A 115,343-nucleotide genomic window follows, 5' to 3' on the forward strand; every position below is an offset into this window, starting at 1 on the left:
CCGTCGCCGAACTTCCGCTTTCCTCCATTCCCGATTCTCCATTCCCGGTTCCCGTCCATGGACAAAGCACTCTACGTCGCCATGACCGGCGCCCGCGCTTCGCTACAGGCGCAGGGCACGGTGTCGCACAATCTGGCCAACGTCGATACCGCCGGCTTCAAGGCGGCGTTGGCCAATACCGAGGCGTACCGCATCAAGGGCGCCGGCTATCCGTCGCGGATCGATGCGCTGCACATCGACCAGGGCTTCAATCGCGATGTCGGCGCGCAGCAGGTGACCGGCAATGCGCTGGACGTCTCGCTCAGCGCCGACAACTGGCTGGCGGTCCAGGCCAGCGACGGCAAGGAGGCGTACACGCGCGGCGGCGAACTGGCGTTGACCCCGAACGGCCAGCTGGTCACCTCCAGCGGCCGCGCGGTGCTCGACGACCAGGGCAATCCGATGGCGATCCCGCCGCACCAGTCGCTGGAGATCGGCGGCGACGGCTCGGTGTCGATCGTGCCGCTGGGCGAAGGCCCGCAGGCGATGACCGTGGTCGGCAAGATGAAGGTGGTGCAGGCGCCGGCCGAACGCCTGGAACGCCGCCCCGACGGGCTGATGCGCAACATCAGCGACGATCCGACCCAGGCCTTCGCCCTGGCCACCGGCACCGCCGTGCACACCGGTGCGCTGGAAGGCAGCAACGTCGATGCCGCCGGCGCGCTGGTGCAGATGATCCAGCTGCAGCGCCAGTTCGAGATGCAGGTGAAGGTGATCAAGCACGGCGACGAGAACGCGCAGTCGGCCAACACCATGCTGCGCCTGAACGGCTAAGCCCGCCGCGGGCGCCGCGCCGCCGCCGACGAAAAGCCGGCGCATTTGTGGCACGGCACATGCATCAGTCCCCCTGCCCCTCGCGGATCTCGGGGCCACCATCAGAGGAATCGGGTCATGAATCAGGCTTTGTGGGTCGCCAAGACCGGACTGGATGCGCAGCAGACGCGCATGTCGGTCGTGTCCAACAACCTGGCCAACACCAACACCACCGGCTTCAAGCGCGATCGCGCCAGCTTCGAGGACCTGCTGTACCAACAGGTGCGTCAACCTGGTGGCGCGACCTCGGCGCAGACGCAGTTGCCCTCGGGCCTGCAGCTGGGCACCGGCGTGCGCGTGGTGTCCACCTCGAAGGATTTCGAGCAGGGCAATCCGCAGCAGACCGGGCGCGCGCTGGACGTGATGGTCAACGGCCGCGGCTTCTTCGAAGTGCAGATGCCCGACGGCACCTCGGCCTACACCCGCGACGGCAGCTTCCAGATCAACTCGCAGGGCGAGCTGGTCACCAACAGCGGCTACGCGATCCAGCCCGGCATCCAGGTCCCGGAAGGCGCGCAGTCGCTGACCATCGGCACCGACGGCACGGTCAGCGTGCAGGTCGCCGGCACCGCCGCGGCGCTGGAGATCGGTTCGTTGACGCTGAGCGACTTCATCAACCCCTCGGGCCTGCAGGCCAAGGGCGAGAACCTGTACGCGGAAACCGCCGCCTCCGGTCCGGCGCAGAACGGCACGCCAGGCCTCAACGGCCTGGGCACCACCGTGCAGGCCTCGCTGGAAGGCAGCAACGTCAACGTGGTCGAGGAGCTGGTCAGCATGATCGAGACCCAGCGCGCCTACGAGATGAACGCCAAGGCGATCTCCACCACCGATTCGATGCTCGGCTATCTGAACAACAACGTCTGATCCCGACACTTCTTCTGGAAACCGCCATGTCGCGTCCGTCCTCCTTCTCTCTCATCGCTGCGCTGGTCCTGCCCGCGCTGCTCGGCGGCTGCGCCGGGCTGGGCATCGCCGCCGGCGACGTGCGCCCGTATGCGCCGATGGCGCCGATCGTGCCGGTGGTGGCGCAGCCCGCGCAGCCCAGCGCCGGCGCGATCTACGCCGCCGGCCCGAGCCTGTCGCTGTATTCGGACCGGCGCGCGCGCGACGTCGGCGACCTGCTGACCATCACCCTGGTCGAAAGCACCAACGCCAGCTCCACCGCCAACACCAGCATCACCAAGAAGGACGCGGTGACGATGGCCACGCCGACCCTGCTCGGCGCGCCGCTGACGGTCAACGGCATCAACGTGCTCGAAAACAGCACCAGCGGCGACCGCAGCTTCGCCGGCAAGGGCAACACCGCACAGAGCAACACCATGCAGGGCAGCATCACCGTGACCGTGGTGCAGCGCCTGCCCAACGGCAACCTGGTGATCCAGGGGCAGAAGAACCTGCGCCTGAACCAGGGCGACGAACTGGTGCAGGTGCAAGGCATCGTCCGCGCCGCCGACATCGGTGCGGACAACACCATTCCGTCCAGCAAGGTCGCCGACGCGCGCATCGCCTACGGCGGCCGCGGCGCCGTCGCCCAATCCAACGCGATGGGCTGGCTGAGCCGCTTCTTCAACTCGCGCATCTCGCCGTACTGAGGCCTGCCATGAACCTTCTGTCCCTGTCCTGCCGCCTGCTCGCCGCGTTCGCGCTGTGCGCCGGCCTGGCCGCCCCGGCCGCCGCCGAACGCATCAAGGACCTGGCCCAGGTCGGCGGCGTGCGCGGCAACGCGCTGGTCGGCTACGGCCTGGTGGTCGGCCTGGACGGCAGCGGCGACCGCACCAGCCAGGCGCCCTTTACCGTGCAGAGCCTGAAGAACATGCTCGGCGAGTTGGGCGTCAACGTTCCGTCGAACGTCAATCCGCAGCTGAAGAACGTGGCCGCGGTGGCGATCCACGCCGAACTGCCGCCGTTCGCCAAGCCCGGCCAGCCGATCGACATCACCGTGTCCTCGATCGGCAACGCGGTGTCGCTGCGCGGCGGCTCGCTGCTGATGGCGCCGCTGAAGGGCGCCGACGGCCAGGTCTACGCGATCGCCCAGGGCAGCCTGATCGTCGGCGGCTTCGGCGCGCAGGGCAAGGACGGCTCGCGGATCTCGGTGAACGTGCCCAGCGTCGGCCGCATTCCCAACGGCGCCACGGTGGAGCGCGCGTTGCCGGACGTGTTCGGCAGCAGCGGCGAGATCACCCTGAACCTGCACCAGAACGATTTCACCACGGTGTCGCGGATGGTCGCGGCGCTGGAGAACACCTTCGGCCCCGGCAGTGCCCACGCGGTCGACGGCGGCACCGTCGCGGTGCGCTCGCCCACCGACCCGAGCGCGCGCATCGGCCTGCTGGCGCGGATCGAGAACGTGGAACTGTCGCCGGGCGCGGCGCCGGCCAAGGTGGTGGTCAACGCCCGCACCGGCACCGTGGTCATCGGCGCGCAGGTGCGGGTCAGCCCGGCGGCGATCTCGCACGGCTCGCTGACCGTCACCATCAGCGAAGGCACCCAGGTCAGCCAGCCCAACGCGCTGAGCAACGGCCAGACCGTGGCCACGCCGAAATCGACCATCACCGCCACCAACGAAGGCAGCCGCATGTTCAAGTTCGAGGGCGGCACCTCGCTGGACCAGATCGTGCGCGCGGTCAACGAAGTCGGCGCCGCGCCGGGCGACCTGATCGCGATCCTGGAAGCACTGAAGCAGGCCGGCGCGCTGAGCGCGGAGCTGGAGGTGATCTGACATGCGCATCTCGGCCTCTCCCATCGAACTGAACGCGACCACCCAGAACGATCCTGCCCGGATCGACAAGGTGTCGCGCCAGTTGGAAGGACAGTTCGCGAACCTGCTCGTCAAGAGCATGCGCGACGCCAGCTTCGGCGATTCCCTGTTCCCGGGCGAGAACCAGACCTTCCGCGACATGTACGACCAGCAGATGGCCAAGGCGCTGACCGAGGGCAAGGGGCTGGGCCTGGCGGCGATGATCGCCAAGCAACTGGGCGGCGGCAAAAGCGCCGACGCGCCGGCCACCAACACGTCGATCGGTGCCGCGCAGGCGGCCAAGGCGTATTCGCTGGTGTCCGGCCAGGGCGGCGGCAGCGCCGGCAACAGCGCCGGCGCCGGTGCCTCCGCGCTTGCCGATACCGGCGCAGTCGCCGGTGCCGGTGCCGCTGCCTGGGGCGGCCTGGACGCCGCCGACGCGCCGCAGCAGCAGGTCGCGCGCGTGCTCGACCTGATCGCCGGCCGCGAGACCAGCGCCATGCACGAAGCGATCGGCAGCAATCCCGCCGACGGCAGCGCCAGCCTGGCCTGGACCGGGGCGGACGACCGCTGGTCGGATCTGGCGACGACGGCGGCCGACGACAGCATCGGCATCGATGCCAGCGCTACCGCCGCCGCCAAGGCCGCCGCGGCCAGCCTCGGCGAGCGCACCCCGGAAGGCTTCGTCGCGCAGATCTGGACCCATGCGCAGAAGGCGGCCAAGGAACTGGGTGTGGATGCGCGGGCGCTGGTCGCGCAGGCCGCGCTGGAGACCGGCTGGGGACGCCGCGGCATTTCCCGCGGCGACGGCGCCAGTTCCAACAACCTGTTCGGAATCAAGGCCACCGGCTGGAGCGGCGAGCGCGTCACCACCGGCACCCACGAATACGTCGGTGGGGTCAAGCAATCGCAGACCGCCGATTTCCGCGCATACGCCTCGCCGGCCGAGAGCTTCGCCGACTACGTGCGCCTGCTGAAGACCAATCCGCGCTACCAGCAGGCGCTCAATGCCGGCACCGACATCCGCGGCTTCGCCCAGGGCCTGCAGCGTGCCGGCTATGCCACCGATCCGTCCTACGCCGCCAAGATCGCCGCGATCGCCGGCGGCCCGACCATCGGCCGCGCCGTCGCCGCGATCGGCAACGCCGCCGCCAGCGGCATCGAACGCGCGTTCGCCAGCACCTCCGATCCGTCCAACAGCGTCCTGCGCTGAGGTAGCCGTCCATGTCCGTCCTGTCCACCGGCACCAGCGCCCTCATCGCCTTCCAGCGCGCCCTGGCGACCGTGAGCCACAACGTCGCCAACATCAACACCGACGGCTACAGCCGGCAGCGCGTGTCGTTCGCGACCACCACGCCGACCCAGTACGGCTCGGACTACATCGGCAACGGCACCAAGATCACCGACATCTCCCGCGTCGCCGACCAGCTGGCGACCTCGCGGCTGCTGGACAGCAGCGGCGAACTGGCGCGGCTGAAACAGCTGTCGAGCCTGTCCGACCGCGTCGACGGGCTGTTCTCCGACAAGGCCACCAACATTTCCGGGCAGTGGTCGAACTTCTTCGACGCCACCACCGGGCTGTCCTCCAACGCCTCGGCCACCGCCAGCCGGCAGAACGTGCTGGACAACGCCAACTCGCTGGTGACCCGCTTCAAGCAGCTCAACGGGCAGATGGATTCGCTCGGCAACGAGGTCAACAACGGCCTGCTCTCGGCCACCACGGAAGCCAACCGCCTGGCCACCGAGATCGCCAAGATCAACGGCCAGATCGGCGGCGACGCCAGCTCGGCCGCGCCGGACCTGCTCGACCGGCGCGATGCGCTGATCACCCAGCTGGTCGGCTACACCGGCGGCAGCGCGGTGCAGCAGGACGGCGGTGCGATCAACGTCTATACCTCCGGCGGCCAGGCGCTGGTGGTCGGCACCACCGCCTCCACCCTGACCACGGTCACCGATCCCTACCAGCCCGGGCGCCTGCAGGTCGCGCTGAAGGCGCAAGGCACCACCATCACCCTGAGCGACAGCTCGCTGGGCGGGCAGATCGGCGGCCTGCTCGAGTTCCGCAGCAGCGTGCTGGATCCGACCAAGGCCGAGCTGGGGCGCATCGCCACCGGCCTGGCGGTCACCTACAACCAGCAGCACAAGGCCGGCGTGGACCTGTACGGCAACCTGGGCAGCGACTTCTTCTCGCTGTCCGCGCCCAGCGTCAACGCCAACGCCGCCAACACCGGCACTGCCAGCTTCAGCGCCAGCGTCAGCGACCTGAGCAAGCTCGACGGGCAGAACCTGCTGCTGAAGTTCGACGGCAGCACCTGGACCGCCAGCCGCGCCGACACCGGCGCCAGCGTGGCCATGACCGGCACCGGCAGCAGCGCCGATCCGTTCGTGGTCAACGGGGTGACCCTGCAGGTGTCCGGCAGCGCCGCCGCCGGCGACAAGTTCCTGCTGCAACCCACCGCCAACGCGGTCACCGGCCTGGCGGTGGCGATCACCGATCCGTCGCGCATCGCCGCGGCCACGCCGGTCACCGGCAGCGCCGACCTGGACAACCTGGGCACCGGCAAGGTCAGCAACGTGCGCGCCACCGACGCCAGCAACGCCAATCTGCTGACGCCCTCCAGCATCGCCTTCATCGACGCCAACCAGTACACCATCGACGGCGCCGGTCCGTTCGCCTACACCGCCGGGCAGACCATCAGCGCCAACGGCTGGAGCATGACCCTGGACGGCGCGCCGGTCGCCGGCGACACCTTCGCGGTCAAACCCACCGGCGCCGGCTCCAGCAACAACGGCAACGCGCTGACCCTGTCCAACCTGGACGACAGCAAGGCGTTCAACGGCGGCACCATCACCCTCAATGGCGCGGTGTCCGGACTCACCACCACGATCGGCTCGGCGGCGCGGCAGGCGACCTACGCGGCCGACGCGCAGGAAGTGATCCACACCAGCGCGCAGGACGCGCGCGACTCGGTTTCCGGCGTCAACCTGGACGAGGAAGCCTCGGACATGTTGCGCCTGCAGCAGGCCTACCAGGCCGCCTCGCAGTTGATCTCCACCGCCGACACGATGTTCCAGTCCATTCTGGGTGCGATCCGATGAGCAACCGTATCTCCACCGGCATGATGTTCAGCCAGTCGGTCAACAACATGCTGGGCAAGCAGGCCAAGATCTCGCATCTGGAACAGCAGCTGGCGACCGGCCAGCGCCTGGTCACCGCCGCCGACGATCCGGTCGCCTCCGGCACCGCGGTCAACCTGGACCGCGCGGTGGCCGAACTGGAGCGTTTCGGCCAGAACGCCAACAACGTGCAGAACCGCCTGGGCCTGCAGGAGAACGCGCTGTCGCAGGCCGGCGACCTGATGGCCCGGGTCAACGAATTGACCGTGGAAGCGAACAGTTCGGCGTTGACCACCGACAACCGCAAGGCGATCGCCTCCGAACTCAAATCGCTGCACGATAGCCTGCTCAGCCTGTCCAACAGCACCGACGGCAGCGGCCGCTACCTGTTCGCCGGCGCCGCCGACGACAAGGCGCCGTTCGCGGTGGTCAACGGCAGCGTGGTCTACAGCGGCGACCAGACCCAGCGCAGCGTGGAGGTGGCGGCCGACACCCAGGTCGCCGACGCCCTGCCCGGCAGCGAGATCTTCATGCGCATCCGCACCGGCGACGGCACCGTCGATGCGCACGCGGCCAGCACCAACACCGGCACCGGCCTGCTGCTGGACTACAGCCGCGACTCCGGCGCCGGCGGCTGGAACGGCGGCAGCTACAGCGTCGCCTTCACCGCCACCGACACCTATGAAGTACGCGACAGTACCGGCACCGTGGTCACCACCGGCACCTACGCCGCCGGCGAGACGCTCAGCTTCGGTGGCCTGAAGATGCGCCTGGACGGCGCGCCGGCGGTCGGCGACAGCTTCCAGATCGGCGCCTCCACCACCAAGGACGTGTTCTCCACCATCACCAATCTGGTCAATGCGCTGAACACCGACCCGATCACCGCCACCGACAAGGCCGCATTGCAGAACACCCTGCAGTCGTCGATGCGCGACATCAGCCAGGCCTCGGCGAAGATGATCGATGCGCGCGCCGCCGGCGGCGCGCAGCTGGCCGCGCTCGACAGCGCCGCCGAGTTGCGCGAATCCAACGAAGTGACGCTGAAGACCACTCTGTCCTCGCTGCGCGACCTGGACTACGCCGATGCGATCGGCCAGTACCAGCTGGAACAGGCCGCGCTCAAATCGGCGCAGACCATCTTCACCCAGATGCAATCGATGTCGCTGTTCAACATGATCCGCTGAATCCCGATTCCACTCCATACGCGAAGGCCCGGAGCGCAGCGATGCCGCCGGGCCTTTGCCGTTATACCGAGTTCGTCATCGCTGCCGATCCCGCCAAATTTCGTGCCAAGGCCGCTAAAGTTTGCCAAACCGCGGCCGAAACAAGCTCTTCGCCGCGCGTGCCACAGGCTCCCGGTTCGCCACATCGCGATAATTTCCGCAGCGAATCGCTAAAGGTTGTTGACATCGCGCCGTTATTTATCTCAGCAGCGGCAACGGCCAATTGATGGCCCCCCTGCGGAGGCTCCAGGCACCGATGGGTTGCCGGATAAATCGCTTAGAGGAGATATCAAAATGGCACAGGTAATCAACACCAACGTAATGTCGCTGAACGCTCAGCGTAATCTCAACAGCACCAGCGCGAGCATGGCGACGACGATTCAGCGTCTGTCTTCGGGCCTGCGCATCAACAGCGCCAAGGACGACGCCGCCGGTCTGGCGATCTCCGAGCGCTTCACCACCCAGATCCGCGGCCTGGACGTCGCCTCGCGCAACGCCAACGACGGCATCTCGCTGGCGCAGACCGCAGAAGGTTCGATGGTTGAAATCGGCAACAACCTGCAGCGTATCCGCGAGCTGTCGGTGCAGTCGGCCAACGCCACCAACTCCGCCACCGACCGCGAGGCGCTGAACTCGGAAGTCAAGCAGCTGACCTCGGAAATCGACCGCGTCGCCAACCAGACCAGCTTCAACGGCACCAAGCTGCTGGACGGCTCGTTCTCCGGCGCGCTGTTCCAGGTCGGCGCCGATGCCGGCCAGACCATCGGCATCAACAGCATCGTCGACGCCAACGTCGATTCGCTGGGCAAGGCCGGCTTCGCCGCCACCCAGACCGGTTCGGCCGCCCTGGCCTCCGGCACCGCGACCGCCAGCGGCAGCTTCTCCGGCATGTCGGTCAACGGCACCACCATCGCCTCGGTCGCCGTCGCCGTCGGCGACACCGGCAGCGATATCTCCAAGAAGATCGCCGCTGCGATCAACGACAAGCTGGACCAGACCGGCGTGTATGCCTCGGTCGACAGCACCACCGGCGCGCTGAAGCTGGAATCGCTGAAGGCCGGCAAGGACTTCTCGTTCACCGCGGGCTCGGCCACCGGCGCCACCGGCGTCACCTTCAGCAACGCAGGCATCGCCGCGTCGGCCACCGCCGTCGCCGGTACCACCAACACCCTGAAGGACCTGGACATCTCCACCTTCTCCGGTGCGCAGAAGGCCCTGGAAATCGTCGACAAGGCGCTGACCGCGGTCAACTCCTCGCGCGCCGACATGGGTGCGGTGCAGAACCGCTTCACCTCCACCATCGCCAACCTGAGCTCCACCTCGGAGAACCTGTCGGCCTCGCGTAGCCGCATCCGCGACACCGACTACGCCAAGGAAACCGCCGAACTGACCCGCACGCAGATCCTGCAGCAGGCCGGTACCGCGATGCTGGCGCAGGCCAAGTCGGTCCCGCAGAACGTGCTGAGCCTGCTGCAGTAACAGCCCGCTCGACACCAGTGTCATCCGAAGCCCCTCCGCAAGGAGGGGCTTTTTTGCGTCTGGCCGGGCGCAGGCACAGGATTTGCATCGCCTCCGGGGCATTGCCGACGCGCGCGCGACCTCAAGAACCGCCGTGCGCCGCCGATACCCCTATCTACCGCTGGCCTCCGCGCCCGCTACCGTAAGGAAGCCCATCCATGGCTACTTCATCGCTCTCTGCCGTCGGCTCCGGTATGGACGTCGCCGCAGTCGTCAAAACCTTGGTCGCCGCCCAGCGCGCTCCGCAGGAAAACCGGATCAACGCCGACGGCACCGCGTCCAGCGCCCAACTTTCGGCGCTGAGCACGATCAAGGGTGCGCTGTCCAACCTGCAGACGGCGATGAACGCGATCGCCAAGAGCGCCGACAAGAGCGCGGTCAAGGCCACCGTCGCCGACGGCGCCGGCTATACCGCCAGCGTCACCGAGAGCGCCACCGCCGGCAACTACAGCGTGGAAGTGGTGAAGCTGGCCGAACGGCAGAAGCTGACCTCGGCCGCCTACGCCGACGACGCGGTGGTCGGCGACGGCACCTTGACCATCGGCTATGGCGACAAGACGCTGAACGTCACCGTGGCCGAAAACAGCAAGCTCAGCGACGTCGCCGCCGCGATCAACAAGGCGGCCGGTGGCAGCGGCGTGACCGCCAGCGTGGTCAGCGCCGACGACGGCGACCACCTGGTGCTCAACGCGGTCGATTCCGGCACCAAGGGCGCGCTGACCATCACCAGCGCCGGCGGCAACGGCGGACTCGCCGCGCTGACCTACGGCAGCGGCAGCAGCGGCGGCCTGACCCAGACCGTGGCCGCGGCCGATGCGGTGGTGCGCGTGGACGGCTTCGAACGCACCTCCAGCAGCAATGCGATCGCCGACCTCGTGCCCGGCGTCACCCTGAACCTGACCAAGGCCGCGGAAGGCACCAAGTACAGCCTGACCATCGCCAACGACAGCAGCAGCCTGAAGGCGAACCTCACCGCGTTCGTGACCGCCTACAACACCGCCAACACCTTGCTGAAGTCCTCCAGCGCCTACGACGCCACCAACAACAAGGCCTCGGCGCTGACTGGCGACTCGATGGTGCGCGGGTTGCAGCAATCGCTGCGCAAGCAGGTCAGCGACAACGTCGTCGATCTCAAGGCGATGGGCGTGACCATCGACAAGGCCGGGGTGATGAGCTTCGACAGCGCCAAGTTCGACAGCGCCATCGCCAGCGACCCGGCCTCGGCCAAGGCGATGTTCGGTACCGACGGCAGCTTCACCGCGGGCGTGACCACGCTGCTGAACAGCAACCTCGACGTCACCAACGGCACCATCACCCAGCGCACCGCCTCGCTCAACAAGCACATCAGCGACCTGACCGACCAGCTCAGCGACCTGGACAAGCGGATGGACACGCTGACCACCAACTACACCGCCAGGTTCACCGCGATGGACACCATCGTCGCGAAGATGCAGACGATCAGCCAAAGCCTCTCCCAGTTCACCTCGTAGCGGCAACGGCATCGGAATGAAAGACGCTGCCAGCGCTCAAGTCCGAGCGGGCAGCTGCCGATATCTTTAGCATCGACAGTCATTCCGGACTGGCAGCACGTACCGCCGCCGCGGCGCCTTCGCCGTCCGGCGCGGCAGCGCGGCACCAGGCCACCCGAGGGAGTTTTCCATGCACGGTTCCAGTCGCCAATACGCCGAGCAATATCGCAAGATGAGCGTGTCCACCAGCATCACCGATGCCGATCCGCACAAGCTGGTGGCGCTGCTGTTCGCCGGCGCGTGCCAGCGCATCCGCCAGGCCCAGGCCTGCCTGGCGCAGGGCGACCAGGCGCGCAAGGGCAAGGCGATCGGCGAAGCCTGCGCCATCGTCGGCCACCTCAACGGCTCGCTGGACCACGAGGCCGGCGGCGAGATCGCCAACAACCTCTCGGCGCTGTACGACTACGTGATGCACCGGCTCACCGAAGCCAACCTGCACAACGACGACAGCGCGCTGGTCGAGTCGCTGGAACTGCTCAGCGAGATCGATGCGGCGTGGAACGCCATTCCCGTCCAGCAACGCGAACTCGCCGCGGTCGCCACCCTATGATCACCGTCAGCATCGAATCGCTGCACGCCGAACTGCAGCAACTGCAGCAGGTGCTGCACGGCGACGACCACGCGCTGGCCGAGCGCATGGTCGCCGAGCACGACCAGCACCTGCGCGAATACCTGCAGCAGGCCGGCAGCGACGTCTCGCGCGAGGGCATCGGCTCGCTGCTGAAACTGCAGCAAGCGGTGATCGCGCAGATGCTGCAGGCGCGCGACGAGGCCGGCGACTGGCTGCGCGCCAACCGCTTGTCCAACAATGCCGCGCGCGCCTATTCGCAGGCCGGATCGCTGAGATGAACAGCGCGTCCGACGGCGTCGTGCACCACCCTGCCGAAACGGAGCTGTTCCACGACACTCTCAGCTGCGAACTGGCATTGCCGGCCGACTTCAAGCTCGGCAACGGCATCGGCCGCTTCGGCGCCGGCGAAGCCCTGCTGCGCGGCCTGGCCCAGGTCGAGGACCTGCGCAGCGAGGACGGCGGCGAGGAGCGCAGCGACCAGCCGCTGCAACTGCAGCGCATGGACGCCAAGCTCGACCTGATGCTGGTGCTGCTCGGCCGCCTGGCCCGGCAGCACGAGGAAGGCCTGCCGCTGCGTCCCGTGCGCTGGTCGCGCCGAGGCCTGAGACTGGAATTGGGATCGCGCTCGGGCGCGCTGCCGGGCGCGGCCGGCCTGTTGCGCCTGCAGCCCTCGGACTGGCTGCCCGACCACCTCGAACTGCCGGTCCAGGTGCTGGCCGAGGCCACCGCTGGCGGCGGTTTCTATCTCTGGCTACGATTCGAGACACAGCCACCCGGCCTGGAAGAAGCCCTGGAACGGCACCTGTTCCGCCTGCACCGGCGGCAGATCGCCGACAGCCGGCGCGCGCGCTGAATCGCCGCTGGCCGCCCCGCCGCGGCGCCGCGAGGTTGGCGGCGACGGCGCGCTCGGCTAAGGTGCGGTACTAGAGTAGAGAGATCTTCCCACTGTGCGAGTCATCATCGTCGACGATCACACCCTGGTCCGCGCCGGCCTGAGCCGGCTGTTGCAGACGTTCGCGGACATCGACGTGATCGCCGAGGCCAGCAACGCACAGGAAGCGGTGGACCTGGCCAGCCTGCACCGCCCCGACCTGGTGCTGATGGACCTGTCGCTGCCCGGGCGCAGCGGCCTCGACGCGCTGACCGACGTGCTGCAGACCTCGCCCAAGACCCGCGTGGTGATGATGTCGATGCACGACGATCCGGTGCATGTGCGCGACGCACTGGACCGCGGCGCCACCGGCTTCGTGGTCAAGGACGCGGCGCCGCTGGAACTGGAACTGGCGCTGCGCGCGGCCAGCCTCAACCAGGTGTTCCTGAGCCCGCAGATCTCCTCGAAGATGATCGCGCCGATGCTGGGCCGCGAGCGCCCGGTCGGCGTCGCCGCGCTGTCGCCGCGGCAGCGCGAGATCCTGCGCCAGATCGGCCGCGGCCAGAGCAACAAGGAAATCGCCTCGGACCTGGGGATCAGCGTCAAGACCGTGGAGACCCACCGCGCGCGGATGATGGAATCGCTGGGCTGCCGGCGCGCCAACGATCTGGTCCTGCTGGCCGCGCGCCACCAGAACGAATTGACCTGAGCGGCCGGGAACGGGTTCCCGACGCGACGCACTGGCATGCGGCTTGCCTTAACCGCTCAGCTGCCGCCGTGAAACCGTCGAAGCCCGCCAGCGTTGGCTCTGCAGCGCCGATCGACCGGCGCCCCCTACGGTCATGTAGGGATTTTCCCCACATGCTGTCGGGAATTTGACTACCTCACTCAGGAACGCCCTGATTCTGTTACCGTCAGGTGGCAAGCACTATGCATTCCACGGGCGCCAGAGGGTTGGCGCCAAACCGAGGAAGTTCGCATGAAGCCGACCGTCTCCGCCCAGCTAGGCCAGCAACTCCACCTGACCCCGCAATTGCTGCAGTCGATCCGGCTGCTGCAACTGGACGGGATGCAATTGGAAATGGAAATCCGGCGCGCGCTGGAAACCAATCCCTTGCTGGAACTGGAAGAGCCGGAAGGCGTGCTCGAGCCGGTGGTCGATCACGACACCACGCTGGAAACCGCCGCGTTCGACGAGCTGCCCGAATCCTCGATGTGGGACATTCCCGCCGCCGGCTGGAGCGAGGGCGAAGACGACCGCATGCAGCGCATCGCCGCCGGCGAGTCCACCGATCCGCAGCTGCGCGTGCTGCAGCGCCTGGCGCTGGAACTGGACGAGCGCGACCTGGAAGTGGCCGCGTTCTGGCTGGAGCACAGCGACGATGCCGGCTACCTCGACGGCGCGCTGGACACCCTGACCCTGCTCGCCTGTGCGCGCTTCGACCGCTCCGCCGCGCAGGTGGAAGCGATCCGCCAGCGGCTGCTGCACGGCGACCCCGCCGGCCTGGCCGCCTGCGACCTGCGCGAATGCCTGAGCGTGCAGCTGGCCGCCCTGCCCGGCCGCGTCGCCGGCCGCCACCTGGCCGCGCGCATCCTCGCCGGCGACCTGAATCTGCTCGCCAGCCACGATTACCCGCTGCTGGCGCGCCTGCTCGACGCCGAAGCCGACGACGTGCGCGAGGCGGTGCGGCTGATCCTGTCGCTGCAGCCACGCCCCGGCGACAGCCTGCTGCCGGAGAACCTGGGCCACGTGATTCCCGACGTGGTCGCCTGGCACAGCGACGGCACCTGGCGGGTGGCGCTGAACCCGGCCACCACCCACCGCGTCAGCGTCAATCCGATGCACGAGCGCGCCCTGGCCGAGGCCGGCGAGGCGGCGGCGCCGTTGCGCGAAATGCTGCAGGAGGCGCGCTGGCTGACCCGCGGCCTGTCGATGCGCTACGAGACCCTGCTGCGCACCACCCGCGCCATCGTCGAACGCCAGGCCGCGTTCCTGGTCAAGGGCGAGGAAGCGATGGCGCCGCTGACCCTGAAGGAAGTGGCCGACGCGATCGGCATGCACGAGTCCACCGTGTCGCGCATCACCACCGGCAAGTACCTGCAGACGCCGCGTGGTACCTTCGAACTGAAGCATTTCTTCGCCGTGCGCCTGGAAGGCGCCGCGGTCTCGGGACAGGCGGTGCGCGCGATGGTGCGGCGCCTGATCGAATCCGAGCCGTCGGGGCGGCCGCTGGCCGACGAGGCGATCGCCGGCCTGTTGTCGCGCCAGGGCGTGAACGTGGCCAGGCGCACCGTGGCCAAGTACCGTGAACAACTGGATATCGCCCCCGCCCGCGAACGCCGTCGCGCCAAACCGCTGCTGGCCCGCGCGGGCTAAGGAAACACTACACATGAACAAATTGTCCGTGCTTCTGGTCGACGACCACGAAGGCTTCATCAACGCCGCGATGCGCCACTTCCGCAAGCTCGACTGGATGGAAGTGATCGGCAGCGCCGCCAACGGCCTGGAGGCGATCGAACGCTCCGAGTCGCTGCGCCCGCAGGTGGTGCTGATGGATCTGGCCATGCCCGAAATGGGCGGCCTGCAGGCCACGCGCCTGATCAAGACCCAGGACCAGGCGCCCTACATCGTGATCGCCAGCCATTTCGACGATGCCGAGCACCGCGAGCACGCCATGCGCGCCGGTGCCGACAACTTCGTCAGCAAGCTGTCCTACATCCAGGAAGTGATGCCGATCCTGGAGGGCTTACGCACAGAGGGAGTACCGGCATGAGCGAATCGCGCATCCTGGTGATCGATGACGACGCGGTCCGCGCCGAACGCACGGTAAGCCTGCTCGAATTCATGGACCTCAACCCGCGTTGGGTGACCGACGTGGCCGACGTCAATCCCGGCCGCCACCGGCAGAGCGAGTGGATGGCGATCCTGGTCGGCGGACTCGACGACCAGGCCCAGGCCGACGCGTTCTTCGGCTGGGTCGCGCGCAGTCCGCTGCCGCCGCCGGTGCTGCTGCTCAACGGTGAGGCGCAGGCGTTCGCGCAGCGCCACGGCCTGCACGAAGCCAACGTGTGGCAGCTGGAAGCGCCGCTGCGCCACGCGCAGCTGGAAACCCTGCTGCGCCGCGCCAGCCTCAAGCGCCTGGACGCCGAGCACCAGGCCGGCGCGGTGCAGGACAGCGGCCCGACCGGCAACAGCGCCGCGGTGGTGCGGCTGCGGCGGCTGATCGACCAGGTCGCCGCGTTCGACACCACCGTGCTGGTGCTGGGCGAGTCCGGGACCGGCAAGGAAGTGGTCGCGCGCGCGATCCACCAGCAGTCGCCGCGCCGCGACGGCCCGTTCGTGGCGATCAACTGCGGCGCGATCCCGCCGGATCTGCTGGAAAGCGAACTGTTCGGCCACGAGAAAGGCTCCTTCACCGGCGCGCTGTCCGCGCGCAAGGGCCGCTTCGAGATGGCCGAGGGCGGCACCCTGCTGCTCGACGAGATCGGCGACATGAGCCTGCCGATGCAGGTCAAGCTGCTGCGCGTGCTGCAGGAACGCAGTTTCGAGCGGGTCGGCGGCAACGTCACCATCCGCTGCAACGTGCGGGTGATCGCCGCCACCCACCGCAACCTGGAAGAGCGCATCGCCGGCAACCAGTTCCGCGAGGACCTGTTCTACCGGCTCAACGTGTTCCCGATCGAGATGCCGGCGCTGCGCGAACGCAGCGACGACCTGCCGGCGCTGGTCAACACCATCGCCGCGCAGCTGGCGCGCACCGGGCGCGGCGAAGTGCGCTTCTCCGAAGAAGCCTTGCAAGCGCTGCGCGGCTACGACTGGCCGGGCAACGTGCGCGAGCTGACCAACCTGGTCGAGCGCCTGGCGGTGCTGCATCCCAGCGGCCTGGTGCGGGTGCAGGACCTGCCGGCGCGCTACCGCGGCGACTTCGCCTCCTCGATCGACGTGTCGGCGCCGCCGGCGCCGATCGCAGCAGCGGATCCGCGCCGCTTGCCCAACGTGGTCGACCTGCACGTCGGTCCCAAGGCGTTCTCCGATCCGTCCGAAGCGGCCGCGCAGACCGCATCGACGCTGCCGGAGAGCGGCCTGGACCTGCGCGGGCACATGGCCAACATCGAGTTGGCGCTGATCAACGAAGCGCTGGAGCGCACCCAGGGCGTGGTCGCGCATGCGGCCCAGCTGCTGGGCCTGCGTCGCACCACGCTGGTGGAGAAACTGCGCAAGTACGGCATCGATCGCGACCAGACCGAACTGGCTGGCTGAGCGCGCGTCGCGAGCAGATCCGCGTCGCCACGCGCGTGCTGCGCTACGGAACGACCGCGGTTCGAAACTGAAGTACCCTCCCCTCTACGCATCGCATGCTTTCCGGACGTGCGTCCGGCCGGCCCGCTGCGGCTGTGTCGCGAACGATGGGGATCGTCGCGCGCTCGCACGCTTCTCGCAGGCGAACGCGGAAGCAGTGGACACGTCTGTTGGCATATGGCTTGCTTTCAGAACAGGAACCCCGTCGCAACGATCCGCGCCGCGGATTCTCCACACGTACCCACGCAGGCCACCATGCCCATTCCCGTCACCAGTCCGCTGCTGCCTCCCCTGGACGAGTTCGTGCCGTACTTGGAGAAGATCTGGAGCAGCCGCATCCTGACCAATGGCGGCGACATGCATGCGGCCCTGGAGCGTGCTCTATGTGACTACCTGGGCATTAACCACATTGCCCTGCTCAGCAACGGGACCCTGGCGCTGATCACCGCCTTGCAAGCGCTGCGCATCGCCGGCGAAGTCATCACCACGCCCTACTCCTTCGTTGCCACCACCCATTCCCTGCATTGGAGCGGCATCCGCCCGGTGTTTGTCGATATCGATCCGGTAACCCTGAGCCTGGACCCGACCAAGATCGAAGCGGCCATTACTCCCCAAACCACGGCGATCATGCCGGTGCATTGCTATGGCAACGCCTGCAATACCGAGGCCATCCAGCGCATTGCCGATATCTACAACCTGCGCGTGATCTATGACGCAGCCCATGCCTTTGGGGTTCGCGATGAGGGCGGTTCGATCCTGCGCCATGGCGATTTGAGCGTTCTAAGCTTTCATGCGACCAAGGTGTTCAATACCTTCGAAGGCGGCGCTATCGTCTGCCCGGATTCGACCACCTATCGCCGCATCGGCTACCTGAAGAATTTCGGCATCGTCGATGAGACCACCGTGGTCGCCCCGGGGATCAATGGCAAGATGAATGAGGTCAGCGCCGCCTTCGGACTGCTGCAACTCAAGCATATCGACGCAGCGCTGGAACAGCGGCGCCTGATCGACCAGCAGTATCGGCAGCTGCTAGCCGATATCGCCGGCATCCGCTGCCTGCCCCAAGACCAGAAGACCGCAACCAACTATGCGTACTTCCCGATCCTGGTAGATGCGGGCTATCCACTGTTGCGTGACGCGCTCTACCAGCGTCTACGGGAACAGGATGTGCTGGTCCGCCGCTACTTCTACCCGTTGATCAGTGACCTGCCGATGTATCGCAGCCTGGCCTCGGCTGCACCGGATAATTTACCGGTCGCTCGCGACATCGCGCAGAAGATCCTCTGCCTGCCGATCTATCCTGGTCTGGCGCCCGCAGACGTCGAGGCAATCGCACAGTTGATCGCACATCCTTGCTGATAGGCTCCAATGCAATTTCTCCACGCTTCACAACCTGGAAATAGAACAACATGAGTCAACAGAAATTCATTGAGGACTTCCTCTCCGCTACCGACTTTCAGGATCCGGTGGAGGTCACCATGGACACCATCCTGGCTGACTTGCCTGAGTGGGATTCGCTCTCAGCGTTGGGCGTAATCGTCATGTTCGACGTGGAATACGGAAAGGTCATCACCGGCGACGATCTCAAGAACTGCGTCACACTCAACGATCTCTACAAACTGCTGGGGTAAAGCCATGGGATTGTCCACTCTCAGCAATGTCCGCTTTGCGGGCATGGCGAGTTGCGTGCCCAAGCGGATCATTTCCAACCTGACCGATTGCCCGCCGAAGATGCGCTCAGAACGCGAGCGTCTGGTGCGCAACATCGGCATCGAGTTTCGTCGCATTTGCCCGAGCTGGCAGACGTTTTCCGATCTGGCGCTCATCGCCACGGAAAAGCTGCTTGAAGAGCTGCAATGGGACAAGAAAGAAATCGATGCGCTGATTGTCGTGACGCAATCACCCGACTATCCCATCCCGGCCACGGCCATCATTATGCAGGACCGGCTGCAATTGCCGCAGACCGCTATCGCCTTTGATGTCAATCTTGGCTGCTCGGGCTATCCCTTTGGCCTGCACCTGGTGGGCAGCATGATTGCGGCGGGCACCATCAAAAAAGCGCTTCTGCTGGTCGGCGACCGCTCTGCCACGCTTATGGATCCATTGTTCTCCGATGCGGGCACCGCCACGGCGCTGGAGTTCGACAAAAATGCACCCCCAATGCATTTCGACTTAAACAGCGACGGCAGCGGCTACCAGGCCATCATGTTGCCCGTGGGCGGACACCGTGAGCCTTACGGACACCAGCATATTTCTCCTACACGTGACGAGAACGGTGTGCTGCACTGGCCAGGTGAACTGATTCTCGACGGTCCGGCCGTATTGAGTTTCTCGACCCAGCGTGTGCCGCCAGCTGTGGAAAGACTGCTTGACTATTCCTGTGCCTCTAAGGACAGCGTTGATTTCTTCGTTTTCCATCAGGCCAACAAAATGATCAACGAAACCATCCGCAAGAAGTTAGCGCTGCCGACAGAGAAAGTGCCGTCGACTCTGCGAGACCTTGGCAATACCAGTGGCGCTTCCCTGCCCGTCACCATGACCGTCCGTCTGAGCGATACGCTAGTCAAGGCCAAGCACCGCCTGTTGCTTGCCGGCTTCGGCATTGGCCTTTCCTGGGGCACGGCCATCGTGGACGTCGAGAACGCGGCCTTTCCGGCGCTGATCGAAGCATGAACGCCGAGCGCGATCCATTTTCCCTGGAAGGCAAGCGTATCCTGGTGACTGGCGCTTCATCGGGTATTGGTCGACAAATTGCGATAACCTGCTCACAAATGGGAGCGCTCGTCGTCATCACCGGGCGCAACGCCGAGCGGCTGCAAGCCACATTCGATCAACTGGAAGGTCAAGGCCACACGCGAGTCGTGGCGGACCTGGCAGAAAAGGAAGGCATTGACCGCGTAGTGGGTGCAAGCGGCGTCATCGACGGCCTGGCACACGCAGCCGGCATGTCCAAGCTGACCCCCTTCCGCATGATTGGGCGTGCGCATCTGGACGAGACATTTGCGAGCAACACCTACGCGCCCATGCTGCTGACTCGAGGCCTATTGGCGAAAAAACAGATCGCGCCGGGCGGCTCCCTGCTATTCATTGCCTCGATTGCCTCGCATATCGGCCCGCTGGCTAGCGGTGCCTACGCTGCCAGCAAAAGTGCCCTGCTTGGCATGATGCGCTCGCTGGGCATGGAAGTAGCCAAGCAAGGCATGCGTGCCAACTGCATCGCGCCAGGTTACGTACGCACTCCCTTGCTGGATGGCCTGCAGGGAAGCGGCGGCAACATGGACAGCCTGTTTGAATTGACGCCACTCGGCATGGGCGAGCCAGAAGACGTGGCTTATGCGGCAGTGTTCTATCTTTCCGATGCCAGCCGCTGGATCACGCGCAACCACTTCATTCTTGATGGTGGTTTTTCTGTACCGATGGACATCTACGCATGAGTAACGCGGCGCAACGCGCTTTTTCACTGACGGGCAAGACCATTTTGGTCACAGGTGCTTCGTCAGGCATCGGCAGGCAAATCGCCGTTTCCTGCGCGCGGCGCGGGGCGTGCCTGGTCATCACCGGGCGGGACGCAGATCGCCTTCAGGAAACCTACAATTTGCTAGAAGGCCAAGGACACCTCCAGGTGCTGGCCGACCTGACCGAAGCGGAAGGCCGTGAACGACTGGTGCAGGCCATTTCCGGCGTAGATGGCTTGGTACACTGCGCTGGCGGGCAGCGCTTGAGCCCCATCCGGCAATTGACCGAGAAGCTCATGGCCGATGTCTATGCGGTCAATTTCCTGGCACCGGTCATGCTCACCCAGCGGCTGTTGCAGGCCAACGCTCTCGCGCCTCAAAGTTCCATCGTCTTCATGCTTTCCACTGCGGCCCATATCGGCACGCCCGGAGTAGGCCCATATTCGGCCATGAAGTCAGCCCTGCTCGGCATCATCCGCTGCCTGTCCATGGAGCAGGCCAAACGCAAGATCCGGGTCAATGGCCTGTCTCCGTCTGCAGTTGTGACGCCCATCTGGGACGCAACCCACCTGGAAGCACAGCGCAAACGCCATCCGCTCGGATTAGGCACGCCAGAGGACGTGGCGAACGCTGCGATCTATCTATTGTCCGACGCCAGCCGCTGGGTAACCGGGACCAGTTTGGTGATGGACGGCGGGGCTGTCCTGTGACCTATTCCGTGCTCATCGTCGGCGCGGGCGGCTGGGGCCGCGAGGTTCTGGAGCAAATGCAAGGTGATGTCGCGCATCGCAAGGAATGGGAAGTCACCGGGTTCCTGGACAGCCGCGAGCACATTCTCGATGGCTTCGATACCGGAGTACCTATCGTCGGCGACCCCTTGACGTACGTGCCGCGTGGCAACGAGGCCTTTGTCTGCGCGCAAGGAAACCCACTGGAACGACACAAATACGTTCAACCGCTGCTTGCAAAGGGGGCCGCGTTCACCCCGATCTGCACCGAGTCGCACCTCAGTCGCCGCGTGCGTCTAGGCACAGGTTGCTTTCTCGGCAACAACGTCCACGTCGGCCCCGATGTGTGGATCGGGGATTTTGCCAACCTGCTCACCTGGTCGGTGATTGGACACGACGTCCGCATTGGTAATTACGCTCATGTGGGCGCACAGGTTTTCATGGGCGGCGGCGTGGAGATAGGTGACTTCGCAGTCGTGCACCCGCGTGCCACCCTGGTGCCCGGCGTCAAGGTGGGTGAGCATGCTGTCGTCGGCACCGGTGCGGTCGTACTGAAGGATGTGCCAGAGGGTGCCACGGTGTTCGGCAATCCGGCCAAGATCGTGTTCCACAAGAACATCAAGACGGACTGATCCATGCGCTCCAGGATGCATCCCAAGTACTACTTGTCGCAGGAAATCTTCGATCGCGAGCAGCGCAAGATCTTCCGCAGGGTCTGGTTGTTCGCAGGACTCAAAACGCTGCTGAAGGATCACAATTGCTTTATCACACGCAAGATCGCAGGCGTCCCCCTGGTCATACAGAACTTCCATGGTGAAATTCGCGCATTCGAGAACGTTTGCCTCCACCGCAGTGCGCTGATCCAGGCCGATGCCATCGGTTGCCGCCCATTGGTGTGCCCTTACCACGCATGGAGTTACGACGAACGAGGCGGGGTGAAGAACATCCCGGACCGCAGCACGATCTATCGCATGGACGATAGTGAAAAGAACAACCTCAAGCTGCGCGAATTCTCACTGCACGCCATTGGCAACGTGCTGTTCGTCAACCTGGATCCCAACCCGATGCCAGTCGAGGAGCAGTTTTCGCCAGACTTCATCGCCTTGCTGGAAAGTAGCTCCAACGCTTATGACACTGAGGTCATGGTGACGACATGGCATGGACGGTACAACTGGAAGCTCGCTTACGAAAACCTTCGGGACGCCAATCACCCCCGCTTCGTCCACCCCAAGACCCTGGCCAAGAGTGTCAGCTTCGTTCCCCAAGTAAACGCGGAACAAGCCAAGGAGTCCATGGAAGCCTTGCAAGACACATCGCCGGCGTCCCTGAGGCGCGAAATGCGTCGTTTTAGCTTCGGCGGCGCTGAAGCATCCATCCCCGACCTTCGACACTTCGGCTGGCACGACAAAGTGGAACGCTGGGGCAAGCAGGACGCCTACTTCAACTGGCTGGCTTTCCCGAACCTGCATATCGCAAGCGCAAATGGCGGCTATTCCTTCACACTGGAACACCACACCCCCATCGCGCCGGACAAGACCGACCTGGAAATCTATTGGTTCAGCGCACGCAAGAAGCGGCCTTACGGGTTTTCCGGCCAGGTGTTGCTGGCACAAATGCACGGCAGCAAGACGGTGGTGGGCGAAGACGTGGAAATCATGGAGCGGGTGCAGGCCGCATTGCACACAGATGCTCCGCTGCCCACTCAAGGTGACTACGAATCCATGAATCGCCTGGTCGAACGCTGGTACACGATACTGATGGAAACCGAACATGAAATCTAGGTGGATCATCGGCGGCAGCGAATACCTCGACCTGGCCTTTCATGCCTGGAAGCAGGCGCGTCAGGACGAGACAGTCATCAGGATCGACGTGCCGCAGGATGCTGATCACGCGTTCGATCTCGGTGTGCTGGATGGGCTGGATCCATCGGACGGGGCCATGTTCGCCGCCTTCGACGAACGCTTCGGCAACTTCAAGCGCATGGAACTGATGCAGGCAGCAATGGAGCGTGGCTTCAGGCTGGAGCCGTTCATACACCCCAGCGCCGCCATTGGCGCGGACACGGTCATCGGCCTGAACGCGTTCGTGGGCGCCAATGCTGTCATCGGGCACGGCTGCAGGATCGACTACAACACCGTCATCCATGCCGGAGCGCACCTTGGTCCGGAATGCCGCATCAAATCCTCATGCTGGATAGAGCATGGCGTTCAGATCGGCACTGGCGTCGAAATCGGCGGCAACAGCGTCCTGCGTACCGGCGCCATCGTGCGCGCAGGCGTCAAAGTGGGCCGAAGCTGCGAACTTGGCTGGCCACGTGTTTACGATGAGGACGTGCCCACCAAGACCTATTTCGATACCCGCTACGACGCCCCCATTCATACCTACGATAGATGATCTCCATGCACTCGAGAAATGAGCAGCTTCGCCAACGCATTCTACGTATCGCGGAGCAGGAACGTCCCGCATTCGACGATGTCATTGCGCGCCTGCCCGCGATCGCCGACCGCCCTGTTTTCCTGGTTGCTCCCGAGTCCTACGCAGGCATGGTGCATGGCCCCAGGGTCGTGGCCAACCTGCGTCATGTAGTTGCCGCGGTTGATGACCAAAGCACCCATCTGGATAACATCCACGGCGCGCCGCGCTGGAGCAGTCAGGAGTTTCTCGCGAACGCGGGGCAGTATCCCAATGCAATCGCTATCGATTTCTCTTGTAGCCCGCGCGGCCGTGCGTTTGCCACCAATCTCTGCGCAGCTGCGCACATTGAACAGCTGAGCGTTGCGCCTTCCGTGGATCCACTGATCCCGCATTTTGAGCAGCGCCCTCTATTTCTCATCCAACCGCGCTCTGGCATAGGCAACATCTATGCTCCCCAGATCGTCCAACACCCCACACATGTCATCGCCGCCGTGGATGACAAGCCAAACGAGGATGACACCGTTCATGGCGTGCCGCGTTGGAGTTTGCGCCATTTCGTCGAACAAGCGGCCCACCACCGCGGGGCATTGGCTATCGATTTCTCCTACAGCCCAGAAGAATCTGGTTTGGCCCGCAAGCTATGCGAGCAAGCAGGCATTGAAAGGGTGGATGCCTGCCTGGCCATTGCCCACTGTGGGCTGGCAGCAGTGTACGAACCTGCCCAGGTGTACCGCCAGCGCACGCTTCTGCGCCTGGACGAGTTTTTGCGCCTTGCGGATCGCCTGGACGACGAATTCAGCGTTTTTACGCTCTACAGCAACCTATTGTTCCGCCTGACCTACGATTCCAGCCTTCTAAGGGACTGCTGGGCTGCACCGATCAACGAATACTTTTCCACATTCGCCGACAGCAGCACCTTTCAACTGGGAAAGCGCGAACATTTTTGTGATGGTGGCGCCTTCGAGGGGCCCATCGTCCGCAAGTTTCTTGACGCATCCCGCCATCAATACGAAAGCATCACGGCCTTCGAGCCCGATCGCATCAACTTCCAGAAACTGCAGGATGTCGGGGGCGCTCTCCCTTTTTTGCCTCGCAATCTCAGGACCATCAACAAAGCCATCTCCAACGAGCATACGACGTTGCGCTTCAAGGAGACCGGCACCGTTTCCAGCCATGTGTCGCAGGATGGCGAAATTTCCGTATCTACCACCCGCCTAGACGACGAACTTGAAAAACTGACGTTGTTGAAGCTTGACATCGAAGGATTTGAAGCCAGAGCACTGGAAGGAGCGTCTCGCCTCATCCATACCCAGCGCCCCCGCATGGCTATTTGCGTATACCACTACGCCCAGGATTTGCTAGACATCGTGGAACAACTGGATAAGTTGGTGGATGGCTACCACTTCCGACTACGCCAGCACTCTCCCGCCCATTACTACGACCTTGTTCTGTATGCATCGCCCGTCGCTGGAGCCGAGCCGCCGCCTTGGGCGAATTAAGCCTAGGGGCATTCATAACCCGGAAAATATAGAGAGATGACCGACGCCAGCAAGATTTTCCTTTTCAACTCGGCCCTTCCTGAATCCCTGGAAATTTCGGATTTCCTGAAAGGAATGGGACCGTCCCAAGCCAATATCAGAGGCCAGAACATCGGTAACGGCTACATCGCCTATGGTTTTTTGAAAGCGCTGTTCGGGCGTCCGGTGAAGCTTGACCACATTTCCAACGCACTGGAAGCAACGCTCTCCGATCCACTTGTAGAAGAGATCAACGGAAAATACTCGCATCTCGTCTGGACGATGAAGGACGACATCCGGGAGGACTTCTCGGGCCTCCCCATCGAGCGAATCACGCACTTTCTCGAAAAAATCATGATCCCGGTCGTGCCGGTGAGCCTTTGCGCGAACTCATTCAATGGCTACGACTTAGGCTTGGCCGAGCGCCTGAGCCCCAATCAAAAGCGATTTTTCTCCATTCTCTCCGAAAAGTCCAAGCTGATTGGTGTTCGCGGAAATTATTCCGCCGAGGTCTTGAATAGCCTCGGCATAAAGAACGTCAAAGTGATTGGCTGTCCGAGCTACTTCGAGAACGGACCCACCCGGACTCTGCACAAAAAACCATGGAATGCGGAAAAGGTCGTCACTACGGCCACATTCTTCAATTCCCAGCTTCCGCGGACATCCCATCTACTGCAGGATGAGCTTTATTTCATAAACCTACTCTACCTTGACAAAGCACTACCGCCGACCCACAACATCACAGCGCAACCTTTCAACCTCGACGAAATACCCACGTCCTTCCAACTACTGGCCAAGGCCATGACTGGACGTTTGGAATTTTTCTCGGATTACAATCAGTGGTCCACTTTCTTCAAAAGCAACGACCACTGCCTCACGATTGGAACCCGGCTTCACTCCGCAATTCTCTCGATTAATAGCGGCGTCCCCGCCATTGTGACCAATCCGGATTCCAGGGCCAGGGAAACTTGCGAATTCCTTCGCATTCCTTATGACCCTACCATTCACAGCCGAAGCAACATCCGTGAAGTTTTCGAGAACCTCGACCTCTCGGAAATGAACAACGCTTACCCGGCTTTGCATAAGGGATTTCTTGATTTTCTCGACACAGTCGGCCTTCTGCCTTGCACTGCACCCCATGACAGACCCTGCTTTGAATTTCCGGATCTGAAGAAAAGCACTGCCCCCTCAGTTGCAACTGAGCTACATGAAGCCTACACCGAGCTCGTAGAGAATCTGGACCGCGAGGTCGTTGTCCGGAGAGAGCATGGCGGGGAAATGTCTCGGCGATTGGTAAATAAATTCCAACTTCTAAGACGGCGCTATCCAGGGCTGACGCGCAAGGAGTATTTGGATTATCTCAGCCGATTTTCGGGTGAAACTAAGTGAAACTGGATCTGGTCAGCATCGTCATGCCTGCCTACAAGGCGACATATTTCGAGCAGGCCATGGACAGCGTGCTGGCGCAGACCTACCCGGCGCTTGAGCTGGTGATCTGCGACGACAACGCAGACGGCGGTGTTTCCAGGATCGTGGAGAACAAGCGCGCCCTGGCCGGTTTTCCCATTCGCTACTTCAAGAATGAGGACCGCCTTCGAGCTGGCTAGCAAGGTCAAAGGATCGGTCTAGCCCAGGGCAAGTACACAAGTTCCTGCACGACGACGATGTGTTGATGCCGGAATGCATCCAGGAGCTGGTGGCGGCGATGGAAGCAAACCCCAGTGTTGCGATGGCGTCCTTCGCAACGGCTGCGCATTGATGAGCAAGGCGAGCCGTTGCCGGACATCCTGGCGACCTGCTTTCCGTTTTCCGAGGATGTGCTGATCGATGGGCGCGAACTGCGGTCCTTCCTCGCTGACCACACCATCAACTTCATCGGCGAGCACAGTTGCGTGCTATGCCGGCGCCAGGACCTGGGCGATGAACCGATGTCTTTGAACGGCAAGATCATCCATTGGATGGGCAACCTGGCGCTGTACGCCAAGGCCCTGCAGCGCGGCAACCTGTCGTTCCTGTCCAGTCCAGGCCCTGACCCACTTCCGCGTCTTCATCGTCCAGTTCAGTCAGGCTGGGCGCGACCATCCGGGCATCGGCGAGCTGGACCGGCAGCGTACCAGCTTGGCCAATCGCCGGTCTGAATGAGGAATCCCAGTCTTAACGAACGAACGGCCTTCATAAGGTCTAATATCAAGAATAACTCCCTCCGGCATAAATGGATCCGGCCACACTTCCTGGAAAGACATTTTGGCCTTTCCCACTAACCCAAATCACCCCATTTGCATAAGCCTTATACCGCAGACCTGTGGCCGCACCGGAGAACGTAAATGTTGTGTCACCGCCATTTATGCTACCCACGCGACCAGCGTCAACGAAGGCAATAGTATAAGTCGGCGTACCTGTCAAGGTGACGGTGATGCTACCAAGAACCAGTTGACCACCATCGTATATCCCATAATGGGTGGTGCCACCTCCAGTGATACTGTAGTTGCCTTGGACGTAGCAGACGCCATTGGTGGTTGTGGTGATTTGGGAACCGGTCATCGCTGCAAAAACGTGGCCGCCCAGGAAGCTACACGACCCTCTATTACTGATCACTATGCCGTTTGCTGTGCCCCCGCCACCTAAAGTGAAACCAGAAACCTGAACCCTGCTACCGGCATCCACCGCAAGGATCCATCCCGCGGTATTGCGCCAAATAGCAGACGTGCCACCTACAAACCGAACGACGCCACCGGTCACGTTGCCCGTCGAAACATTTTCTACATAAGTTCCGTCTGCGACATTGACAAATACCGTATGGCCGCATAGCGAATAACGTGTTCGCAGTACATTTACAGCATGTTGGATGGTCTGAAATGCCGTCGCAGCGCTTAGCCCATCATTGGAATCACTGCCCGTACTGGAGACATACAAAGATAAATCCTGAGTCAAGGCAACGGCGTAAGTAACGTAGCTATTCGCGCTAGTACCCATCGCGAACCGACCTTCATCGGTGATGAAATATGGCTCACTGGCAGCGAGTTCACCAGCCGTCGCAGCAGCATCAAACTGCGCGCGCGTACCGCTTTTTACATAAATATTTGCACCTGAGATTGCATCTGGCATGATATGAAACTCCTTAGGCATTCAATTTCGAAGTGCATTATCCAAAAATTTACCCACCCCCATTATGAGGATTGTAAAAATAAGAGATTTTTGGAAATTCATCACTTCTCCAATAGCAGAGAGCATCTCGACCTTTAATATTTAATAATACCGGAATGTTGTCATCCTCCAGCAGGAATTCACCACCCATTCAACTTACCATTGGCCTTGCTCGATTACTGAGAACCAGCCCGCATTTGATGATCGGCATCGGCGCAGCAAGCTGCGTCTCTGCGCATTCAGGCTTGGCTGAATTCAGCAACCTAGTGCCGCACAATCAAAATATTCATATTTCAAGTGGCGGATCACGCTCGCCCATGCCTGGTTGCACCCAAGAAATTCGGCGTGCAAATAAAATTCCCATGAACTACGCCATCGTCATTCCAGCGCGCCGCGACTCTTCGCGCCTGCCGGGTAAGCCGCTGCTCGCGCTGGACGGCGTTCCCATGATCGTGCGCACCTATCGGCAATGTGCAAAAGCCGCACCTGCCGAGCGTATCGTGGTGGTCACCGACTGCGACCTGATCTGCGCCACCTACGAACAGGCCGGTATCCGCACGCTGATGACCTCAAACGACTGCCTGATCCCACCGCGTCTGGCGCCAGGTCTGCGCCTACGCGTTTCCCAGGCAGGCGCTGCAGGCGTTCGCCGAGCCCTGCCCGCAAGACCGCGCTGGAGGAGATCGAGGACATCGAGACCCTGCGCTTCTGGAGGTGGGCTTCGAAGTCAGGATGGTGCAGATGAGCGACCAATCGATCGCCCTGGATACGCCGGGCGACGTGCTGCGCGTGGAGCAGACGCTGCGCGCCCGGTAGCTCACCGAAGTGCTGGACGCGTAGCCATGAGCGCAGGCAGCGATCTGTGCGATCCCCAGTCGTCGGACTGAGTGTCGCTGGTTAAGTCACGGCCGGCACTTCCTCAACGCAGCCTTGCTCTGCATAGTGGCGTCGTGTCGAGCCGTCGGGGACGGCAATGAGCCCAGGTCACCTTGTGGCACTCCACCACACCAGTAGCGAGAACCCGGCATGCTGCGTTCGAACATCACCGCACGTCGCATCGCGCTTCGGCTGCTGGCTGCGGCGATGGCCCTGGCCGCAACCGGCCCGGCGTTCGCGACATTCTCCATCGTGGCCTGCACGCCGTCCGGCACCTGCGGGGCGGCGGTGGCCACCAATAATCTCGCGGTGGGCGCGACGGTCATCTACGCCAAGGCGCAGGTCGGCGCGGTGGCGTCCCAATACGAGACCAACCCCTCCTATGGACCGAAGGGAATCGCCCTGCTGCAACAGCGCGCCTCGGCCCGCGCGGTGGTCGACGGACTGGTCCGAACCGATGATGGGTTCGAGGGGCAGGATGCCTCGTTCCGGCAAGTGGGCGTGGTCGGGATGCGCGGCGAAGGCGCGGCCTTTACCGGCGCGCAGGCCATGGCCTCGGCCTGGGCCGGGTCGATCACCGGGCCGGGCTATGCGATTCAGGGCAATGGCCTGACCAGCGAAGCGGTCGTCGCCGCGATGCGTGACAGTTTCCTCGGCGGCCACGGTACGCTCGCCGATCGCCTCGTCGCCGCCCTCGCCGCCGGCCAGCAGGCCGGCGGCCAGAGTACCGGCAAGATGTCCGCCGCCCTGCTGGTGCGCACGCCGCAGGGAGGATTCGAGGATATCGATCTGCGCGTCGATGCCGCCAGCGAGCCGGTGCCCGAGCTGCGCCACCTGCTCGATCTGAATCAAGCCAACAGCGCGATGGCCCGCGCCGAGCGCGCGCAGCGGCGGGGCAACGCCGGGCAGGCGCGGGACGCACTGGACGAAGCGGTCAGGCTCGGCGCCGACTGGGACAGGATCTGGCGCCGCGCGGCGCGCCTGCAGATGGCGCTGGGCGACAGCAATGGCGCGCGGCAAGCGCTTGCCGCCTTTGCGCACCTGAACCCGGCATGGGCGCAACTGGAACGGCAAGACCCGCTGTACTCCGCCCTGGCCTTGGATGCGCCGCCGCAAAGCCCGCCCTCCAGTTCCGACTAGACTGCGTCGGGTCTGGTGCTCGGGTCGCGCCACGCGGCAGCGGCGGCGATCCGCCTGCTGCGATCCAGGCAACCGGCCAACCGATCCACGGTCGCATCCTCACCTGGGCGCGGAGCGGCGGAGCCGCGCAGGGCCTGATCTAACGCCTGCGGCACGCATGTTGCATCCCCAGCGGATTGGCGGCGACAACGCCGGCATCCGTACGTGCGGGAGCCGACACCGCGACCGCCCCCTCTTTCCTCTCAGAGACCATCCGTCCCAATGAGTGTCAACGCCCTGGTCAGCATCGTCATGCCGGCCTACAAGTTCCGCTACTTCGAGCGGACGCTCGACAGCGTGCTGGGCCAGACCCATCCGGCGCTGGAACTGGTGATCTGCGACGACAACCCCGATGGCACGATCGCCGCGGCGGTGGAGCGCAGGCGTGCCGCGGCGCGCTTCCCGATCCGCTACCAGCGCAACCCCAGCCGCCTGGGCGAACTCGGCAGCACCATCAAGGGCATCGGCCTGGCGCAGGGCGAGTACGTCAAGTTCCTGCACGACGACGACGTGCTGGAACCGGATTGCATCGCCGCGCTGGTGCAGGCCATGCAGGCCGGCCCCGACGTGGTGCTGGCGTCCTCGCGCCGGCAGCGCATCGACGGCGACGACGCGCCGCTGCCGGACATCCACGCCACCAGCTTTCCGTTCGCCGGCGACGTGCTGCTCGATGGTCCCGAACTGCTGTCCTTCCTCGCCGACCACACCATCAACTTCATCGGCGAACCCAGCTGCGTGCTGTGCCGGCGCCAGGATCTGCTGGAGATCGGCGACCAGCTGATGATGCTGGACGGCAAGGTGATCCACTGGGTCGGCGACCTGGCGCTGTACGCCAAGCTCCTGCACCGCGGCAACCTGGCCCTGCTGGCCAGGCCGCTGACCCGCTTTCGAGTGACGCAGGACCAATTCAGCCAGGCCGGCCGCGACCAACCAGGCATCGGCGACCAGGGCCACGACGATTTCCGCCGCGGCGTGCGCGCCATGGGCTGGTACCGCGGCGACGGCGACGTACGCCTGGTCCATGTGACCCCGCTGGACGGAGGCCGCGCCGAACCGGTCGATCTGCTGCAGGCGATCCAGGCCGCGTATGCGCGCGGCCGTGCCCAGCTGGCGCTGCGCGACTGGCAGGCGCAGCGCCAGCTGCCGCCGGCCAAGCGCGCCCTGTTCGACGCGCGCCTGGCGGAACTGGGCGGCGGCGCGCGGCTGGCGGTAATGCTGGACGCGCGCAACGCCGACGCGGCCGCGCTGCAAGCCAGCCTGCACAGCCTGCTGCTCGACGGCGCCGCCTTCGCCACGCTGAGCGTGGCCGTGCTCGGCGCCGCGACGGCCACGCCGTGGCCGGATCCGCGGGTCCGGCATCTGCCGCTGGCGTCCGCCGACGAGGCCGCCGACCGCAACGCCGCGCTGGCCGAACTCGACCGCTCTGACTGGTTCCTGTGCGCCCGCGCAGGCACCGTTTTCTGCGCGGGCGGCCTGCTGCGCTTGGTGCTGGAGCTGGCGCAGCAGCCGCACTGCAGCGCGCTGTATGCCGACGAATGGCTGGCGCTGGACGGCCAGACGCTCGCCCCGGTGCTGCGCCCGGATCCGGATCTAGACCTGCTGCTGGGCAATCCGCTGGCGACCGCCGGGCACTGGGTGTTCCGCCGCGCCCTGGTGCAGGAGCTGGGCGGGTTCGATCCCGATCACGACGGCGCGCTGGAACTGGAGCTGATCCTGCGCCTGTTCCAGCGCGATGCCGGCGCCAGCCTGGGACATCTGCCCGAGCCGCTGCTGATCGCGGCGCCGGCCGACGCCGCCGCGGGCGCCGAGGCGCGCCAGCGCGCCGTCGCCAGCCACCTGCGGGCACGCGGCTATGCCGACGCCAGGATCGACGCGCTGCCTGGCGGGCTGCATCGCATCGACTATGGCCATGCACAGCAGGCGCCGGTCTCGATCGTGACCATCGCCCAGGACAATCTGCCGGCCCTGCAACGCCTGGTGGTCGGTCTGCTCGAGACCACCGCCTACCCGGCCTACGAACTGCTGCTGGTCGACAACGCCAGCGACGCGCCGGCGGTGGGCGCATGGCTGCAGGCGGTGGCCGAACTGGGCAACGGCCGCATCCGCGTGTTCGCACTGGAGCAGCGCGTGGCCCAGGCCGAGGCGCGCAACCTGGCCGCGACCCAGGCGCATGGCGACTACCTGCTGTTCCTGGACGCCGACAGCGCCGTGGTCCAGGGCCGCTGGCTGCACGAACTGATGAACCATGCGCAGCGCCCGGAGGTCGGCATCGTCGGCGCCAAGGGCGTGTCCGCGGACGCCACCATCACCCACGCGGGTCTGCTGCCCGGGCTGTTGCCCGGCGCCGGCCACGCCTTCGCCGGCGAGCCGATGGCGCAGGCCGGCTACATGGGCCGGCTGCAGGTGGCGCACCGCTACAGCGCCGTGTCCGAGCGCTGCATGCTGGTGCGGCGCGACCTGTTCGAACGCTTGTCCGGCTTCGATGCGGGCGGGTTCGGCGACGGCGGCGCCGACGTGGACCTGTGCCTGCGCGCCGCCGCGCTGGGCGAATGGACGCTCTGGACGCCGGAAGCGCTGCTGCTGCAGCCCCCCGCGCCGCCACGGCCGCAAAGCGCGGACGATGCGCTGCTGCAACGCTGGCTGCCGGTCATGGCGCACGATCCGGCCTACTCGCCGAGCCTGGGCCTGGAGCAGCCGGGCGGCTTCAAGCTCGGCGAATCCGAGTTCTCCTGGCAGCCGCTGGCGTGGAAGCCGCTGCCGCGGATCCTGGCGCATCCCGGCGACGCGTTCGGCAGCGGCCACTACCGGGTGATCCAGCCGTTCCAGGCGCTGGCCGAGGCCGGGCAGATCGACGGCGTCTACTACGCGCGCCTGCTCGACCCGGTGGAGATGGAGCGCATCGCCCCGGATGCGGTGGTGGTGCAACGCCGGGTCGGCGACGTCGAACTGGCCAAGATGGAGCGCATGCGCCGCTTCTCCACCGCGTTCAAGGTCTACGAACTGGACGACTACCTGCCCAACCTGCCGTTGAAGAGCGTGCATCGCGAGCAGATGCCCAAGGACGTGCTGCGCTCGCTGCGCCGCGCCGCGGCGCTGGTGGACCGGGTGGTGGTGTCGACCCCGACCCTGGCCGACGCCCTCGCCGGCCTGCATGCCGACATCCGCGTGGTCCACAACCGGCTGGATCCGCGCATGTGGGGCGATCTGCCCGCGCCGACCAGGACCAGCGCCGGCGCCAAGCCGCGGGTCGGCTGGGCCGGCGGCGCCAGCCACACCGGCGACCTGGAACTGATCGCCGACGTGGTGCAGGCGCTGGCCGGCGAGGTGCACTGGGTGTTCATGGGCATGTGCCCGGATCGGCTGCGCCCGCATGTGGCCGAAGTGCACCCGGGGGTGGACTTCGAACGCTATCCGCAGGCCCTGGCCGCGCTGCGCCTGGACCTGGCGCTGGCGCCGCTGGAAGACAATCTGTTCAACCGCTGCAAGAGCAATCTGCGCCTGCTCGAATACGGCGCCTGCGGCTACCCGGTGGTGGCCAGCGACCTGCCGCCCTACCAGCACGGGTTGCCGGCGACCCTGGTCAAGAACCGCTTCCGCGACTGGGTCAACGCGATCCGCATGCACCTGGCCGATGCCCCCGCCCGGGCTGCGGCCGGCGACGCGCTGCACGCGGCGGTGCGCCGCGACTGGATGCTGGAAGGCGCCAACCTGCAGGCCTGGCGCGCGGCCTGGCTGCCGGACTGAGCGCAGCGGCCGCCGGGACCGGCACCAGGATTGCATCCTGCTGATCCGGTCCAGGACCCGAGCCGGCACGGCGCGTCAATCGGCCGTCACCAGGGCAGCGAAGACAGCGGCCGGGCGGCGTCGGGAAGCCGACGCCGCCGCCCGCCCTCGCACGGGCGCGCGCTTCCCTTCTCCCACCGGGAGAAGGTGCCCCGAAGGGGCGGATGAGGGTAAGGGCGACGCTTCGTGTCGTTCGATGCGGCCATGCGTTCGCCCGTCTTCCGGGTAGCCGATCGGCACCCGCCGGATTTCGGCACACCGCTTGCATCCATCCCGGGTAGCCGCCCCGGCATGGACATCCCCGTATGAGCGACTCCATCAGTTCCATCCTCTCGCAGATCCGCAGCTACCAAAGCCAGGTCGGCCAGGCCGCGCCTGCGCAGGTGGCCGATGCCGGACGCAGCAATGCGATCGAAGGCCTGACCGGGACCCAGGGCACGCAGGCCCCGAGCTTCAGCGAGACCCTGCGCAGCGCGATCAGCGGCGTCAACGAAACCCAGCAGAAGGCCGGCGATCTGGCCAAGGCGTTCGAAATGGGCGACCCCAACGCCGGCCTGGCCAAGGTGATGATGGCCGCGCAACAGTCCCAGGTGGCGTTCCGCGCCACCGTGGAAGTCCGCAACCGACTCGTCCAGGCGTACCAGGACGTGATGAACATGCCGCTGTAAGGTAGACAACGATGGCTCTTGCGCTCAGCAAAGACACTCTCAGCGGCGAAAAGGCAGGCGCCTGGTTCGATCGCCTGCAGAGCCTGCAGATCACCCGCCGCATCGGGCTGATGGCGATGATCGCCGTGGCCGTGGCCGCGGGCCTGTTCGTGTTCTTCTGGTCGCAGAAGCCCGCGTACACCCCGCTCTACACCGGCCTGGACGAAAAGGGCACGGCCGAGGCTACCGACCTGCTGCGCACCGCGCAGATCCCGTTCAAGCTCGACCAGACCACCGGCGCGATCACCGTGCCGGAGGACAAGCTCTACGACGCGCGGCTGAAGCTGGCCGGCTCCGGCCTGACCGACACCGGCAACATGGGCTTCGAGGTCATGGAGAAGGATCCGGGCTTCGGCGTCAGCCAGTTTGTCGAGAACGCGCGCTACCAGCACGCACTGGAGACCGAACTGGCGCGCACCATCGCCAGCCTGCGCCCGGTGCGCGAGGCGCGGGTGCACCTGGCCATCCCCAAGCCCAGCGCGTTCACCCGCCAGCGCGACGTGGCCAGCGCCTCGGTGGTGCTGGAACTGCGCGGCGGCACCACCCTGGAACGCAACCAGGTCGATGCGATCGTCAACATGGTCGCCTCCAGCATCCCCGACCTGACCCCGGAGCGGGTCACCGTGGTCGACCAGAGCGGGCGCATGCTGACCATCGCCGACCCGAACAGCGACGCGGCCCTGAACGCGGCCCAGTTCGAGCAGGTGCGGCGCCAGGAAAGCTCCTACAACCAGCGCATCCGCGAACTGCTGGAGCCGATGACCGGCCCCGGCCGGGTCAATCCGGAAGTCAGCGTGGACATGGACTTCTCGGTCACCGAGGAAGCGCGCGAACTGTACAACGGCGAGCCGCCGAAGCTGCGCAGCGAGCAGGTCAGCGACAGCAGCATGGCCGCGGCCGGCCCGCAGGGCGTGCCCGGCGCGACCAGCAATTCGCCGCCCGGCGCCGCCGCGCCCGGCCAGCCCGGTGCCGCCGGCACCCCGGGCTCGACCCCGGCCAACACCCAGCAGGCGGCCGCCGCGACCCCGACCGAAACCTCCAAGAGCGCCACCCGCAACTACGAGCTGGACCGCACCCTGCAGCACACCCGGCAGCCGCCGGGCCGGATCAAGCGCGTGTCGGTGGCGGTACTGGTCGACCACGTGCCGCGGCCGGGCGCCAAGGGCAAGATGGTCGAGCAGGCGCTCAGCGCCGCCGAGCTGACCCGCATCGAAGGCCTGGTCAAGCAGGCGGTCGGTTTCAACGCCGAGCGCGGCGACACCGTCTCGGTGATGAATGCGCCGTTCGTGCGCGAAGCGCCGGAAGCGGCGGACAAGCCCGGTTGGTGGGAAGATCCGCGGGTGATGAACGGCTTGCGCCTGCTGCTCGGCGCGGCGGTGGTACTGGCCCTGCTGTTCGGCGTGCTGCGCCCGGCGCTGCGCCAGATCGCCGGCCCGGCGCCGGCCAAGAACACCGGCAAGGACAAGTCCGAGCCGCACAACGCCAATGTGTCGATGCTGGACGACGACGACCCGCTGCTGCCGTCGATGGCCGAAGACACGGCCAGCATCGCCGGCGGCAGCCGTCCCGCGATCGCCCTGCCCGACGCCTACGAAGAGCGTCTGCGCCTGGCCCGCGAAGCGGTCAAGCAGGATTCCAAGCGTGTCGCGCAAGTCGTGAAGGGATGGGTCGCCAGTGAAGCCTGATGCCAGTGCAATCAATGGAGTGCAGCGCGCCGCGGTGCTGCTGCTGTCGCTCGGCGAAGCCGACGCGGCCGAGGTGCTCAAGCACATGGACCCCAAGGAGGTGCAGAAGATCGGCATCGCCATGGCGACCATGAGCGGCATCTCGCGCGACCAGGTCGAGAAGGTCATGGACGAGTTCAACAACGAACTCGGCAGCAAGACCTCGCTGGGCGTGGGCGCCGACGACTACATCCGCAACGTGCTGGTGCAGGCGCTGGGCGCGGACAAGGCCGGCGGCCTGATCGACCGCATCCTGCTCGGCCGCAACACCACCGGCCTGGACACGCTGAAGTGGATGGACCCGCGCGCGGTCGCCGACCTGGTGCGCAACGAACACCCGCAGATCATCGCCATCGTCATGGCGCACCTGGACAGCGACCAGGCCGCCGAGGCACTGAAGCTGCTGCCCGAGCGCGTGCGCGCCGACGTGCTGATGCGCATCGCCACCCTCGACGGCATCCCGCCGAACGCGTTGAACGAACTCAACGAGATCATGGAGCGGCAGTTCTCCGGCAACCAGGGCCTGAAGTCGTCCAACGTCGGCGGGGTCAAGGTCGCCGCCAACATCCTCAACTTCATGGACAGCGGCCAGGACCAGGGCGTGCTGGCGGCGATCGGCAAGATCGACGCCGAGCTCAGCACCCGCATCCAGGACCTGATGTTCGTGTTCGACAACCTGGTCGAACTGGAAGACCGCGCGCTGCAGACCCTGTTGCGCGAAGTCAGCGGCGACCGCCTCGGCCTGGCCCTGCGCGGCGCCGACATCAAGGTGCGCGAGAAGATCACCAAGAACATGTCGCAGCGCGCCGCCGAAATCCTGCTCGAGGACATGGAAGCGCGCGGTCCGGTGCGCCTGGCCGATGTGGAAGGCGCGCAAAAGGAAATCCTCACCATCGTGCGCCGGCTGGCCGATGAAGGCGTGATCAGCCTCGGCGGCGCCGGTGCGGAGGCGATGGTATGAGCGGCAACGTGGTGCGCTGGTTCGCGCCGGAGCTCAACGCCGCGCCGGTACCCGAGCCGCAGTTCGAGGACGCCCTGCCCGAAGAGCCGGTCTTGCGTCCGCCCAGCCTGGAAGACATCCAGGCGATCGAGGCGGCCGCGCAGCTCGAAGGCTTCGAGCGCGGCCACAGCGAGGGCCTGGCCCAGGGCCAGGCCGAGATCCGCCGCCTGACCGCGCAGATCGAAGGCATCCTGGACAATTTCTCGCGGCCGCTGGCGCGGCTGGAAAACGAAGTGGTCGGCGCGCTCGGCGAACTGGCGGTGCGCATCGCCGGCAGCCTGGTCGGCCGCGCCTACGAGGCCGATCCGGCGCTGCTGGCGGACCTGGTCGGCGAAGCGCTGGATGCGGTCGGCGGCGCGCGCCGCGAGGTCGAGGTGCGCCTGCATCCGGACGACATCGCCGCGCTGACCCCGCTGCTGGCCTCGATGGCCGACGGCACCCGGCTGGTGCCGGACCTGACCCTGAGCCGCGGCGACCTGCGCGTGCATGCCGAAGCGGTGCGCATCGACGGCACCCTGGAAGCGCGCCTGCGCGCGGCGCTGGAGACGGTGATGCGCAAGTCCGGAGCCGGCCTGTGAGCGCGCTGTCCGGCACCCATCCGGCCGACTGGCTGGACGCGCGCAACCTGCGCCTGGCCTCGCGCCTGGGCCAGCTCGACCTGGACGCCGCCGCCGGCCGCGGCCTGATCCGCGAAGGCATCCTGCGCCGCGCGGTCGGGCTGACCCTGGAAGCGGTCGGCTGCGAGGCGCCGATGGGCGCCACCTGCAAGGTCGAGGTCGACGGCGGCTGGGTCGATGCCGAAGTGGTCGGCTTCTCCGGCGAACGCACCTCGCTGATGCCCAGCGCCGAAACCCATGGCCTGCTGCCCAACGCGCGGGTGGTGCCGGTGCGCCGCCGCGGCGGCGTGGAAGTGGGCGAAGGCCTGCTCGGCCGGGTCATCGATTCGGACGGCGTGCCGCTGGACGGCAAGGGCCCGATCCGCGCCGAAGGCTCGGTCGGCATGGCCGGCATCTCGATCAATCCGCTGGCGCGCGAGCCGATCACCATGCCGCTGGACGTGGGCGTGCGCGCGATCAACGCGCTGCTGCCGATCGGCCGCGGCCAGCGCGTGGGCCTGTTCGCCGGCTCCGGCGTCGGCAAGTCCACCCTGCTCGGGATGATGACCCGCTACACCGCCGCCGACGTGATCGTGGTCGGGCTGATCGGCGAACGCGGCCGCGAAGTGCGCGATTTCGTCGAGACCACGCTGGGCGAGGAAGGCCTGCGCCGCGCCGTGGTCGTGGCCGCGCCGGCCGACCGCCCGCCGCTGGCGCGCCTGCACGGCGCCTACCGCGCCACCGCGATCGCCGAATGGTTCCGCGACCAGGGCCTGAACGTGCTGCTGCTGATGGACTCGCTGACCCGCTTCGCCCAGGCGCAGCGCGAGATCGGCCTGTCGGTCGGCGAACCGCCGACCACCCGCGGCTACCCGCCGTCGGTGTTCGCCAAGCTGCCGGCGCTGGTCGAGCGCGCCGGCAACGGTGCCAAGGGCCGCGGCTCGATCACCGCCTTCTACACCGTGCTGACCGAAGGCGACGATCCGCAGGATCCGATCGCCGACGCCGCCCGCGCCATCCTCGACGGCCACATCCTGCTGTCGCGGCGCGTCGCCGACAGCGGCCTGTATCCGGCCATCGACGTCGAATCCTCGGTCAGCCGCGTGGTCCAGGACATCGCCGACGAGCCGTGGCGGCTGCGCATCCGCGCGCTGAAGCGGCTGGTCTCGGCGTACTCGGCCAACCGCGACCTGATCACCATCGGCGCCTACCAGCGCGGCAACGATGCGGCCGTGGACGAGGCGCTGGAGCGTTGGCCCGAAATCATGGAATTCCTCGGACAGGATGTCGCCAAGGCCGCAGATCTGCCCCACAGCCAGGCCGCGTTGAAGCGCCTGGTCGAACGTGAGAACTAAGCCATGATGCAATCACAGCGTATCGATCCCCTGCTCCGCCGCGCCCAGCAGCACGAGGACGAGGTCGCCCGCGACCTGGCCGAGCGCCAGCGCGCGCTGGAGACCCACGAGTCGCGGCTGGAAGAACTGCGCCGCTACGCCGAGGAATACGCCAACAGCCAGATGGCCGCGACCAGCCTGGCGCAACTGGCCAACCGCCGCGCGTTCCTGGATCGCCTGGAAAGCGCGGTGCAGCAGCAGTGCCAGACCGTGGACCGCAATCGCGAGAAGGTGGAAATGGAGCGCAGCCGGCTGTTGCTGGCCAGCCGCGACAAGCAGGTACTGGAACAACTGGCGGCCAGCTACCGCGCCCAGGAACGCAAGGTCGACGACCGCCGCAGCCAGCGCGAGATGGACGACCTCGGCGCGCGCCGGGTGCGCCTGGCGGTGGCCGCGGCCGACAGCGACAACGGAGACAGCCGATGAGCAACGCACTTTCCGCGCTGGGCGGCAACGCCCGCGCCAGCGCCTCCGGCAACAGCGCCGACACCCAGGGCCGCGACCGCAGCGGCGGCCAGGACTTCGACAAGCTGCTAGGCAACGACAGCGCGCGCGCCGCGCCGAAGCCGGCGCCGCGGTCGAGCGCCAAGTCGCAGCAGGCATCCGCCGACAAGGACGCGGCGGCGAAGCGGCCGGAGGCGGCGGACGACAACGCCAGCGAACCGGCGCGCAGCGCGCAGGCCGGCAACCAGGCCGCCCGCGACAGCGAAAAGAGCAGCGAGGACAGCAAGGCGCCGAGCAAGGACAGCAAGGCCGCCGCCAAGAAAGGCGAGGACGGCGAGGAAGACGCCGGCTGGCCGCCGGCGGGCCTGGCGGGCATCGGCATGAGCCTGTTGCCGACGCTCGCTGCCGCGCTGCCGGCGGCGAGCGCCGGCCCGCTGGGCGCGGCCGGGCTGGCGATCGGCGTCGCCGGCGCCGCCGCCCAGGGCGTGGCCGCGTTGCTCGGCGGCGACACCCTGGCCGCGGCGGCCGGCGCCGATACCGCCGCCGCCGGTGCGGCCGCGACCGCCGCCGCGCCGGCCACCGCCGCGGCCAACAGCGGCGCCAGCGCCACCGGCTTCGGCGGCATGCTGGCGCAGGTCGCCGGGGCCGCGGCGCAGGCCGCCAGCGGCGGCGATGCCACGGCCCCGGTCGCCGCACTGGCGGCACTGGCGACCGCCACCGACAAGAGCGCCGACAGCGGCAGCGATGCGGCCAGCACCGGCACCGATCCGATCAACCTGCTGGCCACGGCCGGGATCCACGCGCCGGCGCGCAGCGCCGACACCGCCGCGCCGTTCACCGGCTCGCCGACCCCGACCCCGAACCTACACGGCGAGAACTTCGACGACGAACTCGGCGCGCGCATGAGCTGGCTGGCGGACCAGAAGATCGGCCACGCGCACATCAAGCTCAGCCCGGCCGACCTGGGCCCGGTCGAGGTGCGCCTGCATCTGAACGGCGACCAGGTCAACGCCAGCTTCAGCAGCGCCCAGCCCGAAGTGCGCCAGGCGCTGGAAAACAGCCTGCCGCGGCTGCGCGACATGCTCGGCCAGCACGGCTTCCAGCTCGGCCAGGCCGACGTCGGCCAGCAGCAACAGCAGGCCTCGCAGAACGCCCGCCAAGGCAGCGGGTCGAACGCCGGCAATGCCGGCGGCGGCGCTGGCGACGAGCTGCTGGGCACCGTCGGGATTCCGTCGGTGGTGCTGCGCCAGCGCGGCCTGCTCGACGCCTACGCCTAAGCCAACCGCAGCATCGCGGCGGCCTCGGCCGCAACCGCTGCTTGTGGGAGGGGCGTCAGCCCCGACGCGGGTCACCGATCAAGCCCGTCGGGGTTGAACTCCATCCCACAAAAAGCCGCATCCATCGGCCGTCACGGCCACCGTCAAATATCCGGCGAGTCCATCCCGCCGTTTCGGCACGCCGATTGCATCCTTAGGGGCAGAGTCCCCCCTTAAGGAGCCCATCCGTGGCAGCAGCAGCCGACAAATCCAAGAAATCCGCCGACGCCAAGGATGCCAAAGAGGCCCCGGAGGGCGGCAAGTCGAAGAAGAAGCTGCTGATCATCGTCATCGCCGCGGTGCTGGTGCTGGGCGGCGGCGGCGCCGGCGCCTGGTTCTTCCTGAAGAAGCCAGATGCCGCCCATGGCAAGGCCGCGGCCAAGACCGCCGAGCTGCCCAAGCCGGCGCAGTACTTCGCGATGGACCCGGCGTTCGTGGTCAATCTCAACGGCAGCCCCGACGAGGGCCCGCACTACCTGCAGATGGAAGTGCAGCTGATGACCCGCGACCCGGAAGAGCTGAAGCTGATCACCGAGAACGCGCCGGCGATCCGCGCGCACCTGCTGATGCTGTTCTCGCAGGTGCAGGCGCAGGACATCGCCGACATCGCCGGGCGCAAGAAGCTGCAGGCCGCGGCGCTGGCCGACGCGCAGAAACTGATGACCGCCGAGACCGGCAAGAAGTGCGTGGAAGACCTGCTGTTCACCAGCTTCGTGACCCAGTAAGGCGCCGCCGCGATGACCGACCTGCTTTCCCAAGACGAGATCGATGCGCTATTGCATGGCGTCGATGCCGGTGCGGTGGACACCGGGCCGGCGCCGCCGGCGCCCGGCGAAGCGCGCCAGTACGATTTCTCCAGCCAGGACCGGATCATCCGCGGGCGCATGCCGACCCTGGAGATGGTCAACGAGCGCTTCGCGCGGCTGTGGCGGATCGGCCTGTTCAACCTGATCCGGCGCTCGGCCGACCTGTCGGTGCGCGGCATCGACCTGATCAAGTTCAACGACTACATGCACTCGCTGTACGTGCCGAGCAACCTGAACCTGATCAAGTTCAAGCCGCTGCGCGGCACCGGCCTGATCGTGTTCGAACCGACCCTGGTGTTCACCGTGGTCGACAACTTCTTCGGCGGCGACGGCCGCTACCCCACCCGCATCGAAGGCCGCGAATTCACCCCGACCGAGATGCGGGTGATCCAGCTGATGCTCAAGCAGACCTTCGCCGACCTGCACGAGGCCTGGGCGCCGGTGATGGAGGTGGAGTTCGAGTACCTCAACTCCGAGGTCAACCCGCACTTCGCCAACATCGTCACCCCGCGCGAGTACGTGGTGGTGAGCCGCTTCCACGTGGAGCTGGAAGGCGGCGGCGGCGAGATCCACATCACCCTGCCGTACTCGATGCTGGAGCCGATCCGCGAACTGCTCGACGCCGGCATCCAGAGCGACCGCGTGGACCGCGACGAGAGCTGGAACATCATGCTGCGCGAGCAGCTCAACACCGCCGAGGTCACCATCTCCAGCGTGCTGGCGCAGAAGCAGATGACCCTGCGCGAGCTGACCCGGCTGAAGATCGGCGACGTGCTGCCGATCGAGCTGCCCAAGCAAGTGCCGCTGTGCGTGGAGAACATCCCGGTGTTCACCGGCGAGTTCGGCATTTCCCGCGGCCAGAACGCCGTGAAGATCACTTCGACCCAACCCCCGGGCGCGCTGCGCCGCCGCCCCGCCCTTCAGGAAGACGCGTCATGAGCCAGAACGAAATCCCCGAGCCGGTCCCGACCCAGTTCGACAGCCTGCAGCCGGAAACCGGCAGCGACGGCAACGAGCTGAATCTGGACATGATCCTGGACGTGCCGGTGACGCTGTCGCTGGAAGTCGGGCGCAACCGCATTCCGATCCGCAACCTGCTGCAGCTCAACCAGGGCTCGGTGGTGGAACTGGAGCGCGGCGCCGGCGAGCCGCTGGACGTGTACGTCAACGGCACCCTGATCGCGCACGGCGAGGTGGTGACGATCAACGACCGCTTCGGGGTGCGCCTGACCGACGTGGTCAGCCCCAGCGAACGCATCCGGAGACTGCGGTGAGCCTATTGCTCGCGGCCGCCACCCAGGCGGCCAAATCGGCCTCGGGCGTCGGCAGCGCCGCGCCCTCGCCGCCCAGCCTGATCGGCGCGGTGTTCGCGCTGCTGCTGGTGCTGGGGCTGATCCTGGGCATGGCCTGGGTGCTCAAGCGCCTGCCCGGCAGCGGCTTCCGCCCGGCCGAGGGCCTGCGCGTGGTGGCCAGCCTGGCGGTCGGCGCCAAGGAGCGCGTGGTGGTGGTCGAGGTCAACGGCGAGCAGTTGCTGCTGGGCGTGTCGCCGGGCGGGGTACGCACCTTGCATCGCCTGCCCGAGCCGCTGCCGCAGGCGCCGGCGCCGTCGCTGCCGAACCTCAAGCAGCTCAAGAACCTCCCCGATTTCGCCCAGCTGCTGGCGCAGAAGCTGCGCAAGGACAAATGATCATGTTGCCTCGTTGGAACCGTTATGCGCGCGGCCTGCGCCTGCTGCTGATCCTGCTGACGCTGAGCCTGCTGCCGGCGCTGGGCTGGGCCCAGGCCGCGCCGACCGCGCCCGCCGCGCCGGCCGCGCAGAACGCCGCCCCGACCCTGCCCTCGCTGCCGGAAGTGAACGTCGGCAAGGTCGGTGCGCAGCCGGTGAGCCTGCCGTTGCAGACCCTGCTGCTGATGACCGCGATCACCCTGCTGCCGTCGATGCTGCTGGTGCTGACCGCGTTCACCCGCATCACCATCGTGCTCGGCCTGCTGCGCCAGGCGATGGGCACCGGGCAGACCCCGTCCAACCAGGTGCTGATGGGCCTGGCGCTGTTCCTGACCGCGCTGGTGATGATGCCGGTGTGGGAAAAGGCCTGGGGCCAGGGCATGAGCCCCTACCTCAACGGCCAGCTCGACTTCCAGACCGCGTGGACCCTGACCACCCAGCCGCTGCGCGCGTTCATGCTGGCGCAGATCCGCGAGGCCGACCTGATGACCTTCGCCGGCATGGCCGGCAACGGCACCTACAGCAGCCCCGACGCGATCCCGTTCCCGGTGCTGGTGGCTTCGTTCGTGACCTCGGAGCTGAAGACCGCGTTCGAGATCGGCTTCCTGATCTTCATCCCGTTCGTGATCATCGACCTGGTGGTGGCCAGCGTGCTGATGTCGATGGGCATGATGATGATGTCGCCGATGCTGGTCTCGGCGCCGTTCAAGATCCTGCTGTTCGTGCTGGTCGACGGCTGGGTGCTGACCGTCGGCACCCTCGCCGCCAGCTTCAACGGAGTCTGAGCCGATGAGTCCCGAATTGGCCCTGACCGAATTGCGCGGCGGCCTGATCACCGTGTTGTGGGTGGCCGGCCCGTTGCTGCTGTCGATGCTGGTGGTGGGCGTGGTGATCGGCGTGTTCCAGGCCGCCACCCAGCTCAACGAACCGACCATCGCCTTCATCGCCAAGGTCATCACCCTGACCGCGATGCTGTTCGCCACCGGCAGCATGCTGCTGGCGCACCTGGTCGAATACACCACCATGCTGTTCCAGCGCATTCCGCATCTGATCGGCTAGCGGGCCGCCAGCGCCATGGATTCCGCAACGCAAATGGTCATCGATGGCCAGCAGGCCTTCGCCATGGTCGGGGCGATCCTGTGGACCATGCTGCGCATCGGCGCGATGCTGATGGCGATGCCGCTGGTCGGCACCCGCGCGGTGCCGGCGCGGGTGCGGGTGATGCTGGCGGCGACGCTGGCGATGGCGCTGGCGCCGCTGCTGCCGCCGGTGCCGGACTGGAACGGCTTCGACGCCGCGGTGGTGCTGAGCGTGGCGCGCGAACTGGCGGTGGGCGCGAGCATGGGCTTCATGCTGCGGCTGATCTTCGAGGCCGGCGCGCTGGCCGGCGAACTGGTCTCGCAGAGCACCGGCCTGGGCTTCGCGCAGATGGCCGATCCGCTGCGCGGGGTCACCTCCGGGGTGATCGGGCAATGGTTCTACCTGGCCTTCGGCCTGCTGTTCTTCACCGCCAACGGCCACCTCGCCGTGGTGCAGCTGCTGGTGGACAGCTACAAGGCGCTGCCGATCGGCAATGCGCTGCCGGATGCGCAGGCGATGGCCTCGGTGGCGCCGGATTTCTTCATGAGCATGATGCGCGGCGCGGTGACCCTGGCGCTGCCGGTGATGGTGGCGATGCTGGCGGTGAACCTGGCGTTCGGCGCGCTGGCCAAGGCCGCGCCGGCGCTGAATCCGATCCAGCTCGGCCTGCCGGTGGCGGTGGTGATCGGCCTGGCGCTGCTGGCGGTGCTGGTCGGCGAGATGGGGCCGCCGGTGCAGCGCCTGTTCGATGCCGCCTTTGACGCCGCCCGGCAGGTCACCGCCTAGACTACGCGGGCGCAGGCGCGCTGCCGGGCCTTGCGCATTCAAGCCCCGTGCGGCTGCGCCGATATCCTTTCCAACGGTGTTGCGCGTGCAGCACTTACCGCCGCGCAGCGCCTTCCGGGGACGCCAGTCATCGCCGTGCCGAACAGCCACCCGCCGCTGTCGCCCTCCCCGTCGCGCGGCATCGCATGGCGGCTCGCCGCCCTGCTCGCGCTATGCGCCTGCGTCGGCGCCGCCCCGGCGCAGGAATACAGTTTCCGCGACTACGCGCAGGCCGACGGCCTGCAGGGCCTGAGCATCAATTGCCTGTACGCCGATCGGCACGGCGTGGTCTGGGCCTGCACCGAACTGGGCCTGCACCGCTACGAGCGCGAACGCTTCGAACAGGTCGGCACCGATGCCGGCTTCGGCAGTCCGCTGGTCTATTCGATCGCCGAGGATCGCCGGCAACGCATGTGGGTCGGCGCGTCCAATGCGCTGTACGTCGGCGACGGGCGCCGCTTCGCCGCCGTGCCCGGCGCCGACGGGCGCCGCCTGCGGATCGACCAGGGGCAATCGCTGGCGGCGTTCGGCGACGCCATCGTGGCGCTGAGCGGCAAACAGCCGCTGCGGATCGCCGCTGGCGCCGCTGGCGGCTGGCAGGTCGCGCCGCTGCGCACCGCCGACGGCGCGCCGCTGGCCGAGATCTCCAGCGTCACCGCGATCGGCGAGGCGCTGTGGCTGGGCTGCGGCCGCCAGCTGTGCCGGCTGGACGCGCAAGGCCGCCTGCAGCGGCTCGGCCGCGCCGAGGGCGTGCCCGACGACAGCTGGCTGGCGCTGCTGCGCGACCGCAACGGCACGCTGTGGGCGCGCGGCATCCACCACGTGCTGGCCTGGCCCGCCGGCGCGGCGGGCTTCGCCGAGCGGCCGCCGCCGCCGCCGCCGGGCAGCAGCCTGTCGACCATGGCGGTGGGCATCAACCTGGTCGAGGACGCCGCCGGCCGCGTACTGACCCGCAGCGACACCGGCCTGCTGCGCTGGGAAGGCGGGCATTGGCGCGCGTTCGAGCGTGCGCAGGGCCTGGGCGCGCTGGCGGCCAACATTTCCCCGATGCTCAGCGATCGCCAAGGCCGCCTGTGGATGGGCACCCGCGGCCGCGGCGTGCAGCGCTGGCTGGGCTACGGGCTGATCCAGCATTGGGAGGAACCGCAGGGACTGGCGACCGGGCCGACCTGGTCGATCCTGCGCAGCCGCGGCGACGGCCGCCTGTACGTGGGCAGCGAAATGGGCGCCAACGTGCTCGACGCCGACAGCGGGCGCATGCTGCCGCTGACCGACCGCGACGGGCAGGCGTTGCGGCAGACGGTGCAACTGATCGATGCCGCCGACGGCAGCCTGTGGCTGGGCCAGTCGTCCGGGCGGGTGCTGCAGCTGGATCGCGGCAGCGGCCGCATGCTGGAGCGGACCAAGGTGCTGTCGGCGCTGAAATGGATGTTCTTCGACGACGCCGGCACGCTGTGGCTGTTGACCACCCGCGGCATGTTCCTGCTGCCGCCGGGCGAATCCAGCGCACGGCCGGCGCGCGACGTGCCGCGCGACCAGTTCGTCGGCGGCGGCTACGATGCGCGCCGCCGCTTCTGGCTGGTCGGCAAGAACGGCCTGTACCTGCGCCAGGCGCAGGGCTGGCAGTCGATCCGCCTGCGCGGCGCCGCGCTGCCGGATGCGGAACTGGACAAGTTCAGCATCGACGCCAGCGACGAAGCCTTGCTGTCGTTCGACGATGTCGGGATCTGGCGCGGGCGCTTCGACCCGCGCAGCGCCAGCCTGTCGCTGCGCAAGGTGGACGACCCGCTGCTGGCGCGGATCGTGCCCTACGTGCTGCGCCAGGACCGGCAGCAACGGTTGTGGGTCGGCAGCAGCCAGGGCCTGGATTTGTGGTCGGGCGGGCGCTGGATCCGGGTCACCCAGGCCGACGGACTGCTGTGGGACGACACCTCCGAATCGGCGTTCTTCGAGGACAGCGACGGCTCGGTGTGGATCGGCAACAGCAAGGGCGTCAGCCAGATCCTGGACCCGGCGCGGCTGTTCGCCGTGCGCCCGCTGCAGTTGCGCTTGCTGCGCGCCACCCGCGCCGGCAAACCGGTCACCGCCGGCGCACAGCTGCCGTGGTCGCAGCAGCCGATCGAGTTCGCCTTCTCGGCCCCCGGCGCGGTCGGCGGCAGCGACAGCATCGGCTTCCGCTACCGCCTCGAGGGCCTGCAGGAGCAATGGGCCGGCACCCAGCAGGCGCATCTCAGCTACACCCTGCTCTCGCCCGGCCGCTACGCGCTGGAGGTGCAGGCGCTGGACGAACGCCAGCGCACCCGCAGCAACCTGGTGCGCCTGGAATTCTCGATCATGCCGCCGTGGTGGCGCAGCCCGCTGGCATGGATGGCGTACCTGCTGGCGGCGGCATTGCTGCTGACCGTGGTCTGGCGCTGGCGGGTGAAGCAGTTGCTGGTGCGCGAGCGCACCCTGGCGCGCCTGGTCGCCGAGCGCACCCAGGAACTGGAGCACGACAAGCGCGAACTGGAGCAGGCGCGTGCCACGCTGGCGCTGAAGTCGGTGCGCGACGACCTCACCGGCCTGCTCAACCGCGTCGGCATCCTCGACGCGCTGGCGGTGCAGATCCAGCGCTGCCAGAACGACGGCAGCCCATTGGCGGTGGCGATGATCGATCTGGACCACTTCAAGCAGATCAACGACCAGCACGGCCATCTGATCGGCGATGCGGTGCTGGCGCGGGTCGGGCGGCGCATGAACGCCAACCTGCGCGGTGCCGACCTGATCGGCCGCTACGGCGGCGAGGAACTGCTGGCGGTGCTGCCGGGCCTGTCGCCGCCGGCGCAGAGCCGGCTGCGCGCCCTGCACCAGGTGATCGGCGCCACCCCGTTCCTCACCGACGCCGGCCTGCTCGAGGTCACCGCCTCGATCGGCGTGGCCTGGTACCGCGAGGGCGAGTCGGTGCAACAGTTGCTCAGCCGCGCCGACGACGCGCTGTACCGGGCCAAGCATGGCGGCCGCAACCGGATCGAATTGCACCTGGACCCGGCCCTGGGAGCCAGCGTGCCGCGCTGAGCGGCGCCGGCTCAAGCCCAGCCGCGGCACGGCCGATAACAGACAGCGAGCGACGCGCGCGCAGCGCCACGGCAGCCGACCGCTGCGACCACGGCACGCAACGGTCGCGCTCCTTCTCCACTTCACTTCTTGCCCGGTGCCGCACGCGATGTCGGATTTCCTGCCAGCCCCCGCCGATGACTGCCGCGGCACACGCGGCGGCTGAGGGGCCCGGCATGCGCGCGCGCCGGCGCGGCCTGTGGCCGCTGCAGGCCCTGCTGCTGTGGCTGTCCCTGGAACTGCTGTCGGCCGGCGTCGCCCGTGCGCAGTCGATTCCGTTGCGCCGCTACGCCCACGACCAGGGCCTGCTCGGCCTGGCCGACACCTGCCTGCTGCAGACCGGCGACGGCAGCCTGTGGGTGTGCACCGAGAGCGGGCTGTACCGCTTCAATGGCCATCGCTTCGAACAGGTGCCGCTGCAGGGGCAGCGCGGCCATTTCATCAGCGCCGCGACCGAGGACGCCGAGCACCGGTTGTGGGTGGCCACCTTCGACGCGCTCTATGTCGGCGACGGCACCCAACTGCGCCGGCTGACCACGCAGGAGACCGGACCGCTGCACAAGAACAAGCTGCGCCTGGCCAGCGCCCCCTGGGGCATGGTGCTGCTCAACGGCCAGCAGGCGCTGCGCGCGGTGCCCGCCAGCGACGGCCGCTGGCGGCTGCGGCCGCTGTTCGACGCGGCGACCCTGGCGCGGCTGCCGCAGCTCGGCAAGCTCGCTGCGGCGCAGAGCGAAGCCGACACGCTGTGGCTGGGCTGCGACCAGGAGCTGTGCCGGGTCGCCGCCGATGGTTCGGTGACGGTCTACGGCCAGGCGCAGGGCCTGCCGCCCGATCGCTGGCGCCATGTCGTGCGCGACCACGACGGCGCGCTGTGGCTGCGCGGCGACCACCACGTGATGCAGTTGCCGGCCGCGGCCGAGCGTTTCGTCGCGCGGCCCCCGCCCGGCGCCGGCCAGCGCCAGGTGGTCGGCCAGGCGCAGATCCTGCTCGATCCGCAGGGGCGCGTGCTGGTCCGCACCGGCCAGGGCCTGGCGCGCTGGGAACATGGCCACTGGCGCCAGTTCGACCGCAGCAACGGCCTGCCCGACGGCGGCATCGTGGTGCTGCTGTTCGACCGCGCCGGCGACCTGTGGATGACGGTGGACGGCGAAGGCGTGGTGCGCTGGAACGGCTACGGCTGGATCGAGAACTGGGACGTCTCGCAAGGCATGAGCACCGCGCCGACCTGGAGCATCCTGCGCAACGGCGACGGCGCGCTGCTGCTCGGCAACGAAGCCGGCATCAACCGCCAACGCCGTCCCGACCAGCGCTTCCAGCCCTGGCTGACGGATGCCGGGCTGCAGGTCATCAGCCTGCAGATCGCGGCGGACGGATCGCTGTGGAGCCTGGGCTCGCTGGGCGAACTGCGCCACCACGATCGCCACGGCCGCCTGCTGCGCAGCTATCCGCGCCTGGGCGGCTCGATCAGGCGGGTGTTCCTGGATGCCGACGGCCGGATCTGGATCCTCGCCGCGGATGGGCTGTACCTGCTGCAGCGGCCGCAGTCCGACGACGTGCCGCAGCGGGTGCAGGCACTGCCCGCCGGCGAGTACTCGGACATCCAGCAGCGCCGCGACGGCACCCTGTGGCTGGCCGGCGCGGCCGGCGTGTTCCGGCTGCGCGGCGACACCTGGACCCCGATCCGGCTGCAGCTGGACGGCAAGCCGGCGCAGCCGTGGGTCAGCAAGCTGCTGATCCAGGAAGACGGCCAGGTCTGGGCCGCGCTGTACAACCCGGGCGTGTGGCAGGGCCGGCTCGACGGCGACACCCTGCAGTTGCGGCCGAGCGCCCAGCCCGAGCAGCGCGAACTGCAGATCTACCTGATACGGCGCACCCGCAACGGCTGGATCTGGATCGGCCACAACCAGGGCGTGGACGTCTACGACGGCCGCCGCTGGTCGCGCCTGACCCAGTCGCAGGGGCTGCTGTGGGACGACATCTCCGAATCGGCGTTCTTCGAGGACCACGACGGCTCGGTGTGGATCGGCACCAGCAAGGGCGTCAGCCATATCCTGGCCCCGCCGCGCCTGTTCCAGGCCAACGCGCCAGGGGTGATGCTGAGCGAATTCAGCCGCGGCGGCCATCCGATCACCGCCGGCGCGCGCCTGCCCTGGAACGAGGAGCCGCTGCACATCGAGGCCGGATCGCCGGACCTGTACGACGACCGCAACCGGGTTTCACTGCGCTACCGCTTCGAAGGCGCGCATACGCGATGGATCTACACGCCCAACTTCGAGATCGAGCACCCGCCGCTGGCGCCGGGCGACTACACGTTCGAACTGCAGTTGCTCGACGCCTACCGGCACAGCGCCTCGGCGCCGGTGCGGGTGGCGTTCTCGGTGGCGCCGGTGTGGTGGCGCAGCCAGACCATGCTGGCGCTGTACGCGCTGCTCGGCGGCGGGCTGGCGATCGCCGCGCTGCATTGGCGCGAGGGCCGCCTGCGCCAGCGCGAGCGCCACCTGGCCGACCTGGTCGCGCTGCGCACCCAGGAACTGGAGCACGACAAGCGCGAGCTGGAGATCGCCCGCGCCGCGCTGGCGGTGAAGGCCTCGCACGACTCCCTGACCGGCCTGCTCAACCGCGCCGGCATCCTCGATGCGCTGGCCGCGCAGATGCGGCACAGCCTGGCCGAAGGCTGGCCGCTGGCGGTGGCGATGATCGACCTGGACCACTTCAAGCGCATCAACGACACGCACGGCCACCTGATCGGCGACGCGGTACTGACCAAGGTCGCGCAGCGCCTGAACAGCAATCTGCGCGAATCGGACCTGATCGGCCGCTACGGCGGCGAGGAACTGCTGGGCGTGCTGCCCGGACTGCCGATCCCGTCCCACGAGCGGCTGCAGGACCTGCGCGTGGCGGTCTCCGGGCATCCGCTGCGGGTCGGCACGCAGAACCTGGCGGTCACCGCCTCGATCGGCGTGGCCTGGTACCGGCCGGGCGAGAACCTGCAGCAGTTGCTGGCCCGTGCCGACGAGGCGCTGTACCGGGCCAAGCGCCTGGGACGCAATCGCGTGGAACTGCAGCAGGACTAGGCAGAGGCGACGCGGCGCGGCCGTGCAGCGAACGGTACGGTCCTTGCAGGAGGCTGGGTTGAATCCCCTGCCCGGCACGCCTCACCGTCATGTCCGAAAACGAAGAAGGCACCGAAAAAACCGAACAACCGACCGAAAAACGCCTGCGCGAGGCGCGCGAGCAGGGCAACATCCCGCATTCGCGCGAACTGGCGACGGCGGCGGTGTTCAGCGCCGGCATCTTCGCCCTGATGGGGATGTCCGGCTCGCTGGCGGCCGGCGCGGCGAACTGGATGAAGGGCGCGCTGCGCCCGGATCCGCGCCTGCACGACAACCCGGACGCGCTGTTCGGCCACTTCGGCGAACTGCTGCTGGGGCTGCTGTGGGTGACCCTGCCGCTGGTCGGCATCTGCGTGGCGGCCGGCTTCGTCGCGCCGATCCTGATGGGCAGCCTGCGCTTCTCCGGGGCGGCGCTGATCCCCAAGTTCGAGCGGCTCAACCCGATGGCCGGACTGACCCGGCTGTACGGCCCGGAAAGCCTGGCCGAACTGTTCAAGTCGATGCTGCGCATGGGCTTCGTCGGCGGCGCCGCCGCGCTGTGCATCTCCAACAACGTCGACGGCCTGCGCAGCCTGATGCGGCAACCGCTGGAGACCGCCATCGGCGACGGCTTGGGCTTCACCCTGCACCTGCTGCTGTATACCGCCGGCGCGCTGGCGCTGCTGGCGGCGATCGACGCGCCGTACCAGAAGTGGAACTACACCCGCAAACTGATGATGACCCGCGACGAAGTGCGCCGGGAAATGAAGGAGAGCGAGGGCAGCCCGGAGGTCAAGGGCCGCATCCGGCAGATGCAGATGCAGCTGTCGCAGCGGCGGATGATGGAGGCGGTGCCCAGCGCCGACGTGGTGGTGGTCAACCCCACCCACTACGCGGTGGCGCTGAAATACGAGAGCGGCCGCATGCGCGCCCCGACCGTGGTCGCCAAGGGCGTGGACGAACTGGCCTTCCGCATCCGCGAGATCGGCGAGCAGCACCGCGTCGCAGTGGTGTCTGCGCCACCTTTGGCACGCGCCTTGTATCGGGAAGGGCAACTCGGCAAGGAAATTCCCGTGAGACTGTATTCGGCGGTGGCCCAGATCCTCTCCTACGTCTACCAGCTGCGCTCCTGGCGCAGCGGGCCGATGCCGCCGTTGCCGCCGCTGGAGGTCGATGAATTCGCCCCGGGGAGCAAGCCGTGAGCCAGCCTGCCGCGCAGATGAACACGCGCAAGATGATGGACATGATCAAGCACGGCCTGGGCGCGCCGGTGATCGTGATGGCGATGCTGGCGATGGTCGTGGTGCCGCTGGCCGCGCCGGTGCTGGATGCGCTGTTCACCTTCAACATCGCGATCTCGCTGATGGTGCTGCTGGCGGTGGTCTACGTGAAGCGGCCGCTGGAGTTCAGCATCTTCCCGATCGTGCTGCTGATGACCACGATGCTGCGCCTGGCGCTGAACGTGGCCTCCACCCGCGTGATCCTGATCAACGGCCAGGACGGCCACGGCGCCGCCGGCAAGGTCATCGAGGCGTTCGGCGAGTTCGTGATCGGCGGCAACTACGCGGTCGGCATCGTGGTGTTCGCGATCCTGACCATCATCAACTTCGTGGTCATCACCAAGGGCGCCGGGCGCGTGTCGGAAGTGACCGCGCGCTTCATCCTCGACGCCATGCCCGGCAAGCAGATGGCGATCGACGCCGACCTCAACGCCGGCCTGCTGACCCGCGAGGAAGCCAAGGCCCGGCGCGAGGAGGTGCGCGAGGAAGCGGACTTCTACGGTTCGATGGACGGCGCCAGCAAGTTCATCCGCGGCGATGCCATCGCCGGCATCCTGATCCTGTTCATCAACCTGATCGGCGGCATGGCGGTCGGCGTCCTGCAGCACGGCATGCCGGTGGCGCAGGCCGCGTCCACCTACACCCTGCTGTCGATCGGCGACGGCCTGGTGGCGCAGCTGCCGGCGCTGCTGGTGTCCTCGGCGGTGGCGATGCTGGTCACCCGCGCCTCGCGCTCGCAGGACATGGGCGCCTCGATGATGGGCCAGGTGTTCGGCCAGCACAAAGCGCTGGCGGTGGCCGCGGCGATCCTGGGCCTGGTCGGCCTGGTCCCGGGCATGCCCAACGTCGCTTTCTTGACGCTGGCGCTGATCCTGGGCCTGCTGGCCTGGAAGATGTGGAAGCGCAGCCTGCTGCCGGAAGAAGCCAAGCCGGATCCGGCGCAGCAGGCGGCCAGCGCCGGCGCGCAGGCCAACGCCGAACTGGGCTGGGACGAACTGCGCCCGATCGATCCGCTGGGCCTGGAGGTCGGCTACCGGCTGATCCCGCTGGTGGACAAGGCCCAGGGCGGCGAACTGATGGCGCGGATCAAGGGCGTGCGCCGCAAGCTGACCCAGGACATCGGCTTCCTGATCCCGCCGGTGCACATCCGCGACAACCTGGAGCTGCCGGCCAACGCCTACCGCCTGCTGGTGCACGGGGTGCCGGTGGCCACCGCCGACATCCACCCCGATCGCGAACTGGCGCTGGACCCGGGCGGCGCGCTGGGCAAGATCGACGGCATCGCCGGCAAGGACCCCGCGTTCGGCCTGGACGCGATCTGGATCCAGCCGCACCAGCGCGCCCAGGCCGAGACCATGGGCTACACCGTGGTCGACCCGGCCACCGTGATCGCCACCCACCTGTCGCACCTGATCCGCGAGCACGCCCCGGAACTGCTCGGCCACGAAGAGGTGCAGCAGCTGCTGGCCACCCTGGCCAAGAGCGCGCCGAAGCTGGTCGAGGACCTCACCCCGAAGGCGCTGCCGCTGTCGGTGGTGGTGCGCGTGCTGCAGAACCTGCTGATCGAGAAGATTCCGGTGCGGCAGCTGCGCAAGATCGTCGAGGCGCTGGTCGAGCACGCCCCGCAGAGTCAGGAACCCGGCGCGTTGACCGCGGCGGTGCGCAATGCGCTGGGCCGTTTCATCGTCCAGGAAATCGCCGGAATGTCGGCGGAGCTGCCGGTGTTCACCCTGGCCCCGCAATTGGAACGTGTCTTGCAAGACTCTACCCAAGGCAACGGTGCCGCGCTGGAACCCGGCCTGGCCGAGCGACTGCACCAGAGCCTGGCCGAATGCGTCAGCAAGCAGGAAGCCCGCAACGAACCGGCGGTGGTGCTGGTCCCGGCGCAAGTCCGCGCCGCGCTGGCCAGGCTGGTCCGCCACAGCGTCCCCTCGCTGTCGGTGCTGTCCTACAGCGAGGTACCGGAAGACAAGCGGCTGAAGCTGGTCGGGACGATCAGCTGAGGTGACGGGAATCGGGAACAGGGAATGGGGAATCGCAACATCGTCCCCGCAGCGGAGAGAGCAATGAGCAAGACCACAGCAACCAGCACCAGGCATCGCGGCCCGCCAGACACCGGCGCAGGCATCGCATCCATTCCCCATTCCCGATTCACTATTCCCGGCGTTCACCCATGAAGATCAAACGCTTCGTAGCCCCCGACATGCGCACCGCGTTCCGCATGGTCCGCGACGAGCACGGTCCGGATGCGGTGATCCTGTCCAACCGGCGCACCGACGAGGGCATCGAGATCGTCGCCGCCAGCAACTACGACGAAGCCCTGGTGCAGCAGGCGCTGGACGCGGCGCGTCCGGAAGAGGCGGCGCCGCGGCTGCAGGTGTCGGCCGCCAATCCGGCGCCGCGTGCGGCCAAGGCCGCCGCCAACCCGGCGATGGCGATGATGGCCGCGATCAGCGAGCGCCGCGCCCCGGCCGCCGCCATGGCCGGCGCCGGCAGCAGCGCGAGCGTGGCGCAGGCCGCGCCGGCGCGGCCGCTGACCCAGCCCGCCGCGATCGCCGCCTCGGCGATGCCCGCAGGCACCGCGCCGGCGCCGAGCCGCCCCGCCGCCGCGCCGCGGGCCCCTGCCCCGGCCCAGCCAGCCGCCCCCTTCGCCGAATTCCGCATTCCCGAGGACGTGTTCCGCAACGCACCGATCAGCGTGCCGATGCCCAGCCCGTTCGCCGCCCCGGCCGCCGCTGCCAGCGCCGCCGCGATCGCCGCCGACGTGCCGGCCTGGCTCGAGGACATCGCCGCCGTGTCGCTGACCCCGGCCGCCGCGCCGGGCGCCGCGAACGTGGTGCCGCTGCCGGCCGCGGCGCCGGCGGCCAGCGCCGGGATCCCGGCGCCGCCGACGCTGGCGCCGGTGGCGAGCTTCCCCGGCGTGCAGAACGACGAACAATTGACTCAGCTGCGCGACGAACTGGCGCTGATGCGGCAGATGATCGAGCGCGAGATGAACCGGCTCACCGACGAACGCCTGCGCGGCTCGCCGGTGCGCGCCCAGGCGCTGGAGCTGATGGACGACTACGGCTTCGACAGCGGCCTGACCCGCGACGTGGTGATGCAGATCCCCGCCGACCTGGAACTGCACCGCGGCCGCGGGCTGATGCTGGGGCTGCTGTCCAAGCGCCTGCCGATTGCCCCGCTGGACCCGATCGAGGAAGGCGGCGTGATCGCCCTGATCGGCCCCACCGGCGCCGGCAAGACCACCACCATCGCCAAGCTGGCCTCGCGCTTCCTGGAGCGCCACGCCGCCCGCGACGTGGCCCTGGTCACCACCGACACCATCCGCGTCGGCGGCCGCGAACAGCTGCACAGCTACGGCCGCCAGCTCGGCATCGCCGTGCACGAGGCCGACAGCGACGCCGCCCTGCAGCAGCTGCTGGAGCGCCTGCGCGACTACAAGCTGGTGCTGATCGACACCGCCGGCATGGGCCAGCGCGACCGCGCCCTGGCCGCACAGCTGCACTGGCTGCGCGCCTCGCGAGTGGTCCGGTCCTTGCTAGTACTCCCTGCCAACGCTCATTTCTCCGACCTGGACGAGGTGGTGCGCCGGTTTGCCGGCGCCGATCCGCAGGGGGTGATCTTGACCAAGCTGGATGAAACCGGGCGGTTTGGCAGTGCCCTGTCGGTGGTCGCGGACCACCGGCTTCCCATCACCTGGGTGACCGATGGTCAGCGCGTGCCGGACGACCTGCACCGCGCCAACGCCGCCAGCCTGGTATTGCGCCTTGAAGATTTGCGGCGCGCTGCCGATAAGCCCTGTACTCCGGAGCAGAACCATGCCGTCGCGTGATTACGCCAATCTGACCAATGCCTTCCCCCTGTCGGCAACGCGCAGCGAACCGCTCGGCCCGGTGCGCACGATCGCCGTGACCGGCGGCAAGGGCGGCGTCGGCAAGACCAACATCTCGGTCAACCTGTCGATGGCGCTGGCCGATATGGGCAAGCGCACCCTGCTGCTGGACGCCGACCTCGGCCTGGCCAACGTCGACGTGCTGCTCGGGCTGACCCCCAAGTTCACCCTGGCCGACCTGGTCGCCGGGCGCTGCACCCTGGAAGAGGTGCTGATCGACATGCCCAACGGGCTGATGGTGGTGCCCGCCGCCTCCGGTCGCCGGCACATGGCCGAGCTGCCGCCGGCCCAGCACGTCGGCCTGGTCAACGTGTTCTCCGAGCTCAAGCGCGAGCTGGACGTGATGATCATCGACACCGCCGCCGGCATCACCGACAGCGTGCTGACCTTCTGCCAGGCCGCGCAGGACGCGGTGGTGGTGGTCTGCGACGAGCCGGCCTCGATCACCGACGCCTACGCGCTGATCAAGGTGCTGTCGCGCGAACGCGGCGTGGACCGGGTGCAGATCGTCGCCAACATGGTCCGCGACCTCAACGAAGGCCGCCTGCTGTACGACAAGCTGAGCCGGGTGTGCGAGAAGTTCCTCGGCGACGTGTCGCTGAACTACCTGGGCTGCGTGCCGCAGGACGACTGGCTGCGCCTGGCGGTGCAGCGCCAGCAGCCGGTGGTCAAGGCCTACCCGTCCAGCCCGTCGGCGCAGGCGATCGCCGAGATCGCCCGCCGCACCTCGCGCTGGCAGGCCCCGACCGTGCCGCGCGGCAACGTCGAGTTCTTCGTCGAACGGATCATCCAGCGGGGGGTCGCCGCATGAACGCCGCCGCCCAGTACCGCGCCGTGCAGCGCAACAGTTCCAACGACTACATCGCCCAGCATTCGGACCTGGTGCGGCGCATCGCCCACCACCTGGCGGCGCGGCTGCCGGCCAGCGTCGAGATCGACGACCTGATCCAGGCCGGCATGATCGGCCTGATCGAGGCCTCGCGCAGCTACGACGCCGACCAGGGCGCCTCGTTCGAGACCTACGCCTCGATCCGCATCCGCGGCTCGATGATCGACGAGATCCGCCGCGGCGACTGGGTGCCGCGTTCGGTGCACCGCCGCGCCCGCGACGCCGCCTCGGCGATCCGCAAGATCGAGCAGAGCACCGGCCGCGCCGCCGCCGCCAACGAAGTGGCCGCGGCGATGGACATGCCGCTTCCCGAATACCTGCGATTGATGGAAGATGCCGCGCGCGGCCAGGTGCTGAGCCTGGAGTCGCGGGTCGAAGACCACGGCGAGCTGGACACCATCGCCAAGGGCGGGCCCAATCCGCAGCAGATGCTGGAGCGCAGCGAGTTCGGGCGCGAACTGGGCAAGGCGATCGCGCAGCTGCCCGAGCGCGAGCAGCTGGTACTGTCGCTGTACTACGAACAAGAATTGAACTTGAAGGAAATCGGCGCGGTGCTCGGTGTCAGCGAGTCGCGCGTCTGCCAGATCCACGGCCAGGCCACGGTACGCTTGCGCGGACGCTTGAAAGCGTTCGAAGCGGCGGACGCCGGCCTGGAAGACGAAGAATAAGACCCAAGGGAGTTAGCGGTGAACAAGAACATGCGGATTTTGATCGTGGACGATTTCTCGACGATGCGGCGCATCGTCAAGAATCTGCTCGGCGATCTGGGCTTCACCAACACTGCAGAGGCCGAAGACGGCAACAGTGCGCTGGCGGCACTGCGCTCGGCACCGTTCGAGTTCGTGGTCACCGACTGGAACATGCCCGGCATGACCGGCATCGACCTGCTGCGCAACATCCGTGCCGACGACAAGCTCAAGCACCTGCCGGTGCTGATGGTGACCGCCGAGGCCAAGCGCGAGCAGATCATCGAGGCGGCGCAGTGCGGCGTGAACGGCTACATCATCAAGCCGTTCACCGCGCAGACGCTGCAGGAGAAGCTGGGCAAGATCTTCGAACGCCTTGGAGCGACCGCCTGATGCAAGCCACCGCCGAACGCAGCGCCCTGATCGAACGCCTGCAAGGTGCGCTGGACGCACTGGAGCGCGGCGACGAAACCGCCTGGCGCAAGGAAATCGACACGCTCGCCGCGTGGCGCACGCGGCCGATGATGCAGGGCCTGAGCCGGCTGGCGCGCGACCTGGGCCAGGCGCTCGGCGAGCTGCCCACCATCCCCTCCGAAGCCGGCGAGCTGGACGACGCCTGCTCGCGCCTGGACCACGTGGTGGCGATGACCGAACAGGCCAGTCACCGCACCCTGGACCTGGCCGAGGAATGCCGCGCGCTGGCCGACCAGCTGCGCGCCGGCGGCCTGACCGGCGACCAGGGCGAGATCCTCGACAAGATCCGCCACAACCTCACCGAGATGGCCCTGGCGCAGAGCTTCCAGGACCTGACCGGGCAGATCATCCGCCGCGTGGCGACCATCGTGCGCCGCGTGCACGAGGGCTTCGGCGCGCTCGGCCTGCCGCCGAAGGAAGACAAGAAGCCCGACGGCAGCCTGGCCGGCCCGGCGCTGGCCGGGCTGGACCGCCACGGCGTGTCGCAGAACGACGCCGACGACCTGCTGTCCGGACTGGGGCTGTAATCCGATGAGCGCCGTGCCCGACGACATCGCTGCCGACTTCATCATCGAGGCCCAGGAAATCCTGGACCGGCTCGGCGAGCAGTTGGTGTCGCTGGAGCAGGCGCCAGAGGACAGCGACCAGCTCAACGCGGTGTTCCGCGGTTTCCACACGCTCAAGGGCGGCGCCGGGTTCCTGGCGATCACCCCGATGGTCGAGCTGTGCCACGCCGCCGAGGACACCCTGGGCCAGGCCCGTGCCGGCCAGGCCACCCTGCAGGCGCGGCACTTCGACGCCGCGCAGCAGTCGCTGGACTACCTGCAATCGATGCTCGACGCGTTCGGCAGCGGCAGCGAACCGCCGCGCGCGCCGCAACAGCTGATCGCGCAGTTCGCCACCAGCGGCGAAGAGACCGCCGCGCCCAGCGCCAAGGCCGCCGTCGCCGCGCCGCCGCCCGCCGCAGGCGGCAACGGCGACATGATCGACGACGACGAATTCGAAGCGTTGCTCGACCAGTTGCACGGCGGTGCCGCGCCGGCCGCGCTGCCGGTGCCGGCCGCCGCGCCGCGGCCGGCGCCCAGCGCCAAGCCCGCCGCTGCGCCCGGCAAGGCCGCAGAACCCGAACACACCGTGCGCGTGGACACCAAGCGCCTGGACGCGATCGTCAACCTGATCGGCGAACTGGTGCTGTCGCGCAACCGGCTCAAGACCCTGCGCGTGCGCCTGCGCGACGAAGAACTGGACCGCGCGGTCAGCAGCCTGGACATCGCCACCTCGCGCCTGCAATCGGCGGTGATGCGCACCCGCATGCAGCCGGTCGGCAAGGTGTTCTCGCGCTTCCCCAAGGTCGCGCGCGACGTCGCCCGCTCCCTGAACAAGGAGGTGGACCTGGAACTGATCGGCGCCGACACCGAACTGGACCGCAATCTGGTCGAGGCGCTGGCCGATCCGCTGGTGCACCTGGTGCGCAACGCGATCGATCACGGCATCGAGACGCCGGCGCTGCGCGAAGCCACCGGCAAGCCGCGCGGCGGCCACGTACGCCTGTCGGCGCAGCAGGAAGGCGACTACGTCAGCATCGAAGTGCAGGACGACGGCGCCGGCATCGACCCCGAACGCCTGCGGCAGAAGGCGCGCGAAAAAGGCCTGATCGATCCGGAGGCCGCCGCGCGGCTGACCACCGAGGAATGCCTGCACCTGGTGTTCCTGCCCGGTTTCTCGACCAAGTCCGAAGTCACCGACATCTCCGGCCGCGGCGTCGGCATGGACGTGGTGCAGTCGCGCATCCGCGAACTCAGCGGGCAGATCCAGATCCAGTCCGAACTGGGCCGCGGCAGCCGCTTCCTGATCCGCGTGCCGCTGACCCTGGCGATCCTGCCGACCCTGCTGGTGCAGGCCGGCGACACCGTCTATGCGCTGCCGCTGGCGCGCGTGGTGGAAGTGCTGCACGCGCCGCGCCGCGCGCTGGGCTGGTTCGACGGCCGCGCCGTGCTCGACCGGCAATCGCACACCTTGCCGCTGGTGGACCTGCGTCACTGGTTGAACATCGAAGCGCCGGAACTGCCGCTGCTGACCGTGGTGGTGCTGCAGGCCGGCGAATCGCGCATGGGCCTGGTCGTGGACCAGGTCCGCGGCCGCGAGGAAGTGGTGATCAAGCCGCTGCCGCGCGCACTGCGCGGCCTGCCCGGCTACGCCGGCGCGACCCTGATCGGCGATGGCCGGCTGGCGTTGATCCTGGATGTGGACGGGTTGAAGAGCTGAGAAGCCGGGATTGGGGAGTCGGGATTGGGGATTTGAAGGCGGTCCCGGTGCGGATCGCTGGCGGGCGCTCCGATGCCCAAAGTGTCATCGACCTGCCGGTAAGTTCAACGTCGGTTTCCCGCCGCGCGCTCCTGTAGGAGCGGCTTCAGCCGCGACGCCTTACCGGTAACGCGTCGCGGCTGAAGCCGCTCCTGCAGGGTGCCGCGCGCGCGCCGATCCGCGGCTCGACAGCCGACGGCCGGGCGCCTCGAATCCCCACTCCGGACTCCCCAATCCCGGCCGTCCCATCAAGTCCCTCCCCTCGCTGCCGATAGTTTCTGCATGGACAAACTCAGTCTCATTGGCTTGCTGTTGGCGATCGCCTCGCTGGTCGGCGGCAGCATCCTCAAGGGCGCCGGCGTGTCGGCGCTGTGGTCGCCGGCCGCGTTCGTGATCGTGATCGTCGGCACCGTCGCCGCGATCCTGGTGCATACCCCGCCGGCGGTGTTCAAGCGCGCGTTCCAGATCGCCAAGTGGATCCTGCATCCGCCGGCCAGCGATCGCCAGGCGCTGCTGCAGCAGATCGTGGAGTGGAGCAACATCGCCCGCCGCCAGGGCCTGCTCGGCCTGGAGAACCAGGTGCAGCAGCAGCACGACCCGTTCGTGCGCAAGGGCCTGCAGATGCTGGTCGACGGGGTGGAGCCGGAATCGATCCGGCACATGCTGGAAATCGACCTGGACGGCCAGGAACACTGCGACCTGGCCGCGGCCAAGGTGTTCGAAGGCATGGGCATCTATGCGCCGACGCTGGGCATCATCGGCGCGGTGCTGGGGCTGATCGCGGTGATGAAGAACCTCGCCGACCCGAGCAAGCTCGGCCACGGCATCGCCGCCGCGTTCACCGCCACCATCTACGGCATCGCCTCGGCCAACCTGCTGTTCCTGCCGATGGCCAGCAAGCTCAAGAGCGTGATCAAGCACAGCAGCGGCGAGCGCGAAATGATCATCGAAGGGCTCATCGCCATCGCCCAGGGCGAGAACCCGCGCAACATCGAATCGAAGCTGGCCGGCTTCTTGCATTGACCCGACGACTATGGCCCGCAAGCGTCAGCACGAAGATCACGTCAACCATGAGGCATGGGCCATCCCCTATGCCGATCTGATGACGTTGCTGCTCGCCTTCTTTGTGGTGATGTACGCGCTGTCCACGGTCAACGAGGCCAAGTACCGGGTCATGGCCGACGCGATGAGCACCGCCTTCGGCGGCGCGCCGCGGACGATGAGCCCGGTGCAGGTCGGCGATCACCTGATGCAGGGCCAGGGCGGCGCGCGCCCGACCCCGATCAAGTCCAGCCCGGCGCTGTCCCTGCCCGATCCGAACCGGCTGCCCTCGGCCTCGCCGCTGCGTTCGCCCAGCGCGCTGCGCGACGAGGAGCAGCTGCGGCGCGCGCAGCGCCAGCTCGACGGCATCGCCGACCGGCTCGGCGCCGCCCTGGCGCCGCTGATCCAGAAGAAGCTGATCACCGTGCGCCATGCCGGGCTGTGGATCGAAGTGGAGATCAACAGCGACATCCTGTTCGGCTCCGGCTCCGCGTCGCTGGACCAGAGCGCCCGCGCCACCCTCGCGCAGCTGGCGCAGGTGCTGGTGCCGGTGCCCAACGGCGTGCGCGTGGAGGGCTATACCGACAACAGCCCGATCGCCACCGTGCAGTTCCCGTCGAACTGGGAACTGTCGGCGGCGCGCGCGGCCAGCGTGGTGCATCTGTTCGCCGACCAGGGCCTGCAACCGTCGCGGCTGTCGATGATCGGCTACGGCGAGTTCCGCCCGCGGGCCGACAACGACAGCCAGGCCGGCCGCAACGCCAACCGCCGCGTGGTGCTGGTGATCCTGGCCGACGCCGGCGGTCCCGACAGCGGCAGCGGCACGGCGCCCGTCGCCGCGGCCGGCACGCCGACGCCGCAAGACCGATTGACCGATACCGCCGGCGCCGCGCCGGCGACCCCGCTACATTCCGCCGCGGCGGCCACCGGCAATGCCGGCCCGTCCCGCGCGGTACCTGCCGCCATTGAAGGAGTGAACTGATGCGCATCTGGGCGATTGCCAACCAGAAGGGTGGCGTGGGCAAGACCACGACCACGCTGGCGCTGGGCCGTGGCCTGGCCATGCTCGGCCACCGCGTGCTGATGCTGGATCTCGATCCGCACGCCTCGCTGACCCGCGCCTTCGACGTGCCGCAGGACCCGCCGCCGAGCGGCGTGCTGGACCTGTTCGCCACGCCGCCGAGCGACCTGGCCGCGCTGGCCCGCGACAGCGCCATCGAACGCCTCAGCTACGTCTGCGGGCAGACCGCGCTGGCCACGCTGGAGCGGCGCAGCGCCAACCAGCCCGGGCTGGGCCTGGCGCTGCAGCAGGCGATGGCGCGGCATGCCGGCCAGCACGACTACATCCTGCTCGATTGCCCGCCGACCCTGGGCCTGCTGATGATCAACGCGCTGGCCGCGGCCGACCGGGTGATCATCCCGACCCAGGCCGAGCCGCTGGCGCTGCACGGCCTGGCCAGCATGGTCCGCACCGTGGACATGGTCGAGCGCTCGCGCCGCCGTCCCCTGCCCGCGTCGATCCTGCCGACCCTGTTCGACAAGCGCACCCGCGCCGGCAACGACACCTTGCGGCAAATGCAGGACAGCTACGGCGAGCGGGTCTGGGAAGACGCGATCCCGGTCGACACCAAGATCTGCAACGTCAAGGCGTTGACGGTGGCCGGCGTCCCCGGCGACTACCCCGGCCGCGGCCTGGCCGCCTACCGCCGCGCGCTGGAATGGCTGATCGCCAGCGACGCCACGCCCATGGAGCAGGAGCAGGCCGCATGAACACGCCCGGGGTCATCGACGACTATCTGGAAGGCCTGCTGCACGACGTGATCGCCGAAGAGCGCGACGCCGAACGCCAGGCCACGCTCGTCGCGGCCAGCGCCGCAGCGACGCCGGAACCGGAACCGGAACCGGTGCGCGCCGTCGAGGCCGCCGCGCCGGTGGTCCCCTCCGCGGAGGACATCGCTGCCGCGGTGCTGGCCGAAGCCGATTCCGATCCGACCCTGGCCGGCATCATGTCGCAGCAGGCCCTGACGCCCAAGTCGGCCGGCCCGACCCCGGAAGAACTCGCCGCCGCGGTACTGGCCGAAGCCGACGCCGATCCGGCCCTGGCCGGCATCATGTCGCAGCAGGCCCTGGCGCCCAAGCCGGCTGGCCCGACCCCGGAAGAACTCGCCGCCGCGGTACTGGCCGAAGCCGACGCCGATCCGGCGCTGGCCGGCATCATGTCGCAGCAGGCCCTGGCGCCCAAGCCGGCCGGCCCGACCCCGGAAGAACTCGCCGCCGCGGTACTGGCCGAAGCCGACGCCGACCCGGCGCTGGCCGGCATCATGTCGCAGCAGGCCCTGGCGCCCAAGCCGGCCGGCCCCACCCCGGAAGAACTCGCTGCCGCGGTGCTGGCCGAAGCCGACGCCGATCCGGCCCTGGCCGGCATCATGTCGCAGCAGGCCCTGGCACCCAAGCCGGCTGGCCCGACCGCCGAAGAAATCGCCGCCGCGGTACTGGCCGAAGCCGATTCCGACCCGGCCCTGGCCGGCATCATGTCGCAGCAGGCGCCCTCCGCCGCCGACCGTGAGGCCGATCTCGAGGTGGTGGCGGCGATGGAGATGCAACGCGCCGCCGCGCCGCCGCGCGACCTGGCCGCCGAAGACGACGCCGCCGCCGCGCGTGCGGTCAAGCGTCCGCCGATGGCGGTGCCGCCGGAACGCCGCGTCGAGGCCGAGCGTGCGCAGGCCGCGGGATCGCGGCTGCCGCCCAACCTGCAGGCGTTCATGGCCCCGAGCGCCCCCCACGAAGCCTCCCCGCACCAGCGTCGCGCGCCGGACCGCAGCACCCGCTGGCTGCGCCTGCGCTGCGGCGAACAGGCCTATGCGCTGGAACTGCTGAAGGTGCAGGAAGTGGTGCTGCCGGTGCCGCTGCTGGCGCTGCGCGGCACCCCGACGGCGATGCTGGGGATCATGAACCTGCGCGGCCAGGTGGTGCCGGTGATCGACCTGGGCATCCACCTGGGCGCCGCGCCGATCGAGATGGACATGCTGACCCGGGTGGTGGTGCTGGAAGAGAACGGCGAGACCCTGGGCCTGCGCGTGTCCGCGGTCGAGGACGTGGCCAGCCTCACCGACCAGCAGATCGAGCCGCCGGACAACGCCCGCATCTGCCGCATCTCCAACCACCTGTTCCGCGGCGTGGCGCGGCTGGGGCCGCAGCCGATGATCCTGCTCGACGCCGAGCAACTGCTGCACTGAGCGCGCGAGGGCAGGCCCGCCGTGCTTGCGCACGTGCGCGGCAAGCCGGGCCAGCAAGGGAACCTGCGCCGGCAGGCGCCCCGCAACGGCGCAGTGCCGTGCGCGCCCAGGCGCCGCACGGCCAGTGGCCGTGTGCGGCGCGCCCCAACCCAGGCCCCGAGCCAGCGGCGATGCGCCGTGGCAGCGGCAGCCGGCAACTGCCAACCCTGCCGCACTTTCCCGATGCGCCGCTAAAGCTTCCCGCGCATTGGCCGTTATCTGCCCTAGAACCATTCCGTGCGGAGCAATGATGAGCACAGTGACCCTTGGCGAAGATCTCGGCATCGAGACCAGCGCCGACCTGAAACAACGGCTGACCCCGTTCCTGGCGTCGGACGACGAGCTGCAGCTGGACGCCGGCGAGGTCCGCCGCATCCATACCGCATCCGTGCAGGTGCTGTGCGCATTCGTCGATGCACGTCGGAAGGACGGCAAGAGCACTGTGTTCGCAACCTGCAACGACACGTTCCGCGACGCGGCACGCCTGCTAGGGGTCAGCGCATCGCTGGGCCTTCCTGCAACCCCTGACAACCTGAAATCTGTGGAGAACGCCGCATGAGCGCACGTATCTTGGTGGTGGACGATTCGGCGTCGATGCGCCAGATGGTCTCCTTTGCCCTCACTTCGGCCGGTTTCGCGGTCGAGGAAGCCGAAGACGGCCAGGTCGCCCTCGGCCGCGCCCAGGGCCAGCGCTTCAACGCGGTGGTCACCGACGTCAACATGCCGAACATGGACGGCATCTCGCTGATCCGCGCGCTGCGCCAGCTGCCGGACTACAAGTTCACGCCGATGCTGATGCTGACCACCGAGTCGGCGGCGGACAAGAAGTCCGAAGGCAAGGCCGCCGGCGCCACCGGCTGGCTGGTCAAGCCGTTCAACCCGGAACAGCTGATCGCCACCGTCCAGAAAGTCCTGGGCTGATTTCCTCTCCACCCTTTTTCCGGATTCCCCGCCCATGAGCATGGACCTGCAACGTTTCCACGCCACCTTCTTCGAGGAGAGCCGCGAAGGGCTGGACGCGATGGAAGCCGGATTGCTGTCGCTGGAAGAAGGCAACCGCGATCCCGAAGTGATCAACTCGGTGTTCCGCGCCGCGCACTCGATCAAGGGCGGCGCCGCCACCTTCGGCTTCGAGGCGATGGCCGGCCTGACCCACGTGCTGGAGACGCTGCTCGACGAGCTGCGCTCGGGCAAGCGCGAGGTGGAAGCGCACGCGATCGATGCAATCCTGGGGTCGGTGGACGTGCTGCGCGCCTTGCTGCGCGAAGCCGAGCACGGCACCCCGGCCGATCCGGTCGCGGTCAAGGCGGTGCACGACCGCCTGCAGCAGGCCCTCAACGGCAACGCCGCCGCCGCGCCCGCCGCGACCCCGGCCGCCAACCAGCCGGCCGAACCGGAAGCCTGGCAGATCGGCTTCACCCCGGCGCCGTCGCTGTTCATGAGCGGCAACGACCCGCTGCGCATCATCCGCGAACTCGAACACCTCGGCCCGCTGCAGGTCGCCTGCCGCACCGCGCGCCTGCCCGGCTTCAGCGACCTCGACCCGCTCGAGGCCTACCTGGCCTGGGACCTGGGCCTGGTCGGCAAGATCCCGCGCAGCGCGATCGAAGACACCTTCGCCTGGGTGATCGACGACTGCGAACTGGACATCCGCGCGGTGCCGCCGCCGAGCCTGGCCAGCGCGCCCGCCCCGACCCTGGCGCAGCCGCCGGCCAGCGCCACCGCCGCGCCGGCCGCTGCCGTGGCCGCCAACGCGCCGGCCGGCAACGCCGCCGCCGCGCACGAAGCGGAAAGCTCGATCCGGGTCAGCGTCGACAAGGTCGATGCGCTGATCAACCTGGTCGGCGAACTGGTCATCACCCAGGCCATGCTCAAGCAGGTCTCCGGCGATCTCGACCCGGCCCATGCCGAGCGCCTGTTCGCCGGCCTGGACCTGCTCGAACGCAATACCCGCGACCTGCAGGAAGCGGTGATCGGCGTGCGCATGCTGCCGGTGGACGCGGTGTTCCGTCGCTTCCCGCGCCTGGTCCGCGACCTGTCCACCCGCCTCGGCAAGCAGGTGCGGCTGCGCACCATCGGCGAAGGCACCGAACTGGACAAGGGCCTGATCGAGAAGATCGCCGATCCGCTGGTGCACCTGGTGCGCAATTCGATCGACCACGGCCTGGAAATGCCGGAAGCGCGCCGCGCCGCCGGCAAGGACGAGACCGGCACCATCACCCTGGCCGCCTCGCACCAGGGCGGGCACATCGTCATCGAAGTCAGCGACGACGGCGCCGGCCTCAACCGCGACCGCATCCTGGCCAAGGCCGCCGAACGCGGCCTGAGCGTGCCGGACAACCCCACCGACGCGCAGGTGTGGGACCTGATCTTCGCCCCCGGCTTCTCCACCGCCGACGCGGTCACCGACCTGTCCGGCCGCGGCGTGGGCATGGACGTGGTCCGCCGCAACATCCAGGGCCTGGGCGGCGAAGTGCAGCTGGAAAGCAATTCCGGCCGCGGCACCCGCGTGCTGATCCGCCTGCCGCTGACCCTGGCGATCCTGGACGGCATGACCGTGTCGGTCGCCGGCGAGACCCTGATCCTGCCGCTGGCCTACGTGCTCGAAGCGCTGCAGCCGCAGCCCGACGACATCCGCAGCATGGCCGGCGAAGGCCGCGTGTTGCGGGTCCGCGGCGAATACCTGCCGATCCTCTCGCTCAGCGATTCGTACGGCTACGGCCGCACCGAGCAGGCCGAGCCGCTGGTGGTGGTGGTCGAGGCAGACGGCCAGAAGATCGCGCTGGAAGTGGACGAACTGGTCGGCCAGCAGCAGGTGGTGGTCAAGAACATCGAGAACAACTACCGGCGCATCGGCGGCATCTCCGGCGCCACCATCCTCGGCGACGGCCGCGTCGCCCTGATCGTGGACATCGGCGGGCTGGTGCGTTCGCTGAAGGTGCCGCAAGCGGCCTGATCGCTTCGGTCGATGCACCGCCGACGACGCGGCAGCGCGTCGTCGGCCAACCAAATCGCGGCCGAAGCCGTTGCTTTCGGAACACGCCGCATCCTGGACGGACTCCCCACGCGTCGTGACGCAGACGGGTCCGTGCAGTCGAACACATCGACGTTGGCGTTCGGCTCGGTGCAATGCCGAGAACGCCCAGGGCATGATGCCTGCTCGCGGATGCGCCTGATGCATACCGCAGAGTCACCAGAAATCAGGTAGCCGAACACGCATCTGCGCTCGACCCGCTTCGCCGGGATCGCGCGCCGATCGCGCAGGCTGCAGCGGCGATGCAGCAGGCCGCACGACCCCACCGCATGCGCCCCAAGAACGCCGGCACCATCGCCGGCGCGAAGAAAAAGCAGGCCGGACACCGACGCTGGCCGCCGACGCTCCATTTTTCAGACGCCACGACCGCTACGCCGCAGACCCCAGACGCGATGCCCAGGATCCATGGGCATGGCGCGCGGTCTTGCGGCTACAGCGGCCTTCCTGCAGGGACGCCGCAAACGCAACTGACATCCTCACGTCAGCCGATCTTCCATGCCCTCGGGCTTCCTGGAACTCTGCAATGAACGCACTTCTGCAACGCTACAACGTCGGCCGCCGGCTGACGATGGCCTTCGGCCTTTTGATCCTGCTGTCCTGTCTGCTGGTCACCGCCGGCCTCGTCACCCTCGCCAAAGCGCGCGGCGAGCTCGACGACATCGTCAACGTCAACATGGAAAAGATCCGGCTATGGAGCGAGATGCTGGATGCCAACAACAGCATCTCGATCGCGTTGCGCGACCTGTCCATCGCCAAGGATGCAGACGACATCGCCACTGCCAAGGGCGTCATCGATAGCCAGCGCCTGCGCTACAACACCAACCGCGATGTGCTGTTCGCCACGCCCACCGATGCGAAGGGCATGACGAACCGCGCGCTGGTGTCCAAGCAACGGGACATTGCCCGCGTAGCGAACGATGCGATCATCGCCAGCGCCATCGCAGGCCGCCAGGCAGAAGCGCAAGCGATGTTGATGGGCACAGGCGGATCAGCGATGAACGCCTGGCAAAAAGGCATCCGTGACGCCGTTTCCACCCAGCGCAAGAATGCCGCCATCGCCTACACCACGGCGACCAGGGCAATGGCGAACGGGCGCAATACGATGGTCGCCGGGGGCTTCGGCGTGCTGCTGGTCAGCAGCCTGCTGGCCTGGATGATCACCCGCAGCCTGACCCAGCCGCTGAACCGCGCCATCCGCATTGCCGAGGCGATCGCCGACGGTCGCCTGGACAACGATGCGAAGACCCAGGCGCGTGACGAGACCGGCCGCCTGCTCGATGCAATGGATCGCATGCAGACCCAGTTGCAACGCTTCTCCAGCGAAACCGCGCTGATGATCGAACTGCACGCGGACAAGGACATGACCCACCGCATGCCGTCGGATTTCCCGGGCGTGTACGGCGAACTCGGCGCAGGCATCAACACCATGATGTTCGAGCACCTGGATGCCATCGTCGATGCGATCGCGGTGCTCAACGAGTACGCCATCGGCGACCTGCGCCGCGATGTGCGGCGCCTGCCGGGCAGCCGGGTGGTACTGCACGAATCGATGGACGCGGCCAAGGCCAGCCTGCTGGCGATCAACACCGAGATCAAGCGCCTGGCCGCGGCCGCCGCCGCCGGCGACTTCAGTGCCCGCGGCGATGCCGGACGGTTCCAGTACGATTCGCGGGTGATGGTGCAGGATCTCAACGCGATGCTGGAAGCCAGCGACAGCAACCTGGGCAAGCTGTCCACGCTGTTGCGCTCCATCGCCGAAGGCGACCTGACCGCACGCATGCACGGCGAGTTCCAGGGTGTGTTCGCCACGATGCGCGACGATGCCAATACCACGGTCGCGCAACTGACCGACATCATCGGCGGCATCCAGACCGCCGCGATCAGCATCAACGCCGCCGCCGGCGAGATCGCCGCCGGCAACGACGACCTGTCGCGCCGCACCGAGCAGCAGGCCGCCAGCCTGGAGGAAACCGCCGCGTCGATGGAAGAGCTGACCTCCACGGTCAAGCAGAATGCCGACCATGCACGCCAGGCCAACCAGCTCGCGGTCGGCGCGGCGGCCGTCGCCACCCAGGGCGGCGATGTCGTGAGTCAAGTGGTGACCACCATGAGCGGCATCGAGACCTCGTCGAAAAAGATTGCCGACATCATCAGCGTCATCGACGGCATCGCCTTCCAGACCAATATCCTGGCGCTCAACGCCGCGGTGGAAGCGGCGCGGGCCGGCGAACAGGGTCGCGGTTTCGCCGTGGTCGCCAGCGAGGTGCGTACCCTCGCCCAGCGCTCGGCCGGTGCCGCCAAGGAGATCAAGAGCCTGATCGACGACTCGGTCGGCCGTGTCGCCGCAGGTTCGGTCCTGGTCGGCCAGGCCGGCCAGACCATGCAGGAGATCGTGTCCTCGGTGCAGCGTGTCACCGACATCATGAGCGAGATCTCCTCGGCCTCGCAGGAGCAGTACGCCGGCATCGAACAGGTCAACCAGACCGTGACCCAGATGGACGAGACCACCCAGCAGAATGCCGCCCTGGTCGAGGAAGCCACTGCCGCGGCCCGTTCGATGGAAGAACAGGCCGGTCAGCTGACCGAAACCGTCGCCCTGTTCAAGCTGGAAGCCGCCGCCGCGCCTTCGCCGCAACGCACCTCGGCCGCATCGCGTCCGGCCCTGCATGCCGTGCCCGCACGCAAGCTGCCCGTACGCGCCAAGCCGGCGCTGGCAGCGACAGCCTCCACCGCGAAGGATTGGCAGACCTTCTGAGCCAGGCCAGGGCATTGCCCTGCGAAGCGCCCCATCGGCCGTGCTCACCCCACGGCCTTTTTTGTGCGCATGGGCGCATCGCGCGCTTCAGTCCGGCCGCAGCCGATCGCGGACCAGGGTGCATCCCGCCCGGCACTCAGGCGCTTAGCAGCCGAACCCTGCCATCTACAGGTGCGCTGCGATGCGCTCAACCGGCTAAAGATCCCGACCACACCGCCGTTATGAAGTAGACAAAATACGACGAAATTCACAGTTTCAAAAAATATTATTGCTTAGTGAATTAAAGCCCATCTACGAAAGAAAGGAGCCAGCTACATGACCGCATTCCTGCAGCGCTACAGCGTTGGCAATCGACTCTCAGCAGCATTCGGCATCCTGATCCTGATCTCCGGCCTGCTGGTTGCCGCCGGATTGTTCGCGATGTCCGGCGCGCGCAAGCAATTGGACAGCATCGTCCATTCCAATATCGAGAAGATCAACCTGTCCAACGGCATGCTGGATGCGAACTCCGCCATCCTGGTGGCACTGGGATCGTATGCCACCCAGGTCGGCAATACCGATGCCGCCAAGGAGTTGGCAGTGATCCAGACCGAACGCCAGCACTACAACAGCGAACGCGACAAGCTCTATGCGATGCCGACCAATGACGCCGGCAAGCGCCTGCGTGCGGAAATCCAAGACCTGATGAACAAGGCACGACCGCTGAACAACGCGGTGATCGAAGCCGTCAAGGCGGGCGAGTATGTTCAGGCGCAGCAACTCTTCCACGAAAAATCGCGTCCCGCGACGCTCGCCTGGCAGACCAAGATCCGCGAGAACGCGGTCCTGCAGAACCAGCTCAGCAAGGAGGCGCATGCGACCGCGGTCGGCCATATCGAACGCGGCCGCGCGATGCTGATCGGCGGCGGCATCGCCGCGGTGCTGGCCAGCAGCCTGCTGGCCTGGCTGATCACCCGCAGCCTGACCCAACCGCTGAACCGCGCCACCCGCGCCGCCGAGGCCATCGCCAACGGCCGCCTGGACAACGACGTCAGTACCCAGGCCCGCGACGAGCCCGGCCGCCTGCTCAACGCGATGGACAAGATGCAGACGCAGCTGCAGCGCTTCTCCAGCGAAACCGCGCTGATGATCGAACTGCATGCCGACAAGGACATGACCCATCGCATGCCGCTGGACTTCCCCGGCGTGTACGGCGACCTGAGCAAGGGCATCAACACCATGATGTTCGAGCACCTGGACGCGATCGTCGACGCGATCGCGGTGCTCAACGAATACGCCAACGGCGACCTGCGCCGCGACGCGCGGCGCCTGCCCGGCAGCCGCGCGGTGCTGCACGAATCGATGGACGCGGCCAAGGCCAGCCTGCTGGCGATCAATACCGAGATCAAGCGCCTGGCCGCGGCGGCCGCCGCCGGCGACTTCAGTGCGCGTGGCGATGCCGATCACTTCCAGCACGACTTCCAGGCAATGGTGCAAGGCCTCAACGCCATGATGGAAGTCAGCGACCGCAACCTCGGCAAGCTCTCCGCGCTGCTGCAGTCGATCGCCGCAGGCGACCTGACCGCGCGCATGCACGGCGAGTTCCATGGCGTGTTCGCCAGGATGCGCGACGACGCCAACGCCACCGCCGACCAGCTGACCGGCATCGTCGGCCGCATCCAGACCGCGGCGGTCAGCATCAATGCCGCCGCCACCGAGATCGCCGCCGGCAACGACGACCTGTCGCGGCGCACCGAGCAGCAGGCCGCCAGCCTGGAAGAGACTGCCGCGTCGATGGAAGAACTGACCTCGACCGTCAAGCAGAACGCCGAGCATGCGCGCCAGGCCAACCAGCTCGCGGTCGGCGCCGCATCCGTCGCCTCGCAGGGCGGCGACGTGGTCGGCCAAGTCGTCACCACGATGAGCGGCATCGAGACTTCGTCGAAGAAGATCGCCGACATCATCAGCGTCATCGACGGCATCGCGTTCCAGACCAATATCCTCGCCTTGAATGCGGCCGTGGAAGCGGCGCGGGCCGGCGAACAGGGCCGCGGTTTTGCGGTGGTCGCCAGCGAGGTGCGCACCCTCGCCCAGCGTTCGGCCGGTGCGGCCAAGGAGATCAAGAGCCTGATCGACGAGTCGGTGACCCGCGTCGCCGAGGGCTCGACGCTGGTGCGCCAGGCCGGCCAGACCATGACCGAGATCGTGTCCTCGGTGCAGCGCGTCACCGACATCATGGGCGAGATCTCCGCGGCGTCGCAGGAGCAGTACGCCGGCATCGAACAGGTCAACCAGACCGTCACCCAGATGGACGAAGCGACGCAGCAGAATGCTGCGCTGGTGGAAGAAGCCACCGCCGCGGCGCGGTCGATGGAAGACCAGGCCGGCCAGCTCACCGAAGCCGTGGCGGTGTTCAAGCTCGAGGCGGCCAACGCCGCGCCGGCCAGCCGGGCCGCCCTGCGCAGCCTGCCGGCACAGCCGGCGCAATTGCGTCAGGCATAGACGCCAGGCCTAGCCAGACAGGAATGGCGGCGATCGCAAGCTCAGCCGCCACCTGACCCAGCGCAATGCGACACCGATCGGCCGCGGCCCCCCCCGCGGCCGAATCGCGTTCTGGGACACAGTGCCGACTTACCCCGTGCTGGGATTCGCCGCACGCGGCCGCTGTGCGGCAAGCCACAACCGCACGCCGTCGCGTGTCACTGGCCAGCCGGATAAAGGCGTCATGCATCAATAAACCAAATATCGATATGCTTTGACTATCTATTGATATCAAGAAATCGATTGAATTTAACGATAGACCCGCCGTTACAGAGGACATGGATGCAGTGATCGGCATCCGACGCGCTGCTGTCGCCCTTTCATAGCCCGTTTCATCCTCAACTCCGGGATCCATCGATGAAGACCAAGAATCTGCCCCTGTCGGCCCAACTCGCCATCGGCTTCGGCGCCGTCGTGCTGGTGCTGCTCATCGTCGGCGCGATCAGCCTGCGCAGCCAGTTCCAGTTCAACGACGCCGTCGCCATCAACGAACATACCTTCAAGGTGCTGGCTACCGGCGAACTGATGCAGGCCAACACCCTGAACGTGCAGACCAGCACCCGCGGCTATCTGCTGTCCGGCAACAAGGACTACCTGCAGCCGTTCGCACTCGGCCAGGCCGGCTTCGAGAAGAGCTTCGCCGAGGCCAAGCGCCTGACCGCGGACAATCCGCGGCAACAGGCGCGCCTGGCGCAATTGCAGTCCGCGTACCAGGAGCTGGTGCAGATCGAGCAGCAGGTCATCGCCCTGCGCGAGCGTCCCGACAGCCAGCAACAGGTCTTGGCCGCGTTCGGCGAAGGCCGCGACCGCGAGGCGATGAACAAGATCCGCCCACTGCTGAGCGCATTCGCCGACGAGGAAAGCGGGTTGCTGGTCAAGCGCAGCCAACAGCTGGAAACGGTGCGCGCGCAGGGCAAGTGGTCGGTGCTGCTCGGCAGCCTGGTCGCGATCCTGGTCGCCGTGGGCATGGGCCTGGTGATCCGCCGCCAGCTGGTCAAGCGTCTGGGCCTTGCGATCGACGTGGCCGACGCCATCGCCTCGGGCAAGCTGGACAACACCATCGATACCCAATCGCGCGACGAGACCGGGCGCCTGCTGGTCAGCATGAGCAGCATGCAAAACCAGTTGCGCGCCGTGCTCGCCGCGCAGACCGAAATGGCGCAGCGCCACGACGCCGGCCAGATCAGCTATCGCATGGACGAGAGCGTCTTCCCCGGCGACTACGGGCGCATGGTCCGCGACAGCAATGGCCTGGTCGCTGCGCATATCGCGGTGAAGATGCGCCTGATCCAGATCATGGGCCGCTATGCGATCGGCGACCTCAGCGAGGACATGGACCGACTGCCCGGCGAGAAGGCCGTGCTGACCACGACGATGGACACGGTCAAGCAGAACCTCGGCGCGATGAACCGCGAGATCGGCCAGCTTGCCGATGCCGCGGCGGCGGGAGACTTCAGCGTGCGCGGCGACGCCGAAAGCTTCCAATACGACTTCCGCGCCATGATCGACAGCCTCAACCAGCTGATGGCCACCGCCGACGGCAACCTCGACGCGCTGTCGCAAATGCTGCGCGCCATCGCCGCCGGCGACCTGACCGCCCGCATGAGCGGCGACTTCAACGGTGTGTTCGCGACCATGCGCGACGACGCCAACGCCACCGCCGAGCAACTGGCCAGCATCGTCGGCGGCATCCAGACCGCGGCGGTCAGCATCAATGCGGCGGCCAGCGAGATCGCCGCCGGCAACGACGACCTGTCGCGCCGCACCGAGCAGCAGGCCGCCAGCCTGGAAGAGACCGCCGCCTCGATGGAAGAGCTGACCTCCACCGTCAAGCAGAACGCCGAACATGCCCGCCAGGCCAACCAGCTCGCGGTCGGCGCCGCCTCGGTCGCGGCGCAGGGCGGCGACGTGGTCGGCCAGGTGGTGACCACCATGAACGGCATCGAGGCCTCGTCCAAGAAGATCGCCGACATCATCTCGGTGATCGACGGCATCGCCTTCCAGACCAACATCCTGGCGCTCAATGCCGCGGTGGAAGCGGCGCGCGCCGGCGAACAGGGCCGCGGCTTCGCGGTGGTCGCCAGCGAGGTGCGGACGCTGGCCCAGCGCTCGGCCGGCGCCGCCAAGGAAATCAAAAGCCTGATCGACGACTCGGTCGGCCAGGTGTCCAACGGCTCGGCGCTGGTGCGCCAGGCCGGCCAGACCATGAGCGAGATCGTGTCCTCGGTGCAGCGCGTCACCGACATCATGGGCGAAATCTCCGCCGCCTCGCAGGAGCAGTACGCCGGCATCGAGCAGGTCAACCAGACCGTCAATCAGATGGACGAGACCACCCAGCAGAATGCCGCCCTGGTCGAGGAAGCAAGCGCCGCGGCGCGGGCGATGGAAGAACAGGCCAACCAGCTCACCGGCGCCGTGGCGGTGTTCAAGATCGAGGCCGCCAACGACGCGGTCGCGGCCCGACCCGGGCTGCGCAGCGTGCCGGCCCCGCGTTCGCCGCTGCGCCCGGCGCCGCGGCCGCGGGCCCTGGCCGCCGTGGGGACCGCAACGGAATGGCAGGAGTTCTGAGTCCAGCGGCGGCTCCCACCGCTGCATGAGGTTCCGATCGGCCGCAGCTCGCTGCGGCCGATTCAATTTATGAGACGCAGTGCCGATAAGGAATCAGACCCAGGATAGTGCCGATACCGTCGTACCCAACAAGAAACGCGGCACCACAGCGCGGGCGAACGGATCGGTTGCTTCGTTTTTCTCCACTTCTGCCAGCGATGAACGCCATGAGCCCGACCCCAGCCCCCCGCTTCACCAGCGTCGCCACCCGCCTGATGCTCGGCGTGGCCGCGATCGCCGTGCTGTGTTTCGGCGTGACCGCCGCGATCATCTACGTGCGCAGCAGCGATGCGCTGCTCACCTCGGCCAAAGCCGGCATGACCGATGCCGCCTACCTGGAAGCGCAGCGCATTTCCAACGATATCGGCGCGGCCTTCGTCTCCAACCAGGTATTCGCCAACAGCCTGCTGGCGCAGCGCAACCAGGACGGCAAGGTGCGCGAGACGTTCAGCGATATCGTGCTGCGCGAATTGCGCCAGCACCCCGACTGGACCGGCCTGGGCACGCTGTGGGAGCCGCAGGCGTTCGATGGCAAGGACACGGCCTATGCCAACGCCGACGGCCACGACGCCAGCGGCCGCTACATGGTGTATTGGGCCTGGCAGGGCGACAAGCAGGTGCGCGAACCGCTGCGCGACTACGAGGTGCCCGGCTCCGGCGACTGGTATCTGAAGGCGCGCCAGCAGCACCGCCCGACCGTGGTGGAACCCTACGTGTACGAGATCGGCGGCAACAAGGTGCTGATGACCACGCTGACCACGCCGGTGCTCGAGGACGGCAAGTTCCTGGGCGTGGTGACCACCGACTTCGGCCTGGCCAAGCTGCAGGAACGCCTGTCCAAGCTGCGCCCGCTCGGCGCCGGCCATGTGCGCCTGCTGTCGCCCGGCGGCGCGATCATCGCCGATCGCGACCCGGCCAAGGTCGGCAAGAAGCTGGACGACCCGGGCACGCGCACCTTGCTGGCCGCCATCGCCAAGGGCGAGAGCGTGACCCGCGAAGTCGCCGATGCGCAGACCGGCGCCACCGACATCGAAGTCTACGTGCCGCTGCAGATCGGCCAGGCACAGGAGCGCTTCGCGCTGGGCGTGGCGGTGCCGCGCGCACTGCTGATGGCCCAGGCGCGCTCGCTGCTGTGGACCATCGTCGCGGTCGGCCTGTGCGCGGCGCTGCTGCTCAGCGCCGGTCTCTACCTCCTGCTGCGGCGCCTGGTGGTCACCCCGCTGGCCAACGCCGTAGAGGTGTCCGGCGCCGTCGCCGCCGGGCGCCTGGACAGCCGCATCCACTACCAGCGCAACGACGAGCTGGGCCGCCTGTTCGGTTCGTTGCAGCGGATGCAGGAACAACTGCGTGCCGTGCTCGATGCGCAGAAGGAAATGGCGCAACGCCACGACGCCGGCCAGATCAGCTACCGCATGGACGAAAGCGCCTTCCCCGGCGATTACGGACGCATGGTCCGCGACAGCAACGCGCTGGCCGCGTCGCATATCGCGGTGAAGCTGCGCCTGGCGCAGATCATGGGCCGCTACGCGATCGGCGACTTCAGCGAGGACATGGACCGCCTGCCCGGCGAAAAAGCCGTGCTGACCGAGACCATGGACACGGTCAAGCAGAACCTGACCGCGATGAACCGCGAGATCAACCAGCTCGCCTCCGCCGCCGCGGCCGGCGACTTCAGCGTGCGCGGCGATGCCGAGCGCTTCCAGTACGACTTCCGCGCCATGGTCGACAGCCTCAACCAGCTGATGGCCACCGCCGATGGCAACCTGGAAGCGCTGTCCACGCTGCTGCAGGCCATCGCTGCCGGCGACCTGAGCGCCCGCATGCAGGGCCAGTTCCAGGGCGTGTTCGCCCGGATGCGCGACGACGCCAACGCCACCTCCGAGCAGTTGGCCGCCATCGTCGGCCGCATCCAGACCGCCGCGCTGAGCATCAACAGCGCCTCCAGCGAGATCGCCGCCGGCAACGACGACCTGTCGCGCCGCACCGAGCAGCAGGCGGCCAGCCTGGAGGAAACCGCCGCGTCGATGGAAGAACTGACCTCCACGGTCAAGCAGAACGCCGAGCACGCACGCCAGGCCAATCAACTCGCCGTCGGTGCGGCCACCGTCGCCTCGCAGGGTGGCGACGTGGTCAGCCAGGTGGTGACCACGATGAACGGCATCGAGACCTCGTCGAAGAAGATCGCCGACATCATCAGCGTCATCGACGGCATCGCGTTCCAGACCAATATCCTCGCCTTGAATGCCGCGGTGGAAGCGGCGCGTGCCGGCGAACAGGGCCGCGGTTTCGCCGTGGTCGCCAGCGAAGTGCGCACCCTCGCCCAGCGCTCGGCGAGCGCGGCCAAGGAGATCAAGGGCCTGATCGACGAATCGGTGACCCGCGTCAGCGAGGGCTCGGCACTGGTCGATCAGGCCGGCAGGACCATGCAGGAGATCGTGTCCTCGGTGCAACGCGTCACCGACATCATGGGCGAGATCTCCGCCGCCTCGCAGGAGCAGTACGCCGGCATCGAGCAGGTCAACCAGACCGTGACCCAGATGGACGAGGCCACGCAGCAGAACGCCGCGCTGGTCGAGGAGGCCACGGCCGCGGCGCGCGCGATGGAAGAACAGGCCGGCCAGCTCACCGAGGCCGTGGCCGTGTTCAAGCTCGACAACGCCGCCGTCTCCACGCCGGCAGCCGTAGCCAAGCCCGGCCTCGCGGTCGCCGCGCCAGGCACGAACGCCAAGCGCGCGCCGGCAAGGCGCAGCAACGTGCCGATGCGCGCGGTGCCAGGCAAGCCGGCGAGCACCGCCGACACGCAGTGGCACGAGTTCTGAGCCGTTGCGGTTCGGCGCATACCCGCACCACCGCGGGTATGCGCCGCAACGGCATGGGCGGCTGTGCCTGGTTGGATGGCTTGTCGCCAGCCGTTCCATCGCGTCGCCATCGGCTGGGCCCCTCTCCCACCGGCGACCGAAGGAAAGCCCTGCGGGAGAGAGGATTGGGGTGACGTGCGACAAGCACGCCACGCCAACCGCCGCTGCGTTGTCCTTTCGATGACCTCCGCGCGCCATCGGTCGGACATGTTTAAAGATACGTCGCGTCTGGCCGCTAGCCAGTATGACATTTGGCTGACCGCGTCTTGGGGACGCGACAGCCGGTCCAAACGGACCATGCGGCCAGTCCGGGACAGCCCGGCCAGGCGCATGCGTTTCACGGTCGACCGTTCACGGGGAACACAATGAAACCTATCGTTCTTGCCAGCTGCCTGACCTTGTTCGGCATCGCCAGCCTCGCGCACGCCGAAGAGGAGCCGATCGCCACCGATCGCCCCGACTTCGTCGAATCCAGCCTCACCGTCGGCGATCGCCGCCTGCAAGTGGAAACCAGCGTGGCCTGGGAGCGCGACGACGGTGTCGACGGCTACGCCACGCCCACCCTGTTCCGCTACGGGCTCGGCCCGACCTGGGAACTGCGCCTGGAAACCGACGGCTGGCAGCACAACGACGTGCCCGGCGGCGATGGCGACATCTCCGGCTTCGCCGACGTCTCGCTCGGGGTCAAGCATCACCTGGCCGCGTCCGACGACGGCGGCGCCTCGCTGGCGTGGTTGCTGCACGTGGACCTGCCCAGCGGCGCGCGCCGCCTGCGCGGCAACGGCGCGCGGCCTTCGTTCCGCCTGGTCGCCGAATGGGAGCTCAGCGACAGCCTCTCCGCCGGGGTGATGCCGGGCGTGATCTGGGACGAGAACGAGGATGGCCACCGCTACGCGGCCGGCATCTTCGGCGTGGTGCTCGGCAAGTCATGGAGCGAACGCAGCCGTTCGTTCGTCGAACTGGCGCTGCCGCAGATCGCGAAAAGCGACGACGGCGGCACCGTCGCCCTGCTCGACGTCGGCTCGGCCTGGCTGCTGAGCAACGACGTGCAACTGGATGTGGCCTACAGCTACGGCCTCAACGATCGTTCGCCGGATCACGCGCTCGGCGCGGGTTTGTCTTTCCGTTTTTGAACCGAACCAGGCGATACCGATGAAGATCATGCACATGCTCGCAATCCTGGTGCTGGTGGCGGTGCTCGCACTGCTGGCGCTGGGGGGCGTCGGCTACAGCGCCCAGCAAGGATTGCTCGGCGCGGTCGCCGCACAGGTCACCTCGTCCGATGCGCTGCGCAACCACATGCAGGCGGACATGATGCACGACGCGTTGCGCGGCGACGTCACCACCGCGCTACTGGCCGCCTCGCGCCAGGACGATGCCGGCATCAAGGCCGCGCGCGCCTCGCTGGGCGAGCACGCCGCGGAGTTCCGCCAGGCCCTGGCCGACAACCGCAAGCTGCCGCTGGATCCGGCCCTGCGTCGCGAACTGGACGCGGTCACGCCTGCGCTGCGGGGCTACATCGACGCGGCGAGCCAGGTCGTGGGCCTGGTCGAAACGGGTGCGGATAGCGCCGCCGCCTATGCCGCCTTCACCGAAAAGTTCGAGCAGCTCGAAACCCGCATGGGCTCGATCAGCGACCGCATCGCGGCGCTGAACGAGGCCAATCGCAGCGCGGCCGAGCAGTACAGCCACCGCGTGACCTGGCAACAGTCCGCTGCGGTGGTGCTGGCGATCCTGTGCCTGGGACTGGCCGCCGGCTGGATCCTGCGCTCGGTCTCGCGCCTGCTCGGCGGCGAGCCGAGCGTGGCGATGGCCGCCGCCCAACACATCGCGGCGGGCCGCCTGGACCAGCCGATTCCGGTCGCCGCCAAGCACGCCAACAGCCTGATGGCGGCGCTGGCGCGGATGCAGCGCGAACTGCGCGAGCGGATCGAACGCGAGCGCAGCGTCGCCGCCGAGAACCTGCGCATCCGCACCGCGCTGGACAACGCCTCGACCGGCATGTACATCGCCGATCCCGACCTGACCATCGTCTACGCCAACGGCGCGCTGCAGAAACTGCTGGACACCTACGCCGACGACATCCACGCCTGTGCGCCGGCGTTCCAGCGTTCCAGCCCCCTGCTCGGCCAGCCGGTGTCGTTGCTGGAAGTGGGCAACTCGCAGGACGCCGAGATCTACCAGCAGCTCGACCGCCAGGGCGTCGCGCAGCGCGAGGTGCGCTACCGCGAAGCCTGCATCGCCCAGGAGGTCTCCGCGATCCGCAACGAGGTCGGCGCCCACGTCGGCTTCGTCTGCGAATGGCGCGACCGCACCGCCGAAGCCAGGGTCGAAGTGGAGGTGGCCGAGGTGGTGCGCAGCGCCGCGGCCGGCGACCTGTCCAGACGCATCGACAGCGACGGCAAGCAGGGCTTCTTCCTGTTGCTGGCGCAGCAGCTCAACGGCCTGCTCGACGCCAATGCGGGCAGCATCGCCGAAGTGTCGCGCCTGCTCAGCGCACTGGCCGACGGCGACCTGAGCGCGCGCATGCACGGCGAGTTCGACGGCGTGTTCGCGACCATGCGCGACGATGCCAACGCCACCGCCGAACGGCTCGCCGGCATCGTCGGCCGCATCCAGCAGGCCGCCGGCAATATCAACACCGCGGCCAGCGAGATCGCCGCCGGCAACGACGACCTGTCGCGCCGCACCGAGCAGCAGGCGGCCAGCCTGGAAGAGACCGCCGCCTCGATGGAAGAGCTGACCTCCACGGTCAAGCAGAACGCCGAACACGCGCGTCAGGCCAACCAGCTCGCGGTCGGCGCCGCCTCCGTCGCCTCGCAGGGCGGCGCCGTGGTCAGCCAGGTGGTGACCACGATGAGCGGCATCGAGACCTCCTCCAAGAAGATCGCCGACATCATCTCGGTGATCGACGGCATCGCCTTCCAGACCAATATCCTGGCGCTCAACGCCGCGGTGGAAGCGGCGCGCGCCGGCGAACAGGGCCGCGGTTTCGCCGTGGTCGCCAGCGAGGTGCGTACCCTCGCCCAGCGCTCGGCCGGTGCGGCCAAGGAGATCAAGGGCCTGATCGACGACTCGGTGACCCGCGTCGCCGAAGGCTCGGCACTGGTTGATCGCGCCGGGCAGACCATGGCCGAGATCGTGTCCTCGGTGCAGCGCGTCACCGACATCATGGGCGAGATCTCCGCCGCCTCGCAGGAACAGTCGGCGGGCATCGAGCAGGTCAACCACACCGTCACCCAGATGGACGAGGCCACGCAGCAGAACGCCGCCCTGGTCGAGGAAGCCACCGCCGCGGCGCGCGCGATGGAAGAACAGGCCGGCCAGCTCAGCGAGGTCGTCGCGATCTTCAGGCTCGACGGCAGCGCGCCGGGCACGGCGCTACCGAGCCGCCCCGTGGCTGCGGCGCAGACGCAAGCGAAGCGGCCTCAGCCGGCGAGCGGCGCGCGCAAGCCCGCCATGCGCGTGATCCCCGGCAACCGCGCCGCCGCCAGTACCGCGGCCGAGACGGATTGGCAGGAGTTCTGACCGAGGGCCAGCCGGACAGTTCGCCCGGCTGGCCTTCGGTACCGACGCGACATGCACGACGCGGCGCAATGGCGCGCCTCCCAGGCGTAGGGAGCGCACGCACCCGAGGTCGGGAATCGCCTTACGCCTAATGTTTCATGCAGCACCCCGGTTTCCGTGCCGATAGAGCCTTGAGGCGACGGCACGGCAGCTGCACACCAGTACAACGAAACAGTTGAATTCTCGCTCCATTTGCTTACCGCCACGTCTCGCCGCTCAAGGTTTCTTTCGGCACCGCCCATTGGGCGTGGCCAATCGAACCGCGACAGCCAACCTTCGGTAATCCAAAGAGGTCAGCCATGAATTCGTTCCTGCAACGCTACAACGTCGGCCGCCGCCTCGGCGGCGCCTTCGGTCTTCTGATCCTGCTCTCGTGCCTGCTGGTGGCGGCCGGGCTGCTTTCCATGTCGCGTGCCAAACAGGAACTCGACAACATCGTCAAGGTCAGCGTCGAGAAGACCCGGATCAGCAACGGCATGCTCGACGCCAATACCAATATCCTGGTCGCGCTGGGCACTCTGTCCATGGTCACCAGCGAGGAACTCAATCATCAGGCGCTGGCCGAGATCAAGAAGCAGCGCCAGCGCTATGCGGATTTGCGCAAGCAACTGGACGCGTTTCCGCCGAGCGAGAAAGGCAAGGTGCTTCGCGCCGAGATCGACGCCGCACGCGCCACCGCCCGCACCATGAACGACGAAGTCATCGCGCTCGCCACCTCCAACCGCAATGCGGAAGCGCAAACTGCGCTGAGCGAACACTCGCGCCCGGCCACCCTCGCCTGGAATGCGAAGATCCGCGAGAACGTGGACCTGCAGGACGGACAGCTGCAGACGGCCTATGCTGAGGCGACGCAGGCGATCGCCAGCGGTCGCAACATGCTGATCGCCGGCGGCGTGGCGGTACTGATCGTCAGCAGCCTGCTGGCCTGGGCGATCACCCGCAGCCTGACCCAACCGTTGAATCGCGCCACCCGCGCCGCCGAGGCGATCGCCGACGGGCGCCTGGACAACGACGTGCGCACCGATGCGCGCGACGAGCCTGGCCGCCTGCTCAATGCGATGGACAAGATGCAGACGCAGCTGCAGCGCTTCTCCAGCGAAACCGCGCAGATGATCGAGCTGCATGCGGACAAGGACATGAGCCATCGCATGCCGTTGGATTTCCCCGGCGTGTACGGCGACCTGAGCAAGGGCATCAACATCATGATGTTCGAGCACCTGGACGCGATCGTCGATGCGATCGCGGTGCTCAACGAATACGCCAATGGCGACCTGCGCCGCGACGCGCGGCGCCTGCCCGGCAGCCGCGCGGTGCTGCACGAATCGATGGATGCGGCCAAGGCCAGCCTGCTGGCGATCAATACCGAGATCAAGCGCCTGGCCGCGGCCGCCGCCGCCGGCGACTTCAGCGCCCGCGGCGATGCGCAGCACTTCCAACACGACTTCCGCCTGATGGTGGAAGGCCTCAACGCCATGATGGAAGTCAGCGACCGCAACCTCGGCAAGCTCTCCGCGCTGCTGCAGTCGATCGCCGCCGGCGACCTGACCGCGCGCATGCACGGCGAGTTCCACGGCGTGTTCGCGCGGATGCGCGACGACGCCAACGCCACCGCCGATCAGTTGACCGGCATCGTCGGCCGCATCCAGACCGCGGCGGTCAGCATCAACGCCGCCGCCACCGAGATCGCCGCCGGCAACGACGACCTGTCGCGCCGCACCGAACAGCAGGCGGCCAGCCTGGAAGAAACCGCTGCGTCGATGGAAGAGCTGACCTCCACGGTCAAGCAGAACGCCGAGCACGCACGCCAGGCCAACCAGCTCGCGGTCGGCGCTGCAGGCGTCGCCACCCAGGGCGGCGACGTGGTCGGCCAGGTGGTGAGCACGATGAGCGGCATCGAAGCCTCGTCGAAGAAGATCGCCGACATCATCTCGGTGATCGACGGCATTGCCTTCCAGACCAACATCCTCGCGCTCAATGCCGCGGTGGAGGCCGCGCGCGCCGGCGACCAGGGTCGCGGTTTCGCCGTGGTCGCCAGCGAAGTGCGCACCCTCGCCCAGCGCTCGGCCGGCGCGGCCAAGGAAATCAAGGGCCTGATCGACGACTCGGTGGCCCGCGTCGCCGAGGGCTCGGTACTGGTCGACCAGGCCGGCAAGACCATGCAGGAGATCGTGTCCTCGGTGAAACGCGTCACCGACATCATGGGCGAGATCTCCGCCGCCTCGCAGGAGCAGTACGCCGGCATCGAGCAGGTCAACCAGACCGTCACCCAGATGGACGAGACCACCCAGCAGAACGCCGCGCTGGTGGAGGAAGCCACCGCCGCGGCGCGCTCGATGGAGGAACAGGCCGGGCAGCTCACCGAAGCGGTGGCCGTGTTCAAGATCGACGACGCTCCCGCGGCAGCGCGCCGCCGCCCCACGGTCAGCGCGCCGGAGGTGGCGGCCGTGGTCAAGGCACAGGTCGCCGCTGCGACGCGTGCGGTGCGCAATGCGCCCAAGCGCGCGGCCGGAGGCGGCGGCGACGCCAGCTGGCAGGAGTTCTGAGTTCCGCAGTCGCCATGCCCGCCACGGCATGGCGACTGCGGCCGGCCAGGCCGGCATCGCATGATCGGCAAGCCCGGATCGTGGATTCGGGCTTTTTAATGTCCGCAGCGCGAATATGCGCCGCGCACCCGACAGATCGCGTCGCACCGCAACGGTCGCGGCGCCGCACGAGCATGCGCCGGAAGGCGCGTCGGCCAGTGCACAGCGACAGCGCCGCAAGGCATGGGAATCATTCTCATGCACGACACAAAAAAAACCTGCTCAAACCCCTCAAGTTTTCTGGGATGTGCATCTTGAGCCGAACATTTTTCGGTTCGCCCCCTAAAGTCCATCCGGCCAATGCCGCTAAAAGTCTCAATATGAGAATTTGTCTAAAAAATACTACTAAAGTTTTCGCCCTTCTCTGCTAAGGACCGCCGCCGTCCGACAGACGGACGGTCGCGTCTGTGGGCCAGACGCACAGTGCCAACCGCTTCTCCTGCATCCGCGTCACGTCTGCTGAGCTCCGGCGCCATGCAGACCGTTCTCCCTGCCGGGCCCGTACTTCCACAGTTCGACCATTCGTTAACCTGACCCGGTAGAGCCACATGACATCCAAAAATCCATCCATCTCCACCCAGCTCGCCATCGGCTTCGGCGCCGTGGTGCTGGTCTTGCTCGTCGTCGGCGGCATCAGCCTGAGCAGCCAGTCCAAATTGAACAGCGCCATGGAGATCAACGAACACACGTTCAAGGTGTTGGCCACCGGCGAAGAGATGCAGGAGAACGCACTGAATATCGAGACCGGCACGCGCGGCTATCTGCTGTCGGGCGACAAGCAGCATCTGCAGCCGTTCGAGAAGGGTCAGGCCGCGTTCGAAAAGGGCTATGCCGATGCCAAGCAGCTGACCGCGGACAATGCCAAGCAACAGGCGCGCCTGGTCGAGGTGGACAAGGCATACCGGCAATTCCTGGACGTGGAAAAAGACACCATCGGCATACGCGAGGCGGCCAACGGTGCCGAACAGTCCCTGGCCGTGTTCCGCGAGGGACGCGACCGCGCCGCGATGGGCAAGATCCGCCAGCTGCTCGCCGACTTCGCCAACGAAGAGACCAGTCTGCTGGCCAAGCGCAGCGCCGAGCTGGAAGCGGTCCGCGCCCGCGGCAAGTGGTCGGTGCTGATCGGCAGCCTGATCGCGGTGCTGGTCGCTGTGGGCATGGGCCTGGTGATCCGCCGCCAGTTGGTCAAGCGGATGGGCCAGGCCATTTCGGTCGCCGATGCCATCGCCTCGGGCAATCTCGACAATGCCATCGACACCCGGTCGCGCGACGAAACCGGCCGCCTTCTGCTCAGCATGAACAAGATGCAGACGCAGCTGCAGGCGGTCCTGGCCGCGCAGACCGAGATGGCCCAGCGCCATGATGCCGGCCAGATCAGCTACCGGATGGATGCCAAGGCGTTCCCGGGGCAATACGGCCGCATGGTGCACGACAGCAACGAGCTGGCGGGTTCGCACATCGCGGTGAAGATGCGCCTGGCGCAGATCATGGGCCGCTATGCGATCGGCGACTTCAGCGAGGACATGGATCGCCTGCCGGGCGAAAAGGCCGTGCTGACCGAGACCATGGACACGGTCAAGCAGAATCTGACCGCGATGAATCGCGAGATCAGCCAGTTGGCCACTGCCGCAGCGGCCGGCGACTTCAGCGTGCGCGGCGACGCCGAGCGCTTCCAGTACGACTTCCGCGCCATGGTCGACAACCTCAACCAGCTGATGGCCACCGCCGACGGCAACCTGCAGTCCTTGTCCACGCTGCTGCAGTCCATCGCCGCCGGCGACCTGACCGCACGCATGCACGGCGAATTCCAGGGTGTGTTCGCCCGGATGCGCGACGACGCCAACGCCACCTCCGAGCAGTTGGCCGCCATCGTCGGCCGCATCCAGACCGCCGCCTTGAGCATCAACAGTGCCTCGAGCGAGATCGCCACCGGCAACGACGACCTGTCGCGCCGTACCGAGCAGCAGGCCGCCAGCCTGGAGGAAACCGCCGCCTCGATGGAAGAGCTGACCTCCACGGTCAAGCAGAACGCCGAACATGCCCGCCAGGCCAACCAGCTTGCGGTCGGTGCCGCCGCGGTCGCCTCGCAAGGCGGCGACGTGGTCGGCCAGGTCGTCACCACGATGAGCGGCATCGAGACCTCCTCCAAGAAGATCGCCGACATCATCTCGGTGATCGACGGCATCGCCTTCCAGACCAACATCCTGGCGCTCAACGCCGCGGTGGAAGCGGCGCGGGCCGGCGAACAGGGCCGCGGTTTCGCCGTGGTCGCCAGCGAGGTGCGTACCCTCGCCCAGCGCTCGGCCAACGCCGCCAAGGAAATCAAGAGCCTGATCGACGACTCGGTCAGCCAGGTGTCCAACGGCTCGGCGCTGGTGCGCCAGGCCGGCCAGACCATGACCGAGATCGTGTCCTCGGTGCAGCGCGTCACCGACATCATGGGCGAGATCTCCGCCGCCTCGCAGGAGCAGTACGCCGGCATCGAGCAGGTCAACCAGACCGTCACCCAAATGGACGAGGCGACGCAGCAGAATGCTGCGCTGGTGGAAGAAGCCACCGCCGCGGCACGCTCGATGGAAGAGCAGGCGCGCGAGCTCACCGAAACCGTCGCGGTGTTCAAGATCGACGATGCTCCGGCGACGACGGCACCGGCGAGCCGGCGCCAGGCGATCAGCGCACCTTCCGTGTCCGCAATGGTCAAGGCACAGGTGTCGGCAGCGACCCGCACCGTGCGCGCCGCACCCAAGCGTGCGGTCGGCGCTGGCGCCGCCGCTACCGATACCAGCTGGCACGAGTTCTAAAGCCCTGCCATCGGAATGCCCACGATCGCCATGCCGTTCCGGCATGGCGATCGTCGTTGTGCCTGCCACGCGCAGCGCGAGCGCCTCCAGACTCGCGCTCTGCAGCGGTCGCTTGGATTCCCACGCAGCTCACGCCGATCGCCGGCAGTGACGGCACCGCCCCGGAATCGGCCCACCGTGTCGGATCGAGCGCCACGCCCAGTGCCAGTCGATGCAACGGCGCTGTAACCAGGCGCTCACAGCCACGCGACAAACTCGATCGCCGGCTGACTCGCACGCCGGACGCGCTTCAACAATCCAGTCCGCACGCCGTTACTGCATCGACACCAAGCCGCTTCCGCAAGCAGTGATCGCCATGAAGCATTCCCTATCGCGCTGCCCACTGCCTGCATCCGTGCGCGCCGCGGATCCGTATCTGCAAGCAGACGATGCCGTGCAGTCGCAATCGCGCGCTGCTTGACCTGTCGCCACCACGACGCTCAGAGACTTTTCATGTCACAACAGGTTCCCCAGGCCGCTGTCGGCCATCCCCGCTCCGCCCTCGGGTCGCAGCGCGTCTTGCGTGCCTGGCACGATCTCGCCATCGCCAGGAAGCTCAGCATCATCGGCATCCTCGTCCTGCTCGGGCTGGCGATCCCGGTCCTGCTCTACAGCGACAAGCTCAACGAAAGCGTCGGCATCAGCCGCAACGAACTGCGCAGCTATGCGCCGCTGCGCGAAATGCTGTCGCTGCTGGCGGCGCTGCAGGCCGAACGCGTCGAAACCGGCGCCGCCGCCGCCGCTGCGGCACGCGCTGCGGACCGGTCCCTGGCCGATCTGCAGCGCACCGTTGCGGCGCTGCCCGGCTTCGAAAGCAGCGACAAGGCCTTGGCGCGCTTGCGCCAGGCATTGGCTGACGGACGCGGCGACAGCGGCGCGGTCGGCGAACAGGCCGCTGCTGCGCTCGATGCGCTGCGCGACGACAGCCAACTGGTCTATACCCCGTATGTGGAGAGCTATCACCTGGTGGTGGCCAGCCTGATCTACGGTCCGGATACCAGCGAAGCGCTGACCCGCCTGGATGCGGCGGCGGATCCGTCACAGGCCGGCGCGGATGCGCCGGTGCTGCGCGAGCAGATCGCGCAGATCGCGCGCGACCATGCCCGGCTGCGCAACGAAATGGAAAAGGCGGTGGGCCTGCTCGAGCAACCGGATCCATCGCTGGCCGCCGCCGTCGCGACCGAAGCAGGCCACGCCGACGACGCCCTGCAGCAACTGTCCGCCGCGCTGGACAGTGGCGCGCCCGATGCCGACCGCCGCTGGAACCGCGCGCTCGACGCCTGGGGCCATGCGCTGCAAGCGCTGAGCGCGACGTCGTTGCAAGCGCTGCAGCGGCAGTCGGCACGGCACCTGGCCGACGCGCGCAGCGCGATGTGGTGGACGATCGCCGGGTTGAGCCTGCTGACGCTGCTCATCGTCGCCTTGTGCGTCCACACCCTGTCGGTGCTGACCCGCAACGTCCGCAACGCCGCCAGCGTCGCCGCGCAGATCGCGCAGGGCCGCCTGGATACCGCGATCGCGGTGTCCAGCCGCGACGAAAGCGGCCAGTTGCTCTCAAACATGCAACAGATGCAGCAGCAACTGCAGCGCGTGCTGGCGGCGCAGGTCGAGATGGCGCGGCGCCACGACGCCGGCCAGATCAGCTACCGCATGGACGAAAGCGCCTTCCCCGGCGACTACGGGCGCATGGTCCGCGACAGCAATGCGCTGGCCGCGGCGCATATCGCCGTCACCCTGCGCCTGGCGCAGATCATGGACCGCTACGCGATCGGCGACCTCAGCGAGGACATGGAGCGCCTGCCCGGCGAGAAAGCCGCGCTGACCGCGACCATGGACACGGTCAAGCAGAACCTGACCGCGATGAACCGCGAGATCAACCAGCTCGCCGCCGCCGCCGCGGCCGGCGACTTCAGCGTGCGTGGCAACGCCGAACGCTTCCAGTACGACTTCCGTGCCATGGTCGACAGCCTCAACCGGCTGATGGCCACCGCCGACGGCAACCTCGACGCACTGTCCGCGATGCTGCAGGCCATCGCCGCCGGCGACCTGACCACACGCATGCACGGCGAGTTCAACGGCGTGTTCGCGACAATGCGCGACGACGCCAACGCCACCGCCGAGCAGCTCGCCGGCATCGTCGGCCGCATCCAGAGCGCCGCATCGAGCATCGACAGCGCCTCCAGCGAGATCGCCGCCGGCAACGACGACCTGTCGCGGCGCACCGAGCAGCAGGCGGCCAGCCTGGAAGAAACCGCCGCGTCGATGGAAGAGTTGACCTCCACGGTCAAGCAGAACGCCGAGTCCGCGCGCCAGGCCAACCAACTGGCGGTGGGCGCCGCGTCGGTCGCCGCACAGGGCGGCGCCGTGGTCGGCCAGGTGGTGAGCACCATGAGCGGGATCGAGGCCTCGTCCAAGAAGATCGCCGACATCATCTCGGTGATCGACGGCATCGCCTTCCAGACCAACATCCTCGCGCTCAACGCCGCGGTGGAAGCGGCGCGCGCCGGCGAACAGGGCCGCGGTTTTGCGGTGGTCGCCAGCGAGGTGCGCAGCCTCGCCCAGCGCTCGGCCAACGCCGCCAAGGAAATCAAGCACCTGATCGACGACTCGGTCGGCCAGGTCGCCAACGGGTCGACCCTGGTGCGCCAGGCCGGTGAGACCATGACCGAGATCGTCTCCTCGGTGCAGCGCGTCACCGACATCATGGGCGAGATCTCCGCCGCCTCGCAGCAGCAGTACGCCGGCATCGAACAGGTCAACCAGACCGTGACCCAAATGGACGAGGCGACGCAGCAGAACGCCGCGCTGGTCGAGGAAGCCGCCGCCGCGGCGCGCGCGATGGAAGAACAGGCCGGCCAGCTCACCGAGACCGTTGCGCTATTCAAGATCGACCCGACCCATGCCACGCCATCGCCGCGGTCCCGCTCCGCTGCGACAACCAAGGCAGCGGCAAACGCGCCGGCCTCGGCGACCGAACGCAAGCCGCAGCCCGCGTATGCCAGCCACGGCAGCGCGGCGATGGCAGGGCCGTAACGCACCCTGCCCAACGGCGCCGGACCCCTGCGCCGACCCGCACCGGCCGTGGAGCGTTCCCGCGGCCGAGGCGGTCCGCGTCGCCACCCGGGCGACGGCGGGTCGGCGGCGAAGGCCTGGGGCAAGCGCCCTGCCCCGCTTCCGGCTTCCGAATCGGCAATTGCCTAAAGCCAGCCGGGTTCCCGTCGATAACGTGAAGAGCCGGTGATTGTCGGCGCAGCGCCCATCGGGGGGCCCATGCACGATGCCACCATCGCCGAGGCGAATCGTCCGCGCCGGCGCTCGCCGTTGCCGGTCGGCATGCTGTTGCTCGCCGTCTGGGCCGCGTGGTCGGCGGCCAGCCTGGCGTACCTCGCCAAGCCGTCGTCCGGCGCCAGCGCCGACACCATCCGCCGGCAATTGCAGGCCTTCGCGTCCTCCACGCCGCCGCGCGGCCAGGCCGTGGCGTTCCAGTTGCGCCTGGCCGAATGCGGCTGCACGCCTCGCGGACCCGCGCCCACGCTGCCGGGCCTGCTCAACATCGACCTGGGCGACCGGCCGGCGCCCGAGGCGCTGCCCTACCCGCTGATCGTGCTCGCTGCCGACGGCCGCCTGGTCTACGCCGGCCCTTCGCACATCGAGGGCTGCGGCGCCGCCATTCCCGCCGCGTCATTGCTGCCGCGCCTGCTCGCGGCCAGCAATGCGACGCCGCTGATCCTTCTCACCCACTGTGCATGCCCAAAGGAATCATCCGCATGAGCGCCGCCACCACCCAGGGAAGCTTTCTCGTAGGCAACGAGCGCTACGTCTATCTGCAGAAACTGGCTGCGGAGGCCGACCGCCTGTTCCTGGCGGTGGCCGCGTTCACCGCCATCGTCAGCCTCGCCGCCGCCTGGCGCCAGGACGTGTGGACGCCATGGCTGGCGGTGACGCTGCCGACCCTGGCGATCATCGCCCTGCAGGTGAAGCTCTATCCCGGCACGCTGCTCAGCCGCTGCACCGTGGCGCTGGGCCTGATGGTGCTGGCCGCCGTGCTGATCCAGCAGGCCGGCGGCATGGCCGAAGTCCACTTCGGCGTGATCGTGCTGATCGCATTGCTGCTGTACTACCGCGACTGGCGGCCGATCGTGGTCGCCTCCGCCGCCATCGCCGTCCACCACGTGCTGTTCTTCTGGCTGCAGCATCGCGGCCTGCCGCTGCAGGCATTCGCGGCCGACGCCGGGATCGGCATCCTGGCCACCCATGCCGGCTATGTGGTGGCCGAAGCCGGGATCCTGGTGGCGATGGCGGTGCAGATGCGCAAACAATTGCTGGACGTCGGCCACGACCCGCGCGACCTGGCGCTGCTGGCGCGCGCCATGGCCCGCCAGCAACCGCTGCCGGCCTCGATCCGCGGCCTGACCCTGCCGGAAGGCTCGATCGCCCATACCCTGGTGGTGGCCAGCGAGCAGTTGCTGAGCAGCCGCGAACAGGACGCGGAGATCCAGCGCGAGGGTCTGCGCATCCGCACCGCCCTGGACAACGTCACCGCCAACGTGATGATCGCCGACGCCGAGCGCAACATCGTCTACGTCAACAAGCCGCTGGCGCGGATGCTGTCGGCGGCGCAGGAAAACATGCGCCGCGAGCTTCCGGGCTTCGATGCGGACGCCCTGCTGGGGCGCAACATCGACATCTTCCACAAGCGGCCCGAGCACCAGGCCAAGCTGCTGGCGGCGCTGCAGCAGACCCACACCGCGCAGATCCGGGTGGGCGGGCACACCATGCGCCTGATCATCAACCCGATCGTCAGCAGCGCGTCCGAGCGCCAGGGCTTCGTCGTGGAGTGGGCCGACCGTACCGGCGAAATCCAGGTGGAAGAGGAAGTGACCCAGATCGTGCGGGCGGCCGCCGCCGGCGACCTCGACAGCCGCATCGGCCTGCACGGCAAGCAGGGCTTCTACCTGCTGCTGGCGCAGCAGCTCAACACGCTGCTGGACAACAACGCCGACGGCCTGGCGCGGATTTCGCAGCTGCTGTCGGCGCTGTCGCAGGGCGACCTCACCGCGCGCATGGACGGCGATCTGCATGGCGTGTTCGCCCGCATCCGCGACGACGCCAACGCGACCGCGACCCAATTGGCGACGATCGTGCGCCAGATCCAGGGCGCCTCGGATGCGATCAATACCGCCGCCGGCGAGATCGCCGCCGGCAACGACGACCTGTCGCGGCGCACCGAGCAGCAGGCCGCCAGCCTGGAGGAAACCGCCGCCTCGATGGAGGAACTGACTTCCACGGTCAAGCAGAATGCCGAATATGCGCGCCAGGCCAACCAGCTCGCGGTGGGCGCCGCCTCCGTCGCCTCGCAGGGCGGCGACGTGGTCGGCCAGGTCGTCACCACGATGAGCGGCATCGAGGCCTCCTCGAAGAAGATCGCCGACATCATCAGCGTCATCGACGGCATCGCCTTCCAGACCAACATCCTCGCCTTGAATGCCGCGGTGGAAGCGGCGCGCGCCGGCGAACAGGGCCGCGGCTTCGCCGTGGTCGCCAGCGAGGTGCGCACCCTCGCCCAGCGTTCGGCCACCGCCGCCAAGGAGATCAAGGGCCTGATCGACGCCTCGGTCGGCCAGGTCGCCAACGGCTCGGCGCTGGTGCGCCAGGCCGGCCAGACCATGAGCGAGATCGTGTCCTCGGTGCAGCGCGTCACCGACATCATGGGCGAGATCTCCGCCGCCTCGCAGGAACAGTCGTCCGGGATCGAGCAGGTCAACCAGACCGTCACCCAGATGGACGAGGCCACGCAGCAGAACGCCGCGCTGGTCGAGGAAGCCAGCGCATCGGCGCGGGCGCTGGAGGAACAGGCCGGGCAGCTGGCCGACGCGGTCGCGGCGTTCAAGCTGTCCGACGCGGCAACGACCGCCACGCTGCGCGCGCATCCCGCCGCAGCGCCTCGCCCTGCCAGCAAGCCGGCCGCGTTGTCAGCAGTGCGCAGCGCACCGATCGCCGTCGCCACGGGCACCGAGTTGCGCGAGTTCTGATCCCGCGCAGCGCAGCCGCCCGGCCAGCCGCACACCGACATCCCGCGCTCACCGGAGCGCGGGGACGCATATCGCTTCGACGCGCATGCGTCGCCATAGCAAACGTCTTTGCCGCAGGGGCTGGGGGACCTGCCGGCTTCGCGAATGTCCCGATCATGTACCCAACTGTCTCGGGACAGGCCGAAATGCAGGGAAAACTGCCTGCAACGGGCCACTATTCGGTCAATTTTTCGTCATCGCCGCCGATAGGATTTCACGCGCCGCTCACACAGGCGCCCTATTCCGTCCGCATAGGCGTTGCCATGAAAAAATTCAGCCATCTCTCGGTCGGCACCAAGCTGTCGGCCCTGCTCACCATCGCGGTCAGCGCCGCACTGGTGTTGCTGGCCACCTTGATCTACCGCCAGTCCGCCAGCAGCCATGAGACCCAGGTACGCAAGGAGATCGAATCGGCCACCACGCTGATGAATCAGTCGGTGGCGATGTACGACCGGGTGCTGAGCGAGGAAACCGATCGGATGGGGCAGATGTTCGCGACCATGCTGCCCGCCGGCGCGGCGCAACTGGAGCCGGCCAAGACGGTACAGATCGGCGACGTGCAGACGCCGACGCTGCGGCTCGGGCCGCATGTGCTGAATCTTGATTTCGCCTCGGTGGACCATTTCGCCGACGCCAGCGGCGGCGTGGCGACCGTGTTCGTGCGCAGCGGCGACGATCTGGTCCGGATCGCGACCTCGCTGCACGACCAGTCCGGCGCACGCGTGGTCGGCACCGTGCTGGACCATGCGCATCCCGCCTATGCGCTGCTGCTGCAGAACAAGCCCTACACCGGGCCGGCGCATCTGTTCGGCAACGACTACATGACCCATTACCAGCCGCTGCACGACGCGCAGGGCAACCTGGTCGGCGCGCTGTTCGTCGGCCGCAACTACACCCAGGGCCTGGCCGCGCTGCAGGAACGCCTGCGCAGCACGCGCATCGGCGAAGACGGCCACTTCATCGCCGTGGACATGCACCCGGCGCGGCGCGGGCAACTGCTCGCGCACCCGGTTTCCAAGGCCGCCAACGTGGAGGCCCTGGTGGTGGAGGCGGACAAGCCGTTGCTACAGGCCTTGCTCGAGGGCAAGCAGGCCAGCGCCACGCTGCGGCTCAAGCGCGACGCGACCGCAGATGCGGCGGCCGAGCCGTTCCTGGTCACCGCCCAGGCCTACCGGCCGTGGCAATGGGTGCTGCTCGGCGCGCAGCCGCGCAGCGCCATCGAGGCGCCGCTGCAGGCCTTGATGCGCAGCATCCTGGCGTTCTCCGCGTTGATGCTGGTCGGCTGCGCGGTGCTGGTGTTCGTGCTGGCCCGGCGCATGGTGTCGCGGCCGCTGGCGGTGATCGAGCAGGTGGTCGGCGACATCACCGCCGGGCGCCTGGAAAGCCATATCGAGGTCGGCCACGGCCAGGACGACGTCGGCCGGCTGCTGCACGGCATGCGCCGCATGCGCGACGATCTGCGCGAACGGCTGCGCACCGAGCGCGTGGTGGCGGCGGAGAATCTGCGCGTGCGCGTCGCGCTGGACGATGTCAGCACCAACGTGATGATCGCCGACGCCGATCGGCGCATCGTCTACGTCAACCGTCCGCTGGTGAAGATGCTCGGCGACGTGCAGGACGACCTGCGCCGCGACCTGCCGCACTTCGACGTGCAGAAGCTGATCGGCAACACCATCGACGTATTCCATCGCCACCCCGAACACCAGGCGCGCCTGCTGGCCGAACTGAAGACCACCTACCGCGCGCAGATCCGCGTCGGCGGCCGCACCATGCGCCTGATCGTCAATCCGGTGATCGACGGCGACGGCAATCGCCTCGGTTTCGTCGTCGAATGGGCCGACCGCACCGACGAGGTGAGCGTGGAAGAGGAAATCGCCGGCATCGTACGTGGCGCGGTGGCTGGCGACCTGGGCGGACGCGTGCGCCTGGACAACAAGCAGGGCTTCCTGTTGCAGCTGGCCGAACAGATCAATGCCCTGCTGGAAGCCAGCGCCTCCGGCCTGGGGCATATCCAGCACATGCTGCAGGCGCTGTCCGAAGGCGACCTGTCCACCCGCATCGACGCCGACCTGCAGGGCGTCTACGCCAACATGAAGGACCACGCCAACACCACCGCCGAGCAACTGGCGACGATCGTGCGGCAGATCCAGGGCGCTTCGGATGCGATCAATACCGCCGCCAGCGAGATCGCGGCCGGCAACGACGACCTCTCGCGCCGTACCGAACAACAGGCCGCCAGCCTGGAAGAGACCGCCGCCTCGATGGAGGAACTGACCTCCACCGTCAAGCAGAACGCCGAACACGCGCGCCAGGCCAACCAGCTCGCGGTCGGCGCCGCCTCCGTCGCCACCCAGGGCGGCGACGTGGTCGGTCAGGTGGTCACCACCATGAGCGGCATCGAGACTTCGTCGAAGAAGATCGCCGACATCATCTCGGTGATCGACGGCATCGCCTTCCAGACCAACATCCTGGCGCTCAATGCCGCGGTGGAAGCGGCGCGCGCCGGCGAACAGGGCCGCGGCTTCGCCGTGGTCGCCAGCGAGGTGCGCACTCTCGCCCAGCGCTCGGCCGGCGCGGCCAAGGAGATCAAGGGCCTGATCGACGAGTCGGTCGCGCGCGTCAGCGAAGGCTCGGCGCTGGTCGACCGCGCCGGACAGACCATGCAGGAGATCGTGTCCTCGGTGCAGCGCGTCACCGACATCATGAGCGAGATCTCCTCGGCCTCGCAGGAGCAGTACGCCGGGATCGAGCAGGTCAACCAGACCGTGACCCAGATGGACGAGGCCACCCAGCAGAACGCCGCGCTGGTCGAGGAAGCCACCGCCAGTGCGCGTTCGATGGAAAGCCAGGCCGGCGAGCTGGCGCGTGCGGTCGCCTCCTTCACACTTGACCAGCGCCCGCCGGCCGGCGCCGCGGGAAACATCGCCACATTGCATCCAGGCTACAAAAAAGCCGGTCACGGCCGATAGCATCGTGGGACGGGCGGAATGCGCCGCCCCGCCCCATCCACGATCGCATTGCCCACCCATGGCCGAAGGCATTCCCAGCGACTCCCCCGAACCGTCTCCGCACGAGGCGACGGAACAGGACGACCGCTTCCTGCTGACCAACCCGCGCCAGATCCGGCAGCTGCTGCAGTCGCTGATCAACCAGCGCTCGCAGATCAGTGCGCATCTGGGCGGCCGCGACCAGTCGTTCTCGACCGCGCTGCTGGAACTGGACGAGCACAGCCTGCTGCTGGACCTGAGCGTCAACGAGGCCAGCAACCGCTCCGCCGAGCACGCCGAGTACCTGCTGTGTTTCGCACAGCTGGACAAGGTGCGCCTGCGCTTCCGCATCGCCGACCTGGAACGGGTCGACAGCGACGGCACGCCCGGCTTTCGCGCGCCGCTGCCCGATTCGCTGTATTACCTGCAGCGCCGCGAGCACTTCCGCCTGGAGACGCCGATCACCGAATCGCCGATGTGCGTACTGCGGCTGGACGATGCCAGCCCGCCCACCGAACTGGTGCTGCGGGTCATCGACATCAGCGGCGGCGGCCTGGCGGTGGCGCTGGTCCCCGGCCAGCCGGTGCCGGAGCAGCGCCAAAGCTACCCGCGCTGCGTGCTGCAGTTGCCCGACGCCGACGCCATCAAGCTGACCCTGCAGGTCTGCAACATGTACCCGCACAAGCTGGCCAACGGCCAGGACACGCTGCGGGTGGGGCTGCGCTTCGCCGACCTGCCGCGCGGCGCCGATGCGGCGATCCAGCGCTACATCTTCCGCATCGAGCGCCAGCGCAGCGCACGCAAGAGCGGCGTGCTGTCCTGAACGGCGCATCGACCATGCACCACGCATCCTGCAGGAGCGGCTTCAGCCGCGACCGGGGCGTTACCAGGAAAGTCCCGGTCGCGGCTGAAGCCGCTCCTGCAGGCAACGCTTTCTATATGTCTGTCTCGGATGCATCAGGAGGGACCGCTAAAGTTCTGCCCCACCACGCCGATCTAGTGCAAGAGCCGCATTTCCCGCTTCCCGCCATCCCTCCGCAATCCGTGCGCACCAGGAGCACACGATGAACGACAAGAACACCTCTGCCTCCGGTGCCACCGGCGGCGAATTCCTCAGCTTCACCCTCGGCGAAGAGCATTACGGCGTCGACATCCTGAAGGTGCAGGAAATCCGTGGCTACGACTCGGTCACCCGGGTGCCGGACGCCCCGGAGTACATCAAGGGCGTGATCAACCTGCGCGGCACCATCGTGCCGGTGATCGACCTGCGCCTGAAGCTGCGCCTGAAGGAAGCCCGCTACGACGCCTTCACCGTGATGATCGTGCTCAACGTCGAGGACCGCGTGGTCGGCATCGTCGTGGACAGCGTCTCCGACGTGATCCCGTTGAACGAGGACCAGATCCGGCCGACGCCCGAATTCGGCGCCGCGGTGGACACCCGCTTCATCTCCGGCATCGGCACCCAGGACGACAAGATGCTGATCCTGCTGGACATCGAGACCCTGCTCGACAGCGCCGACCTGAGTCAGCACGCGCACGTCGACGAAGCCGCCTGAGCCGGCTCGAGCCGCGGCCGCGCCGCGGTTCCGCACGCAATTCCCGACCCGCCGTCCATCGGCGGGTTTTTTCTTTCGGAAATGCGAACTGCTTATCACTTGCGCCGGTCAAGTTCGTCGTTACCACGCCGATAGCTGATAGGTGGCCCGATCAAGCACCTGGGCCGACCTCTTTCGCCCACCCCTAAAGGAGTTTCCCCCGATGAAGCCGAGCTTTCCCCTGCTGCTGGTCCTGCTGCTTGCCGCCAGCCCGAGCGCCTTCGCCCAGTCGCAGCAGATGATCCCGCCGGAGATGGCGGCCCGCTTCGTCGGCAAGGACGGCATGGTCTGCGGCAAGGTCGAGAAGGCCAAGTACGCGCAGAACTCCGAAGGCGAGCCGACCTTCTTGTACATGGGCGGCATGTTCCCGCGCCACACCTTCTCCGCGCGCATCGCCGGCGCCGACCGCGGCAAGTTCGGCTTCGCGCCGGAAACCCTGGAAGGCAAGGACGTGTGCGTGATCGGCAAGATCGAACGCGACAGCTCGCGCGCCGAGATCCAGGTCAGCGCGCCGTCCAGCCTGAAGCTGGCCACGATCAAGTAAGACGAAGCGTCGCCGCGCCGGAGCCCTCGCGCTTCCGGCATGGCGGCGCTTTTGTTTTTTTGGTGCTTCGCCGCCGTCGTCGAACCAAGGGGAAATGCGTTCATGCAGTGGATAAAGAATCTCAAGTTGATGCCGAAGCTGATGCTGGCGTTCGGTCTCGTACTCGCCATCATGTTGGTGCAGGGATTGGCGGCCTACAACGGCCTGCACTCGCTCAACGGCGTGGCCGACGGCGTTTCCAAACAGGTGGTGCCCAGCGTGCGCACCGGCGGCGAGATGCGCGGCATCCTCGGCGAATACCGCAATGCGGCCTACCAGAGCCTGATCCGCAGCAGCGATGCACTGAAGAAGGAATCGGAGGCGCGCAAGGTTGCGCTGGGCAAGCAGTTGGACGAGATCCTGGCCAAGTACCCGCCGATGATCGGCAGCGAAAAGGAACGCGAGATCTACAAACGCACCGTCGCCGACTGGAAAAAAGCCGGCGACTCGTACAAATCGGTCGACGAGATGCTGCAGCTGGAGCTGCACGACGATGCGATCGACACCTTCACCAGCGAGACGCGCACCCTGCACAACAAGGTCGTGGCCGACGTGATCGACCTGATCGCGGAGAACAATCGCCAAGCCGAGGTCGCCGCGAACGCCGCAGCCAACACCTACGGCAAGGCCTCGGCCACCCTGCTGGTCTGCCTGCTGATCGGCGTCGCCGGCGCGGTGGGCCTGGCCTGGCTGTTCGGGCGCATGCTGGCCACCAACGTGCGCGGCGCGGTCAAGATCGCCAATGAAGTCGCCGCAGGCAAGCTCGACGGGCACATCGACGCCAGCGGCCAGGACGAGATCGGCGAACTGATGCAGGCGCTCAAGCGCATGCAGCAGGACCTGCGCGAGCGCACCGAGCGCGACGCGGCCGTGGCGTCCGAGAACCTGCGCATCCGCACCGCGCTGGACAACTCCTCCACCGGCATGTTCATCGCCGACCTGGACTACGCCATCGTCTATGCGAACCCGTCGATGCAGGGCATCGTCGACAAGTACGCCGACCAGATCCGCAAGGTCGCTCCCGCGTTCGATTCGAGCATGCCGCTGGTCGGTTCCTCGCTGTCGGTGCTGGAATACGGCAACCAGATCGACACCCGCACCGTGGCCGCGATCGAGAAGCATGGCGTGGCCGAACGCGAGATGGCCTACGGCCACGCCCGCATCGCCCAGATCGTCTCCAGCATCCGCGACGCGCACGGCAGCCATGTCGGCTTCGTCTGCGAATCGCGCGACCGCACCGTCGAGGCCCAGGTCGAAGAAGAGGTGGCCAAGATCGTGCAGGCCGCCGCCGCCGGCGACCTGTCCGGGCGCGTGGCCACCGACGGCAAGCAGGGCTTCTTCCTGCAGCTGGCGCAGCAGCTCAACGGCCTGCTGCAGGCCAACGGCGACAGCATCGGCGAAGTCTCCAAGCTGCTGACCGCGCTGTCGCAGGGCGACCTGACCGCGCGCATGCATGGCGAGTTCGACGGCGTGTTCGCGACCATGCGCGACGACGCCAACGCCACCGCCGAGCAGCTCGCCGGCATCGTCGGCCGCATCCAGACCGCTGCGATCAGCATCAACGCCGCCGCCGGCGAGATCGCCGCCGGCAACGATGACCTGTCGCGCCGTACCGAGCAGCAGGCGGCGAACCTGGAAGAAACCGCCGCCTCGATGGAAGAACTGACCTCCACGGTCAAGCAGAACGCCGAGCATGCGCGCCAGGCCAACCAGCTCGCGGTCGGCGCCGCGTCCGTCGCCTCGCAGGGCGGCGCCGTGGTCGGCCAGGTCGTCACCACGATGAGCGGCATCGAGACCTCCTCCAAGAAGATCGCCGACATCATTTCGGTGATCGACGGCATCGCCTTCCAGACCAACATCCTGGCGCTCAATGCCGCGGTGGAAGCGGCGCGTGCCGGCGAACAGGGCCGCGGTTTCGCGGTGGTCGCCAGCGAAGTGCGGACCCTGGCCCAACGCTCGGCCAATGCGGCCAAGGAGATCAAGGGCCTGATCGACGCCTCGGTCAGCCAGGTCGCCAACGGCTCGGCGCTGGTGCGCCAGGCCGGCCAGACCATGAGCGAGATCGTGTCCTCGGTGCAGCGCGTCACCGACATCATGAGCGAGATCGCGGCCGCTTCGCAGGAGCAGTCGTCCGGCATCGAGCAGGTCAACCAGACCGTCACCCAGATGGACGAGACCACCCAGCAGAACGCCGCGCTGGTCGAAGAAGCCACCGCTGCCGCACGCTCGATGGAAGAACAGGCCGGGCAGCTGACCGAGGCCGTCTCGATCTTCCGCGTGGAACAGTCGCCGGCCAGCGCGCCGGCGCCGCGCCATGCGCAGGTGCACTCGATCCGCACGGTGGCGAAGAAGCCGGTCGCGGTGCCGTCGGGCAAGCCGGCGCTGGCCACCGGCAGCAAGAAGTCCGTACCGGCTCTGGCCGATTCGGACTGGCAGGAGTTCTGAGGCGCCGGCAGTCGCGGCATTCAGGCACGTCCCGATCCCCGGCCCCGCGCCGGGGATTTTTTTGTCGGCCACCGCCGGTCCCGGCCACGGCGGCTCGGCCGGGCCCGCGCGGGTTTGTCTCAATTTTGTTACCGCCGCGCCGTTAAAGCCTTCGAGAACCACTCGAAGGTGTCCATCCAATGTCGTATCCGTCGCTCGTCGCTCGCCTGTCGGATCTGCCGCTGCGTCGCAAGTTCGTCTGGCAAACCCTGCTGCTCGGCAGCGGCATCGTGCTGCTGGCGATCCTCGCCGCGCGCATGCAGTACGTGGATATCCGCAACACCCGCGAGCAGGCGCTGAAGAGCCAGATCGAACTGGCGATCGGCGTGGTCCAGGCCTACGCGGCCAAGGTGGAGGGCGGGCAGATGCCGCTGGCCGAGGCGCAGCGCACCGCGCTGGCCACGCTGGAGTCGATGCGCGCCCGCGACGGCGTGGACTATTTCTACGTGCACGACATGCGTCCGACCATGCTGATGCACCCGACCCGCCACGACCTGGTCGGCAAGGACATCGGCAACGTGCTCAGCGCCGACGGCAAGCCGATCTTCCGCCAGTTCGCCGCGGCAGCGGCGGCCGGCGGCGGCTATGTGGACTACCTGTGGCCCAAGCCGGGCAACGACAAGCCGGTCGAGAAGGTGTCCTACAACGCGCCGTTCAAGCCCTGGAACTGGGTGATCGGCACCGGCGTGTACATGGACGACGTGCAGGCGCAGGCGCTGCTGTTCACCGGCGTGATGACCGTGGCCGGCGGCGTGCTGGTGCTGATCACCTTCGGCATCAACTGGCTGATCGGCAGCTCGGTGCTGGTGCCGGTGTCGCGCACGCTGCAGGCGATCCGCGCGGTGTCCCGCGGCGACCTGAGCGTGCGCATCGACAATCCCGGACGCGACGAGACCGGGCAGATGCTGCGCGCCACCGGCGAGATGATCCAGATGCTGGAACGCTTCTCCAGCGAGACTGCGAAGATGGCGGTGCTGCACGCCGACAAGGACATGTCGCACCGCATGCCGCAGGACTTCCCCGGCGTGTACGGCGAGCTCAGCAAAAGCATCAACACGATGATGTTCGAGCACCTGGACGCGATCGTCGACGCGATCGCGGTGCTCAACGAATACGCCAACGGCGACCTGCATCGCGATGCGCGGCGCCTGCCCGGCAGCCGCGCGGTGCTGCACGAATCGATGGATGCGGCCAAGGCCAGCCTGCTGGCGATCAACACCGAGATCAAGCGCCTGGCCGCGGCGGCCGCCGCCGGCGACTTCAGCGCCCGCGGCGATGCGACGCATTTCCAGCACGACTTCCGGCTGATGGTGCAGGACCTCAACGCGATGATGGAGGTCAGCGACCGCAACCTGGGACAGCTGTCCACGCTGCTGCAGGCCATCGCCGCCGGCGACCTGAGCGTGCGCATGCAGGGCGAGTTCCACGGCGTGTTCGCGACCATGCGCGACGACGCCAATGCCACCGCCGACCAGCTGGCCGACATCGTCGGCCGCATCCAGACCGCCGCGCTGAGCATCAACACCGCGACCACCGAGATCGCCGCCGGCAACGACGACCTGTCGCGGCGCACCGAGCAGCAGGCGGCCAGCCTGGAAGAGACCGCCGCCTCGATGGAAGAGCTGACCTCCACGGTCAAGCAGAACGCCGAACATGCCCGCCAGGCCAACCAGCTCGCGGTCGGCGCCGCCGCGGTCGCCTCGCAGGGCGGCGACGTGGTCGGCCAGGTGGTGAGCACGATGAGCGGCATCGAGACCTCCTCCAAGAAGATCGCCGACATCATCTCGGTGATCGACGGCATCGCCTTCCAGACCAATATCCTGGCCTTGAATGCGGCGGTGGAAGCGGCGCGTGCCGGCGAACAGGGCCGCGGCTTCGCCGTGGTCGCCAGCGAGGTGCGTACCCTCGCCCAGCGCTCGGCCAACGCCGCCAAGGAAATCAAGAGCCTGATCGACGACTCGGTGACCCGCGTCGCCGAAGGCTCGGCACTGGTCGATCGCGCCGGGCAGACCATGGCCGAGATCGTGTCCTCGGTGCAGCGCGTCACCGACATCATGGGCGAGATCTCTGCCGCCTCGCAGGAGCAGTCGTCCGGGATCGAGCAGGTCAACCAGACCGTCACCCAGATGGACGAGGCCACGCAGCAGAACGCCGCGCTGGTCGAGGAAGCCAGCGCATCGGCGCGGGCGCTGGAGGAAGAGGCGCGCCGGCTGAGCGAGGCCGCAGCGGTGTTCCGGCTCGGCACCGGCGGCGGCAGCAACCCCGCTGCGGCCACGCGCGTGCGCGCAGCGCCCGCACGCGCGGCGTCGCGTCCGGCGGCGGCCAAACCGGCCCCGCGCCAGGCGGCGGGCAAGCGCGCGGCGGTGACGGAAACGGACTGGGCGGAGTTCTGAGCGCTGCGCCGCGGCCCGGCCATCCAATCGGACTTGCATCACAGTTGCATCGGTGCCGCGCACGGGCGATCTCAAGCGTCCGTCCCCGCAGTCGATATCGAATTAACGATGCGTGAATGCGGTCACCGCAGCCACCTCGCCATTGCCGCCGCTTCGGGAGCCTGAGATGCCGCGCTATACCGATCTGAAATCGTCCCTGCTCGCGTCGCTGCTGTGCGTGCTCGGCTGCGCCGCGGTGATCGGGATGGCGCATCTGAGCACCCGCACCCTCGACGACTCGCGCCAGCACCTGCTGCAGTTGCAGACCCGGCAAGCGCCGTCGGCGATGGCCTTGCGCGAGCTGCGCGCGCAGCTCGCGGAACTGCGTCTATACCAGCTGTCGCTGATCGCCGCGACCGGCAATGCCGCGGAAGTGGCCGACTACGACCAGCGCATCGAACGCTCGATGCGCGGCGCGCGCACGCAGGTGGCGCGGTACATCGCTACCGCGCCGAGCGGCGACGAACGCCGCCGCTTCGCCACGGTCCAGGCGGAGCTGGACGCTTATCTGCAGCTGCACCGGCAGATCAGCAGCGCGGTGCATGCCGGCGATCGCGAACGCGCCCGCCAGCTGTCCACGCAACAGGCGCTGCCGCAGCGCCGCGCCCTGTTCGCCGACCTGGAGGAACTGAGCCGGGTCAACGCCGCGCACGCGCTGCATCCGGACGCGGACGCGCCCGCCTACGTCGCCCGCTAGCCCCTCTGCGGTACTGCCTCGCCATCGCCCAATCCGCTGCACGGAAACGCCAATGAACGTCTTCAAGCAACTGAAAATCCGCGACAAGCTGATCTTCGCATTCGCCCTGACCACGCTGCTGACCGTGATCCTGGGCGTGTTCACCTATTCGCGCACCACCTTGGCGATGTCCGAGCTCAAGCGCATCGAGCTGGATTGGGTGCCGGCCACGCAGGCGCTGGCCGAAGTGCGCGCGCAGCTCGGCGAGTTCCGCACCTACGAGCTGGCGCAGATCGCGCGCGCCGACGACCCGGAAGCGATGGCCGACTATTTCAAGCGCATGCAGAAGGTGCGCACGGAAGTGGCGAAGAACCAGGCCATCATCGAACGGGTGATGCTGGAAAAGACGCAGCGGCAGATGTATGCCGGGGTCAAGGAAAAACTGGACGCCTATCTGCAGGCCAACACGCTGATGGGCGATGCGATGCGCGGCGGCGACGTCGCCGCGGCGCAGACCATCTCCGACAAGCAGTCGCGGCCGCTGCGGCGCGACCTGTTCGAACGGATCGTGGCGCTGACCGACTACAACGTCGCCCAGCTGAACCAGGAAATGGACACCATCAACGCGCAGCTGGCGCGCACCAAGCTGCTGATCATGAGCCTGCTCGCACTGGCCATCGCGGCCGCAGCCAGCGTCGGCTGGATGATTTCGCGCGGCATCGCGCGCCAGCTCGACGCGGCACGGCAGCTGTCGCAGGCCATCGCCCGCGGCGAACTGGACAGCGCCGTGCGCGCGCGCTCCAACGACGAGGTCGGCCAGCTGATGGGCGACATGCTGGACATGCGCAGCCGCATCCGCGAGGTGATCGATGCGCAGAACCTGATGGCGCAGCGCCACGAACAGGGCACGATCAGCTATCGCATGGACGCGACCGCCTTCCCCGGCGACTACGGGCACATGGTCAAGGCCACCAACGATCTGGTCGCCTCGCACGTGGCGGTGAAGCTGCGCCTGGTGCAGATCATCCAGCGCTACGCGATCGGCGACCTGTCCGAGGACATGGAACGCCTGCCCGGCGAGAAGGCCGTGCTGACCGAGGCGATGGACACCGCCAAGGCCAACCTGACCGCGATGAACGTACAGGTCAAGCAACTGGCCGAAGCCGCGGCGATCGGCGACTTCAGCGCGCGCGGCGACGCCGAGCGCTTCCAGTACGATTTCCGGGCGATGGTGCAGAACCTCAACGCGATGATGGAGGTCAGCGACCGCACCCTCGGCGAGCTGTCGCAGCTGCTGCAGGCCATCGCCGCCGGCGACCTGAGCGTGCGCATGCATGGCGAGTTCCACGGTGTGTTCGCCAAGATGCGCGACGACGCCAATGCCACCGCCGAGCAGTTGGCCGATATCGTCGGCCGCATCCAGGGCGCAGCCGCCAGCATCAACGTCGCCTCGTCGGAAATCGCCGCCGGCAACGACGACCTGTCGCGCCGCACCGAGCAGCAGGCCGCCAGCCTGGAAGAGACCGCCGCCTCGATGGAGGAACTGACCTCCACGGTCAAGCAGAACGCCGAACACGCGCGCCAGGCCAACCAGCTTGCGGTGGGTGCGGCCGCGGTGGCCTCGCAGGGCGGCGACGTGGTCGGCCAGGTGGTCGCCACCATGAGCGGCATCGAGACCTCGTCGAAGAAGATCGCCGACATCATCAGCGTCATCGACGGCATCGCCTTCCAGACCAATATCCTGGCGCTCAACGCCGCGGTGGAAGCGGCGCGTGCCGGCGAACAAGGCCGCGGCTTCGCCGTGGTCGCCAGCGAGGTGCGGACGCTGGCCCAGCGCTCGGCCGGCGCGGCCAAGGAAATCAAGGGCCTGATCGACGACTCGGTGACCCGCGTCGCCGAAGGCTCGGCGCTGGTCGATCGCGCCGGCCAGACCATGCAGGAGATCGTGTCCTCGGTGCAGCGCGTCACCGACATCATGGGCGAGATCTCCGCCGCCTCGCAGGAGCAGTCGCTGGGCATCGAGCAGGTCAACCAGACCGTCACCCAGATGGACGAGGCCACGCAGCAGAACGCCGCGCTGGTCGAGGAAGCCACCGCCGCGGCACGTACGCTGCAGACCCAGGCCGGCCAGCTCAGCGCCACCGTCGCCGAGTTCAAGCTGGACCCGCAGGCCAGCGCACCGGCGCCGCAGGCCGCGCCGGTCGCAAAAGCCAGGCCGTCCGTGCGCGCCAAGACCTCTCCGGTGGCGACCGCACCGCGTGCGCCTGCGCGCATCCGCAGCGTGACGGGCACGGCACGCGCCTCCGCCGCCGAAGACCAGTGGCAGGAGTTCTGACGGCGGCAGCGGCGGCGGCCCAGGCCGCGCCTTGTTCCGGCGTCAATTTCGCCCGGCGCCGGCCGATAACCCGATAGACCGATCACCGCTGCGAGCCATGGCCACTCCAACGTCTTCCCTGCCCCACCCCGGTTCCGACAACCGCGACTTCGAATTCAGCGATCGCGATTTCAAGCGGGTCTGCGACCTGATCTACCAGAAGGCGGGCATCGCGCTGGCCCCGGCCAAGCGCGACATGGTCTACGGCCGGCTGTCGCGGCGCCTGCGCACGCTGGGCCTGCGCTCGTTCCGCGAGTACCTGGACTGGCTGGAGCGCGACGGCGGCGACGAGTGGGAGGCGTTCACCAACGCGCTGACCACCAACCTGACCTCGTTCTTCCGCGAGCCGCACCACTTCGAGCGCCTGCGCGAAGAGCTGCAGAAGCACGCCGCCTCGGCACCGGTGAAGATCTGGTCGTGCGCCGCTTCCACCGGCGAGGAGCCGTATTCGCTGGCGATCACCGCCTGCGAGGCGTTCGGCACGCTGACCCCGCCGGTGCGGATCCTGGCCACCGACGTGGACACCCAGGTGCTGGCGACCGCCTCGCGCGGCGTGTACGCGGTCGATCGCATCTCCAGCCTGGACCCGGCGCTCAAGCGCAAGTATTTCCAGCGCGGCAGCGGCGCCAACGAGGGCCAGTGCCGGGTGGTGCCGGCGCTGCGCGAGCTGCTCGAGTTCCGCCAGTTGAACCTGCTGGAGCCGCGCTACGACGTCAGCGGCCCGTACCTGGCGCTGTTCTGCCGCAACGTGATGATTTATTTCGACAAGCCCACCCAACGTGGCATCCTGTCGCGGCTGATCCCGCATCTGGACGACGAAGGCATGCTCTACACCGGCCATTCGGAAAACTACCTGCATGCGGCCGACCTGATCCAGCCCTGCGGCCGCACGCTGTACCGGCGCGCCGCCAAGGCACGCGCATGAGAGCCGCCACGATGGTCGCGGATCAGGTGATGCGCTACCACGACACCCGCTTCCAGACCATGGCGGCCAAGCTGTTGCCGACCCAGTATCTGGTCGTGGACGACGACACCGCGCTGACCACCATCCTCGGTTCCTGCGTGGCCGCCTGCATCCGCGACCCGCTGCTCAAGATCGGCGGCATGAACCACTTCATGCTGCCCGACGGCCAGGCCGGCGACGGCGCACCGGCGCGCTACGGCAGCTATGCGATGGAAGTGCTGATCAACGACCTGCTCAAGCGCGGCGCCAGCCGCAGCCGCCTGGAAGCCAAGGTGTTCGGCGGCGGAAACGTGCTCAAGGGTTTCACCAACAACCCGGTCGGCACCCGCAACGCCGAGTTCGTGCTGAACTACCTGAAAGCCGAGCAGATTCCGGTGGTGGCCGAGGACCTGCGCGGCATCCATCCGCGCAAGATCTGGTTCTTCCCCGGCACCGGCCGCGTGGTCGTGCAGCGCCTGCCGCATGCGCACGAAGAAGCCGAAATCGCCGCCGCCGAATCGGCGGTGCGTGCCCGCCTCGCCAAAGCGCCCGTCACCGGCGCCGTGGAGTTGTTCGAATGACGTCAGAAATCCCCTGCCGCGTGCTGATCGTCGACGACTCCGCGGTCGTGCGGCAAATGCTGACCGAGATCCTGTCGCGCGCGCCCGGCATCGAAGTGGTCGGCTCGGCCGCCGATCCGATCCTGGCCCGCGAGAAGATCAAGCGGCTCAATCCGGACGTGATCACCCTGGACGTGGAAATGCCGCGCATGGACGGCCTGGCGTTCTTGGAAAACCTGATGCGGCTGCGGCCCACGCCGGTGGTGATGATCTCCTCGCTGACCGAGCGCGGCGCCGACACCACGCTGCAGGCGCTGGCGCTGGGCGCGGTCGATTTCATCTCCAAGCCCAAGCTCGACGTGGCCCGCGGCCTGGAGGAATACGCCGAGGAAATCGTCGGCAAGGTCAAGGCCGCGGCCAAGGCCAAGGTCCGCGCGCTCGACCGCCCGGCCGCGCCGCGGCCCGCCGGCAACGCGGTGATCACGCCCAGCGCCGTGTCCACGCTGAAATTCCGCACCACCGACCGGCTGATCGCGATCGGCGCCTCCGCCGGCGGCACCGAGGCGCTGCGCGTGGTCCTGGAAGGCATGCCGGCCGATGCGCCGGCGGTGGTGATGACCCAGCACCTGCCGGCCGGCTTCAGCACCGCCTTCGCCGACCGTCTCAACCGGCATTCGGCGATGGCAGTGCGCGAGGCCAGCGAAGGCGAAGCGATCCTGCCCGGCCACGCCTACCTGCCGCCCGGCGGCAAGCACCTGCAGGTGGTCCGCGACGGCGCCCGCTGGCGTTGCAAGATCGACGACGGCCCGCCGGTCAACCGGCACAAACCGGCGGTGGACGTGCTGTTCCAGTCGGTGGCGCGCAACGCCGGCGCCAACGCGATCGGCGCGGTGCTGACCGGCATGGGCGACGACGGCGCACGCGGCCTGCTGGAAATGCTGCAGGCCGGCGCCAGCACCCTGGTCCAGGACGAAGCCACCAGCGTGGTCTGGGGCATGCCCGGCACCGCATTCCGGCTCGGCGCCGCGCAGGAGGTGTTGCCGCTGGACCGGATCGCCGAACGCCTGATCGCCTTGTCCAACCAGGCCCGCTAGCCCCATGCCGCGCCAGCGCGTCCGCACCCCGAACGCGCCCAGCGAACCCGCTGCGACCTCGGCTTCCTGCCTGGCCAGGTTGCAGGATTCCGAGCAGGCCCTGCTGAGCTGCCTGCAGCAGGCGCCCGACGGCGTGGTGGTGATCGACGCGGACGCGCGCATCCTCGCCTTCAATCAGACCGCCGAGGCGCTGTGGGGCCTGTCGCAGGCGCAGGTGCTGGGGCGTTCGCTCGGTGAGCTGGTACCGGACGAGGCGCGCGCGCCGTTCCTGGCCAGGTGCATGCGGCAGCGCGCCGACACGCCCGGCGACGGCTACGAACTGCAGTTGCCCGGCAACGACGGCGTGCAGCGCTGGGTGTCGGTCAGCGCGGCCACGGTGCCGCAGCAACCGGCGCCGCTGTCCGTGGTGTTCGTGCGCGACATCAGCGCCGAACGCGAGCGCGACGCCAAGATGCGGCTGCTGTCGCTGGCCCTGGACCGCAGCGACAACGCCATTGTGGTCTGCGACCCGCAGCTGGCGATCCTGTACGTCAACGCCGGCTTCGTGCACATGTTCGGCTATGCCGCCGAGGAAGTGCGCGGACTGCTGCCCAGCAGCGTGCTGCCCGGCATCGGCACCGACATGCAGGCGGTACGGCTGACCCGCGAACGCGTGGTCGGCGGACTGGGCCACCAGACCGATCTGCTGGTCTACCGCAAGGACGGCTCGCCGCTGTGGACCACGCTGATGGCCAATCCGATCGCCGACGCGGACGGCGGCATCCAGCACTACGTGGTCTCGTTCACCGACATCACCCAGAGCAAGATGCACGAGATCCTGCACAAGAACGTGCTCGACGCGCTGGTCCGCGAACAGCCGCTGGTCGACGTGGCCACGCTGATCTGCAGCGAGGTCGAACGCATCGCCCCGCAGGTGGTGGCCTCGATCATCAGCGTCGATGGCGACGGGCGGCTGCACCCGCTGGCCTCGCCGAGCCTGCCGACCGCCTTCAACGAGGCGGTCGAATGCATGCGCGTGGGTCCCACCGCCGGTGCCTGCGGCGCGGCGATCTGGCGCGGCAAGCAGGTGCTGGTGCGCGACGCCGCCACCGATCCGCTGTTCGCCGAGTACCGGCCGCTGGTGCAGCAGCTCGGCCTGGGCAGCTGCGTGGCCAGCCCGATCAAGTCCAGCGGCGGGCGCGTGCTCGGCAGTTTCGCGCTGTATTACCGCGACGTCTGCGAACCGCAGGCCTGGCACCTGCGGCTGATCGAGCTGTGCCTGCATCTGTGCGCGCTGGCGCTGGAGCGCGAGCAGACCAAGGCGCGCGTGCACCAGTTGGCGTTCTACGACTCGCTGACCGGCCTGCCCAACCGGGTGATGTTCAGCGCCCGCGCCGAGCAGGCGCTGGCCGCCGCCGAATACCACGCGTTTCCGGTGGCGATCCTGTTCGTCGACATCGACCGCTTCAAGCGCGTCAACGAGACCCAGGGCCACGCCGCCGGCGACGGCATGCTGCGCGACATCGCGCGGCGCCTGGGCGAGACCTTGAACGCGACCGACCTGATCGGCCGCCAGGCCGGCGACGAGTTCGTGCTGATGCTGCCGCAGTGCGGCGCCGAGCAGGCCGCCGGGGTGGCCGAGCGCCTGTTGCTGGCGCTGGCCGAGCCGCTGGTGGTCGGGCACGTGACCCTGCACCCGGGCGCCAGCATCGGCGTGGCGATGTTCCCCGACGACGGCCGCGACATCGAGACCCTGCTGCGCCATGCCGACCTGGCCATGTACCGGGCCAAGAACGAAGGCGGCGGCAGTTTCCGCTTCTTCAGCGCCGACATGAACCGCATGGCGCAGGAGCGCGTGGCGCTGGAGACCGCGTTGCGCGAAGCGTTGCGCCGCGACCAGCTGCAGCTGCACTACCAGCCGCAGCTGCACAGCCAGCCGCCCTACGCGCTGTACGGGGTGGAGGCGCTGCTGCGCTGGCAGCACCCGCATCTGGGCGACATCTCGCCGGCGCGCTTCGTGCCGATGGCCGAGGAATGCGGACTGATCGACGAACTCGGGCATTGGGTGCTGCGCCAGGCCTGCCGGCAGATGGCCGATTGGCGCCTGCGCGGCGTGCCGGTGCCGCGCGTGGCGGTCAACCTGTCGGCCAGCAACTTCGCCGACGCGCAGTTGCCGGCGCGGGTGGCGCAGATGCTGAGCGCGCATGCGCTGGCGCCCAGCGACCTGGCGCTGGAAATGACCGAGAGCGTCATGCTGTCCAACGCACCGGCGGTGCTGGCCAATCTGCGTCAGTTGCAGGCCAGCGGCGTACGCCTGTCGCTGGACGACTTCGGCACCGGCTATTCCAGCCTCAGCCATCTGCACCAGTTGCCGGTCAACGAACTCAAGCTGGACATGAGCTTCGTCCGCGACCTGGAACACAGCGAGACCGCACGCGCGCTGACCACCTCGGTGCTGCGCATCGGCGAGAGCCTGCGCCTGCATACCGTCGCCGAGGGCGTGGAAACCGAGGCGCAGCGGGCCTTCCTGGCGTGGCTCGGTTGCGACGTGCTGCAGGGCTTCCTGTTCGCGCCCGCGCTGCCGGCGACGCAGCTGGAACACTGGATCGGCGCGCATCGGGCCGAGGCGGCAGCGGCCGCGCCGCCCGCAACGTCCGGCGCGGCGCCTCCGTAGCCGGTCGCGGCACAGTTATTGCTTGATCCGCAGCACGTTTTTTTTACCCCCCGTCAGGCAATGCCGATCCGCTTCCTGTTGTCGCTGCTGCTGTGGTCCGCCAGTGCTGCGCTCGCCGCGCAGACGCTGCGCCCTGCCTATCCCGACGTCGTGCGCCGCTTCTCCACCCACGACGGCCTGCCGCAGAATTCGGTGAACGCGATCGTGCAGGACCGCGACGGTTTCCTGTGGCTGGGCACCTTCGGCGGGCTGGCACGCTTCGACGGCAGCGGGTTCAGCGTCTACCGCAGCCTGGCCGGCAGCGGCCCGTCCAGCGACCGCATCCTGCAACTGCTGGAGGACGAGCGCGGCCAGTTGTGGATCGGCAGCGAGGACGCCGGCGTCAGCGTCTATCGCGACGGCCGCTTCCTGCGCCTGGACCTGTGCGGCGGCCGCTGCCTGATCCGCCGCTTCGTCGCCGCGGCCGACGGCAGCGTGTGGGTCTTCAGCAGTGCCGGCGCCTACCGGATCGACCCGCGCACCCTGCGCACCCTCGAACAGCAGCCGCAGGCGCTGGACATGGCCGCCGCGCTCGGCGGCGACGGACAGCTCTATCTGGGTGGGCAAGGCCTGTGGCGGCTGCGCCAGGGACGCCGCGAAGCGGTGCCGTTGCCGGCCGGGGAAACCCGGGTCAGTTCGCTGCACAGCGAAGGCAGCGTGCTGTGGGTGGGTGCCGGCGCGGCCCTGCACCGCTACGACACGCTGCGCCGGCAATGGCTGCCGGCAGCGGCGCCGGTGCGCGGCGCGCAGGCGCTGGCGCGCGATGCGCAGCACCGGCTGTGGGCGGTCGATGTCGATGGACAGCTGTTCCGCGACGACGACGATGGCGCTGGGCTGCGTCCGTTGACGACGCCTGCACTGCCGGCGTCGCACAGCCTGCTCAGCGACCGCGACGGCAACCTGTGGCTGGGCAGCAACGCACGCGGCCTGCTGCGCATCGCGCGCTCGCGCATCGGCCTGCTCAACGACGCGCAGCAGGGCATGGACCTGCCCGGCCTGCCGGTGATCGGCGACGGCAGCGGCGGGCTGTGGCTGGGCACCGTGTGCGGCGGACTGCGGCACTGGGACGCACCCAGCGGACGCCTGCGCCGCTGGTCGTTGCAATCCGCGCTCGGCAACGAGTGCGTGTGGTCGCTGCACCGCGACGAGGCCGGCGGCCTGTGGATCGGCACCGTCGATGGCCGCGTCGGCTATCTGCGGCCCGACGCGCAGGACGACCGCGCCGATCGCGACAACGACGCCTACCGCAGCCAGGCGCTGCGGCTGGTGGCGCAATGGCCGGACCAGTTGCCGATCCGCGCCCTGTACCGCACCGCCAAGCACAGGCTGCTGGTCGCCAGCGGCCACGGCGTCTACGCGGTTCCGGTCGGCGCCGGCGGCGAGACCGGCACGCCGCAGCGCCTCCCCGGCTTGCCCGGCAGCGTCACCCTGATCCAGCCGGCGCAGCAAGGCGGCCTGTGGCTGGCCGGCGGCGAAGGCGTGGTGCGCTGGCGGCGGCAACGGGTGGTGGAACGCTGGAACACCGGCAACGGCCTGTCCACCCGCTTCGTGCGCTCGCTGTACGAACAGCCCGACGGCACGCTGTGGATCGGCACCTATGGCGGCGGCCTCAACCGCATCGGCAACGGCCGCGTCCAGCGCTTCGATCGCGGCAGCGGCCTGTTCGACGACGTGGTCTCGTGCATGGTCGCCGACGCGCGCGGCGGGCTGTGGCTCAGCGGCAACCGCGGCATTTCCCTGCTGCCGCCGGAGGAACTGGCCAAGGCCGCCGCCGGCAGCGAGGAATTGAGCGCGATCGGCTTTTCCGAAAGCGACGGCCTGGAACCGGCCGAAACCAACGGCGGCGGCCAGCCGGCGTGCCTGCGCGACGCCGCCGGCAAGCTGTGGTTCCCGCTGATTTCCGGCTTCGCCGAGATCGATCCGCTCGCGCTCGGCGAGCGCCGCGTGCAGGCGCCGCCGGTGCGGATCCAGTCGCTCGACGTCGGCGGCCGCAGCGTGCCGCTGGCCGCGGAGCTGCGCCTGCCGCCGCACAGCCACGACATCGAGGTGGGCTTCACCGCGATCAACCTCAGCGCGCCGGAGAAGACCCGCTTCCGCTACCGGCTGACCCGCCCGGGACAGGACCCGGCGTGGACCGACATCGGCGCGCAGCGCAGCCTGCACTTCCCGCTGCTGCCATGGGACGACAGCACCCTGGAAATCATCGCGCGCGGCGATACCGGCGCCTGGTCGAGCACGCCGGCGCGGCTGCGCTTCCGGCAGCCGTCGCCGTGGTATCTGTCGCCGCTGAGCTGGGGTGCGGCAGCGGTGCTGCTGCTTGCCGCGCTGCTGCTCGGCTGGCGCGTGCACGGCTATCGGCTGCGCCGCCAGCGCGACCTGCTGGCGCAACTGGTGAGCACCCGCACCCGGGAACTGGAGCAGGCCAACCACCGCCTCGCCGACCAGGCGCAGCGCGACCCGGTCACCGGCATCGCCAACCATCGCCATTTCGTCGAAAGCCAGCAGCGGCTGTGGGACCAGATGCAGGCGCAGCAGCGGCCGCTGGCACTGCTGATGATCGACATCGACGAATTCAAGCGCTTCAACGACCACTACGGCCATCTGGCCGGCGACGACTGCCTGCGCGT

The 115,343-nt window shown here is 67.9% G+C and carries 85 protein-coding genes and 2 pseudogenes (1 of these 87 only partly in view); 86 read left to right on the forward strand and 1 reads right to left on the reverse strand.

The window, feature by feature from the left end:
- Window positions 1-57: 57 nt before the first annotated feature.
- The 28 genes and pseudogenes from AB8810_RS12300 to AB8810_RS12435 all read left to right on the forward strand — a co-directional run.
- The gene (locus AB8810_RS12300; protein ID WP_179564564.1) at window positions 58-813 is read left to right on the forward strand and encodes a flagellar basal body rod protein FlgF; all 756 of its coding nucleotides are present in this window, start codon (window positions 58-60) and stop codon (window positions 811-813) included.
- A 117-nt stretch (window positions 814-930) separates the two neighbouring features.
- Window positions 931-1,716: a flagellar basal-body rod protein FlgG gene (flgG, locus tag AB8810_RS12305; RefSeq protein ID WP_179564562.1), complete on the forward strand. Its 786-nt coding sequence runs from the start codon at window positions 931-933 to the stop codon at window positions 1,714-1,716.
- A 26-nt stretch (window positions 1,717-1,742) separates the two neighbouring features.
- Window positions 1,743-2,444 carry a flagellar basal body L-ring protein FlgH gene (gene flgH, locus AB8810_RS12310; RefSeq protein ID WP_179564560.1) on the forward strand — a complete coding sequence of 234 codons (702 nt, stop codon included), beginning with the start codon at window positions 1,743-1,745 and terminating at the stop codon, window positions 2,442-2,444.
- An 8-nt stretch (window positions 2,445-2,452) separates the two neighbouring features.
- Entirely contained in the window at window positions 2,453-3,571 is a 1,119-nt protein-coding gene (locus tag AB8810_RS12315) for a flagellar basal body P-ring protein FlgI (RefSeq protein WP_179564558.1), read from the forward strand.
- Between the two features lies 1 nt (window position 3,572).
- Complete coding sequence (flgJ, locus tag AB8810_RS12320) at window positions 3,573-4,802, forward strand: flagellar assembly peptidoglycan hydrolase FlgJ (RefSeq protein WP_191824236.1); 1,230 nt, start codon at window positions 3,573-3,575, stop codon at window positions 4,800-4,802.
- Between the two features lie 11 nt (window positions 4,803-4,813).
- A complete protein-coding gene (flgK, locus tag AB8810_RS12325; protein ID WP_191824237.1) occupies window positions 4,814-6,688 on the forward strand; it encodes a flagellar hook-associated protein FlgK in 1,875 nt (624 codons plus the stop codon).
- Window positions 6,685-7,890, forward strand: a complete 1,206-nt coding sequence (flgL, locus tag AB8810_RS12330) for a flagellar hook-associated protein FlgL (RefSeq protein ID WP_191824238.1) — start codon at window positions 6,685-6,687, stop codon at window positions 7,888-7,890. The genes flgK and flgL overlap by 4 nt, the downstream gene beginning before the upstream one ends.
- Before the next feature lie 41 nt (window positions 7,891-7,931).
- Window positions 7,932-8,156 (forward strand): hypothetical protein, encoded by a 225-nt coding sequence (locus AB8810_RS12335; RefSeq protein WP_191824239.1) that lies wholly within the window; start codon window positions 7,932-7,934, stop codon window positions 8,154-8,156.
- A gap of 67 nt (window positions 8,157-8,223) precedes the next feature.
- Window positions 8,224-9,408 carry a flagellin gene (locus AB8810_RS12340; protein ID WP_179564549.1) on the forward strand — a complete coding sequence of 395 codons (1,185 nt, stop codon included), beginning with the start codon at window positions 8,224-8,226 and terminating at the stop codon, window positions 9,406-9,408.
- Window positions 9,409-9,605: 197 nt separating this feature from the next.
- The gene (gene fliD, locus AB8810_RS12345; protein ID WP_369916596.1) at window positions 9,606-10,937 is read left to right on the forward strand and encodes a flagellar filament capping protein FliD; all 1,332 of its coding nucleotides are present in this window, start codon (window positions 9,606-9,608) and stop codon (window positions 10,935-10,937) included.
- Between the two features lie 169 nt (window positions 10,938-11,106).
- On the forward strand, window positions 11,107-11,526 hold the full coding sequence (gene fliS / locus AB8810_RS12350) for a flagellar export chaperone FliS (protein ID WP_179564545.1): 420 nt from the start codon (window positions 11,107-11,109) through the stop codon (window positions 11,524-11,526).
- Window positions 11,523-11,825 (forward strand): hypothetical protein, encoded by a 303-nt coding sequence (locus AB8810_RS12355; RefSeq protein ID WP_206258088.1) that lies wholly within the window; start codon window positions 11,523-11,525, stop codon window positions 11,823-11,825. The genes fliS and AB8810_RS12355 overlap by 4 nt, the downstream gene beginning before the upstream one ends.
- Window positions 11,822-12,400: a PilZ domain-containing protein gene (locus AB8810_RS12360; protein WP_179564541.1), complete on the forward strand. Its 579-nt coding sequence runs from the start codon at window positions 11,822-11,824 to the stop codon at window positions 12,398-12,400. The genes AB8810_RS12355 and AB8810_RS12360 overlap by 4 nt, the downstream gene beginning before the upstream one ends.
- Window positions 12,401-12,494: 94 nt before the next feature.
- Window positions 12,495-13,127: a response regulator gene (locus AB8810_RS12365; protein ID WP_179564539.1), complete on the forward strand. Its 633-nt coding sequence runs from the start codon at window positions 12,495-12,497 to the stop codon at window positions 13,125-13,127.
- A 270-nt stretch (window positions 13,128-13,397) separates the two neighbouring features.
- Window positions 13,398-14,795 carry an RNA polymerase factor sigma-54 gene (gene rpoN, locus AB8810_RS12370; RefSeq protein ID WP_179564537.1) on the forward strand — a complete coding sequence of 466 codons (1,398 nt, stop codon included), beginning with the start codon at window positions 13,398-13,400 and terminating at the stop codon, window positions 14,793-14,795.
- Between the two features lie 13 nt (window positions 14,796-14,808).
- Window positions 14,809-15,192 (forward strand): response regulator transcription factor, encoded by a 384-nt coding sequence (locus tag AB8810_RS12375; protein ID WP_010341669.1) that lies wholly within the window; start codon window positions 14,809-14,811, stop codon window positions 15,190-15,192.
- The gene (locus AB8810_RS12380; RefSeq protein ID WP_191824242.1) at window positions 15,189-16,679 is read left to right on the forward strand and encodes a sigma-54 dependent transcriptional regulator; all 1,491 of its coding nucleotides are present in this window, start codon (window positions 15,189-15,191) and stop codon (window positions 16,677-16,679) included. Before AB8810_RS12375 ends, AB8810_RS12380 begins: the two co-directional genes overlap by 4 nt.
- 294 nt (window positions 16,680-16,973) lie before the next feature.
- Window positions 16,974-18,077: a DegT/DnrJ/EryC1/StrS family aminotransferase gene (locus AB8810_RS12385; protein WP_369916597.1), complete on the forward strand. Its 1,104-nt coding sequence runs from the start codon at window positions 16,974-16,976 to the stop codon at window positions 18,075-18,077.
- Window positions 18,078-18,127: 50 nt separating this feature from the next.
- A complete protein-coding gene (locus AB8810_RS12390) occupies window positions 18,128-18,349 on the forward strand; it encodes an acyl carrier protein (protein ID WP_184409854.1) in 222 nt (73 codons plus the stop codon).
- A 4-nt stretch (window positions 18,350-18,353) separates the two neighbouring features.
- Entirely contained in the window at window positions 18,354-19,391 is a 1,038-nt protein-coding gene (locus AB8810_RS12395; RefSeq protein WP_369916598.1) for a ketoacyl-ACP synthase III, read from the forward strand.
- A complete protein-coding gene (locus tag AB8810_RS12400; RefSeq protein ID WP_369913791.1) occupies window positions 19,388-20,152 on the forward strand; it encodes an SDR family NAD(P)-dependent oxidoreductase in 765 nt (254 codons plus the stop codon). Before AB8810_RS12395 ends, AB8810_RS12400 begins: the two co-directional genes overlap by 4 nt.
- Window positions 20,149-20,883, forward strand: a complete 735-nt coding sequence (locus tag AB8810_RS12405; RefSeq protein WP_369913792.1) for an SDR family NAD(P)-dependent oxidoreductase — start codon at window positions 20,149-20,151, stop codon at window positions 20,881-20,883. Before AB8810_RS12400 ends, AB8810_RS12405 begins: the two co-directional genes overlap by 4 nt.
- The gene (locus tag AB8810_RS12410; RefSeq protein ID WP_369913793.1) at window positions 20,880-21,533 is read left to right on the forward strand and encodes a NeuD/PglB/VioB family sugar acetyltransferase; all 654 of its coding nucleotides are present in this window, start codon (window positions 20,880-20,882) and stop codon (window positions 21,531-21,533) included. The genes AB8810_RS12405 and AB8810_RS12410 overlap by 4 nt, the downstream gene beginning before the upstream one ends.
- 3 nt (window positions 21,534-21,536) lie before the next feature.
- Complete coding sequence (locus AB8810_RS12415) at window positions 21,537-22,682, forward strand: aromatic ring-hydroxylating dioxygenase subunit alpha (protein ID WP_369913794.1); 1,146 nt, start codon at window positions 21,537-21,539, stop codon at window positions 22,680-22,682.
- Entirely contained in the window at window positions 22,672-23,295 is a 624-nt protein-coding gene (locus AB8810_RS12420) for a UDP-3-O-(3-hydroxymyristoyl)glucosamine N-acyltransferase (RefSeq protein ID WP_369913795.1), read from the forward strand. The genes AB8810_RS12415 and AB8810_RS12420 overlap by 11 nt, the downstream gene beginning before the upstream one ends.
- Complete coding sequence (locus AB8810_RS12425) at window positions 23,292-24,815, forward strand: FkbM family methyltransferase (RefSeq protein ID WP_369913796.1); 1,524 nt, start codon at window positions 23,292-23,294, stop codon at window positions 24,813-24,815. Before AB8810_RS12420 ends, AB8810_RS12425 begins: the two co-directional genes overlap by 4 nt.
- A 36-nt stretch (window positions 24,816-24,851) precedes the next feature.
- Window positions 24,852-26,222, forward strand: a complete 1,371-nt coding sequence (locus AB8810_RS12430) for a polysaccharide pyruvyl transferase family protein (protein ID WP_369913797.1) — start codon at window positions 24,852-24,854, stop codon at window positions 26,220-26,222.
- 23 nt (window positions 26,223-26,245) lie between these two features.
- Window positions 26,246-26,930 (forward strand): annotated as a pseudogene (locus AB8810_RS12435) (glycosyltransferase family A protein); the annotation flags it as partial.
- Between the two features lie 90 nt (window positions 26,931-27,020).
- On the opposite strand, the gene AB8810_RS12440 reads toward AB8810_RS12435, so the two are convergent.
- The gene (locus tag AB8810_RS12440) at window positions 27,021-27,959 is read right to left on the reverse strand and encodes a hypothetical protein (protein ID WP_369913798.1); all 939 of its coding nucleotides are present in this window, start codon (window positions 27,957-27,959) and stop codon (window positions 27,021-27,023) included.
- Between the two features lie 134 nt (window positions 27,960-28,093).
- Between AB8810_RS12440 and AB8810_RS12445 the strand changes: the two genes are divergently transcribed.
- From AB8810_RS12445 to AB8810_RS12730, 58 genes and pseudogenes are all read left to right on the forward strand, one after another.
- Window positions 28,094-28,864 (forward strand): cytidylyltransferase domain-containing protein, encoded by a 771-nt coding sequence (locus tag AB8810_RS12445; RefSeq protein ID WP_369913799.1) that lies wholly within the window; start codon window positions 28,094-28,096, stop codon window positions 28,862-28,864.
- A 139-nt stretch (window positions 28,865-29,003) separates the two neighbouring features.
- The gene (locus AB8810_RS12450) at window positions 29,004-29,993 is read left to right on the forward strand and encodes a DUF1028 domain-containing protein (RefSeq protein WP_369913800.1); all 990 of its coding nucleotides are present in this window, start codon (window positions 29,004-29,006) and stop codon (window positions 29,991-29,993) included.
- Between the two features lie 261 nt (window positions 29,994-30,254).
- Window positions 30,255-33,776, forward strand: coding sequence for a glycosyltransferase (locus AB8810_RS12455; RefSeq protein ID WP_369913801.1), 3,522 nt, complete (start codon window positions 30,255-30,257; stop codon window positions 33,774-33,776).
- Between the two features lie 344 nt (window positions 33,777-34,120).
- The gene (fliE, locus tag AB8810_RS12460; protein ID WP_185812917.1) at window positions 34,121-34,483 is read left to right on the forward strand and encodes a flagellar hook-basal body complex protein FliE; all 363 of its coding nucleotides are present in this window, start codon (window positions 34,121-34,123) and stop codon (window positions 34,481-34,483) included.
- Window positions 34,484-34,494: 11 nt separating this feature from the next.
- Window positions 34,495-36,207, forward strand: coding sequence for a flagellar basal-body MS-ring/collar protein FliF (gene fliF, locus AB8810_RS12465; protein WP_369913802.1), 1,713 nt, complete (start codon window positions 34,495-34,497; stop codon window positions 36,205-36,207).
- A 10-nt stretch (window positions 36,208-36,217) separates the two neighbouring features.
- Window positions 36,218-37,207 carry a flagellar motor switch protein FliG gene (gene fliG, locus AB8810_RS12470; RefSeq protein WP_179565591.1) on the forward strand — a complete coding sequence of 330 codons (990 nt, stop codon included), beginning with the start codon at window positions 36,218-36,220 and terminating at the stop codon, window positions 37,205-37,207.
- Window positions 37,204-37,824, forward strand: coding sequence for a FliH/SctL family protein (locus tag AB8810_RS12475; RefSeq protein ID WP_179564513.1), 621 nt, complete (start codon window positions 37,204-37,206; stop codon window positions 37,822-37,824). Before fliG ends, AB8810_RS12475 begins: the two co-directional genes overlap by 4 nt.
- The gene (locus AB8810_RS12480) at window positions 37,821-39,197 is read left to right on the forward strand and encodes a FliI/YscN family ATPase (protein WP_179564512.1); all 1,377 of its coding nucleotides are present in this window, start codon (window positions 37,821-37,823) and stop codon (window positions 39,195-39,197) included. The genes AB8810_RS12475 and AB8810_RS12480 overlap by 4 nt, the downstream gene beginning before the upstream one ends.
- Window positions 39,198-39,200: 3 nt before the next feature.
- Window positions 39,201-39,662, forward strand: coding sequence for a flagellar export protein FliJ (gene fliJ, locus AB8810_RS12485; RefSeq protein WP_369913803.1), 462 nt, complete (start codon window positions 39,201-39,203; stop codon window positions 39,660-39,662).
- The gene (locus tag AB8810_RS12490) at window positions 39,659-40,957 is read left to right on the forward strand and encodes a flagellar hook-length control protein FliK (RefSeq protein WP_369913804.1); all 1,299 of its coding nucleotides are present in this window, start codon (window positions 39,659-39,661) and stop codon (window positions 40,955-40,957) included. Before fliJ ends, AB8810_RS12490 begins: the two co-directional genes overlap by 4 nt.
- 227 nt (window positions 40,958-41,184) lie before the next feature.
- Entirely contained in the window at window positions 41,185-41,721 is a 537-nt protein-coding gene (locus AB8810_RS12495; protein ID WP_179564508.1) for a flagellar basal body-associated FliL family protein, read from the forward strand.
- Window positions 41,722-41,733: 12 nt separating this feature from the next.
- Complete coding sequence (gene fliM, locus AB8810_RS12500) at window positions 41,734-42,741, forward strand: flagellar motor switch protein FliM (protein ID WP_179564506.1); 1,008 nt, start codon at window positions 41,734-41,736, stop codon at window positions 42,739-42,741.
- Window positions 42,738-43,076 carry a flagellar motor switch protein FliN gene (gene fliN, locus AB8810_RS12505; protein ID WP_179564504.1) on the forward strand — a complete coding sequence of 113 codons (339 nt, stop codon included), beginning with the start codon at window positions 42,738-42,740 and terminating at the stop codon, window positions 43,074-43,076. Before fliM ends, fliN begins: the two co-directional genes overlap by 4 nt.
- Window positions 43,073-43,489 (forward strand): flagellar biosynthetic protein FliO, encoded by a 417-nt coding sequence (fliO, locus tag AB8810_RS12510; RefSeq protein WP_191826760.1) that lies wholly within the window; start codon window positions 43,073-43,075, stop codon window positions 43,487-43,489. The genes fliN and fliO overlap by 4 nt, the downstream gene beginning before the upstream one ends.
- Window positions 43,490-43,491: 2 nt before the next feature.
- Window positions 43,492-44,313 carry a flagellar type III secretion system pore protein FliP gene (gene fliP, locus AB8810_RS12515; RefSeq protein WP_179564500.1) on the forward strand — a complete coding sequence of 274 codons (822 nt, stop codon included), beginning with the start codon at window positions 43,492-43,494 and terminating at the stop codon, window positions 44,311-44,313.
- Window positions 44,314-44,317: 4 nt separating this feature from the next.
- Window positions 44,318-44,587, forward strand: a complete 270-nt coding sequence (locus AB8810_RS12520) for a flagellar biosynthetic protein FliQ (RefSeq protein WP_145708136.1) — start codon at window positions 44,318-44,320, stop codon at window positions 44,585-44,587.
- Window positions 44,588-44,602: 15 nt separating this feature from the next.
- Window positions 44,603-45,394 (forward strand): flagellar biosynthetic protein FliR, encoded by a 792-nt coding sequence (gene fliR / locus AB8810_RS12525; protein ID WP_179564498.1) that lies wholly within the window; start codon window positions 44,603-44,605, stop codon window positions 45,392-45,394.
- A gap of 135 nt (window positions 45,395-45,529) precedes the next feature.
- Window positions 45,530-48,487 (forward strand): GGDEF domain-containing protein, encoded by a 2,958-nt coding sequence (locus AB8810_RS12530; RefSeq protein ID WP_369913805.1) that lies wholly within the window; start codon window positions 45,530-45,532, stop codon window positions 48,485-48,487.
- A gap of 215 nt (window positions 48,488-48,702) precedes the next feature.
- Window positions 48,703-51,600 carry a diguanylate cyclase gene (locus AB8810_RS12535; RefSeq protein ID WP_369913806.1) on the forward strand — a complete coding sequence of 966 codons (2,898 nt, stop codon included), beginning with the start codon at window positions 48,703-48,705 and terminating at the stop codon, window positions 51,598-51,600.
- An 89-nt stretch (window positions 51,601-51,689) separates the two neighbouring features.
- Window positions 51,690-52,820: a flagellar biosynthesis protein FlhB gene (gene flhB / locus AB8810_RS12540; RefSeq protein ID WP_179564494.1), complete on the forward strand. Its 1,131-nt coding sequence runs from the start codon at window positions 51,690-51,692 to the stop codon at window positions 52,818-52,820.
- Between the two features lie 17 nt (window positions 52,821-52,837).
- Entirely contained in the window at window positions 52,838-54,901 is a 2,064-nt protein-coding gene (gene flhA, locus AB8810_RS12545) for a flagellar biosynthesis protein FlhA (protein ID WP_228319990.1), read from the forward strand.
- A gap of 170 nt (window positions 54,902-55,071) precedes the next feature.
- The gene (gene flhF, locus AB8810_RS12550) at window positions 55,072-56,733 is read left to right on the forward strand and encodes a flagellar biosynthesis protein FlhF (protein WP_369913807.1); all 1,662 of its coding nucleotides are present in this window, start codon (window positions 55,072-55,074) and stop codon (window positions 56,731-56,733) included.
- Entirely contained in the window at window positions 56,720-57,604 is an 885-nt protein-coding gene (locus AB8810_RS12555; RefSeq protein WP_179564490.1) for a P-loop NTPase, read from the forward strand. Before flhF ends, AB8810_RS12555 begins: the two co-directional genes overlap by 14 nt.
- Window positions 57,601-58,350 carry an RNA polymerase sigma factor FliA gene (locus AB8810_RS12560; RefSeq protein WP_179564488.1) on the forward strand — a complete coding sequence of 250 codons (750 nt, stop codon included), beginning with the start codon at window positions 57,601-57,603 and terminating at the stop codon, window positions 58,348-58,350. Before AB8810_RS12555 ends, AB8810_RS12560 begins: the two co-directional genes overlap by 4 nt.
- 18 nt (window positions 58,351-58,368) lie before the next feature.
- The gene (cheY, locus tag AB8810_RS12565; RefSeq protein ID WP_010341542.1) at window positions 58,369-58,761 is read left to right on the forward strand and encodes a chemotaxis response regulator CheY; all 393 of its coding nucleotides are present in this window, start codon (window positions 58,369-58,371) and stop codon (window positions 58,759-58,761) included.
- A complete protein-coding gene (locus AB8810_RS12570; RefSeq protein WP_179564486.1) occupies window positions 58,761-59,369 on the forward strand; it encodes a protein phosphatase CheZ in 609 nt (202 codons plus the stop codon). The genes cheY and AB8810_RS12570 overlap by 1 nt, the downstream gene beginning before the upstream one ends.
- 4 nt (window positions 59,370-59,373) lie before the next feature.
- Window positions 59,374-61,107 (forward strand): chemotaxis protein CheA, encoded by a 1,734-nt coding sequence (locus AB8810_RS12575; RefSeq protein WP_369913808.1) that lies wholly within the window; start codon window positions 59,374-59,376, stop codon window positions 61,105-61,107.
- A gap of 321 nt (window positions 61,108-61,428) precedes the next feature.
- A complete protein-coding gene (locus AB8810_RS12580) occupies window positions 61,429-62,169 on the forward strand; it encodes a flagellar motor protein (RefSeq protein WP_179564482.1) in 741 nt (246 codons plus the stop codon).
- 10 nt (window positions 62,170-62,179) lie between these two features.
- Window positions 62,180-63,169, forward strand: a complete 990-nt coding sequence (gene motD / locus AB8810_RS12585; RefSeq protein ID WP_369913809.1) for a flagellar motor protein MotD — start codon at window positions 62,180-62,182, stop codon at window positions 63,167-63,169.
- A complete protein-coding gene (locus AB8810_RS12590; protein WP_179564478.1) occupies window positions 63,169-63,957 on the forward strand; it encodes a ParA family protein in 789 nt (262 codons plus the stop codon). The genes motD and AB8810_RS12590 overlap by 1 nt, the downstream gene beginning before the upstream one ends.
- On the forward strand, window positions 63,954-65,423 hold the full coding sequence (locus AB8810_RS12595; protein WP_369913810.1) for a chemotaxis protein CheW: 1,470 nt from the start codon (window positions 63,954-63,956) through the stop codon (window positions 65,421-65,423). Before AB8810_RS12590 ends, AB8810_RS12595 begins: the two co-directional genes overlap by 4 nt.
- A gap of 289 nt (window positions 65,424-65,712) precedes the next feature.
- Window positions 65,713-66,021: an STAS domain-containing protein gene (locus tag AB8810_RS12600; RefSeq protein ID WP_074375519.1), complete on the forward strand. Its 309-nt coding sequence runs from the start codon at window positions 65,713-65,715 to the stop codon at window positions 66,019-66,021.
- A complete protein-coding gene (locus AB8810_RS12605) occupies window positions 66,018-66,383 on the forward strand; it encodes a response regulator (RefSeq protein WP_003470902.1) in 366 nt (121 codons plus the stop codon). Before AB8810_RS12600 ends, AB8810_RS12605 begins: the two co-directional genes overlap by 4 nt.
- Before the next feature lie 34 nt (window positions 66,384-66,417).
- Window positions 66,418-68,418, forward strand: coding sequence for a chemotaxis protein CheA (locus AB8810_RS12610; protein WP_179564474.1), 2,001 nt, complete (start codon window positions 66,418-66,420; stop codon window positions 68,416-68,418).
- A gap of 601 nt (window positions 68,419-69,019) precedes the next feature.
- Window positions 69,020-71,251, forward strand: a complete 2,232-nt coding sequence (locus tag AB8810_RS12615) for a methyl-accepting chemotaxis protein (protein ID WP_369913811.1) — start codon at window positions 69,020-69,022, stop codon at window positions 71,249-71,251.
- A 315-nt stretch (window positions 71,252-71,566) separates the two neighbouring features.
- The gene (locus AB8810_RS12620) at window positions 71,567-73,732 is read left to right on the forward strand and encodes a methyl-accepting chemotaxis protein (protein ID WP_369913812.1); all 2,166 of its coding nucleotides are present in this window, start codon (window positions 71,567-71,569) and stop codon (window positions 73,730-73,732) included.
- 396 nt (window positions 73,733-74,128) lie between these two features.
- On the forward strand, window positions 74,129-76,339 hold the full coding sequence (locus tag AB8810_RS12625; protein ID WP_179564468.1) for a methyl-accepting chemotaxis protein: 2,211 nt from the start codon (window positions 74,129-74,131) through the stop codon (window positions 76,337-76,339).
- A gap of 197 nt (window positions 76,340-76,536) precedes the next feature.
- On the forward strand, window positions 76,537-79,197 hold the full coding sequence (locus AB8810_RS12630; RefSeq protein WP_369913813.1) for a methyl-accepting chemotaxis protein: 2,661 nt from the start codon (window positions 76,537-76,539) through the stop codon (window positions 79,195-79,197).
- 404 nt (window positions 79,198-79,601) lie between these two features.
- On the forward strand, window positions 79,602-80,369 hold the full coding sequence (locus AB8810_RS12635) for a transporter (RefSeq protein ID WP_191826751.1): 768 nt from the start codon (window positions 79,602-79,604) through the stop codon (window positions 80,367-80,369).
- Window positions 80,370-80,388: 19 nt separating this feature from the next.
- A complete protein-coding gene (locus tag AB8810_RS12640) occupies window positions 80,389-82,764 on the forward strand; it encodes a methyl-accepting chemotaxis protein (RefSeq protein WP_369913814.1) in 2,376 nt (791 codons plus the stop codon).
- Between the two features lie 338 nt (window positions 82,765-83,102).
- On the forward strand, window positions 83,103-85,346 hold the full coding sequence (locus tag AB8810_RS12645) for a methyl-accepting chemotaxis protein (RefSeq protein ID WP_369913815.1): 2,244 nt from the start codon (window positions 83,103-83,105) through the stop codon (window positions 85,344-85,346).
- Window positions 85,347-85,933: 587 nt separating this feature from the next.
- A complete protein-coding gene (locus AB8810_RS12650) occupies window positions 85,934-88,186 on the forward strand; it encodes a methyl-accepting chemotaxis protein (protein ID WP_369913816.1) in 2,253 nt (750 codons plus the stop codon).
- Between the two features lie 492 nt (window positions 88,187-88,678).
- A complete protein-coding gene (locus tag AB8810_RS12655) occupies window positions 88,679-91,258 on the forward strand; it encodes a methyl-accepting chemotaxis protein (RefSeq protein ID WP_369916666.1) in 2,580 nt (859 codons plus the stop codon).
- Window positions 91,259-91,495: 237 nt separating this feature from the next.
- On the forward strand, window positions 91,496-91,996 hold the full coding sequence (locus tag AB8810_RS12660; protein ID WP_369913817.1) for a hypothetical protein: 501 nt from the start codon (window positions 91,496-91,498) through the stop codon (window positions 91,994-91,996).
- A 686-nt stretch (window positions 91,997-92,682) separates the two neighbouring features.
- Window positions 92,683-94,257 (forward strand): annotated as a pseudogene (locus tag AB8810_RS12665) (methyl-accepting chemotaxis protein); the annotation flags it as partial.
- 302 nt (window positions 94,258-94,559) lie between these two features.
- Window positions 94,560-97,265 (forward strand): Cache 3/Cache 2 fusion domain-containing protein, encoded by a 2,706-nt coding sequence (locus AB8810_RS12670; protein ID WP_369913818.1) that lies wholly within the window; start codon window positions 94,560-94,562, stop codon window positions 97,263-97,265.
- A gap of 58 nt (window positions 97,266-97,323) precedes the next feature.
- Window positions 97,324-98,106 carry a flagellar brake protein gene (locus tag AB8810_RS12675; RefSeq protein ID WP_179564451.1) on the forward strand — a complete coding sequence of 261 codons (783 nt, stop codon included), beginning with the start codon at window positions 97,324-97,326 and terminating at the stop codon, window positions 98,104-98,106.
- A 241-nt stretch (window positions 98,107-98,347) separates the two neighbouring features.
- Entirely contained in the window at window positions 98,348-98,839 is a 492-nt protein-coding gene (locus AB8810_RS12680) for a chemotaxis protein CheW (protein ID WP_145700030.1), read from the forward strand.
- A gap of 202 nt (window positions 98,840-99,041) precedes the next feature.
- On the forward strand, window positions 99,042-99,422 hold the full coding sequence (locus AB8810_RS12685) for a hypothetical protein (RefSeq protein WP_145700032.1): 381 nt from the start codon (window positions 99,042-99,044) through the stop codon (window positions 99,420-99,422).
- Window positions 99,423-99,524: 102 nt separating this feature from the next.
- Window positions 99,525-101,906 (forward strand): methyl-accepting chemotaxis protein, encoded by a 2,382-nt coding sequence (locus tag AB8810_RS12690; RefSeq protein WP_369913819.1) that lies wholly within the window; start codon window positions 99,525-99,527, stop codon window positions 101,904-101,906.
- 179 nt (window positions 101,907-102,085) lie between these two features.
- Window positions 102,086-104,338, forward strand: coding sequence for a methyl-accepting chemotaxis protein (locus AB8810_RS12695; protein ID WP_369913820.1), 2,253 nt, complete (start codon window positions 102,086-102,088; stop codon window positions 104,336-104,338).
- Between the two features lie 166 nt (window positions 104,339-104,504).
- Window positions 104,505-105,074, forward strand: coding sequence for an MCP four helix bundle domain-containing protein (locus AB8810_RS12700; RefSeq protein WP_369913821.1), 570 nt, complete (start codon window positions 104,505-104,507; stop codon window positions 105,072-105,074).
- Window positions 105,075-105,126: 52 nt separating this feature from the next.
- The gene (locus tag AB8810_RS12705) at window positions 105,127-107,388 is read left to right on the forward strand and encodes a methyl-accepting chemotaxis protein (RefSeq protein WP_369913822.1); all 2,262 of its coding nucleotides are present in this window, start codon (window positions 105,127-105,129) and stop codon (window positions 107,386-107,388) included.
- Between the two features lie 97 nt (window positions 107,389-107,485).
- Window positions 107,486-108,352 carry a CheR family methyltransferase gene (locus tag AB8810_RS12710; RefSeq protein WP_179564442.1) on the forward strand — a complete coding sequence of 289 codons (867 nt, stop codon included), beginning with the start codon at window positions 107,486-107,488 and terminating at the stop codon, window positions 108,350-108,352.
- Window positions 108,349-108,951, forward strand: coding sequence for a chemoreceptor glutamine deamidase CheD (gene cheD / locus AB8810_RS12715; protein WP_225210148.1), 603 nt, complete (start codon window positions 108,349-108,351; stop codon window positions 108,949-108,951). Before AB8810_RS12710 ends, cheD begins: the two co-directional genes overlap by 4 nt.
- Window positions 108,948-110,024, forward strand: a complete 1,077-nt coding sequence (locus tag AB8810_RS12720; RefSeq protein ID WP_179564440.1) for a chemotaxis response regulator protein-glutamate methylesterase — start codon at window positions 108,948-108,950, stop codon at window positions 110,022-110,024. The genes cheD and AB8810_RS12720 overlap by 4 nt, the downstream gene beginning before the upstream one ends.
- 4 nt (window positions 110,025-110,028) lie before the next feature.
- Window positions 110,029-112,677 carry an EAL domain-containing protein gene (locus AB8810_RS12725; protein WP_191826745.1) on the forward strand — a complete coding sequence of 883 codons (2,649 nt, stop codon included), beginning with the start codon at window positions 110,029-110,031 and terminating at the stop codon, window positions 112,675-112,677.
- 60 nt (window positions 112,678-112,737) lie between these two features.
- Window positions 112,738-115,343: the 5' portion of a diguanylate cyclase gene (locus AB8810_RS12730; protein WP_369913823.1), read on the forward strand. 316 nt of this gene lie beyond the right edge of the window; the window shows 2,606 of its 2,922 coding nt (coding positions 1-2,606); the start codon lies at window positions 112,738-112,740; its stop codon lies beyond the right edge, outside the window.

Source organism: Xanthomonas sp. NCPPB 3005 (assembly GCF_041228095.2).
Taxonomy (GTDB): Bacteria; Pseudomonadota; Gammaproteobacteria; order Xanthomonadales; family Xanthomonadaceae; genus Xanthomonas_A; species Xanthomonas_A bonasiae.

Coding starts and splice junctions, on each gene's coding strand:
- AB8810_RS12600 (WP_074375519.1), top strand. CDS start 65,713: ATGAGCACAGTGACCCTTGGCGAAGATCTCGGCATCGAGACCAGCGCC.
- flhB (WP_179564494.1), top strand. CDS start 51,690: ATGTCCGAAAACGAAGAAGGCACCGAAAAAACCGAACAACCGACCGAA.
- AB8810_RS12420 (WP_369913795.1), top strand. CDS start 22,672: ATGAAATCTAGGTGGATCATCGGCGGCAGCGAATACCTCGACCTGGCC.
- AB8810_RS12720 (WP_179564440.1), top strand. CDS start 108,948: ATGACGTCAGAAATCCCCTGCCGCGTGCTGATCGTCGACGACTCCGCG.
- AB8810_RS12690 (WP_369913819.1), top strand. CDS start 99,525: ATGCAGTGGATAAAGAATCTCAAGTTGATGCCGAAGCTGATGCTGGCG.
- AB8810_RS12380 (WP_191824242.1), top strand. CDS start 15,189: ATGAGCGAATCGCGCATCCTGGTGATCGATGACGACGCGGTCCGCGCC.
- AB8810_RS12520 (WP_145708136.1), top strand. CDS start 44,318: ATGAGTCCCGAATTGGCCCTGACCGAATTGCGCGGCGGCCTGATCACC.
- flgG (WP_179564562.1), top strand. CDS start 931: ATGAATCAGGCTTTGTGGGTCGCCAAGACCGGACTGGATGCGCAGCAG.
- AB8810_RS12670 (WP_369913818.1), top strand. CDS start 94,560: ATGAAAAAATTCAGCCATCTCTCGGTCGGCACCAAGCTGTCGGCCCTG.
- cheD (WP_225210148.1), top strand. CDS start 108,349: ATGAGAGCCGCCACGATGGTCGCGGATCAGGTGATGCGCTACCACGAC.
- AB8810_RS12555 (WP_179564490.1), top strand. CDS start 56,720: ATGCCGTCGCGTGATTACGCCAATCTGACCAATGCCTTCCCCCTGTCG.
- AB8810_RS12400 (WP_369913791.1), top strand. CDS start 19,388: ATGAACGCCGAGCGCGATCCATTTTCCCTGGAAGGCAAGCGTATCCTG.
- flgL (WP_191824238.1), top strand. CDS start 6,685: ATGAGCAACCGTATCTCCACCGGCATGATGTTCAGCCAGTCGGTCAAC.
- AB8810_RS12605 (WP_003470902.1), top strand. CDS start 66,018: ATGAGCGCACGTATCTTGGTGGTGGACGATTCGGCGTCGATGCGCCAG.
- AB8810_RS12390 (WP_184409854.1), top strand. CDS start 18,128: ATGAGTCAACAGAAATTCATTGAGGACTTCCTCTCCGCTACCGACTTT.
- AB8810_RS12695 (WP_369913820.1), top strand. CDS start 102,086: ATGTCGTATCCGTCGCTCGTCGCTCGCCTGTCGGATCTGCCGCTGCGT.
- AB8810_RS12710 (WP_179564442.1), top strand. CDS start 107,486: ATGGCCACTCCAACGTCTTCCCTGCCCCACCCCGGTTCCGACAACCGC.
- flgJ (WP_191824236.1), top strand. CDS start 3,573: ATGCGCATCTCGGCCTCTCCCATCGAACTGAACGCGACCACCCAGAAC.
- AB8810_RS12655 (WP_369916666.1), top strand. CDS start 88,679: ATGTCACAACAGGTTCCCCAGGCCGCTGTCGGCCATCCCCGCTCCGCC.
- AB8810_RS12355 (WP_206258088.1), top strand. CDS start 11,523: ATGATCACCGTCAGCATCGAATCGCTGCACGCCGAACTGCAGCAACTG.
- AB8810_RS12475 (WP_179564513.1), top strand. CDS start 37,204: ATGAGCGGCAACGTGGTGCGCTGGTTCGCGCCGGAGCTCAACGCCGCG.
- fliE (WP_185812917.1), top strand. CDS start 34,121: ATGAGCGACTCCATCAGTTCCATCCTCTCGCAGATCCGCAGCTACCAA.
- AB8810_RS12645 (WP_369913815.1), top strand. CDS start 83,103: ATGAATTCGTTCCTGCAACGCTACAACGTCGGCCGCCGCCTCGGCGGC.
- AB8810_RS12575 (WP_369913808.1), top strand. CDS start 59,374: ATGAGCGCCGTGCCCGACGACATCGCTGCCGACTTCATCATCGAGGCC.
- flhF (WP_369913807.1), top strand. CDS start 55,072: ATGAAGATCAAACGCTTCGTAGCCCCCGACATGCGCACCGCGTTCCGC.
- AB8810_RS12680 (WP_145700030.1), top strand. CDS start 98,348: ATGAACGACAAGAACACCTCTGCCTCCGGTGCCACCGGCGGCGAATTC.
- AB8810_RS12685 (WP_145700032.1), top strand. CDS start 99,042: ATGAAGCCGAGCTTTCCCCTGCTGCTGGTCCTGCTGCTTGCCGCCAGC.
- AB8810_RS12675 (WP_179564451.1), top strand. CDS start 97,324: ATGGCCGAAGGCATTCCCAGCGACTCCCCCGAACCGTCTCCGCACGAG.
- AB8810_RS12335 (WP_191824239.1), top strand. CDS start 7,932: ATGCCGCCGGGCCTTTGCCGTTATACCGAGTTCGTCATCGCTGCCGAT.
- fliS (WP_179564545.1), top strand. CDS start 11,107: ATGCACGGTTCCAGTCGCCAATACGCCGAGCAATATCGCAAGATGAGC.
- AB8810_RS12615 (WP_369913811.1), top strand. CDS start 69,020: ATGAACGCACTTCTGCAACGCTACAACGTCGGCCGCCGGCTGACGATG.
- AB8810_RS12405 (WP_369913792.1), top strand. CDS start 20,149: ATGAGTAACGCGGCGCAACGCGCTTTTTCACTGACGGGCAAGACCATT.
- AB8810_RS12630 (WP_369913813.1), top strand. CDS start 76,537: ATGAACGCCATGAGCCCGACCCCAGCCCCCCGCTTCACCAGCGTCGCC.
- AB8810_RS12490 (WP_369913804.1), top strand. CDS start 39,659: ATGAGCAACGCACTTTCCGCGCTGGGCGGCAACGCCCGCGCCAGCGCC.
- AB8810_RS12415 (WP_369913794.1), top strand. CDS start 21,537: ATGCGCTCCAGGATGCATCCCAAGTACTACTTGTCGCAGGAAATCTTC.
- AB8810_RS12650 (WP_369913816.1), top strand. CDS start 85,934: ATGACATCCAAAAATCCATCCATCTCCACCCAGCTCGCCATCGGCTTC.
- fliM (WP_179564506.1), top strand. CDS start 41,734: ATGACCGACCTGCTTTCCCAAGACGAGATCGATGCGCTATTGCATGGC.
- AB8810_RS12450 (WP_369913800.1), top strand. CDS start 29,004: ATGCTGCGTTCGAACATCACCGCACGTCGCATCGCGCTTCGGCTGCTG.
- AB8810_RS12610 (WP_179564474.1), top strand. CDS start 66,418: ATGAGCATGGACCTGCAACGTTTCCACGCCACCTTCTTCGAGGAGAGC.
- AB8810_RS12595 (WP_369913810.1), top strand. CDS start 63,954: ATGAACACGCCCGGGGTCATCGACGACTATCTGGAAGGCCTGCTGCAC.
- AB8810_RS12455 (WP_369913801.1), top strand. CDS start 30,255: ATGAGTGTCAACGCCCTGGTCAGCATCGTCATGCCGGCCTACAAGTTC.
- rpoN (WP_179564537.1), top strand. CDS start 13,398: ATGAAGCCGACCGTCTCCGCCCAGCTAGGCCAGCAACTCCACCTGACC.
- AB8810_RS12340 (WP_179564549.1), top strand. CDS start 8,224: ATGGCACAGGTAATCAACACCAACGTAATGTCGCTGAACGCTCAGCGT.
- fliJ (WP_369913803.1), top strand. CDS start 39,201: ATGATGCAATCACAGCGTATCGATCCCCTGCTCCGCCGCGCCCAGCAG.
- AB8810_RS12385 (WP_369916597.1), top strand. CDS start 16,974: ATGCCCATTCCCGTCACCAGTCCGCTGCTGCCTCCCCTGGACGAGTTC.
- fliR (WP_179564498.1), top strand. CDS start 44,603: ATGGATTCCGCAACGCAAATGGTCATCGATGGCCAGCAGGCCTTCGCC.
- AB8810_RS12535 (WP_369913806.1), top strand. CDS start 48,703: ATGCGCGCGCGCCGGCGCGGCCTGTGGCCGCTGCAGGCCCTGCTGCTG.
- AB8810_RS12635 (WP_191826751.1), top strand. CDS start 79,602: ATGAAACCTATCGTTCTTGCCAGCTGCCTGACCTTGTTCGGCATCGCC.
- AB8810_RS12570 (WP_179564486.1), top strand. CDS start 58,761: ATGCAAGCCACCGCCGAACGCAGCGCCCTGATCGAACGCCTGCAAGGT.
- fliN (WP_179564504.1), top strand. CDS start 42,738: ATGAGCCAGAACGAAATCCCCGAGCCGGTCCCGACCCAGTTCGACAGC.
- AB8810_RS12360 (WP_179564541.1), top strand. CDS start 11,822: ATGAACAGCGCGTCCGACGGCGTCGTGCACCACCCTGCCGAAACGGAG.
- AB8810_RS12430 (WP_369913797.1), top strand. CDS start 24,852: ATGACCGACGCCAGCAAGATTTTCCTTTTCAACTCGGCCCTTCCTGAA.
- fliD (WP_369916596.1), top strand. CDS start 9,606: ATGGCTACTTCATCGCTCTCTGCCGTCGGCTCCGGTATGGACGTCGCC.
- fliP (WP_179564500.1), top strand. CDS start 43,492: ATGTTGCCTCGTTGGAACCGTTATGCGCGCGGCCTGCGCCTGCTGCTG.
- AB8810_RS12580 (WP_179564482.1), top strand. CDS start 61,429: ATGGACAAACTCAGTCTCATTGGCTTGCTGTTGGCGATCGCCTCGCTG.
- motD (WP_369913809.1), top strand. CDS start 62,180: ATGGCCCGCAAGCGTCAGCACGAAGATCACGTCAACCATGAGGCATGG.
- AB8810_RS12625 (WP_179564468.1), top strand. CDS start 74,129: ATGAAGACCAAGAATCTGCCCCTGTCGGCCCAACTCGCCATCGGCTTC.
- AB8810_RS12375 (WP_010341669.1), top strand. CDS start 14,809: ATGAACAAATTGTCCGTGCTTCTGGTCGACGACCACGAAGGCTTCATC.
- AB8810_RS12315 (WP_179564558.1), top strand. CDS start 2,453: ATGAACCTTCTGTCCCTGTCCTGCCGCCTGCTCGCCGCGTTCGCGCTG.
- flgH (WP_179564560.1), top strand. CDS start 1,743: ATGTCGCGTCCGTCCTCCTTCTCTCTCATCGCTGCGCTGGTCCTGCCC.
- AB8810_RS12700 (WP_369913821.1), top strand. CDS start 104,505: ATGCCGCGCTATACCGATCTGAAATCGTCCCTGCTCGCGTCGCTGCTG.
- fliF (WP_369913802.1), top strand. CDS start 34,495: ATGGCTCTTGCGCTCAGCAAAGACACTCTCAGCGGCGAAAAGGCAGGC.
- AB8810_RS12445 (WP_369913799.1), top strand. CDS start 28,094: ATGTTGTCATCCTCCAGCAGGAATTCACCACCCATTCAACTTACCATT.
- AB8810_RS12425 (WP_369913796.1), top strand. CDS start 23,292: ATGATCTCCATGCACTCGAGAAATGAGCAGCTTCGCCAACGCATTCTA.
- AB8810_RS12620 (WP_369913812.1), top strand. CDS start 71,567: ATGACCGCATTCCTGCAGCGCTACAGCGTTGGCAATCGACTCTCAGCA.
- AB8810_RS12560 (WP_179564488.1), top strand. CDS start 57,601: ATGAACGCCGCCGCCCAGTACCGCGCCGTGCAGCGCAACAGTTCCAAC.
- AB8810_RS12705 (WP_369913822.1), top strand. CDS start 105,127: ATGAACGTCTTCAAGCAACTGAAAATCCGCGACAAGCTGATCTTCGCA.
- AB8810_RS12640 (WP_369913814.1), top strand. CDS start 80,389: ATGAAGATCATGCACATGCTCGCAATCCTGGTGCTGGTGGCGGTGCTC.
- AB8810_RS12725 (WP_191826745.1), top strand. CDS start 110,029: ATGCCGCGCCAGCGCGTCCGCACCCCGAACGCGCCCAGCGAACCCGCT.
- AB8810_RS12440 (WP_369913798.1), bottom strand. CDS start 27,959: ATGCCTAAGGAGTTTCATATCATGCCAGATGCAATCTCAGGTGCAAAT.
- AB8810_RS12395 (WP_369916598.1), top strand. CDS start 18,354: ATGGGATTGTCCACTCTCAGCAATGTCCGCTTTGCGGGCATGGCGAGT.
- flgK (WP_191824237.1), top strand. CDS start 4,814: ATGTCCGTCCTGTCCACCGGCACCAGCGCCCTCATCGCCTTCCAGCGC.
- AB8810_RS12590 (WP_179564478.1), top strand. CDS start 63,169: ATGCGCATCTGGGCGATTGCCAACCAGAAGGGTGGCGTGGGCAAGACC.
- AB8810_RS12660 (WP_369913817.1), top strand. CDS start 91,496: ATGCACGATGCCACCATCGCCGAGGCGAATCGTCCGCGCCGGCGCTCG.
- AB8810_RS12300 (WP_179564564.1), top strand. CDS start 58: ATGGACAAAGCACTCTACGTCGCCATGACCGGCGCCCGCGCTTCGCTA.
- flhA (WP_228319990.1), top strand. CDS start 52,838: ATGAACACGCGCAAGATGATGGACATGATCAAGCACGGCCTGGGCGCG.